The sequence below is a fragment of the Clostridioides sp. ES-S-0054-01 genome (assembly GCA_021561035.1).
Lineage (GTDB): Bacteria > Bacillota > Clostridia > Peptostreptococcales > Peptostreptococcaceae > Clostridioides.
This window is the reverse complement of the sequence record CP067346.1, coordinates 443,357-558,699: the sequence shown is the minus strand read 5'-3', so window position 1 is coordinate 558,699 and position 115,343 is coordinate 443,357. Positions and strand designations below refer to the sequence as shown.

Sequence of the window (115,343 nt, the reverse complement as noted above, 5' to 3'; positions counted from 1 at the left end):
TCCTATAGGAGCATGTCTGTCTTTTTTATCTCCAAATGGCATCATACTATCATTTAGATGAATAGTTTTCAATCTGTCTATACCTATGACCTCATCAAATTCTTCTAAGACCCCATCCAAATCATTCACTATATCATAACCGGCTGAAAAAATATGACATGTATCAAGACATACACCTATTTTTTCTTTATGTTCAATTTTATCTATTATACTTTTTAATTGCTCAAACTTAAAACCTATTTCAGTTCCTTTTCCTGACATAGTTTCAAGAAGTATAGTTATATTTTCATCTCCCTTAATAGCATTGTTCAATCCTTTTACTATCCTATCTATACCAAAATCTACTCCACCACCTACATGACTGCCTGGATGAAAGCACATGTATTCAATTCCTAATGAGTCCATCCTTCTTATATCCTCATCTATCACTCTTGTTGCAAATTCGTATACATCATCCTTTGTACCACCCAAATTCATAGTATATGGAGCATGTGCAAGCAGTGGTGCAAAATTATTTGCTTTTCTAATCTCTTGAAATTTAGCTATATCTTTTTCAGCAAACTCTTTAGCATTTCCTCCTCTTGGATTTCTACTAAAAAATTGAAATGTATTTGCACCAATATATACAGCTGTCTCAGCTGCATTAGCAAATCCTTTTGCTATTGAAAGATGTGTTCCTAATTTAATCATATTAATCTCCTTTTATTTGTACTCAAACTTGTACTCAATTTTAATTTTGAACTACTCCACCTTAAATACCTTAAGTAAACATTTTAAGATGGAGATTCTTCTTTCTTTTAATATACTTCTACAATTAATTTAATTTATATTAATTTTTAATTTTAATGTTTACAATTTAATTATACCCATTTTAATATATTTCAAATATTATGACCTTACATACTTTGTATACATTATCTAAGAACTTTTTAGATAGTGTATACATCTTATATATTATATCTCTCTTACAAATACAACAGGTATAAGGAGGCAAAAAAATAGAGACCAAAAATCATGTGTTTACTCATACCAAAAACTATTTTTTGATTATTAAGTAAATTTTGATGTTCAATCTCTAATCTTATATTTTTAATTAATCCATAATTAATCCATAATTAATGCTCTAACTAGGACATTCTTCCTCAAGTGTAGGAACTACAACCATAGCTATATCATACTTAGAACCTTCACCATTGTGTTGTCTTTTATTTAAAATTTCATCTATCTTTGACTTCATAGCGTCACTAAGTTCAACTAATTCATCATGAGTAAGAGAAATATCATGATAATCAACTATATTTTCATTTTCTAAAACATCTTCTTCTGCTGCCTTATAAAAAACTTCACTCATATTTTCAAATTTTGATATGTACAATTCTTCTTTTTCTTCCCCATTGTCTAAAGAAAAATTAAGTATCCTATTCCCTATAACCACATTTTTTGCACTTGGATAATAGTATTTTTCCACAATCCCCGACTTTATTTTTTCCTCAACTAATTCTAAAATACCAACTTTGTATAACATTTTTATATGGTAGTTTATTTTTGCATGAGGTTCTTCCAATAATTGAGATAATTGTTTTGCTGACAATGGCGATTTGTCAAATGCTTTTAGAATATCTATTCTACGTGGATGCGCAATAGCCTTTATGCACTCCAAATCTCGTAATACCAATACCTCTTTCATTGACCCCTCCTAAAAAATTTATTTAATTCATATTTCTTTACAATTTAATTATATATTAAATTATATGTTGTTGTCAAAAAAATCCTTTCTTAATGTTTTAAAAAATATTTAATTTAATTTTATTTGACAACTCCTCTAAAACTTTAACTCCTGCGACGCTGTTACCTTTTTTGTCAAGCGCAGGTCCATAAACACCAATACCCATGCGTCCCGGCACAGAAGCCATTATACCACCCCCAACTCCAGATTTTGCAGGAATGCCAACTTTAATAGCAAATTCCCCAGAAGCATCATACATTCCACAAGTCATCATAAATGTCTTGACAATCCTAGAAACCATTTCACTCATTAAATGCTCACCATTTTCTATATCTACTCCATAATTTGCAAGATTTATTCCAATTCTCGCTAAATCAATAGAATCTATCTCAATCGAGCATTGTTTAAAATAAAGGTCTAGAACATCTTCTACATTACCTCTAATAAATCCATCACTTTTCAATAAGTAAGCCATAGCTCTGTTTCTATCTCCAGTCATTTTTTCAGACTTATAGACATCATAGTTTATTCCTATATTATCATTTTTTGCTAACTTCCTAAAGAAACTAAGCATTCTTTCTTCTTTTTCTTCCAAACAACTACCATTTATAAGAGAAGTAGTTACTATAGCCCCTGCATTTATCATTGGATTACAGGGTTTTTTTGTGTCATTAATTTCAAGTTTCATTATCGAATTAAATGGGTCTCCACTTGGCTCCATTCCAACATTTGAAAAAACGTCTTCCCAATCATTGTCCATAAGTGCCATAGCAAGAACAATTGGTTTTGAAATACTTTGTATAGTAAACTTTGTGCTACAGTTTCCAGCACTATAAAGATTATTTTCGCTATCTATGATACAAATTCCTAAATCATTTCTTCTAGCGTTTTTTAATTCTGGTATGTAACTAGCGACTTGTCCATAATTAGTATACTTCTTATTAGAACTTATAATTTCTTTTAACAATGTCTCATCTAACGTATTCATATGCACCTCTTATATTATGTTATATATTCTATTTTAGCACAGATTTGTACTATAATAAAACAGTGTTAAAAAAAATTATACTTTAAAACTATTTTCTACAATAATTGATTCATTTTTCAAATATTTTAAATAGATTAATAGTTTAATAATTTAGTAGCATAGTAGTCTAGTAATTTAATAATCTAGTAACCTAAATAATCTAGTGATTTAGTAATTTAGTAACTTAAATTTTTATAACTTCAAAACTTACCAACTTAATATATTTTACTCTTTTACTCTTTTACTCTTTTACTCTTTTACTCTTTTACTCTTTTACTCTTTTAAAAAATTATCACATAAGTTAACAAAAATATTAAATAGAAAAGTAAAATTTAAAATAAAAAGCCTGCTTCATACAAAAGTATAAAACAAGCCTTTTTATATATCAACTCAAACCTTAAAATTTGTATTGATTTAATTCTCCACTTAATACTTAATATTTGCTAATCACACTACTTGCTATATATTTAATCTTCGTAAAATAATCTATAACACATATATTAATCAACTATTTTACTTCCTCCAATAAATTCTCTAAGAATTGAAATACCTGGTATATCAGAAGTATCATCTAGTTCAACAAAATACTGTAAAAACTTTAGTAATCTAGTCGCTTCAATGTGAGCAGGATTATCCTCTTTTATCTCTTCCAATAGAGGCTTCGCAAATCGCTTTAAAACTGCTAGCTCATACACACAAGCAGAATTAAAGATAGCATCTGCCTCTTCTTGATACGGGAATATATTCTTCTTTTCTCCTCTTCTAACTGATGCCCATTGTAAGATAGTATTATCAGCACTATATCCTCTAAAATTATAATCTCTAACAATTCTCCTTATCATTCTCAAATCAGCAGTAGGAATTCTATTATGGTCATCCAAATTTATTTGAGTAAGGGCACTTATGTATATCTTAAATTTATCTTCATCTGGTATAGATGATGTTAAAATAGGATTTAGCCCATGTATACCTTCTAATATAATTGGTTGATTTGAGTCTATCTTTATTTTTTTACCAGTATATTCTCTCATACCTTCTTTGAAATTGAATCTTATATCGTCAATTTCTTCACCAGCTAAAAGTTTCTTTAAGTCCAAGTTAAATCTCTCTAAATCTATAGCATAAATTGATTCAAAATCATAATTTCCATATTCATCTAAAGGGGTATGCTTTCTGTCTATAAAATAGTCATCTAACGAAATCGAAATAGGATTTAAATTATTCACTCTAAGATGTATTGATAATCTGTGAGCAAAACTCGTTTTTCCAGATGAAGATGGAGCTGCTATTAAAATTACTCTCTTATTATTATCTTTTATCATATCTGCTATTTGAGATAATTTCTTTTCATGTAATGCTTCAAATGTTCTTATTATGTCTCCATATTCATTGTTTTCTATTATCTTGTTGAGAGATACTACCTTATCAATTCCCATAAGTCTTGACCATTCTTCTGCTTCATAATATACACTTGATAACTTAGGTTGAGGTACAAATTTCATAGGTTTCGTCTTATCTTCTTCACTATGACCTAGAATTATAACGCCTCCATTGTAAAGTTTAATATCAAATGATTTTATATAGCCAGTTGACGGTAACATATACCCATAAAAATGGTCTATATAGTTCTTACACTTATATACTTTAGCACTATCATACTCTTTGTATTTTAAAAGTTCTGCCTTTTCATACATTTCATTGTTTTCAAATATAGAAATAGCTTCATCTCTCGTAACCTCAATTTTTTCTATAATATAATCGTTGTTCACTATCTCTTTCATCTTGTTTCTTATATTTTCAACATCCACTTCTTTAAGCTTTCTATCTATATGAACTTCACAATATAGCCCATCAGATAGCGAATGTTCTATTGTAACTCTACTATCCCAAAATATTTCTCTACAAGCCATTACAAATACAAATGATATAACTCTAAAGTAAACTCTCTCCCCATCTTCATTAGTAGTATCTAAAAAATTTATCTCACAATCATTCTTCACTCTGCAATTTAGCTCTTTTAATTTATTATCTACAACTGCAAGTGTTATATAACCCTTATGTTCATCACAAAATTCTTTTGCTATATCCCCTAGTCTAATTCCTAAAGAATTTTCTTGTAATGAATATTCCTTATCTTTTCCGTCTATTTTTAAATTTATTTTTTTCACTTCAACATCTCCTTCCTTTTGATGAATATAAATTTTAATTAACGAGGTATATCAACAAGTTAAAGAGAGGTATCTAACCCTCTCCTACAATATTATTCAATTTACTTATAGTATCTTCAATGTCTTCGTAATTTATTTCTAATACTAAATATTCTGCATCTAATTTTAAGACCTCTTTAATCCCCTCTTCAGATAAAATTCCTTTTCCTATACCAACATGTGTATCATTGATACCATCATTATCACTTAAATGTATCAGTCTTATTTTATCCTTTAAGTTCTTTACATAATCATCCTCATCAATTAAACAATGTCCAGTATCGTAACAAAAACAAATCTTAGAATTTTTAATCCTCTTAAATATATATTCAAAATCATAGGATATATTTCCAATATTTGAAAAATCCCCACCTTTTGAATAAGTATTCTCTATACATACATACGAATTTGTATTTAATTTCTCTAAAAAATCCACACTAATTCCTAAATATTTGTCCCTATTCTTTTTAACTCTACTTGTCATGACATATCCCAAATGAAGGTTAAAATACCTTATATCAAACCCTTTTAGTTCAAATTCTATCTTCTCAATAAAATTTATCCAGGAATTTCGTATATACTCTATGTTTTCGCAAGTATTTAACTCCATAGGCAAATGTATCCCTACAGATAATTCTAGCTTAGAAATTCTCTCTTTATATTTACATAAATCGCCACATTCAGATATATTGTCAATTCCAATCTCCAAATGAGTTATTTGCTTTATGTTTTCACAAATGTTTAAAGCCTCCTCAAGATTAAACAATAAGGATGCTATACCAACTGCCATACAAATCACCTACTCAAAAATACCTATATCTGTAAAAGGAAATACCCTTAAAATAACTTTTCCTTTAATATTTTCTTCATCTACTAATCCCACTTCTTTATATCTACTGTCTAAACTAACTTCTCTATTGTCTCCCATCGCAAATACTTTTCCCTTAGGAATCACCATATCTATATCGCCTTCAGTATAATTATCATGTATATATGAAACTTCATTTAATAACTTGCCATTTATATAAACCTTAGAATCCTTAATCTTTAGATGGTCACCAGGTACACCTATAACCCTTTTTACAAGCTCTTTTTTTCTTCCATTCTCTTGTAATAAGTCAGTCTTAAATATCATTATATCTCCACATTTTGGTTCTGATAATTTATATGTCATCCTGTTTGCTACCAAATAGTCATGTGACTTAAGCGTCGGGTACATTGATTCTCCATTTACTAGTGTTGGTTTTATAAAACGGGTTATAATAAATGCAAAAAAAAGTGCAGTAATAATTATTTTTATCCACTCTACAATCTCTTCTTTAATAGTTTCATTCATTCACAAATTCTCCTTTATAGTTATATTATCTTTATTGATAATGCCTCTTAAACATTATCTTTTAGATAAGTCTACTAAATAAGGTGTTGTCTTTTTTATATAGACAACTATTGTGCATGGTCTGGTGATTTCAGTTAATCAGCGATTGCTCCAAATTTTATATGTTTAGTCAATAGTCCCTATATTCGAAAATGGATACAATCTGACTAAAACCTTTCCTAAAACGGCATGCTCGTCGACCAATCCAACCTCATCGTATCTACTATCTAAACTTTTTTCTCTATTATCTCCCATTGCAAATAATTTTCCTTCTGGAACTACAATATCAATATCTCCATCAGTACGATTATCATGTATATAGGAAGTCTCATCTAACAACTTATCATTTACATATACCTTGGAGTCTTGTATTTTTACATGGTCACCAGGAACACCTATAACTCTTTTTACTAAATCTTTTTTCTTTCCATTTTCCTCTGTTAAGTCGGTTTTGAATACTATTATATCTTTGTATTTTGGCTCTCCCACTTTGTACGCAATTCTATTAACTATTAGATAGTCACGTTCAACTAGTGTAGGATACATTGATTCTCCCTTAACTATTGTTGGCACTATAAAACGAGTTATTGCAAATGCCAAAACAAGAGCTATGACAATCACTTTTATCCATTCTACAACTTCTTTTTTAACTGCTTCACCCACTAAAATCGTCTCCTCTGTATTAAATATTAAGTCAATCTACAGCAAAATAATCTACTATAAACTTACAATATAAATATTATACTTCTTTTTTCTACTAGTTTAAAATACTTTTCTAAGACCTTTAGGATAATGATTCTTAATTACACCAGCAGATTCTTTTCCCCAACCTAAAGGTATGCCTTCAACCGAGACCAAAACCCATCCTCTACTCTCACTAGAATTTATAACATCCCCTTTTAAGTATTTAAGAATTGATTCACTCTGTACACTGAAGTTTTCAACATTTTTTACATCTTCAACTTTTAAGTAATGAGATAGTGCATGAGAAGGTTCAAATCTATTCTTCTTTAAAACCCCTAAATGCAAACCGTATCTCAATACTTTTAGTTTTTTCGTATCTGGATATATTTCAGGAAGTAGGTACAAATTTTCTCCTCTTAAATAAAATTTATTTTTTTTATTACTATAAAAATCAACCTTTAAAAATTTCTTTTCAAACTCCCTATAATCCTTTATTTCTTTATCTAAATTTTTTATTTTTAATTCTTTGACATTACACTCTTCTTCTTCTAGTTTTTTTATTTTGGCAACAAAATGACCTTCTCCCTTTATTTTATGAGGCCATAGTCTTTCCATTTCAATAAGTTCTGCATATGGATATTCACCGATAAACTCATTTATAACATGCTCATTTTCTTCTCTTGAGAAGGTACAAGTTGAGTAAATTAAAATACCATCCTTCTTCAACATTTTATATCCATCTCTTATAATTTCTTTTTGAATCGACTGACACTCTAATACCTTTGCATAGCTCCAATCTGATATAGCAACATCATCCTTCCTAAACATACCTTGCCCAGAACAAGGTGCATCTATAATTACCTTATCAAAATACCCATTAAACGTCTTTCTTAAGCTATTAGAATCAGTATTTGTTATAATACAATTTCTAGCTCCAAATCGCTCTAAATTTTCCCCTAGAGCCTTAATTCTACTAGTATTAATTTCATTAGAAACCAACAGACCTGTATTGTTCAGTTTAGACAGTATATATGTAGATTTTCCACCAGGAGCAGCACACATATCGAGAACTTTTTCACCCTCTTTAATATCTGCCTTTGGTATTACACTCATGGCAGAAGGCTCTTGCAAATAGTATGCTCCAGCCTCATGCAGTGGATTTCTACCAGGTCTATCAATTTTATCATCATAATAAAAACCCTCTTCTGCCCATGGTATTTGCTTCAAATCAAATAAATTTAAATCCAAAAGTTTCTTTTTATCAATTTTTAATGTATTTATTCTAAGACCAGTAGTCTTATCTTCATCATAACTTTTTATAAAATCATCATATTCATCTTGTAGTATTTCTTTAATATCTTCTAAAAATTCTTTTGGTAAATTCTCCAAATTTATAATCCCCCTTCAATCTGCTTCGTTCGTTTGTCATTTATTACTTTTAACCATTTATATCTTTTACTCGTTATGTCTTTTGCTTGAACTCTATTTTCTTTTCTTTTTCTTAAGATTACTGAAAAACACTTTTTTAGAGTGATTCATATATTTCTCAAGTTTATCAAGATTTATCTTCCACAAAATTATTACATAAACTATAAGTAATATAATAGCCCATCTATATTCTATCATCAATATGAAATCAAAAACTCCATGTAATAAAATTGGAATTAACACTGCCATAAACAAGTACTCACGTCTTTTATTTTTATTTCCTTCAAATTTATACTTAGAAATATAGTAACCCATAGTAATTGCAAACATTACATGAGCTGGTATAGAAATAACTGCTCTATTAATACCAACTTGCAGTGCTAGATTTCCACTTTCAGAAAAAACATAAACTATATTTTCAACCGTTGCAAATCCTAACGCTAAAAATACAGAGTAAATAATACCATCTAACTTTTCAGTAAAATGCTTTTCTTTAATTAGTGCAGGAATTAGTATCAGAGCTTTTACACCTTCTTCTACAAGCCCTGCAACTATAAATGATACATATATTAATTCCGAATATCCTTCAAATACATTAAATTTCATAAGTAAATTTTCTAAAAGTATGATTATAACACTTAAAAAAGCACCTATTAAAAAAAATTTAATTAAATGAATTAGAGGTTCTCTACAATATCTATCTTTAGACCTTATCCAAAACATACCTATCAATATAGGAACTATTGCCAATAAAAATAAATCCAGCTTCATAGATTATTTTCCTTTCAAAATTTTAATTCACTTCTGATTTATATCATCTACTTATTTTTAGCTTATTCGTGTTTAAATACACACTAAAATATACATTAAATTATCCAAGGTCAAATATACTAAAATGCTCAAAAAATTTAAATTTATATCTATATTATTTAACAAATCCCACGCTATATTCATATCTTGAAATATAAGGGAACTAAATTCATTTAAAGAAAGGGTGATTTGATGCAAGATGGTTTTTTAACAGTAAGTATAATTGATGCTACTACCAATAGACCTATTCAAAATGCAACAGTAAACATATATTCAATGTCTAATGGTATCCAAAGCTCATCAACTTTATATCAAAACCTAATAAGTAACGAATCTGGTCAAGTGACTGGATTAGTATTACCAGCACCGGATGTGCAGTACTCTCTACAGCCATCTGATGTTAGACCTTATAGTCAGTATATAGTAGAAGCCATAGCAGATGGATATGAGACAGTTGTCATAGAGGGAACACAGTTGTTAGCTACAATTGAAGCAAGACAAGGAGTTCCCATGTCACCTAGAACAAGAAGTAAACGTTCTTTTTCAAGACAAAATGAGTTGATTTTTGACATAGGAGAACATACTTTATTTGGTACTTATCCTCCTAAGATTCCAGAAAGTAACTTAAAACCAGTACCACCTCCTACTGGTTTCGTTGTATTAGATAACCCTGTAGTACCTGAATTTATAGTAGTTCATGATGGTTTACCAGAAGATTCATCAGCTCCAAACTATTGGATTCCGTTTAAAGAGTACATCAAAAACATAGCATCATCTGAAATATATTCAACTTGGCCTGAACAGACAATCTATGCAAATGTAATAGCTATAATATCATTTACTTTAAATAGGGTCTTCACTGAGTGGTATAGAAATAAAGGATATAATTTCACAATAACCTCATCAACAGCATACGACCATAAATTTATAAATAATAGAAACTTATTTGAACCAATCAATGTAGTTGTAGATGCTATATTCAATACGTTCATAAAAAGACCTCCTACAGCAAGACAGCCACTATTAGCACAATACTGTGATGGTCAGAAGTCTCAATGCCCTGACCAAATGACTCAATGGGGCAGTAAAGATTTAGGTGACCAGGGATACGATTATGAAAGTATACTAAGATTTTTCTATGGAGATGAGATAGTATTTGAAAGAGCTCCCATAGTAAGTGGTGTTCCTGTATCATTCCCTGGTACTACACTACAAGTTGGTTCTTCTGGACAGTATGTTAGAACCATACAAAATCAGTTAAATGCCATATCCAACTCTTATCCAGCTGTTCCAAAGGTTAGAGAAGATGGTATATTTGGAACAGACACAGAAAATGCTGTTAGGATATTCCAAGGTATCTTTGGTTTACCTCGAAGTGGAGTAGTAGATTTTAAAACATGGTATGAAATATCTAGAATTTATGTAGCTACAACTAGAATAGCTTCTTTAAATCCTTTAATTTAAAGCTCGTTTTAGACTATAACAAACTATTAACTAAAATCATTAATTCAAAATAAAAATGGCTGTTATGAACTAATATATACCATAAGTATTTTTACTTATGAGTGTTGTAAGTCCTAACAGCCATTTTTTGTAGTTATAACTTATTGTTTTAGAACCTTAAAAAGATAGGTTAGCAATTTAGATTTATTTAAAATCTTATCTTTATTTTTAAGTTTAAAAACACTACTTTAATGAAAATGTTACTTTTTATTTAAAATATTACTTACCATTTAAAATATTACTTATTATTTAAAATATTGCTTACCATTTAAAATACTACTTATATTATTTTTAATAAAAAAATAATGTTAACATTTCTTAACATACATTAAAAAATGTTAACATTATAAATTGGGTTTAATACTTTTACTTTGACTCGATTTACTTTTATTCTACTTCTTACTTCCTTCTTTAACTTAGACTTTACTTTTTTATTACTTATTTGAGTCTTATTTATTTAATTCTCACTCTATATGTTAAATTACATTTGTCTAAGTTTTTAATACTCTTCTTACTTAATTTTAACAAGCTTAAGTGTTATTTGAGTAGTACAGTTGATAATTATTTAAATAATCATCAACTGTACGCTTGTATCATCACAGTAGCTTAATGTATTTAATCATACCTACTTAGGATTTTAAGATATCTTAGAGATTATATTTAACACTAGTCAATTGCTACATAATTATAAGCAATTGAAAGTTGAGACCCATCTTCATTTTCTATAACGATAGGCTTCATAATTTTTAATCCTTCAGTTTTTATCTTTTCTAATTCTTGTTCCATTCTCTTAATTGTTTTTTCAATATCTTTTTTACTTACATCTTTAACTGCATTAGGATTTTTAGCATAGTCTTTTAATTCTTGAATATGCTTAGCATACTCTTCATAAGTATAATGCTCCACTCCATATTTTTCTAATTCAGCAGGGTCAGTTACTCCTGATTTTACTAGAGATTGAAGCTTAGGTAAGGTAATATTAGAGGAATCATTTCCATTTGCAAATACTGCTTTAGTTCCTCCTAGCACCATAGCAGATACCATCATTGTACTTATAAGGGATTTTTTTATCTTCATAACCAGTCTTCCTTTCTTAGAGATTTATTTTGGTACTGTAGTCGGCAATGACTATTGCAATAGTTATTAACTACTTCTTTAGACTACCATGATAGTCACTTTTATGTCAAGTATTTTTATAAAATTTTTCAATAAAAAATACTATCTCAAAATAAATTTAATTATTTTGAGATAGTATTTTACTTTTAAATCCTTTGTATTGCTAGGATTTACGGTTCCTTTATAGACGTTCTATATTGTACTTTATTGACTGACAAAAAATCTCCTTTTCTTGATATAACTAAAACATTCTCATCGTAACCACTTTTCTGAACTGAATATTCTTCTGAACTAATATAAGAATAACTTTTAGATGTTTTTGATATACTAGAAGAAATCTCTACATCTCTTGCTGACGTATAAAGAAAAGCATATGAATCTACCTTTTGAGAATATAAATCAAAGGATTCAACTTCATTAATTTCTTTATTCCCTGTTGCAAAAACAAGGCTTGTTCCACAGATTAATACAGTTGAAACTAAAAAAGTAACATAAGTTGACTTTTTAAACTTCATAACATTAACTATTCTCTCTTCTATTTTTGTCTTTCCAAATCCACTGTACATTGACATTGAAAATGGATTATTCTCCTCTGCTAGACTTATCAGTGTAGTTGCATAATCAGCTCTATATTCTTCACCAATTATATTTATAACCTTTTCATCACAACTAAATTCTATATCTTTATTTAGTAAAAAAAACATCACCCAAACTAAGGGATTAAACCAATGAATAGCAAGAGCTACAATCATGAACAACTTCAACATATTATCAAAGCTGTTAATATGAACCATTTCGTGAGTCAAAACGAAGTCTAAAGTTTGATTATTAGCATAGTCCATCTTCTTTGGCAAAATAATTCGTGGTTTTAAAATACCAGATGTAAGCGGTGTCCTAGTAAATTCAGATATGCAAACAATAAGTCTTCTAAAACAGCTATTCTCACATATCCACTTTTCAACAAATTCATGATTTTTTATATGAATCGAGGTTTTAAAAAGATTAATTATTTTAATATATCTAAAGCATAAAAGTATACTAAACATAATAGTAACTATAAAAGACAAAATGCCCAACATTTCCAATATCATAATATTTTCAATACTAGACATTATTTCAAACTTGTCAGAATTGTTCTTACCTATAGAGTCACTAGCTTTTTTAAGAGTATAATTTTCAGTCGATTCAATTATACTATAAATACTAAAACCAGAACTTAAACTTACTGGTACTAGAAGTTTAAATAAGACAATCAACCACAACAATACAAACACCTTTTTAGGTAATTTTTTAAATAAACATGCCCTTATAAAAATAACAATTAAAAGTAATACTCCAGAAGTAAAACTCATTTCTAACAATTTAATGAACATAAATCTTACCTCACTTTAATTCTTCGACAATCTGTTTAAGTTTTGTAATCTCATCACTTGAAAGATTTTCTTTATTAATAAAAGCTGAAAGGAATTTTTCTGAAGACCCTCCAAACATTTTATTAATTAGTGTTTCTGTTTCCTGTTTTTGTACTTCTTCTTTGCTTATTAAAGCTTTACAAACAAAATTCGGTTCAATTCTCTCTACTGCACCTTTTGACACTAATTTTTTTATAACTGTATACGTAGTATTTCTATTCCATCCTGTTTCTTCTTTTAAAATTTTAACTAACTCCCCAGCTTTACTTTCTCCTCTCTCCCATAGAACCTCCATTACTTTGAGTTCTGAATCAAATAACTTTATCTCCATATAAAATCGCTCCTCAAATATAATTATCACAATAGTCATTACTACAATTAAAAACTATCATAGTAGTCTATATTATGTCAATCATTTATTTTTTAATAACATTTTTAATAACAAAAACTGTCTTTTTTAAAAAATTCTTATAAAAGACAGTTTTATTAACGTTATATTTTAATGTTTAATTAAAGCTATATTTTATCTAAGTGTAGAACTATCTTAATACATAGAATAAGATTTTTCTTTATCTAACAATACATCCTCTACATCTGGATTTTCTTTTAACAAATGTCTATAAAAATTACAGTTAGTAACTCCTACATATGGAACTAACCATAATAGACCTATACCCAATGTAAATATTGCCAATATATACCATCCTATGAAGCTAAGATTTAGTACAAATAATTTAAGTACATTTCCTTTCATCATATCTAAACTAGCACCCATTGCTTTAAATACACCCATGTTATCTTTATCTTCACAAATCAAAAAAGCAGCTTGAGAAACATATAATAGCAATATATAAACTGGTATCATAAGAACAAGTATTATAATAACTAGAGTTATTCCAGTAGAAATAATAGTTCCTATTCCAACACTATCACTTGATATATATTCAATTGCTCCACTAGTAAGTAAAACTCCAAATGATAAAAATGCTCCTATAATTGTGATTATAAAAGAATATATATAAACAGCAATTGATTCTAATACATAATACCCAAAACTTCTTAAATAAATTCTTCCATTTACAAAGATATCTCCTATCTTTACTTTTTCGTCTTTAGTAATTTTCAAAAACATACATGTAAATCCTGCTGCAAAGCAAAAAGCTATAACAGCTACTACAATAGTAGTTAAAGGTTCAAAAGGCAATCCTACAATCGATATTAGCACTATCAATGCAATATATACTGCCAAAGTAATTGCACATATACCCCAGTTTCCAGACAATTGAGCTTTAGATACTCTTTTTAATTCTTGCCTTGATACCATAAAAAACACCCCTTTCATTTTATAAAAAAACTTAAAAAAATACATAAATAAAATTTTAACGTATAATATAATATTAATATATCATATTTTCGACTATATAACACACAATTATTCACCATGTTTTATCAAGATATATCATAATTGTATTTACAGTTTTATATAGTCATTATTGACAAGTATATCAAATGAATTTGATTTATTGTACAATAAACAATAAGATAAATTATACTAAATATGCTTTATTTAGTATAATAAACTATCTTCCAAACATTTTATTATATGTTTAAAAAATAGTTTTTGTGTCTTTAAAATAAATTAATTTGTATATATTCCTTCACATAGTTTTTGCATATTTCCAGGCGGTTGCCATTTACCCTCTTTTTTCGTATATGTAATCAAAGTTATAACTTCTTTAGTCGGCTTCTTATTGTAAATATCTATAATTATTTTTGCCATATCATCTTGAACTTCTTTTTCTGATTTGTTGTAATTTTTTTCATCAGTTACATATGATTTTACTAAATAATTCGCTTTAGACATTATTTTTCTAGTATCCAATGCTTTACTTACAACCTTCAAAGTTATCTTATCTTTGCTAGAAGACTCTACTGTTACTGTCTTTTCAACACCTTGAATTAACTTAACAATTACATTATATATCTTTTCGGCATTTTCTTTACCATAAAGAGGTGTTAATTGTTCAACCATTGAAACCTTATCCTTGTCATTGTAATTTTGAATTTGTTTATATTCAGCTTCTGTTAAGGCATCAGAAATACCCTTTTCGTCGTATTTATACATTTCTAACGCAGCCAAATTAGCTTCAAAATTTGATTTTACTTTATCTTTTGCATTAGAACACCCTATACTTAGAACTAAAACTAGAACCATAATTGAAGATAATATCAACTTTTTTACCATTTTCACGTAAATATCCTCCCTTAGTTAATTAATATAATGGAAAAATGAACCCTCATTTCTAGATAATTAAGCTTTGGATACTTTTTTTAACTCTTTACTTCATAATATAAAAAACTTCTCTTTTTTTATATAAAATATCTCTAGAAAATATAAATAAACTTTTAATATATGATATTAATGTGTCATGTTTTTATATTATATAGTTAATATTCTGAAACTCCCACCCCTAAAGGCATTGGGTTCTTAGGTACTACAGGAATTTCTATAATACTCTCAGTTACAATAAATCATAACCTACAACATATTATCACTAATCATATTCCCTAAGACTTTTATTAACAAAGTATCTGTTGACACCATTAACGTTGACACCATTAACATTAATATTAGGCTCGTTTCTCAACCTATATAGTTTTTATATCCCCATATTAGATATTAATTTACAACCATTTAATTTTAATTTCTTTAATCAACTTATTTCTTTATCATGTAAAATACTAAATAATAAAGAAAATAATATTAAATATGATTATATAGCAATAATAAAGTAAACTATTTGTTACTGTATATTTATATATCAACTACTGTATATTCATATATCAACATAAAATAAACTACCTCTCAAACATTTTATATTTTGTTTAAAAGATAGTTTTTATGTCTTTAAAATAAATTAAACTGTATATATTCCTTCACATAATGTTTGTATATTACTAGGTGGTTGCCATTTACCATCTTTTTTAGTATATGTAATCATAGTTGTAATTTCCTTAGTTGGTTTCTTATTGTAAAGGTCTATAATCATTTTTGCCATATCATCTTGAACTTCTTTTTCTTTTTTATCATAGTTCTTTTCATCAGTTACATAAGATTTTACTAAATTGTTCGCTTCAGTCATTACTTTACTAGTATCCAATGCTTTACTTACAACTTTTAAAGTTATCTTATCCTTACTAGAAGATTCCACTGTTACGGTCTTTTCAACACCTTGAATTAATTTAACAATTGTTTCGTATATTTTTTCAGCATTTTCTTTACCATAAAGAGGTGTCAACTGAGCAATCATTGAAACCTTATCCTTGTCGTTATAAGTTTGAATTTTTTTATATTCAGCTTCTGTTAAAGAATCAGAAATACCTTTTTCGTCGTATTTATACATTTCTAACGCAGCTAAATTAGCTTCAAAATTCGACTTTACTTTCTCTTCTGCATTAGAACATCCTATAGTTAGAATTAAAACTATAGCCATAATCGAAGATAATATTAACTTTTTTACCATTTTCATACAAATATCCTCCCTCAATTAAGATAATAAAAAATTTATTTATCAATATTATAACATAAGCTTGTCTAACTATAAAATAATTTTGAATATTTTACCACTTCCAGTCCATTCCGATACCGTTTTCTTTTGCTTTATCGTATATTCTTTTCGCTGTTACGACATCTTGTACACCTATTCCGACAGTTTTAAACACAATTATCTCATCATCATTTTCTCTTCCAGGAATAGTTCCATTTATAACATTTCCTAAATCACCACTAAAATCATCTTTACTTATCTTACCTTCTTTCAATGGAATCAATATATCTCCTGATTCAGATAAAACTGCATCTGTTGATTCAAAAAATATCTTAGATGCTCTAGTTAAACAATTTGGGCACAACTCCTGCATATCTGGCATATATGAACCTACTGCACTTACTAAAGCTCCTTTTTTAACTAAGTTTCCATTAAGTACCGGTTGTTTTGATGGAGTAGCTAAAACTATCACATCTGCATTATCTATAGCTTCATCAGATGATTCAACTGCAACTATTTTAGTATTATATTTACTTAATTTTAAGTTCATTTCCTCTGCAAATTTTTCTCTACTTTCCTTGTTTCTACTAAAAACTCTTACCTCATCCAGATTTCTAGCTTCTATCATAGCTTCAAGTTGTGGCTCACCTTGTCCCCCTAGACCTATCAAAGCCCCTATCTTAGAATCTTTTTTAGCCAACACATCTATAGCCGCTCCAGATGCTGCTCCAGTACGAATCTGAGTTACATAAGTCCCATCCAATACAGCGCTAACTTCTCCAGTTTCTCCATCTAATAATAATACTGTTGCTGGAATCACTGGCTTACCCTTTTGAGCATTTTTAGGAAATACAGATACAATTTTTATTCCCCCACACCCCAATTCTTCTATATATCCCGGCATAAATAACATACTAGCATCTTGACTTGGAACTGGTATATTGGTTCTCAAAGGATTTACACTCTTTCCTTCACAATAAATTCTAAAAGCTTCCTTATCAGCTTCAATTGCGTCTCTCATTGTAAATACTTTTTTTATATCGTCTTTTCTTAAAAGTAGCATTTTTATACCCCCAATTTTAATAATTTTCTATGCTAGATATTATAGCATAACATTTAATTTAAATTTCTATTTTAAATCAAATAAATCTACATACTCTGGTTTTAGCATAGAGCTTATCAGTTTTTTATTTATTGAAAATTCTGGGATTCCTGCTGCATACGGAGTTATATCATATAAATCAAAATATATAACTAGATTCTCATCTTGCAAATAAAAGTTTTGATTTTCTTTTATACCTTTAAAATTATATATTCCAATATTTTCTTCATCCTTTTTTTCAAGTTCAGCTATTTGTCTTTTAATTTCTTCATCTATAACTTCTTTATATTTAGTATTATCTTTAAATAAGTCCATTAATTCTAAAAATTTTCCAGTTCTCATATCCACATTATATGCTATATCTTGATAAAATCCATGTGCTCCACCACTATAAGTATAATATCTTACTTTTATACTAAGAGCAGAATCAGTATTCTTTTTAAGTTCAAAATCCACATTTGCAACAAACTTATTTTCCTCATCAGGATTATCCTTAAGGTACTGTTTTGCTTCTTTATATGATTTATTATAAAATTCAAATATGTCATTTTTTATTTTATCATTTGTAGACCTTTCAACAATCTTATTTGAATTTGTTATTACAGGCATGTTTATAGTACTTTCTAGATACTCATCATTTTTAACTATTGTTTTACTTCCTATTGTACTTACAGATAAAGTTTGTTTACTCTTTGTAGTATCCTTTGGCAATGATTGATTACTCATAACACTCACTGCTTCTTTATCACTATTTAGATTAACTAAAGCATCTTTCCCTAAATTATTATATTTATAGTCATGTTTAATTGCCAAAACAGCTATTATAGTCAAGGTTAAAACAAATACATATCTTAAAACTTTAGCTTTTGTATCGACTTTAAAAAATTTCATATTATTATTTTCCTCCTAAATATAAATCTCTCTTATTATATTTGGAGTTTCTAGGGTTTTTTATCCATATAATTTAATAAAAGATTAATTTTTTATAAATAAAAATTAATCTTTTTACTTTCAAATACTAATATATCTTATCAAACAGTTTGAAATTTCATCAAGTGGTAATTGTAACACAACAGAACCCATATCAAAAGCCACCATTGGCATTCCATATACTATACAAGAATTTTTGTCTTGTCCAATTGTAAATGAACCCCTTTCTTTCATTTTTAAAAGTCCATTTGCTCCATCAGAGCCCATACCTGTAAGTATTATTCCTATTGAATTTTTACCTGCTACTTCTGCAACTGAATCAAACAAAACGTCTACTGATGGACAATGACCATTTATTCTTTCACCTTTTTCACAAGTCACATAATATCCTTGTTTATCCACACATAATTTCATCTGATAACCCCCAGGTGCAATTAGTACAGTGCCTTGTTCGACTCTATCATTATTTTTAGCTTCTCTTACATTCATAACACACTGCTTGTCAAGCCGTTGTGCATACATATAAGTAAATATAGCTGGCATATGTTGAACTACAACAATCCCTGGTGTCGATTTTGGTAAATCTTTTATAATTTCAAGTATTGCTTCTGTACCACCTACAGATGCGCCTATAGCAATCACCATATTATTAAAATGTTCCACATTACCGCCTCCACAAAATCATATATTAAAAATACCCTTTTATCTTTTATAGACAGCAGGTTTTACATAATTGTATTTAGTACTATTTCTGTTAATTATCTCTGCATGTCCTACAAACAAAAAACTACCTGCTTTGGTTACATTATAAAATTTATTTATAAGTTCTTCTCTAGTTTTTAAATCAAAATAAATCATAACATTTCTACAAAAAATCAAATCAAAATGTTGATATGAGAAATCATTCATTAAATTAAATGGCTTGAAAATTACACTTTTTCTAATCTTATCACAAATTTTAAATGTACCATCTTTGTTATCTATAAAATACTTCTTCTTCCATAACTTAGGAACATTATTAACATTTGATTCTGTGTATATACCTCTTTTAGCTTTTTCAAGTGAGTTCATTGAAATATCTGTGGCTATGATTTTAACGTTCCACAACTCTTTATTATATCCAAAATAATCATCTAAAGTCATAGCTATTGAATATGCTTCTTCTCCACTAGAACAGCCTGCACTCCATATATTTAAGTTTCTTAGTTTATTATTTTCTTCCCAAAAAGGAAGTATATTATTCTGTATAAACTCAAAATGTTGAGGTTCTCTCATAAAAAATGTATGATTGGTACTCAGTCTATTTATTAGGTTTATAGCCTCATTTCCTGTCTTGTCTTTAAATAGTAGATTCATGTACTGACTAAAAGAACTATATTTTCGCTCTATCATTGTATTATATAAACGACCTTCAATTAACGCTCTTTTTTTACTTAAATCAATACCGTATTCTTTTTTTACATGGTTTACAAGAATTATAAATTCTTCATCTGTGAGTTTTATCATGCAAAAACTTCCTCCTGCTAATTTGTCAAAGCTAACTACGTGTTATTAATCAAAAACTTTCGAATATCTAAAATTAGTATAGAATTATCTTCAACTTTCGCAATTTCTTTTATATCTTTATTAATATTCGAATTGTTAGAATCAGTTGTCTCTAACAAGTTTAGATTATCTATATGAATAACATCAACAACTTTATCTACAATAATTCCAACTTGATACTCATCAACCTTTGTAATTATTATACATGTCCTCTCATTATAATCAGCTTCAGTAAGATTGTATTTTATATGCATATTAATAACTGGTATTATTCTTCCTCGCAAATTAATAACTCCACTTATATATGTTGGAAGACATGGTACATACGTTATTGATTGAAATCTTATGGTCTCAATCACATTTTCTAATTCTATTCCATAAATAACATCATTGACATAAAATGTCAGTACTTGTTTAATAATTTCATCTTTAGACATACTTTAAATCCCCTAATATATTTCTATCATGCTATCTGCATCTATAATTAAGCTTATACTTCCATCCCCAAGTATTGTACACCCTGATAAACCATTGCTTTTTATATTGAATCGGTTAAAATAAACTGGAAATGGTTTCACAACAACTTGTTGATTGCCTATTATTTCATCAACAAAAATGCATGCTGCTTTATGCTCATTTTCAATAATTATCATATTTCCATGCATCAGATTAGTTATCTGTGTTTGAATATTATATATTTTATGTAACCTTATAATAGGAATACATACTCCATATATCATAATTAACTCTGTTTTATTGCCTTCTGTAATTATTTGATTTAAATCTGTAAGTTTAAATGTTCTCCTTATAGATGATATTGGTAAAGTAAATAGTGAATCTCCAACTTTAAACTCCATACCCTCTACTATAGAAAGAGTCAGTGGTATTTTTATAGTAAACGTTGTTCCTTCATCTTGTTTACTTTTTACTTCGATTGAACCTCCGACCTTTTCAATACTTTTACGAACAATGTCCATGCCTACTCCTCTACCAGAAAATTCAGTTATAGATTCTTTGGTAGAAAAACCTGGAGTCATAATCAAAGAATTGACCTCGTCATCAGTATATTCATTGCTATGATGTTTTAGAAGACCTTGTTCTTTAGCTTTTGCTAAAATCTTATCTTTCATGATACCTCTACCATCATCTGAAATACTTATCACAGCTTCTCCACCTAAATTTTCAGCAGATAAAACTATCTTTCCTACTCCTTCTTTCCCTTTAGCTATACGCTCTTCAATAGGTTCTATTGCATGGTCCATAGCATTTCTTATAAGATGCATAAATGGTTCTGCTAAATTATCAATTACACTCTTATCAACTTCTGTCTCTGCCCCTATAGTTATTAGCTCTACATTTTTATCTAATTTTTTATTCATATCTCGTACAATTCTATGCATTTTTTGAAATACACCAGCAATTTGAATCATACGCATCGACATTACTATATCCTGCAATTCATCTGTAAGCTTATGCAATTGTCTTGTTGCCTTATTGAAATTATCTATATCAACACCTGTAGAATTTACACTATTTACAACCATTGATTCCATGATTACAATTTCACCAACTATATTTTGAAGTAAATCCAATTTTTCTAAATTCACACTCATAATACTCTGCTTACTTATTGGCAAATGTTCATTTTCTCCACTTAGACTATCTTTTTCTATATCAGTTTTTTCATTTAAAATATCTTCTTGTAACTCTTCTTTTATATAGCTATTTTTATACCCTGTACTTATTTCATTATTATCTTTTAATTTATTTTCTACTTCATCATTATCTGATGTACTTTTTATTCCTATTTCTTTTTTAGTAATATTTATATATTCTTTTACATAGAGATTCTCTTGTATAGTTTTATAAACCATTATCTTATCATCTTTAGCAACAAATTGTATATAAAACCCATAATTTTTAATATATTCTGCTGATTCTGCATTTATTTCTACATCTTTAGGATAAAACTCCAGAAATTCACAGTAATCTCTAAGTTCAAATATAAGCATGAAAGCTCTTACATTTTCCATCATACAACCTTGTTCAAAGATTATTTTTACTATATCAGAATCTTCTTTGTATGAAAAAATCGAATCGGTTATTTCTTTGTCATCTGTACTTTCTAAACTTGTATTATCCTTTAATTTCATAGAATTTGATAACTCCAAAGCACTTACATAATCTTCAATCCCTTTGATAAAGTGAGAGTAATCAGAAGATATACAATCTCCTGATTGTAATTCGCCTATATCGCCTTTTATAAAATCCAAAGATTGAAAAACTAAATCAAATAATAAGTCACTGTCCAAAATTTCTATTTTTCCTTCACGTATGGCATAAAACAAGTCTTCTACGCTATGTGCTAAAGCAGCTATATTATCTAACCCCATCATAGATGCTGAACCTTTTATCGTATGCATTATCCTAAAAGTTTCATTGATGTTGTTATGAGTAAATACTTTCTCTTTTTCTATTTGAATCATAATTTCATCTAATTGTTCAAGTAGTAGACTTGTTTCAAATATAAACATATCTAACATTGGTCTCATACTTGGTTCAATATAATTCACATTCATCACCTACGGTCTACAAATAATTTTCTATTTTCCGTTATATATAGCATTTTATAATTTAAATCCACGATAATTCTCTTATTCACTATATATGCATCTCATAATTTAAATCTACGATGATTCTCTTATCTCACTATATATTCATCTCATAATTTAAATCCACGATGATTCTCTTATCTCACTTTCTTTTAGATGAAATTTTGCTACTAGTTCTTTTAAAATTTGTGCTTGAGCAGACATCTCTTCTGAAGCTGCTGCACTTTCCTCTGCCGTTGCTGAATTCATTTGGACTACTATAGAAATTTGCTCTATTCCAGATAAAATCTGTGTAATTGCTACTTCTTGGCTATGTACAGCAGAAGAAATTCCATTAATATAATCAGTAGTTTTTTCTACACCATTCACTACTAAATCCAATGCATTTGCAGTCTCTTTAGCAATTTTCACACCATTTTCTACTGTTTTAATAGCTTCTTCTATGAGAATCGCTGTATTTTGAGCTGCTTTTGCACTTTTACCAGCTAAAGACCTAACTTCATCTGCTACAACTGCAAATCCCCTACCATATTGACCTGCTCTTGCTGCTTCAACAGCTGCATTTAATGCGAGAATATTAGTTTGGAATGCTATCTCATCTATTGTTTTAATTATTTTTGATATTTCACTCGATTTTTCACTTATCTCACCCATTGACGCCATCATATCATCCATACATCTACTTCCAAAACCAACTTGCAATGCAGATTGGTCAGATACTTCACATGCAAGACTAGCACTATCTGCACATTTCTTAATTCCATCTGATATTTCATTAATTGTGGAAGCTAATTCTTCTATTGAACTAGCTTGTTCAGTAGCACCCTGTGAAAGAGCTTGTGCACCTGCTGCAACCTGTTCTGATGCACTTGCAACTTGTTCTGCTGATAAATTTATTTCAGAAAAATCACCATTAAAAGAGTTTATTATACTTTCCAAAGATATTTTAATTGATTTAAAATCACCTATAAATTCTTGGTTTATCTCTACTCTTAAATCACCTTTTGCAATACTAGTTAATGTAGTGTCTATAAGGTCTATATAATTTAAAAGCATACTTTGCATCTTTTTGACAGAACTCACCAACATCCCTATTTCAGATTTACTTTCTTCAACATCTATACTCGTTCTTAAGTCCCCAGATGCAATTCTTGAAAAGTGTTTTTCTACTTTATTAATAGGAATCACTATCTTTAATTTTATTACTGTGTATTCTATTATTGTCAGTATTATTAAGAGAGAAAGTATAAATATTGTCCTTAATATTAAACTTTGCAATTCTTTTTTTACTTTTACAATTTCGGCATCTGAACGATTAACTATCTCCTCTTGAAATTCATTTATCAAAGAATCCATTTTCTCTTGAGAGTTTATATAATCACTACCAAAAATTATATTTTGAGCTGTACTCTTATTATTGCTTTCAACTGCCTTTATAGCACTTTGTTCTGTTGGCACCAAAGAATCTGATATTTCTTTTGCTTCTAAGATTTTATTTGACTCATTCTTTGTAAGACCAATTCTTTCTAATTTATTCAAAGCTGACTCTCTTGTTTTTCCATATAATTCTTTTTCATAAATATCTTTATGCTTTTTTTCACCTGTAAAGACGTATCTTCTTAATATATCGCTAACCTCTCTAGTTGTATCTTTTATATACTGACTTTGAGTCCTCAAATTATTCATTTTATTAATACTTTTTTCCACTTTTTCAAATGCTTTGTAAGATGAAATAGAAGAAAAAATCCCTGCTAGAACAGCCACTACTATAATAATCAGCAATACAATTGCTAATTTAGAAAGCTTTACTTCTCTTTTCATATCTGTACTCCTTTATAAAGTAAGTTTATATCTTTTTTAATCCTTTCATTGTACTTACTACACTACAATCTTTTCCTAAATTTTTGCCCTCATACATTGCTTTATCTGCTAAGGATATGTTTTCTTCTAATGATATATTTGAGTTTACTTCTACTACCCCTAATGTAATGGTACATTTTATTTTATTTTCTTTATAGTTGAAATCAAACTCTTTTATCTCTTTACGAATTCTTTCTGAAAGTATCTTAGCAACTTCTAACGTAGTATTTGTTAGCATTATCAAAAACTCTTCTCCACCCCATCTTGATACAGTATCAATTTGTCTACAATTCCTTTTTATTATACTCGATATTACTGTCAACACGAAATCCCCTGCTTCATGTCCATAAGTATCATTAATAACCTTAAAGTCATCAATATCCCCAAGAATAAGAGATATTGATGTTTCACTATACTTATTAAGCCTTCTTTGCTCCATAAGCTTATTAATTATATGGCGTCTATTGTAAAGCCCTGTAAGATAATCTCTTACAACGAGTCTATTCAATTTTTCAAGAGAAGACTCCAGTTCATTATTTATCTTTTTTAATTTATCTTGAGATTTCTTTACTTCAAGATGAGCCATAATACGAGCTTTTAATTCTGTCATACTAAAAGGTTTCACCATATAATCTATTGCTCCTACACCAAATCCCCTTACTATGTCTGTATCTGCATTTTTTGAAGTTATAAAGATTATAGGTATATCTGCTGTGCGAGCATTAGATTTCACTTCCTTACAAAAATCAAAGCCAGAGTTATCTGGTAAAATTATATCAAGCAAAATAACGTCTGGTATAAATTCTTCAATAAACTCTTTTGCCTCTATTGCATTAAATGCTTTTTTTACCTTAAAATTATCTTTTGTAAGTGTTTTATCTATTAAGTCACACATCAGAACACTATCATCAACGACTAAAATTGTTCCTTGTTGCTTATTTTCCATATACAAACCTCTCTTAAACATAATATATTCAAATTTTAAAGATTTAAAATTTTTATACCTATTGATTATACTACTATATTTTCAGATGCTCTCATCACAATCTTTTTATAGTAACCTTATAATTATATCCCCATGTTACATGATAGTGCAATTATATTCATTAATTAATTTATCTATTAAAATTTCATCTTTATCTGTCAAAAGTTTCTCTAAATCTAGTAAAGTGATTATTCTACTGTCTACTTCACCAACACCACTTACAAAATAGTCTGAGTACTCTAGAGTAACTCTTGGTGGAGGTGATATTTGACTTTTTTCTAAACTTATTATCTCATCAACCTTATCAACCATAAATCCAACTACTAAATCTTTTATTTCAATTACTACTATATACATACAATTGGTAATGCTTAAATCATCTTTTTTAAGTCTCAAACGCATATCTATTATTGGGATGATTTTTCCTCTTAGATTTATTATGCCTTTAGAATATGTAGGGAGTTCTGGAATAAATATAATTTCTTGATTTCCAACAATCTCTATTACTTTTTCAAGTTCAATTCCAAAATCTTGCTCATCTACTTTAAATTTTAGATACTTAATTCCTTCATCAACTATCCCATAATCTAAATATGGGTCATCTGGAAATCTCATTTAATACCTCCCTCCTAAAATATGCTCTCTATAAAATCTATATTATATTTCCTTTTTACCTTTATTTATTGAATCTACAATTAATGCTCCTGTCTCAGTATAAAAACGTATTGTTCTCCCATAATTCATACCCGTATCCTCGGCTAATATTGGAATATTTAGTCCTAAAAGTGTTTTTTTTACTGCCTGAACATTTCTATGTCCTATACCCGTAACTGATAAATTGCTATTTCCTAAAAACATCTGCGCTCCTCCAGCAATTTTTGCTTTTATATATATTCTATTTGCACCTATATTCTCCATAGATTTAACGAGCTCATTTATCCCTGTATCAGCAAATTTATACTTATTTTCAATATTAATAACATCTTTACTATACGGCAACATAACATGTAACATTCCGCCAATCCCAGCTACTTTATCTATCAAACATACTCCTACACAAGAACCAAGTGCATAAGTAACTAAAACATTTGGTCTATAGGCTATCTTCATATCTGCAATGTTTACTACTATTTCCCTATTCATATTTCCAATCCCAATCTCACTAATATTTCTCCAAGTGAGTCCATTTCTGGAATCATCAAAATGTGACTAGTAAAATAATCATCGCTCATTTTAAACTTATTTTCTATAAATAAAACTTTATCACCAACATCTGAAAATCTTATCATAGGCACATTTAGAACAGCTCCAACCATATCGATACATATATCTGGAATTGAAATACTTATAGTCATGTTTAACATAGATGCAATAGCATTTACATATGAGCTTGCCATAATATTTCCTATTTCTTTAATTGCTGAAATTTCAATTACTTCAATCTTATCTAAGGGAGCTTCTTTTTTATTAAAAAGAGAACTTAACATAAGTTGAGTTATTGATTCATCCAACAAAAACATAAACATTCCATTAATATCGCCTTTCATATCAAGTAAAATACATACTACTTTGTTTTCTGGACCACCAAGCAAATTTGTCGCTTCATTGTACTCAAGTATCTTGACCATAGGTATTAATACTTCTATATTACTATTTATCATGGATGCAAGTGCAGTAATTGCATTCCCAGAGCCTATATTACCAATTTCTCTAAGAGCATCTATATGAGCATCATCAAGTTCTAAATAATTTATAATATAAACCCCTCCCTTTATTATTGCATTTATGTACTCTTCACTGTATCTTTACACTTTTATTTTAAGGCATTATTTACAACTTTGACTAATGTATCTGTTTTAAAGGGCTTCACTATAAAATCTAACGCTCCAAGTTTTATAGCTTCTACAATCATATTTTCTTGTCCTATTGCAGAACACATCACAACCTTAGCATTTGAATCCAACTTTTTTATTTCTCTTAGCACCTCTAAACCATCTTTTTTTGGCATTGTAATGTCAAGCAAAATCAAATCAGGTTTTTCATCTTTAAATATATTACAAGCTTCTTCTCCATCATTTGCTTCTACTAAATCATTATAGCCACTTTTACTCAGAGCTTCTTTAATCATCATTCTCATAAAAATAGCATCATCTACTATCAAAATTTTATTTTCCATAAAACTAACTCCTCCATATGTACAACAATAAACACTTTTATTTTCAGTTATTGTCTATACTATCTGACTATTTTTGCTACACAATAAATATATTTCATTGATAAATAAAAGTAATTATTTATGTCATATTATACTCAATTATCTTAACATAATTTGTCAATAAAAAAGCTTATATATCTATTGTAATATATGTTTAGCATTTTGACGAGTTATTAAAAATATAATTGTATAAAACATAAAAAGTTGTCAAAATTAATCAAATTAGAATAAAAATAGCTTTATATCTTTTTATATCTATATAAAAAATAGTTTTAAGATTCCTTAAAATTACTTCTGTAGATTTACATAGTCTCTGATTTGCCTAACACCTATCTGAATTGTTTAACATTTATCTGACTTGCTTAACATCTAATAGATAGTTGTTTACTTATTTAATTAGATTTCTATATATGTATTATCGATTAAATTAGATTTAGCTTTATATATTATTTTTTTTAATCTATTCTATTTTAATGAGTAAATTTTAGATAATTCCTTTAACCTAGTTATCATATTATCTCTAACATCTTTAGGTTCAAGTACTTCAACGTTGTCGCCAAATGATAAAATATATCCATAAATCCACTCACCAATAGGAAATTCTGTAATTACATCATATGTATTATCTTCATTTTTCGTTATTAAATCTTCATTAAAATCATCAAATACTCTAAAAAGCATCTTTTCTTTAAACCTCAATTTCAAAGTTATAATATTCTCCTTAATTACCTTAGAATCATTCAAACATACTTCTTCTATTATCTTTCTTGAAAATACTTCTTCTTTTACAGATAAATTCTTTATTCTACTAATTCTAAATAGCCTAAAATCGTCCTTTAGTTTACAAAATCCATACAAATACCAAGTCTTACTCTTATACATAAGCTTCATGGGTTCGACAGTCCTGTTTGTCTTACTTGACAAACTATTTACATAATTAAAATTTATGGTATTACGCCTTAAAATAGCTTCTTTTATTTTTGTAAATTTATCATCTTCATTAAAATTACTTCCCCATTCAGTAAAGTCTATTTCAATCCAGTTTGAAAAATTCTGCTCTCCAAATATTGAACCAATTTTATTTACTACTGAATTTATTTCTGGATACTTCGTCGCCTGTAATGTTTTTAGTGCAACAATTAAACTCTCTTTATCTTCTTTTGACAATATAGCCTTATCTATAGAATATTCTTCTATTAAAGATATTCCGCCACCCTTGCCTTTCGTCATATATACTGGTACTCCTGACATAGACAGAGTTTCTATATCTCTATATATGGTTCTTGTACAAACCTCAAATCTCTCTGCCAACTCTTTAGCTGTTACCAGTTTTTTATTTAATAAAATTACTATTATTTCTGTTAATCTATTTATTTTCATCCATTACCACCTACTAAAATCATTAAATTTATTTAATTTAAGCTAATCATACCAATTTTAAGTATTTAAAATCTTAGAATCTTATCTAAATTATTCTTACACGATTTTATTTACTTACTATTATCTTTCTCACTTTAGATATTATCATCTTAATTCATTTACTTATTATCATCTTAATTCATTTATTTATTGTCATCTTAATTCATTTATTTATTATTATTTACTTCTACTTATTATCATTTACTTTATTCAATTTCTACATTAAAAATTAGTATTTATACTTAATACTTACAATTAATTCAAAGTATTTCATTATTTATTTTCTATTGTACTATTCATTTCTATATTTTCTAAGGTACTTTCATTCATCTATTTTTCAATTTTAATTTACTATTTCTCAATTTTATATTATTAATTTTTAACTTTATATTATTAATTTTAAAGCTTTTTAGCTATTATTCCTACAATTTTTAAACAATTTTTTGATAAATAAAATCCTATTACAATATATTCAAAATATGTAATATTTTAGACATTTTTCGTTGACAATGTTAAATTTTTGTTTTATTCTTAATTAAGGACATGTTAATGACATTTCTAAAACTTATTTGAAACAGTTTTTCTATTTTATTTAGGAAAACGTATTACACTCAAGAAGACGCAATTTTTATTTCAGATAAGTACAATATTTATTCTTTTGGGGAGGAAATCATGGAAATTAATAAAAAACATTTTATTCAAGTATTTTTAACTTGCTTAATATTGGTAGTAATATGTGAATTTATAGGGCAAAGAACTATAGCTATTGGAAAAGCCTCTATAGTACTGTTCCCTATGCTTTATGCAGTTATAATTGGACTTATAATAACACCAGATTTATTAGGAAAAAAAATTAAATCACTTAAAAAAGTCATTGGCGAAAAAGAAATAAACATTGCTGGTGAAGTTGTTGGAATTGCACTAGTAATGCTTGGTATAAAGTACGGTACTACAGTTGGTCCAAACATTGACAAGATAATTCAAGCTGGACCAGCATTCATTGCTCAAGAGTTTGGTCATATACTTGCACCAATCGTTGCATTACCTCTTGCATTAATATTTGGGATGAAAAGAGAAGCCGTTGGAGCTACTGCAAGTATAAGCCGTGAGCCTTCTTTAGGAGTTATATCAGAGAAATATGGAATAAACTCTCCAGAAGGTAGTGGTGTACTTGGTACATATTTAATGGGAACAGTTCTTGGTACTATATACTTTAGTGTACTAGGTTCAATATCTATTTATAGCGGTCTTCATCCATATGCTTTGGGAATGGCCTGTGGTGTTGGTAGTGGAAGTATGATGACAGCTGCTGCCGGTTCATTATCTACCATGGTATCACCTGAAATGGCAGATACAATACTTGCCTATGCTGCAACAAGCAATATGATGTCTAGTATAACAGGAATTATATTCTTAGTTTTTGTATCCTTACCATTTACTAATTTTATGTATAAGATTTTAGAACCTAAATTTTCGAGAAATAAAAAGACTAAAGAAATTAAATCTACAGAAGGAGAGTGCTAATAAATGTTTGCTAATTTAAATTTAAAGAAAAGTTCATATCAATTATTGGTTATGTCTGTTATTGGAGTTATAATTCTTATAGGACAAAGAATTAGCGTTGGTACATCTATAGTTACAGCTCTTCCTGGTATGGTGATGCTAATATTAGCTGCTATGGCTGCTATGATTATAAAAGATTTATTTCCTAAATCAATCTTTCCAGCATTTGGATTTGCAACTATAATAGGTCTTTTACTTAGTATGCCATATAGCCCAACATCTGAAGTATTCTTAACTAACACTAATAATATTAACTTTATGGCTATAACTACTCCACTACTAGCTTTTGCAGGAATTTCTGTCGGAAACAAAATAGAAGCTTTAAAAGAAATGTCATGGAAGATAGTTATAATCTCACTTATTGTCTTTACAACTATATTCTTCGCATGTGCAAGTATAGCTCATATAGTTTTAAGTATTCAAGGTAAAATATAGGAGGAATTTATTATGAATAAAGAACAATTAAAATCTCTAGTAATAAAAACTATAGATGAAAATAGAGAAAAAATATTAAAAATAGGTCAAGGAATATACAAAAACCCAGAATATGGATATAAGGAATTTAAAACTACAGAAGCTGTTTCAAACTTTTTTGAGCAAGAATTAAATTTGTCTGTAGAAAAAAATATAGCAGTTACAGGATGTAAAGCAAATGCAAATTCTAGCAAAGAAGGTCCTCATATATCTATACTTGGAGAATTGGATGGTATATCATGTAAAGAGCATAAAGATGCTAATGAAATAGGTGCTTCTCATACTTGTGGACATAATATTCAAATAGCTGGAATGTTAGGTGCTGCTGTTGGTTTAGTAAAAAGTGGCGTTTTAGAACATTTAGATGGTAAAGTATCTTTTATGGCTACTCCTGCTGAAGAATTTATTGAGTTGGAATACAGAGAGCAATTAAAAAAAGAAGGAAAAATAACTTATTTTGGTGGAAAACAAGAGTTAATAAAAAAAGGTTATTTTGATGATATAGACATATCTATGATGTTTCACGCTTCTGATTTAGGAGAAGATAAGGCTCTAGTGGGTCCTGAAAGTAATGGATTTGTTGGAAAAAAAGTTAAATTTATAGGTAAAGAATCTCATGCTGGTTCTGCTCCACATGATGGAATAAATGCTTTAAATGCAGCAATGCTTGCTATAAACAATGTAAATGCACTTAGAGAAACTTTTAAAGAATCTGAAAGAGTTAGATTCCACCCTATCATCACAAAAGGTGGAGATATAGTAAATGTTGTTCCTGCTGATGTTCATATGGAATCATATGTTAGAGCTAGAACTATAAATGGTATGATTGATGCTAATGAAAAAATAAATAAGGCTTTGATGGCTGGTGGAATGGCAGTTGGAGCTGATGTTGAGATAACTGAGATTCCTGGCTATCTTCCAATATTACGATACAAAAATCTTGATAATTTATTTAGAAACAATCTTGAAGATTTAGGTCTAAAAGGAAAAGTTATTGATGGTGGAGACTTTACAGGCTCTTTTGATTTTGGAGATGTATCTCATATAATGCCTACTCTTCACCCTATGATTGGTGGTGTAAAAGGAGCTCTTCATACAAGAGATTTTGAAATAGTTGATGAAGATTTAGCGTACATAATTCCTGCCAAAGCAATGGCACTTACAGTTGTAGACCTTCTTTTTGACAATGCTAAAGATGCTAAGGATATATTAGATGCCTTTACTCCAGTTATGACTAAAGAGGAATATCTAACATTCCTAGAAAAACATGATAAAACTTTATAGGTCTATTTTTATAATATAAGAGATGGTATATGCTAAGTTATACCATCTTTTTTATATTTTATTTTTGTAATACCTCACTCCTATCCTTTTAACTTTCCTATAAAATCAGTGTCATAATGCAGAAACTAAAATAAAAAATATTATTCTTAATAAAACCAATAACTTAATCTTCCACTAGATTTTTATAAAATTTTGTTTTAAAATTAATTTTAAAGGCTATATACCATACAGATATATTAAATACAATTCGGCATTAATCTACTTAAAACATATTTAATTATCACTATTTCTCCAGAAAATTCAGAAAACTACATTGACATAAAAAAAAGTTTATTTTATACTTTTTTTAGGACGTATTGTGGACACGTCTTAAATCGATAACCAGAATTTACATTATAAATCAGACCACAATACTTATTTTTTAATTATATTTTTAAACATTAGGGAGGATATTATGAATGATAACGTAGTTAAGAAGAAAAACTTTTTTGACAGAACATTAAACAGAATAGAAACTGTTGGTAATAAACTACCAGACCCAGTTACAATATTTTTAGGATTATGTGTACTTTTACTTATACTATCTAGTGTAGTTGGCTCTATGGGTATCTCAGTAGTTCATCCTGGTACAGGCGAAACTATAACGGCTGTAAATTTATTGACTGTAGAACAACTTCAAATTCTTTTAGGAAATATAGTTAGTAATTTCCAAGGGTTTGCTCCTTTGGGTCTAGTTTTAGTAACTATGATAGGTGCTGGTGTATGTGACAAAACAGGACTTATGACAGCAACAATCAAAGCATCAGTAAGCAAGATTCCTAAAACAAGAGTAACTCTTGTTGTAATGACTATAGGTATGCTTGCCAATATAGCTTCAGATGCAGGTACAATACTATTTCCACCATTAGCTGCACTTGTATATCTTGGTGTTGGCAGACATCCACTTATAGGTTTATTTTCTGGATATGCAGCAGTCTGTCTAGGATTTGCAGCAAACATTATGATAAGTGTAAATGATATACTTGCTGCAAGTTTTACAGTTCCAGCAGCTCAAATGATTGATTCTGGATTTCAAGCCAATGCAACAATGAACTTATTTTTTATGATAGCATCAACTTTTGTTCTAATACTTTTGGCAACATGGGTAACAGAAAAAATTGTAGCTCCTAGATTTGGTAAATATGAAGGAGATGCAGAATTAGATGTTGATGGAAGTCTTAGTAATGTAGAAAAGAAAGGGCTTAAAAAAGCTGGTATAAGTATATTAATATACGTAGCTATCATAATAGCTCTTAGTGTAATCGGCAAAAAACCATTCTTAGCTGACCCAGAAACAGGAGATTTACTATCAAACAATGCTCCTCTTATGAAAGGTATGGTACCTATAATAGCACTAGCATTTTTTATACCTGGTGTTGTATACGGAAAAACTATAGGTAAGATAAAGAAGGATAAGGATGTTGTCTCTATAATGGCTAGTGCAATGAGTGATATGGGTGGATATATAATACTAGCATTTGCTGCTTCACAATTTTTACAATTATTCACAAATAGTAATTTAGGTCTGATACTAGCTGTAAAAGGTGGAGAGTTTTTAAAATCAGCAGGAATAAATGGACCTTTATTATTGATAGGATTTATTATATTATCATGCTTTATAAATTTATTTATAGGCAGTGCATCTGCAAAATGGGCTATTCTTGCACCTATATTTGTACCAATGTTTATGATGGTTGGATATAATCCAGCACTTACTCAAATGGCTTATCGTATAGGTGATTGTATCACAAATCCGCTTAGCCCATTATTTCCGTACTTCCCTATTATACTAGCATTCACAAGAAAATACGATAAAGATGCTGGTATGGGTACTGTAATTGCTAATATGATACCATACTCTATATCATTCTTAATAGTGTGGACTATACTATTAATATTATTTATGGTATTTAATATTCCACTAGGTCCTGGAATACTTCCTTCATATAGCATGTAATTTATTTAAATCTTTCTAAAAGGAGAAGTAGCTTATGTTAGATAAAAATAGACTTATAAATAATTTTATGGATATGGTTAGAATTGATAGCCCATCTAATCAAGAATTAGAAATGTCTAAGTGGCTAGTAAACTATTTAAAAGAAAGAAACATAGACGCCGTTATAGATAATGCTGGTGAAAAATACGGCGGTAATACAGGTAATGTAATAGCCTATATAAAAGGTGAAGAAGGAAGTAGACCGCTTTGTTTGTGTGCACATATGGACCAAGTTCAACCTTGTTTAGGTGTAAAACCAGTACTAGATGGTAATGTAGTTAGAAGTGATGGAACTACTACACTTGGTGCAGATGATAAAGCTGGAATAGCTGCTATACTTGAAGCTTTAGAACATGTCATTACAGAAAAAATACCACATAGAGACATTTATCTTTGTTTTACAATCTGTGAGGAAGCTGGTATGCATGGTGTTAAAAACTTTAATCCTGACAACTTGCCTTGTAAAGATATTGTGATTTTAGATTCTGGTGGAGCTATTGGTTCGATAGCATATAAAGCACCTGCTCAACAATCCATAAAAATCTCTTTTCATGGAAAGAAAGCACATGCTGGTATAGAGCCTGAAAAAGGTATAAATGCTATATTGGTAGCCTCTCATGCAATAAGCAATATGCATATAGGTAGGATAGATTCATTGACCACTTCAAATATAGGTAAAATAGAAGGCGGTGGGGCTACAAACATAGTAACTGATAAGGTTACATTGACTGCTGAAATTAGGTCTCATATACCTGAAACTTTAGAGTATGAGCTTAATCATATGGAAAAATGTTGTAGCGATGCTGCATTTAAATTTAATACTACTTATACTTTTGAACATAATATGTCTTATCCTAGTTTTGAACTTAGTAGAGATAGTCATGTTTTCAAGTTAAGTGAAAAAGCAATAAGACAAGTTGGCATTGTTCCAAATCCAATGGTAATTGGTGGTGGAAGTGATGCAAATATATTAGCTAATCTTGGATATAATTGTGCTATATTAAGTCTAGGTATGTATGATGTGCACACAGTTAATGAATATGTAAATATAGATGAATTATATGATACTGCTAAAATAGTTTATCATATGATTAAATTATAAAAATGAAAACCTATGTATCTTCAACTTTATAAGTTATATCTTAAAAAGTTGTTTTACATAGGTTTTAGTACTTTTATATAATAATTTTTAGTGCTTTATATAATAATTTATGCAGTTTTATAAAATCTCTTAAAACAGGATTTCCGTAATATTTTTTGGTCTCCCTCCACCAATACTAGTTTCTTTTGCACAGATTCGACCTAAACCTGCACTCACTATTTTATTTAATATACGTCTTGCACTTCTTTCACTTACATTTAGATACTCTGCTAATTCTTTTGAATCATAAATCTTGCTTTTTCTATTTTCGCTTATAGCAATAAGTTTTGCAACTGATTCACAACTCATTCCAGTCCTTTTAGCTATTTCTATTAACTTCTCATCAGATAACATTAAAGAATAATTTAATTCATTTTCTGAAGCTAAAGGTCCTCTTATGTTTTCATCTTCATCTACTAAATATATACCAATTTCTTTTGAATCTATGGAGTGTCTTAATGCTTTATGTGCATTATTTTCAGCTTGATACGCAGTTACTCCAGTACCAATTCCTATACTAAGAGAAAAACCCATATCTTTTATCTCTCTCTTTAGTTTGAATAACTTATCATAATTATACTCATTATCAGCTACCCCCTTATGAACAAATACAACATAATCATTTCTTCCAAGTAAAAATAAGGAACCTTGAATACTCCTCACATAGTTTACTACAAGCTTATCCATATCTGATTTTTTTATCATGTCAGAATAATAGTTATCTATCTTCTCTTTATAATCTATTAGACTCAATATTTCTACAGCAATTTGAGAAAATCTTGCCTTACTTAGAGCATATTCACTCTTTACTTTCTCATAACTTTCTTTGATTAATTGTATAGTAGCTTGTAAACGAAATACAGGATAACCTCTTTCTTTTAATTCATTATATACTGCACCAAAACCAGTTAACATTATATCTGTCTTATTTTCTTCAAATAATTTTATATGCCATTTTACAAGTTCAGACTCTCCTACTTCCAAAGAAAATGGATTACAAAATACACTCGTTGCCTTAATATCAAACTCTTTAAGTGCATCTTCCACAACATATCTATCAACTACGTCTATACTGAATTTATCTAATTTTATATTTTCACTTTTTATTGCCCAAAATGCCTTCATTATACTCGTCCCACTTCTCGGTACAAATGAATGTGGCTTACTTATCTCATACTTAGATTTTATAAATTCATAAACTGCACATCCTGTAAATATAATAGCATCACATTCATCTTCACATTTAGAAATAACTTCTATTGTATCTACCACTTTTTCTCTTACATATATTTTAGTTTTTAAATCGCTGTCTATCTGTTTTAAATCATCCTTTATCTTAAACCCAGAGTCTGAAGGACCTATAATACCCACTATCATAAACTTCGCTCCTAATCCATCAATATTATACTTTCTAAAAATTATATCCTCACTATCTTCTACTTTTATTTACCTGCATAAAGTAAGTTCTCAAAATCATCACTTGGAATAGGCTTACAATAGTAATAACCTTGAATTACTACACAATCCAAACTCACTAAAAATTCAGCTTGCTCTTTTGTCTCTACACCTTCTGCCACTACATCCATATCTAAATCTTTTGCCATGGCTATAGTGTGCTTTAAAACTATTTTTTCTCTCTCTGTAATTCCTTCTTCATTAAAAAAACCACAATCTATCTTTAATGTATCAATATTAATATTTTTTAACATATTTAATGAAGAATATGCTGAACCAAAGTCATCCATATTTAAAACAATACCATCCATTCTAAGGTCAGCTATTACCTTAGTAAATAACTTTATATCTTTAATAAATAAACTTTCCGTAAGCTCTAATTCTAAAAAGGATTTTGGTATATTATACTTATTTATTAAATTTAAAACAATATCTCTAAAGTGTGGATTATGCAAATGTAATCTTGATACATTTACAGAGATAGGAACTGGTTCCTCACCCAAATCTATCCATTTTCTAATCAAAGAACATACTTGTTCCCATACATACATATCTAATCTGATAATAAACCCATTCTTCTCAAATAGTGAAATAAATTTAATTGGAGGCATTATACCTTTTTCTGGGTGAACCCATCTAACTAGTGCCTCCGCACCAACAATTTTATTTGTATTGAGATTATACTTAGGTTGTAAATATACATGAAATTGCCCATCTTCAAGTGCATATTCCATTTCTCTTTCCATCTGCTTTTCTTCAAGAGCATCATTTCTTATAGTATCATCATAAAACATATAATGGTTGATGCTCTGTTTCTTTACTTTTTTGTGAGCATACCCTGCCATTTCACACGCATTTGTAACTGGAATATGGTTATCTAAAATTTTATAAATCCCAAAACATGGTACTAACATACATTCAAACTTTTTCATATTCAAGGTATTTGTAATCTTATAAATTACTTTATGAACATCTCTATCAGAATAACTTTCATAAAAAATGCAAAATACGTCTGCATACATACGACAACATATACCATTAGAACCAATGTTTTTTTGAATCAATTCTGCAATATATATTAAAGCTCTATCTCCTCCTCTAATGCCATAAATATCATTAATCACCTTGAACTTATCTATATCCATCATTATAATAGTATAGCGTTTGTCAGGATTCCTTTTAAGCAATAAACTTGTTTGTTCGCAAAAACTTTCATAATTGTATAATCCTGTTAATGTATCCTTTTGGTTTTTATGTATTTGCATAAGATAATCTATATTTTTAATAGCAACTAAAATATGTGTCTGTTTATCACCAAACTTATTTTTACTGCTAATTTTTAGTATATAAATTAATGCCCAATAATACTTTTTATCTATTCCCAAACGTCTATACTCAAAAGTTAGTTCTAAATCGTCTTGTTCATTATTAAGACTATCAATAGATTTCAAAAATCTGTTACCATCAAATAATACTATATCATCAGGATGAATTAAATATTTTTTAATATATGAGAAAGTTTTCTCAAGATTCTCCTTTATAGGAAAACTAAAAATATTACTCTCTGATTGATAAATTGGGGTAATTAAATTTGTATCCATACAAATAGACAAAATTACATCATATGTATTATAAGCTAGTTTTTTATAATCATTAGAATATCCTTCTATCATTAAATCGTCAAAATACACCTTATTATCTAAATCTCCATGTTTAAACAAAATATTACTCTTCAAATCAGTTAAATCACTAATTACATCTATTTCATTATTTCTAAGTTTGGTCTTATTATAGTATCTTTTCTTATCTTGGTACATTCTCTCATCTGCAACTTTAATCAATTTCTCTATATCAATATCATCTTCACTCCAAACGCTTCCTACTGCTGCACCATATAACATGTTATCTTTAAATTCTTCACTTAACCAAACTACTAATTCTTCAAATAGTTGTTTTGGGATATCTTCACATAATACAACAAACTCATCTCCTCCAATACGGTAAACATTATGAGAATGAAAGTATTTTTTTATTCTTACACAGGCTGACATAATAGTAGAATCCCCATTAGCATGTCCAAAGTTATCATTAATGTCTTTTAATCCATTTATATCTATAAATACAACTCCTATAGATTTAACTTTGCATTTTTGAAAATTATCTATATACTTAATATATCTATTTCTATTATATGCACCAGTCAATAAGTCATAGTAACTCATATAATTTAATTTATTTTCTACTTTCCTCTTTTCCATCTCAGTTAATAAAAAATAAGATAGGGATGTCAAAAGAGAGGTGTCTCTAACAGCCTTATGTGGATTATCAACTCCAATAAATCCTATTATTTTATCATCTTGTTTTAATGAAGATGCCATTAAACTTTTAATTTTTTGAGGTTTTAAAATTTCATATTCTATTGGGTATATTTCCTTTATATTTTCTATATTGTCAATTATCACAGAACCTTTTTGCTCAAACAATAAAAACCAATTTTTTAATTCTTTAATATCAAGATTTATTAGTGACTGTTTTTGTTCATCAATACCTTCATCACACCATTCATATGTATTAGTTATTTTTTTTCTATCTTCTGATACTTCAAAAACATATGCTCTATCAGCTTTATGAAATTTACCAATATTGCTTAATACAATATTTACAGCATCATAAAAATTAGATTCTGTTATAAGATGTTTAATACATCCAACTAATAACTCCTTTATCTCTAATTTCTCTGCTATTGATTTACTTACATTTTCTTTTTCTGTAATATCAAGAGCTATTTCTAATCGTGCATATTTTCCTTCCCACTTAATTAACTTGTCTTTTAATATAAAATGTCTATTTGTCCGAATATTTGTATTTTCCCATATGTAATATTCATCTTCTTTTAAAATAGAATTCGTACAAAATTCACAAGGAGTATCTTTCCCTTGTAATGCTTCATAGCATTTTCTATGAGAGATATCATCAAGACCCATTATCTTTTTCCCAATTTTATTAATATATAAAAGCTCATACGTATCCAAAGAAGAAACATATACAATTTCATCCAACTCATCTATTAAATTTATTATATCCATTTATATCTCTCCTTTTATCTAGATTGAAATTTTGAAGCTTTTAAAATTTTGATATGTATTTGGCAATGATATTATGTTTTTTTATATCTGAAAATATCATTTTAATAGCTTTATATTTTTTAACAATATTTTTCATCATTATATCAATCATAGGATAGAGTTTTGCAATACTTAATTTAGTATATCTATAATTATGATATTAGATATTTGCAATTCCTAATCATATAAACGACAAATATTCCTATCAATTAAGTATTTCAATTATATAGAAAGATAAGACCTTATTAATTTAAAAATATAAAACTATTATATATTAAAATTTCTTCAATAATAATAAACTATTTAGATTATTTTTTGATATATTAATAATAGCACAAAGACTAACGTAAAAAGATATAAAGGCAATTTTTTATGTCAAAAAAAGTCTAAACCTTGATTATCTGCTATAATAAAATCTCTATTGTTAGTTTTATAAATGTAGATAACTCATTTTCATACTTATTTACTACAAATAAATACAAATCTTCTTTATGGTGTAAAACAACATAAATGATGTAAAACAACATAATATTACCAATAAAACTATTTTCAATACTTTTATCATTTTTAAAATGTAAAATATATATTATCCTATGAAAAATTTATTTTAAAAATAAAAATAGCTATGTAAATTTAAGATGATATTGTCTCAAAATAAACCTTTTAGTTCATGAAGCACTCTTTTTTGTATAAAATCAAATATATTTTCATCATTTCAACAATGAAAAAGAGGCTTATCTCTCTATTTTGAGACAACCTCTTTTATTGTAGAACATACATAGTTATTTCTATTAGGTTTAAAGTACTTATATCTTCTCATATAATAAATAATTTCTATCCGATTACTACTCATCTACCATACGATAACCTACTCCAACCTCAGTCAAAATATATTCTGGCTGAGCAGGATTCTTTTCAATTTTTCTTCTTATACTTGCCATAAAAACTCTAAGCGACTGGTTTTCACTTTCATAGTAATTTCCCCAAACTTTATCTATTATGAATTTATGAGTTAAGACTCTTCCAGAGTATTTAGACATTAACTCAATAATCTTATATTCAATTGGAGTTAAATGTATTTCTTCATCATTAATTGACACAATATGATTTTCATAATCTATCTTTAGATTTTTTACCTCAAAGGACTTTGGAGCATCATTGTTTATATTGTCTTGTTGAACTTTATTTCTAAGTGCTACACGTATCCTAGCTAAAAGCTCTGTTACACTAAAAGGTTTAGTCAAATAATCGTCTGCTCCTCCATCTAAAGCCTCAACCTTATCCCTCTCATGCTCCCTTGCTGAAACAACAATTATTTTATTAGTTTTGGCACACGCTCTAACTCGTCCTATTACCTCAATTCCATCAATATCTGGTAGCCCTAAATCCAAAATTATTAAATCTGGGTCAAGAGAATGTATAAGCGATATAGCCGTTCCTCCATTATCCGTCTCTACACACCTATAATTCTGAGTTTCAAGAGATACTTTTATAAATTTACAAATTGGTTTGTCATCTTCTACAATTAGAACTAATGGCTTTATTTCCACCTGTCTTTCGCCTCCTTCTCATATATAGGTATACTAAATCTAAACGTAGCTCCTCCAGAAGGATTATTAAAGGCGACAATTTCTCCACCATGAGCTTCTACTATAGATTTACATATCTCTAATCCAAGACCAATACCTCTTCTTTCAAGATTTCTATACTTATTCTTAGTATAAAATCTATTAAAAATATTCCCGATATCTCCATTTGGTATTCCTTTTCCATTATCTGCAACTTCAAATAGTACTTGCTTTGATTCTTTTTTTACAGTTAGTTCTATTTTAGAATTCTTAGGTGTATGCCTTATAGCATTATCAATTAAGTTTACTAAAACTTGCTCTATTAATAATACATCCACATGAACTATTATTATCTCATCTGGAATATTGGTTTGTATATCTCTACTATTGGCAAACTTTTTGACTCTTAATATGGATTCAGCTATTATTTCATCAACAACCTCTGGTCGTTTTTCAATATCCAATTTTCCTTCATCTATTCTGGTCATACTAAGTATATTCTCAACAGAATGAGTTAACCAACTCGTATCTTCATATATATTTTTCAATAATTCTACTCTAGTTTCTTTATCTATCACATCATCATTTTCAAGTATGGTTGAAGATGAACCCAATATACTTGTAAGTGGAGTTCTTAAATCATGAGAAATTGACCTAAGTAAGTTTCCTCTTAATCGTTCCCTCTCTGCCTCGAGATTTGCTTTTTTATTCTTTTCAAATAAATTTTCTCTATCAATTGCCAACGCAACCTGTGTTGAAACTGCTTCTAACAGTATCTTTTCATTTTCTGTAATAATATCTATTTTAAAACATGCAATACCTATAACACCAAGAACATTTGATTCTTGACCTTTTATAGGAAAATAATATGCACTGCTATTTTTACAATATTTTGTCCCAATTCCAACTGGATTACCTGTCCTAAAAGCTTCTTTTATAGCTTCCTTTTCTAATACTGAATGGAATATATTCTCGCTTCCATCATTGTTACAAATATAAATACTTGGCTTACCTAGATTATTGTTATCATCTGCAATAGTCACTATAACAGTTCTATTTAATATATTCACTAAATTAGACCCACAGAATTCAATAATTTGATTTTTATTTTTTGCTTTAAGCAACGTTTTGTTATTCTCATAAAGTAATCTTATCATTTTTTCTCTTTTATGAGAAAGTCTTACTTCTCTTTTTATCCTAGAAGTTAAAGTACTTGTTATAATTGCTGCCATCAGCATAATACAAAAAGTTATAGGATAATCTTTTCTATAAGCTAAAAAAGTATATAATGGATGTGTAAAGAAAAAATTAAATGATAGAACTCCTATTACTGAAGAAAGTATTCCAAAAAAATATCCATATGTTATACTTGTAGCAAATAGTACACCTAATATGTATACTAGTATAATATTAGATTCATTAAAACCTACTTTTTCAAAAACTACTGATATTCCAGTAGCAATCATCATAACTAATATAGTTTTTATAAAGTCCTTAATAATTATATTTTTACTGAGATAGCCATCTTCATCATAATCGTACTCTTTTAAGTCTTCATGTTGTAGTCGTTCCTTTTTCATCTACTACAATTCCTCCTTATTATTACTGTTTAAATTGGCTCTATTGTATATAATACAATTTTATCATAATAAATTCAATCAATACATTTAATTAATGTACTTAAATTACTAAAAGGTGCTGTCTCAAAATAAATCTCTATTTCAAAACAGCACCTCTATATATTTAAATTACTAATTTAATTTTTATATACTTAAATCATTAGTTTTATTCAACTTTATAAATTATAATATTTGATTTATGGAATATTCTTATCCAACAAGCATAAATATAAAGTGGGCACATATACCTGCACATAAACCACCTATTGTATGCGAAAGTATCGCTTTACCAGCTAATGGTCTTGCGTCTAAAGCATCCATCATACCTATGTGTGTACTTAAATATCCACTCCAACACATACCCATTGCTGTAAATACTGCTATATCATTAGGAGTTATAGCACCTGATTTTATAAATTCTGGTACTAAAGATATTGCTGCTCCAACAGCTCCTAATGCAGTTACAGGGAATGCTATTGCTTCTGGTGATGTAAATCCAAATAATGGCTCTATTATAAAGCTAATCTTATCACCAATAGCAGGTAATAATTTTATACCTTCATATGCAGCTCCTGTGTAAACAGCTTGACCTGTAGCAGGGTCTGTAGATGGTCCAAAAGTCAATAACATAACTAATGTACAAACTACTAAAACTCCTGGTATTATAGCCATACCCATTTCAACACCTAGCTTACCACCTTCAAGTATAGCATCCAATGTTCTTTGGAACACATTACCATCTCTTATTTCTCTAAATTCTTCAATCTTTGCACTTTTTTCATTTACTTGCTTTTCAGTATCGCTTTTAGGGTCATAATTATAATACTTTTTAGTAAAAGTCAACATAATTCTAACACTAATAATACTACCTATTATTGCCCCAACGTTACCTATTATAGCTGGTAGTACATATTCTTTACCTTGAGCTATCATAAAAGTTGTTACAATAAGTCCCATACCAAAGGCTGTTCCTAAATTACATAAAGCAGGTACTTGATGCTTCTTAAAATATTGTGTAAATGTTTTGTCTTTAGCAAATGGTATAATAGCTGGATTATCAGATAAATATGTTGCAACTACACCTGCTATACTAGCACCAGGTAAGCCCCATATAGGTCTCATAAGACCCTTAAATATCTTATTAACTAAAGATATTACTCCAAACTCTGAAAGCAATGCACTAAGTGCACCTGCAAGAACTGCCATTGCCATTATTAAAAATACTGTGTCTAATAAAAGCGCATGGGCTGTACTCATTATTACTTTAAACATCATTCCTGCACCCATGATGCTTCCTACATATCCAAATCCTATTGCCAATAGTACAATAAATACGAAGGTTTCCATACTTACTGCCTTGACTCTTCTCTTATCCGACAGCTTTTCCATCTTGAAATCTTCCCCCTTTTAATTTTAAATTAAGGTTCTTAATATTGGTACAAATTTTTTAATACAAACTGTGTTCTAAAACTTACACCCGTAATGCAAGTTGTCAGTTTTTTGAAATAAAAAAAAATCACGTTTATAGAATAAGAATATCTTATTTGGATACTCTTATTCTATTTTATGTTATTATATTATCACCCTTTTGTTTAAAAGTCAATTTTTTCTATTTTTGTTGTTTAATTTTATTTATACTATTTTTATATTTTTCATTTTCTTTTATTTTTGTAATCACTCCGTACAAGTTGACTTTTCTAAATACAGTAGTTATAAATACTAATCCCAATGCAATTGAGCTTGCACATGATAATGTACTCACACCATATTCTACAGCTTTAATATAATTATTAGTTAAGACAGAATACATAGTATTATATATTCCATAACCAGGTACTAACATTATTAAACAACAAACACTCAATGTAGTCGCTGGAGTCATATAAATTCTAGCACATAACTCACAATATATTGCAAAACAAACTGTAGCTATAAAAAAACATAGGTTTTCTGTTACCCCCATATTTAAACAAAATTTATAAGAAAACCAAGCTATACTTCCACCTATTCCTGCCAGTATTAAATTCTTTCCTTTCATATTAAATAAAACTCCAAAGCTTAAGGCTGTAAAAAAAGCTGCTATTACTTCTATAAACAAATGCACTTATATCCCCCCTAACTTGAAGTACAATCCAAGTACCAAGAACATTCCTACTGCTATAGATACACCTATAAAAAATACTTCTGCTAATTTTGCAAGACCAGAAATCAACTGTCCATCTAGCAAATCTCTTAATGCGTTAGTCAAAGCGAGCCCAGGGACTAAGAGCATTATTGCTCCTGCTATTAGGTGGTCTAGCGTCTTTATGAATCCGAGCTTCAAAATTACAATCGAACAAGAAGCTATAAGAACTGCTCCGATTGCATTTACAAAGAAGTCATTGAGTGAGGATTTACTTAAGTACATAATAACAAACTTAGTCAGAATCCCCACAGTAAATGCAGCTATAAATTCTTCCACATTTCCTCCAAATAATATCGAAAAAGTTGCTGCTGCAATACCTGCAAAAAATATTGTCATTAAATCCGAGTAATAGTTATCTTCACTTATTTCATCTAAGATTTTCTCACATAATTCAATATCTAAATTATTTATACTTATTGCTCTTGATAGTGAGTTAACTTCATGAACCAAGTTTAAGTCTACTCTTCTTGAGCTTATTCTTTTAATTGCTGAATATAATTTCCCATCTACAAACACAGATGCCATTACAGCCGTCGGAGTCGCAAATACGTCTACATGTTCTATTCCAAAAGATTGACATATTCTAGTTATCGTTTCTTCAACTCTATAAGTTTCTCCTCCACTTTGCAACATAGCTTTACCTGCATTTGAGGAAAAGTTTAAAATTCTATCTATATCCACAAAACATATCTCCCATTCTTTTATATTGTTATTCCTATTTTATTACAAGTCTTTTATAATGTTATTCATATTTTATTACAAGATGTTGTTTATTTAAACTATTTTAAATAATTCACTATCCAATATTTACATTTTATGAAAAAACTTATTTTTTATGCTTGTCAAAATTGGATTTTAAGCTTGTTTACACCATAAAATGGCTGAATTAATATTTGACAAACACTTTCAACCATTTATATAACCTTTTAAATTGTATAACTTTTTATTCAAATAAAGTTATATCTTTTTTAATTTTTTATCTTGGCTCTTTAAGTTTTACAATAACTTAATATTATATATCTACAGTATAAAACGTAATTTTTATGATGCAAAACATAATTCGTAAGTGTATATATGTATTAAATGTATATATGTAAATTATTCTTAAACTGTATCAGTTTTTTCATATCTCTTCATATATATCGACCATACATCAATTATATCGACCATACATCAATAAATGGTATTACATATAATAAATGATACTACATATATTGAAATATATTGAAAAACTTATATTTCCTTATGTAACAACATAATATTCTACTTAAATCTATAAAAATCTATATCTAATATAATGCAACTCTTATTTTAGCACCATCTATTACACAAAACAACATATTAAAAAGTAAAATGCAAAATATCCACTATAAACCTTATTTTAATACTAAATATATATTATAATATATTTAATATAACTTAAATATAGTTTAAATATAAAGAAAGGAGACAGTATATGCTAAGAAAAGATAAAGTTCTATTATCACTACATAAATTATGTGAAAATATAACTTTAAAAGACCTTCAGTCAGAGAAAACTGGATTTACTACAATAGAAATTGCTAACCATTCATCTCTTGATAGAAGTAATACCAGTAAAGAATTAAATAGCCTATATAATGAAAAAAAAGTTATAAAAATACATGGCAAACCAATTTTATTTCTACATGCTGGTATTATAGAAAATTTAATTGGTCGTATTTTAAACAGTGATGAATTTTCTATAAGTAATTGTAATGAACTACTTAAATCAAGCAAAAATGACTCAGAAGATATTTTTTCAACATTACTTGGACATGATTCTAGCCTTAAGCTACCTATAGAAAAAGCTAAATCTGCTATACTCTATCCTCCAAAAGGTCTTAATACATTACTCATAGGACCTACTGGTGTTGGAAAAAGCACATTTGCCGAAACAATGTATAAATATGCTGTAGAAAGTAGAGTCTTTTCTTCTGAAAGCAAATTCGTAGTATTTAACTGTGCTGAATATGCAGAGAATGCTAACTTACTATTAAGCAATTTATTTGGATACGTTAAAGGTTCTTTTACTGGTGCTAATAAGGATAAATTCGGGATAGTTGCACAGGCTGATGGAGGTATATTATTCTTAGATGAAATACACAGATTACCACCAGAAGGTCAAGAGATGCTTTTTCTTTTGATGGACAAGGGCATATACAGACGATTAGGAGAATCCGACATAGTACACAAAGCTACTGTTTTTATTGTGTGTGCCACAACAGAAGATATACATTCTTCCCTACTTGGGACTTTTTTAAGAAGAATCCCTGTTACAATTAACCTACCTGCTTTACAGGATAGGTCCTTAAAAGAAAGATTATCTCTTATTAAATACTTCTTTATTATAGAGTCAAAATACACCAATGCAACTATAAGAGTTCACAAAGATGTAATTAAATCACTACTCCTTTATGATTGTTTTGGTAATATAGGTCAGCTTAAATCTGACATACAACTTATGAGTGCAAGAGCCTTTTTAAATTACAAAACTGGGCTTAAGGATAATATAGAAATAGATTTGTCTCTTGTCCCTGATTACATCTATACTGGTCTTTTAAAATTAAATGAAAATCGTAGTAATCTAAATAAATTATCAGAACTTGATTATATGCTTTTTTATGAATTTAATGGTAACAACTTAGAGGTTGAGTATACAAAAGAACTATCTAAATACAATATAGATACACAAGACAATGGATTCAAGTACTCTACAGAGATTCCTTATCTGGAAAATGATATAAGGAGTATGTTTATAAATTACATGGAAAAGTACTCTACAAAATTACTTTCGATATCTTCAGTAACCCATTCTGATTATACAAGTAATGAAATTTTTAAAGTAATCAACCCAAAGATATACTATGCTGTTGAACATTCTTTAAAAGAGGCTGAAAAAATATCGAGAAACAAATATACAAAACAAACTTATATTGCTCTTTCAATGCATATAAGTGCACTTATAGAAAATATAAATCAAGACACATACAATCCTAAGTACAATTTATATAATGATAAAATTTTCTTAGATAAAGATTTAAATATAGCTAAAATAGTTTTAAGTATAATTGAAAATGACTTACAAACATCTTTACCTAAGGATGAGGTAAAATTTATATCTATGTTCCTAAATAGCACGTATCTTGAACCAGATAATCAATCTGAAAGTATAGGGGTCATAATACTTGCTCATGGAAATTCAACAGCAAGCAGTATGTGTGATGTAGCAAATTCATTACTTGGTACGAACCACTGTAATGCAATTGACATGCCTCTTGATGTAAAGGTAAGTACTATACTTGATAAAGCTATAGAATTGGTAAAAGAATGTGACGAAGGTAAGGGTGTACTTCTTTTAACAGATATGGGCTCTCTTATAGCTTTTGGAGAACTTATTTCAGAAAAAACAAAAATTAAAACTCGTTCGATTGAAATGGTGTCTACTCCAATAGTTTTAGAGGCAGTAAGAAAAAGCACACTACCAGAAATGACTTTGGATGAATTAGCTAACTCCTTAAGCTCTTTAAATCCATACATTGGACGAGCAGCAATTGATTCAACAGAAATAAACTATCCTGAGAAGTCAAGAGAGTATGTCATAATAACGACTTGTATAACAGGTTATGGTTCAGCTATGAAGATAGCAGACTTTATAAATTCTTCACTTAAAAGTATTAATAAATACAATATTAATTTAGTTCCTCATAATATAGAGAGTTATAAAATGTATAGAAATAAATTTAGTAATACTAAAATACTGGCAGTTGTTGGCAGTGTTGATTTTAATGTAGCTAATACCCCATTTATACACATAGAAGAACTGCTAAATGGATATGGTCTAGATATGCTAAACAAAATAATAGAAGGTACATTCAATGCCAATAGTATTGCCAATATAAAAGAGAGAAATCTATCATACAACAGCTTAATAATAAACTTTATGACTCAAAACTTAGAACTTTTGGACTCCGTTAAATTATTCAACTATGTCAATTCATCCTTATTTTCAATAATAGAATTAATAGATGAAGACTTGAAAAGCAAATTTAAGCTAGGATATATACTACATTGCTCTTTTATGATAGAACGATGTTTTAAAAATACAACTTTTCCATATAATAACATTACTGAGTTAATTAGTAAAAATTATGAACTGTATAGTTTAATACGGGAAGCCTTTAAGCCAACAGAAGCTTATTTTAATATTTTGATACCAGATGAAGAAATTGCTTATATAATAGATATGATTAATGAGTATCTAAATAAATAAAATTTACAGCACCTATTTTGTGCATGTCGATTAATATATGAAATGGAGGATGAGATTTTGAAAGGAAAAATAAAACAGTTAATAATACTTGCATTGATTTTTATATTTATAACTCCTGGATTTGCATTTGCAGATACTCCACCAGTCCCAAACGCTTCAAGAGCAGCACTGCTTATAGACCAGGAAACTAAAAGAATATTATTTGAAAAAAACAGTGATGAAAAAATGCCTTTAGCAAGTTTAAGTAAAATGATGACCTTCTTACTTGCAATAGAAGCAGTTGATAAGAATCAAGTAAAAGAGACTGATATGGTGAAAATAGACAAGTCTACAGCTTCAGTAGGAGGTTCTACTTGTAAACTTAAAGATGGTGATGAAATATCTCTAGGAGAACTTATGCAAGGTCTTATGCTAGTATCTGGAAATGATGCTGCTATAGCTATAGCTAAACATATTGGTAAAACTGAAAAGAATTTTGTAAATATGATGAATAATAAAGCTGAAGAAATAGGAATGATTGATACGTATTATTTTAATCCAAATGGGCTTCCTATATATACTGACCCAGAGCATAAAGAGCCTCCTATTGAGAATATATCAACAGCGCATGATATAGTCGCACTTGGAAAGTATATGTATGACCATTATGAAAATCAAGTTACTAGAATAACTACTATGCAAGTATACAATGACACAAAAAAAGATTTTACACATTATAACACAAATCCCCTACTTGTTTCAGTACCTGGTGTTGACGGAATAAAGACAGGCTATACAGATAATGCTGGATATTGTCTTGCATTTTCTATGATTGTACCTAAAGATGCTAAAAACGAAAGAAATCATAGATTGATAGGTGTTGTACTTGGTGATGGCAATAAGAAAAATAGAATTTCTTCTTCTTCTAGTTTATTGAAGTATGGTAAAGATAATTTCCATTCTAAAAAGATAGCCCATAAAGGGGACATTATAGAAACTCCTTGTGTTGATGGTATTGATGATTTTAAAATAACGGTTAAGGTTGATAAAGATTTGTATGGTGTTGTTTCAGATAACGAGAATATTAATCCTAAGGTAGTGTTTAAAAATATGAATTATCCTATTCATAAGGGAGATATTGTTGGTGTTGCAAAGTATTATAATGATTCTGGTAAGTTTGTTGGAAGTGTTGATGTGAGAAGTGAGAGTAATATAGGATGTATTCCTTTGAAAGATAAGATTAAGATTAAGGTTGCTAAGATAAATAGAAAGCTTGAAGTTAAAAATTCTGTTTGTTTTAAGGCTTAATATCGAAAAATTAGATGAGATTAATGGAAACCCTGCTTTATAGTGGGGTTTTTTGTTTTATACAAAAAATTAAAATAGTGGCAACAATTGAGGATGTGAGGGAGAGTTGCCACTATTTTGTATAGGGTATTATTATATTATGTTTTTAAGCTAGTTTTACTATCTTTTATGTTTATATAATAACTCTTGGATGTGAATTTAATTGATAATTCATATGAAAATTATGTGAAGTTTTGGTTAATTTGAAAATATATATAGATTTATGTTTATTTATAATAACTCTTGTACAGCTTTTAACATATTTTTAATTCTAAATAAATTGTTATTAATAATTTTTTTCATCTATTTTACCATCTTTTATAGTTATAATTCTATCAGCTGTCTTTGCAATATTATCATTATGAGTTATCATAACTAGCGTTTGTCTGTACTCTTTAACACACCATTCAAGCATATTCATAACTTCATTTGTAGTCTTACTATCTAAGTTACCAGTAGGTTCATCTGCAAATATTACTGATGGTCTATTGGCTAAAGCTCTAGCTATTGCAACTCTTTGTTGTTGACCTCCTGATAGTTCATTAGGATATTTCTTTATTTGTTTTTCAATCCCCAACTTATTAATTAATTCCATAACATATTCTTTGTCTTCTTTCTTCCCATCAAGCAACACAGGAAGTACTATATTATCATATACATCTATAACTGGTATTAAATTGTAGCTTTGAAATATGAATCCAAATTCCTGTCTTCTTATTTCAGACAGCTTATTATCATTTAATGTATATAAATCTACATCATCTAAGTATACATTCCCTAAAGTTGGCTTGTCTAATCCTGCAACACAGTGAAGTAGTGTACTTTTACCAGAACCACTTGCACCTACAATAGCTGTAAATTTATGTGGCTCTATATCTAAATCAATACCATCAAGAGCTCTAACTTCATTCTCATATTTTCCATATATTTTTTTTAAATCTTTTACCTTAAGTATTTTCATAATGTATCTCCATTTCCATTCAAAAATATATATTTTTAAATTAAAATTTTTGTAGATAAATTCTACTACCATATCTAAATCCTCTAATTGATATAACTATACTTATTTGTAGTTAATACCAATATTAAACACTTTATTTAAAATAATAAAAAAATTATATGCATTATTATTTCAAATACATTCAAAATCGTTAAATAAAGAAGATTCCCTTCCAGTATATTTAAATTAGCAATTCTATTCATTTTCTTTTATACCACTTACTATACTAAGTTTATTTATCATTTTATTAGAAAAGTAAACTGCAATTACACAAACGAAAACAGATATTAATCCAAATATTAAAATCTCAAATATTGGAATTTCAAATTTAATAGAACTGTTTATACCGTATATCTGTTGATTAAGTTTATTAGTTTCGGAAACCATTTTATAATAATTGAAACTAGATATGATTCCCGCCACAAGCATACTTAATACTCCATATACTATATTTTCTTTTATTAACATTCTTTTTACATTTTTCTTGGACATCCCTACTGCTCTGAACGTACATATCTCACTTAGCCTTACAATTATATTCGATCTAACTATAAAAATAATATTTATGGACGATATTAATAAAACTCCAAACACACAAATCATTGCTAGTTTGTATGAAGAATCATTATAATGGTCTCCAAAATGATTACGTACATATCTTCCCTCTATATCTGAAAACCCATTTTTTTCTATTATATTATTTATTTCTTTTATTACTTTTTCATCTGTTCCTTTTTTTATCTTCACAAAAGCTTTATTATAATAATTCATCCCTGTTAATTCTTTTAAATCCTTTTCATTGAATATCAATTGAATTCCACCTGATTGAGATTCTCCATCTTGCTCTGATATATAGCTATTTTTCATTATTCCAGCTATTCTTACTTTTGTATTTATGTATGTATACTCTCCATTTTTATATACAGGAATTTTTATATCTATTAAGTCTCCTACTTTAGGTGATTTTATAATCTGAGTATTATTTGACAATTCAATTCTAGAATAAAAATTATTTACCAATAAAACATTTTTACAATCACCTTTTGTATAATTATAGATATTTTCTCCTTTATCTATATACTTATCTACATTATTTAACAACTCTTTATTGTAACCCCTAATTAAAACTGTAGTTTCATTTTTATTGTTTATTCCAGTTCTATTTAATTCATCCAAGTAACTTTTTTCTAAGTCAGTATTTCTTAACCATCCATCTAAATAAATATTAGGTTCAATATCTGTTACATCGTCAATAGCTTTTATTTCATTCAATAAGTAGTTATTGTACTTAGAAAATGTATAATTTGCATTTATTGGTGAATACCCCAAATAAATATCAAAATTGCCATATGATTTACTTGTTATATTAGCAGAGTCTGACTCTTTTCCATATATGAATTTTGTAGAAGTTAATCTACCTATAAATAAAACTCCACATAGTGATATCGTAATTATTATTATTATTGATGTAACCTTATTCCTAAATATATTTTTAAAAGCTATCTCATTTATAATTCCAACAACTTTTTTATGTAATTTTAACAACAAAAGCTTAGGAACATAATTTAACTTATCTGTCTTTTTTATAGCATCAATTATAGATAAATTTCCAGCTCTATATATAGGTACTACAGAAGCTAATATAACTGCTACAATTGACATGATGATAGATTCAACTATAGAATTTGTATTTATAGTTAATTCTGCACTTTTATCATATACAATCATAAGCCCTAAGTAAGAAAAAACTATACCTCCAAGTAAACCAATTACTATACCCACGAGTAAAACTACAATACTCTGAATAAAAAATATACGTCTAATATTTTTCTTGCTTGCTCCAACTGCTCTAAGTAAACCAATTTGCTTGGTCATATCTAGTATTATTATGTTAAACATATTGTATATTACTAATGTTGCACATAATAATGGTAATAATCTTTGCTTTATTGAGTAAGTTGTTGTTTTTGAAATATTTTTCATAGACATAGCCATACTTACTTCTGTATTTGAATAAAATTGATTACTTGTTAACTTATATTTTACCCCTAAATTCACTACTTTCTGAGTGTCTAAATCTTTTGTATTAAGTTTTAATGTCCCCATATGATTTATTAATTCAGATGGAACAATACCTTTACCATTATTTGAATATGTAAAAGCTCTTACCTTATATTCATTTAAACTTTCATAGTATTCATCAGATTTACTTAAAATACCAACTATTTTAAATTGCTTATCTTTACTATAAATAGAATTTTCATTATTTTTATTTATATACTCATTAACAATCTGAAAATCAATAGTTTGATTTAATTTGACATCTAATTCCATTTTACCTAAAACTTTTTGTTCTATTACTAATTCATTAGAATTTCTAGGCTCTCTACCTCTAATTAACTTATATCTAGTAGAATCTAAAAAATCTTTATTGTAAGAGCATAAATTTAGAGATGCTCCATTATCTTTACTTACAATTTCTCCAAATTTAAGTACATCATTGAATTCTTTTATACCTTCTTCACTATTAAGTTTTTTTACTATATCGCTATTTACATCTTCATAAAAAGCATGATAATCTCCTGAGTTTTTGTATGCATGATTTATATCTGATTGACCTTGAGACTCATTAATAACACTTAATGAAAAAACTAGCATAACAGCAATCCCTATACTGAGTATTAATGATAAAGTTTTTCCTTTTTGTTTTTTTAAATACGACACTGCAAGTTTAATATTAATCACAATTAGAATCCTCCTTATTCATATTTACAGGAAAAACTCTATAACATATTTCATTCTAAAAAACACATCTAGTACTTTCACCATTCATATAAATTGACTAGTCTTTTTTAATATGTTACTGTCCCTTTTGGAGTTTTTCCTACAGAATGCTCCATACGGTCTATTCGCAACATTATTCTATAAATTATAAATTTTCTGTTTTTTTAGCATTGATTAGTAGCATCAATTCCACTAAATATAAATTGTTAATTTGCTATTTCTATATCACTCATTATAAATTTTCCCAGACTTACATTTTAAATTTTTTCATCTTTTACCTCGACTTTGTTACTATATTTTTCCAACTATTAACATTATAAAAATAAATATAAGTAATATTTTTTTCTTCTATTGTTTTATTAAGTACTATCACCCTTAAATCTTCTATGCTTAAAAGATAGCATACTCTATATCACTTTTCAATGCCATTGCTCCAACTGGGCATTTTAAAGTTCCAACTAGAATTAGTTTCTAGTTAATGGTATATAAATAGTAACTATAAACTTATTTTTATCTGAATGTATTTCCACATTTCCATTATATTTTTCTACTGAATCTTTTATACTATTTATTCCTATTCCATGTAAAAATGAATCTTTCTTACTTGTAATAATTTTATTATTTTTTAATAAAACTTCGTTTATCTTGGTATTTTCACATTTTATTACAAATAATCTATTTATAACAGTTCCTCTTAGTTTAATCTTTTTTTGTATATTTGTATCCTGAATCTTATTACAAGCCTCTATTGCATTATCTATCATATTTGAAAATATACTACATACATCTGGCATCTCTATAAAATTACACTCTAAAAAATTTATATCTACTAAAAAAATTATATTATTCGTATCACAAATAGATTTTTTCTCACTCAAAATAACATCTAGAATCATACTATGTGTATTAAATATAGTATTACATTCTTTTATTTGCTCATTTATATCTTTAATATACTTATCTGCAAACTCATTTTTCCCATAAACATTCTGAATACAAATGATATGATTATTCATATCATGATATAGTTTTCTTATTTTCGACTGATATTCCTGTAAATTTAAATAATATTTATATTGCATATTCATTCTTTTTTTTGTAATTTCATGTTCTATCCTTAAATTATTATCTTTTATTATTCTTCTTATAATACTTACTAAGGAAATATTTGATAGTAAAAATACAGTTGATATTGTAAGTATTATTAAACTTTCTTTAGAGTCAATACTCTTGTCTTTAAAAATAAATTCAAATATGACTATTACACTAATAATATTTGATATTACTGGAATAGATAAATATATACAGTCCTTCTTGTTTATTTTTATTTTTAATCGGATAACTTTAAGTAATGGTATTAATGTTATTAGTAATGACTTAGATATCATTATTAATTCTAATCTTAATAAATTATTATCTAATAAATTACTCATATTTTGTACAGAGTTAAGAATCCCTACTATACTTAGTCCAACACTATCAAATCCGATTAATAACATCCAATATAACAAGCTTACAAGTATACTTTTCCACTTATTCACTACATAATTTATTTTATACAATACATATGTAATAAATATACATATAAATAACTTAATATTTATATTGAACTCCATTATAGTCAACATAGTAATTATCATAATTGCAATTAGTATGCTACTATTTAGGACTAATTTATTCTTCCTTAATTCACTAAGTTCATCCAATAAAAATTTTAATACAACACATTCTATCGCTGTGGAAATTATTGTTAGAATAATCCAAAATACATCTGTCTCTAGCATAATACATCACCCAATAAATAGGTTAATTTTGTCTTTAAATCAGATATTCTATATTTACTAACTGGTATATCTTTATTATTAATAACTACAGTATTTTTACATATAAATTGAATATATTCCAAGCTAATTAAATAGCTCTTATGACATCTAAAAAAATTATATTTTTCTAGTTCTAATTCTATTTTATTCATGCTATTATTAGTATAATAAATACCATCTTTAGTATGTATGGTCAAAACCTTTTTTCTAACTTCTATATACATAATGCTATTAATTAAAATTTTATTGATTATACCTTTATTTTCTATCAGCATAAAGTTTTCTCTTTTTTTTATAATATCTGATATACAACTCAAAATACTTTCATTTAAATCTCCAAAATCTATAGGCTTTAATAAATACCTATAAGCCCTTACCTTATAGCCTTCCTGTATATAATCGACTATTGAAGTTATAAATATTATTTCAGAAGTATCATTAGTTTCTCTAATTATTTTAGCCACATCCATACCTGTTAGTTTAAGCATTTTAATATCTAAAAAGAATATATCAATTTCTTCCAAATTAGACTCCAATAACTCTTCTCCTGAATTAAACTCAAACAGTTCAATTTGATTAGAAATACCCTCTAAGGACTTTAATATACACTCTCTTAAAAAAGTTATTTGTGTGATATCGTCCTCACAGATAACTATTCTATACATAAACAACCCTCCTTAGACATTAGATTTAAAAACAAATAAAATATCAATTTATAAATAATTATTTAGTTATACAACTAACAAATGGATTACCATATATAAACTCCAATATTTATTTACTATCTCTATCTCTAAACTTAATGATTTAGCTACTCACTTTAACTTAGTTCATAATCTTTAGTATTTGTATATAAGCATCTGTACTTTCATTATACAAATGGTCACAAAATACTGTTATTCACATAAAAAATCTACATCTATTTTTAGTATGTTAACAACAAAAACAACAATATTCCTCAGATTTTTAAAAATAATTAATACTTAATATAGTTTTGTATACTATTTATAGGTAATTTTTATATCATTTTAAACATTAAAATTATTGATGTTTAAGAACTATTATATTGATATTAATATATAGTTAACAATATCAAAAATTTTTTAACTAGAGTTCTCTCTTATTTAAGATTTTTCTATAGAAAAATCTAGGAATAAATCGAAAATGAACGGATAGCCTTTTATCTTTTATTTTCGATTTATTTATTTGAATTTTAACATAAATCTATCTTTTAGTATACATTAATCATGCTAAATTTATGATGACATGTATACAAAGTATTGTTTAGTATTTTCTAATAAAAAATATTACTGGAATTAAAAAATTTCCAGTAATATTTAATAGGCAAAAAACATGTTTATACAAATATATAATTTAGTTTAATGATGTATTAAATTATTTAACTAAATTAGTAAACTTAGCCATTAGTCTCCCAATTGTTGATATAGCACTTGAATCTTCTTCTACCTTATATGTCTTTCCATTTACTAAACCTGTTATTGATGTTCCTGTTAATCCTGCTTTCTCTCCTTCTTCACCTAGCGTTCCATCAGCCTTAGTATACTTTTCAACTCCATCCATTGTTACTTTATATATCTTTCCTGATGTCAATCCTGTTATTTCTTTATCTCCTGCTATTGCTCCTGATACTGAACCTTCTCCTATTATTACTTTGTTCGCCACTGGTGCTACATCTTCTTCTACTTTATATGTCTTTCCATTTACTAAACCCGTTATTGATGTTCCTGTTAATCCTGCTTTCTCTCCTTCTTCTCCTAGCGTTCCATCGGCTTTAGTATACTTTTCAACTCCATCCACTGTTACTTTATATATCTTTCCTGATGTCAATCCTGTTATTTCTTTATCCCCTGCTATTGCTCCTGATACTGAACCTTCTCCTATTATTACTTTTGTTGATTTAGCTGGCACTACTACATCTATTTCTCCTGTATCCGCTGTTTTACCACTTGATTCTTGTGTTACTGTAAATACTAATTTTACTGTTTTCTCTGCATCTGGTGGCACTATTGTTCCATCTTTCTTTATAACACCTTCATCACTTGTTGTTTTTATTGCTATAGTATATCCATTTGATACTGTTGGCATAGTTAGTTTAGTAGCATCTTTTTCTGGTGCAGGAACACTTGTTATTTTTGCCACTTCATTATCTAGTTCTGTTTGTAATTCTTCATCTGTTGATTTAGCTGGTACTGTTACAGATATTTCTTTTGTATCTGCTGTTTTACCACTTGATGTATGTGTTACTGTAAATACTAATTTTACTGTTTTTTCTGTAGATGGTGGTATTATTGTTCCATCTTTCTTTATAACACTCTCATCACTTGTTGTTTTTATTGCTATAGTATATCCACTTGATACTGATGGCATAGTTAATTTAGTTGCATCTTTTGCCGGTGCAGTCACGCTTGTTATTTTTGCTGCTTCATTATTTACTGATGTTTGATTAGAAGAACTTCCTCCTGAAGACGAACCTCCTCCATGTGAAGAACCTCCACTTGACGAACTTCCTCCTGATGAGTTAGAACTTGGACTGTTTCCACTTATCGTTGGGGAATTATCTCCCTTAACACTACTTATTGTACCCTTATTATCTATAGTAGTTCCTTTAGAATTATTTGTAACTGTAGTTATCTTACCACCATTAGTAACCTTTACTTGGCTTGCTCCAGATGCTACTGTTAAACTACCAATCTCACCTTTAGAATTATTCTCTATCTTAGCTCCATTTTTATCATTAACCTTTAAGTTAGTTATTTTTCCATAGTTAACAAAAGTTCCATCTTTTACATCATCTATAACTACATCATCCACTTTTGAATAGTTGTTTACATCCCCATTAGGCATATTGATAGTTACAGTCTTTGTATATGTACCATTTAAGTTTACTGTTACTGCTTTATCTGTTTGTATTGTAAATGCTTCTTTAACCTCACTAGTTGGCTTAAAGTTTATAACATCATTAGCAGTAGCTTTATCTAAAGCTGATTTTAGCTCAGAAATTGTTTTAACTTCAACTGTACTTACTTCTTGTAGTGATTTCATTTCATTAAATGCCATCTCATTACCATTTCCACCCACTTTAGTTATCTTATCAAAGCTCTTAGAGTTAACTAAAGATTTTTGTGAAGCTGATAGATTCTTTCCAACTAAAACTACTGGTGATTGATTCTTAGCACCTAATGCACCTACTGCTAATGCATCTATAAGTTGGTCTTGTTTATTCATACCATCTTTAGTCACATAAGCATTTTTTAAATCTGTATTCTTATAAAATTCTTTTACTACTTTTGCATTCGTATCATTTCTATCTGTTCCACCCAATCTTGTACTATTTGGTAGCTTATTTTTAACAGCTTCAGAAATTGAACTCTCTCCACCTACTACATAAGATTTAGTTATTCCAGCATTTTTTATAAATTCGTCTGCAACTGCTGTTCCATTTTTAGAATCAGCAAGTATTACCGGTATATTATTTTGTGCAGCTGGTGCTCCTACGCTTACTGCATCTGCAAGCCCTTTTTCACCATTAACTACAGCTATTTTCTTAACATCACTTATAGCATCTAATTTCTTTGCTAATTCTAAAGATGTTTGATATCTTTCAGTTCCAGAGATTCTTTCAAAAGACACTTTTAAATCTTTTATTTCTTTTTCTATATTTGTACTTAATACAGAAGTTCCACCTATTAAGTATACTTTTTTAGCTTTTAATCTTTGTATTTCTGCCTTTGTCTTATCATTTAATTTATCTTTACCTGTTAAAAGTATTGGAGCATTTTTTGCCTTCGCAAATGGTGTTGCGGATAGAGCATCTGCTATAGATGAGTCGTTCACTATTACTACTTCATCAGCATTTTTCCATCCATCTTGACTTATTTTAACAGCAGTTTCATATCTTTCTTGTCCTGTTAAATTTGTTGCTACAGTTTGTGCACTAGCTATGCCTGCTGTTGAACTTCCAGCTATCACTGTCACTGTAAGCATTGCAGCAATCTTCTTTGGTATTTTCATTGTATTTTCTTCCCCCTTGTCCATTTGATATTACTTAGTTTTTTGACTTTGTTCCCGTTCTAATTCTAATGGATACTTAATATCTAATTTTAAAGAGGTTTTATAACTATAATGATTTCATAATTAATTTATAATTATTTTATATTGTAGTTATTATAAAGGAATAAAGAAATTTTCTTATTAATTGAAAAATTTGTAAATTTAGATTTTAAAGTAAGTCTGATTTTTATGTTAATGAATTGTAGTAAAAAAGGAGGTTTTATATAAAAAAAGTATCCATTAGAATTAAAAGAGCTACTCTTTTTACAAATAAATTTCATTATTTATACTTTTAATTATATATTAAATAACCAATTTTATCCATATGAAAAATAAATAATCATGATATTTTTTTAATTATTCTTTATATTTGAACTTTAATTTAAGTTGATTTTATAAAGATAATATAAAATTCTATTATTCCATCGCAAATTTCAACCCTGTATCTAAAATTATTTTCTTCAAGTATAGTTCTAACTATAGTAAGACCAAGCCCAGTTCCAGAAAGTTCTTTACTTCTTGACTTATCTAAAACATAAAAAGGCTTCCATATATTCTCTATATCATCTTCTATGTCATAATCTATGCCGTTTTTTATAGATAATATAATTCTATCATTCTCTTTAAAAAGACTAATCTCTATTTCATTATTACTAGTATACTTTATCGCATTACTAATCAAATTATTAAATACCATATCTATACTATCTTCATCCGAACTCATTATAAGTTCTTTATCATCTATACTACACTTAACACTTATACCACCTCTATCTATCAACAACTCATAGTTTTTTAAACTTTTATACAGCCTTTCCTTTAAATCTACCCGACACAGATTTACCTCTCTCTTCTCATATTTCGTCCAATATAAAAGAACATTTATTATATTGGTCATATTTTCTGCTTGCTCAATGATTGTATCTATATAAGTCCCATCATCCAGACCATCTTTCATACCTATCGCGTATGCTTTTATAAGTGCTATTGGAGTTTTCATTTCATGAGATGCATCTGATATAAAAGACTTTAGATTCTCATTTCTCTTATTCAATTCATTATGTGCTTTTTCAAGCTTTACGCTCATTATATTTATGCTGTAAGCTAACTCCTCTATTTCATCATTCGTTTTTATATCTTCAGTCCTAAAATTTAATTCAGATATATCTTTAGATAAAAGCTTTAACTTTTCTATAGGTTTTATGACTCTGTTTGATAATATAAATGTAAGTATAGTTATTATAATTACCGAAAAGATTCCCATTATTATATTAAATTTATTTACAATGCCAATAGTTTCTTCAGAATGCTCTATAGGTATAGATATAGCAAACAAGTAATTATCTTTCTTCATAAACTTTACAAGTAGACTATATTTCGTTTTACCCTGATTGTATATTTTATTTATACTTTTATTATCAATATCTTTTAAGCTATTTCCTTCAATCCAAAATTTATTTAAACTCAGACCTTTCTTCCAAAATTCACTTAACAAATCTTGATTTATTTTATCTATATTCCCTTTATCTTTATAATTTTTATTTAATTCTATATATACAATAGCTGTATTATTTTTTTCTTCAATTGAATCAATATCTGATTTTAATTTATTTATATCTTTATGTTTGATTTCATCTGCAGTATTATCCAATACATTTCTTTTTTCGTGTAAATAATATCTATGAATAAACATACTGTTTATAGTTATAGACATTATATAAACAACTACAACTACTATAGATATACTTATGGACAATTTTTTGTTTAGTTTAGTCATTAAAATCCTCCATACTATACCCTAATCCTCTGTAAGTTTTTATGATGCCCTCCCCTATTTTCGCTCTTAACCTTCTTATATGAGTGTCTACTGTTCTAAAATCCCCATCATAATCCAAGCCCCATACTAAATCTAAAAGTTTTTCTCTAGACAAAACAATCCCCTTATTATTAATTAAACAACGCATTAATTCTAATTCTTTTTTAGTCAATAGCAATTCATTGTCACCTTTAAAAACCTTATTTGACTCAAAATCTATTTTTAAATCTTTAATATTAATTGTATTTTTATAATTTACTAGTTTTTTAGCCCTTATTATCAAAATCCTCGGGTCAAATGGTTTTTTAACATATTCATCTGCTCCTATATTAAGTGCTTCTATTTCATCTTCACTCTGACTTTTAGCTGTCAACATAAGCACTTTTGTATTGCTATTTTCCTTTATCTCTTTACAGACTTCTATTCCATCAATTACTGGCATCATCCAGTCTAGTATTGCTAAGTCTATCTTATTCTCATAAAAAATATCTAAAGCCTCTTCCCCGTTTTTTGCAGTAAGCACATTAAAGTTTTCTTTTTTAAAATATGCATAAAGTATCTTAAGCATACTAACCTCATCATCAGCAATTAATATGTTCATCTATTCACATCCCTAAAATTTATTATTATATTTCATATTATATCCATTGCTTCAATTATATAAAATATATGTTACAGGAAGTTTACAACTATTCATAATATATTAGTTGCATATTATACTATTTTGATTATATATTATAATATATTGATTACATAAATTTCTCTTTTTTGAAACTACTTAAGATTTTATATACAAATAAAAAAGTACCTCATTCTGATTAAAAACATTTCTGAGATACTTTTTAAAAGATTATATACTCTATATAGCTTATATAGCCTTAAAATTTAATCTATTATAAATTTACCCTAATTACTATAATTTTTAATATAATTTTTCATAAACTTTACAAATATAATTAATAGATTTAGAATCCTAATTTCCACACCAACATATATATTTATTTAAAATAATCCTAGAATACCTGTAATAGCTCCCATTACTATCAATATAAACATTATTTTTATTGGAGAAAGACCTTTTTTTAAAGCAAAGAGTACTACTAAAGTAAGTACCAAAGGAATTAATCCTGGAAATATCTTATCAAGCAAATCAGTTTGAAGACTAAATTTAAAATCCCCACTAGTATAACTTATTGGTGTAGATAAATTAATAAATCTACCTACAAGTCCGCCCATGACTAAAGTACCTAGTATAGAAGCACCCTCTATAACTTTATTTACTATTCCACCTTGAAGTATACTTTCAACAGCTTTTTTTCCATACTTATATCCATTTGTCCACATTCCAAAAGAAATTGAAGTCATTATTATATATTGAGCTATTACAAATAATATAGGACCTGCAATCGATGCCCCACCCTCAGTTAAACCAATACAAACAGCTAATACTATAGGTGTTATAACCCCTTGAGTTAAAGTATCACCAATTCCTGCCAAGGGACCCATCAAGCCTGTTTTGATAGCATTCATACCATCCCCACTTATCTCATCTGCTCCATTAGCTTTTTCTTCTTCCATAGCTATTGTTATTCCATGTATAACACATCCACATATAGGCTCTGTGTTAAAAAATGCTAGATGAGTCTCCACTTCTTGTTTTAACTCTTCTTTATCTGGATATAATTTCTTAAGTACTGGTAACATTGAATGTGAAAAAGCTGTTGATTGTAATCTTTCATAATTGTAGTTAGATTGTGCGAAGAAAAACCATCTTAACCATGATTTTATTACATCTTTCTTGCTTAACGTTTTCTTAGCCACTTCATTTTTTATATCTGACATAATATTTTCCCCCTCACATGAATTTAAGATGTAGCACTATCTTTTCCGTACTTGATTGAAGTAATTGTAAGAGCAAGTATTACTCCAATAACAGATATTACTATTATATCTACTTTAAAATAAACAGCCATTAATATTCCTAATATGAAAAAAGGCATAGTAAATTTGTTTCCAATCAATTTTAAGTTCATAGCAATTCCAAGTGCTGGCAACATAGCCCCAATTACATTAAACACATGTAGTACACTCTCATTCATTACTTCCAACATACCATCTATCGCATTTGGACCAAAATAAACAACTAATAATGCTGGTATAAAACTCATTGCAAATAACAGTATCTGTGGTGGGACTATATTTATAAATGCTACTTTATTAACATTCCCTTTTTGAACTTCTCTATCAGCCCAATGTGCAAAAAAAGAATTTACTGTCATCTTTCCAATCCAAAGTACAGTTGCAACAGTTCCTAATGGGACAGCTATTGCCATTGCAGTACTTACATCTAGCTTAGAAGCTATAGCTAAAGCAGTACCTACATATCCTGCAAAAGCTGGGTCTCCCATCTGAACTCCTCCTGCTGATATAAAGCCTAAATATATCATATTTATACCTGCTCCTATAATTGCTCCTTGAACAGGGTCTCCTAATATAATTCCCGTTACAAATCCAGCTAATAAAGGTCTATTCCATGTAAAAAATCCAACATAAGTCAACCACGGACTCCAAGAAAGATAATAAAAAATTGCTATTAATACTGCTTGAATTAGTGAAATTTGCATATTCTTCCTCCTTATTTACTTCTAAAGATTTACAAGATAGTCTTTATAATAATGTTCCTACATCAATTTTCTTTGCATCTGGTACTATTTGTATAAAGCATCTAACATTTTTTGATATTAGTTCTCTAAATATTTCTTTTTCTTCATCTGACACAGATATATTTTTGTAAAAACTTTTTCTACCAAGTCCAGCTCCCATACCTCCAACATTCAATTCCTTTAAATCTACCCCATTATTTATTAGACCTAAAACAGTTTTAGGGTATTTGACCAATACTATTAAATTTTCATCACCATTATGTGATTTTAAAACTTCAGCACCTGATTCTACATCATGTACTTCAACCTTGACAGTTGATGGAGCTGCCATTTGTAAAACTTGAACTATAAATGGGTCCTTTACAACTAAATCATCTACGATTACTATCTTTTTTGCAGATGTAATCTTACACCAAGCAGTGATAACTTGCCCATGTATCAATCTATCATCAATTCTTGTTAATGCTATATTACTCATAATAATTCCTCCAGATTTTTAATTTATTTTATATATTTAAAACTGTTTTCACATCTTTAATTCCTGTTCTCCCAACTTCCTCACATAAATTCTTTAAATCTTTTAACTTCATAGTATCTCTGTTTAAAAATAATTCTAAAAGCATAGGCAAATTTACACCTGTTAAACATTCTAACTCACATACCTTAGCAAATTTGTTTATTACAATAGCAGATGTATTAAATGGAGTCCCGCCATAAAAATCAAGCAATATTAAAACCCCTTCATCCTTATATTTCTCAATTCCATCTTCTAACCTTCTACTAAACTCATCTATACTGTCACCATGGTTTAATCCTAAAGTTTCTACATTTTCCTGTTTGCCTACTATTAATTCAGCACTTTCTAACATTGCTTTAGCCATGCTTCCATGTGTAGCTATAATTATTCCTGCCATATGAATCATACCTTTCTTAACTAAACTTTTTTATATAAATTATTACTTTAGTATTCTAATCTAATTAGCTATATTAATCATTATCTTACCAAAGAAAATATCCCTTTTGTATATTTTTTCAAAATAAGTTGGTACTTCATCCAAATTTATTCTATGTGTTACTAATTTTTCAACATTCATATTACCCTTCTGCATATGATATAATCCAGCACTCCATTCTTTTCCTGGAAATGGAAATGAATTTCCAAACCAAGTTCCCTTTACAGTTAACTCACTTCTTACTATCTTTTCAAATTGTTCTCTAGTCAAAGCCACATCTCCATATGGTACACCTGCATACAATACTGTTCCTCCTTTTTTAGCTAATAATAATACTTGACCACATGTCATTGGAGTACCAGCTGATTCGATAACAATATCTGCACCAGCTCCGTTAGTTAAACTTTTTATTTCTTCTACAAGATTCTTTTTCTTTGCATTTATACAAATATCTGCCCCTAACTCTTTTGCCAATTCTAGTTTCTCATCAAATACATCCACAGCTATTACTTTTGTAGAACCAAATATTTTTGACCATTGTATTGAAAATAGACCTATTGAACCTGTACCAAGTACTATAATAGTATCTCCAACTTTAGCCTCTGACCTAAAAAGACCATGCCCTGCTATACATACTGGTTCCAATGCAGCAGCTGTCTCATAGCTTATTTCATCTGGTATTTTTATTAAATTTCTCTCTTTTACCTTTGTATATTCTGCAAAACAACCTCCAAGGTCTTTATTTCCTATTATCGCTACGTTATTACACCTTGAATACAATCCTTTTTTACATTCATCACATTCAAAACATGGCATAGCTGGACAAACAGCAACTCTATCTCCTGTTTTAAAACTCTTTACTTCTGTACCAACCTGTGCTACTTCTCCAGAGAATTCATGACCTAGAATTTCTCCAACCATATGTGGACCCGTCTTTGAATATTTTGATATATCAGAACCACATATTCCAGCTACTTTTACTTTAATTATTACATCATCTTTTTCTAATATTTTTGGTACATCTACATCCTCTACTCTTGTGTTTCTTATACCATAGAACCTAACTGACTTCATTATTAACCACCCCTACATTTTATTTGAATATAGTTATTTTTTATATGTTAATTATATAAAGCAACTTTCATGCCAATATTTGTAAATACTGTTTTCACGCAGTTTGTTAGATTACCATTAAATGTGTGTCAAAGTGTATCAAAAGTTTTTATATAAAATCTCATGTGTGTCAATATAAATGACACTCACATTTTATACTAGCTCTTCTATTATAAATTTTATAAAATGTACTTTTTTTATTATTTTTTAAAAAATGTTCGGAAATTCTCCTTCTATTTATGATATAATACTAAATATAAGGTATCAATATAAATTTTTATATGAATATCAGAACTTTTTTGACACTAATGCCTTATTAAATATAATAATTTAACTTTTTGGAGGTTGTTTATGAAAAAAGTGTATCAAGGAAAGACTAAAGATGTTTTTGAATTAGATAATGGAAATTACTTACTTAAATTTAAAGACGATGTAACTGGTAAAGACGGCGTATTTGACCCAGGCGAAAATAGTGTAGGTCTAAGTATAGATGGAATTGGTAGAGCTAATTTAGAAACATCTGTTAAGTTCTTTGAAATTCTAAACAATGCTGGAATTAAAACTCATTATGTAAGTGCTAATTTAGAAGAAGCAACTATGGAAGTTCTACCAGCAAAAGTTTTTGGTAATGGTTTGGAAGTTATTTGTCGTTATAGAGCTGTTGGTAGTTTCTTACGTCGTTATGGTTCATGTGTTGAAGAAGGTGCTAAACTAGATTGTTATGTAGAAGCAACTTTAAAAGATGATGACCGTTGTGACCCACTTATAACATCTGAAGGCTTAGAAGCTTTAAATATTATGACTCAAGCTCAATTTGATTCAATGAAGAGCATGACTCAAAAAATTTCTAATATAGTTCGTGATACTATAGCTGAAAAAGGACTTGAGCTTTATGATATCAAATTTGAATTTGGATTCTACAATGATGAAGTAATATTAATAGATGAAATAGCATCTGGAAATATGCGTGTTTATAAAGATGGTGTAATAGTTGACCCTATGGATTTAACTGCTCTTTTATTAGCAAAATAATATATACATATAATTTTAAAATACAATAAACTTATAAATAAGATAAGCTATGAAGTAAAGACTTTTTAAATGCTGATTATTTAAAACATTTTCTCACCTTTAATTTCATAGCTTATTTAAATTAATATACTCTAATTAGTAGATAGTAACTTTAACCCTACAATCCCCACTACAATAAAACCTATACATGCAATTCTTGATATACTAATAGGCTCATTTAAGATAGCCATGCCTACAATAGCTGTACCAACTGTACCAATTCCAGTCCATATTGCATATGAAGTTCCAAGTGGAAGATGTTTTAGTGCTAATGACAAAAAATAAAAACTTACAATCATTCCAACAACAGTAAGTATACTTGGAGTCAATTTAGAAAACCCATGTGAATTTTTTAGTTGAAAAGCCCAAAATACTTCAAACAAACCTGCAATAAACAAAAATAACCATTTCATAAAATCATCTCTCTTTTCAAATATATCTCTTATTTCGCCAATAAAATAACCTGAAAAATATATAAAATATCTCCCAGGTTTTTATTCTTCCGTATTCACAACAAAAACTATGTTGTGGGTTTTATCTTGAACCAGACCAATCATTAATAATTGCAAAACCCTATAAAACTCTATTAATTATTCTATTTTATCTATAATAATACTATCAATATATAGATAAAGTCAATATATAGATAAAGTCAATATATAGATAAAGTCAATATATAGATACAATACATAATCATAAGAATTTTTATATACTTGTTCAATATACTTATTAGACTCTGTTCATACCTATTTATGCCAATCTAACAATATCTAATTTTTATTTAATATGTTATAATAACATAAAAATATTGAAAGGAGTAATTTCTATGAATTCCTATAAAATTGCAGTATGTCAAATGATGACTACAGAAAATAAAACTGAAAATATTAATCATGCTGTAGAAATGGTAACAGAATCTGCCACCAATGGAGCTGAAATTGTGGTTTTACCAGAAATGTTTAACTGTCCATATGAAAATAAATATTTTCCTAAATTTGCTGAAGAATATCCAGGTGAAACAACAACGATATTGAGTAAGTTAGCTAAAAAACATGGAATTTATCTAGTTTCTGGTAGTATTCCTGAATTAGAAGATAGAAAAATCTATAATACTTGCTATGTATTTGACAAAAACGGAACTCTAATTGGAAAACATCGTAAAATGCACTTATTTGATATTGAAGTTACAGGAAAGGTTAGTTTTAAAGAATCAGATACTCTTACAGCTGGAAATGATGTCACTGTAATAGATACTGAATATGGAAAAGTTGGTATAGCTATTTGTTATGATATTCGTTTCCCTGAATTATCACGTTTAATGTCTCTTAAAGGTGCTGAAATCGTTATCTTGCCTGCCGCATTTAATATGACTACTGGCCCTGCTCATTGGGAGTTATCTATAAGAATGCGTGCTTTAGATAATCAAATATTCTATGTTGGTGCTGCACCTGCTAGAAATAAAGATGCTTCCTACATAGCTTTTGGTAATTCAAGAATTTCAGACCCTTGGGGAAAAATTATTGCTCAAGCTGATGAAAATGAATGTATTATTTATGCTGATATTGATAGAGATTTAATTCCTGACATAAGACAGCAATTACCATTGCTTAAACATAGAAGAACAGACTTATATGAACTTAAAACTTTGAAATAATAAACATATAATATATTTCCATTTAAAATTACCAACAATCATATGCTTGTAATATAAAGTAAAAGAAGAACAGAACAAAATTGCATTCCATACAGCTACAATAAAAGTATTGTCAGAATATATTGCTTTCAGAAATAAGTTGGGATTTATTGTTCCAATTCATATATGGATGGCTGATGAACAATATAATCAAGATATACGACATAAATAAGCTAAATATTAAATAGATGAAGAATCACCTGAATTGCTACTTATGTGATTCTTCATTTTTTCATTATAAAAACCCTCTAATATCTAAATTTTTGTGATATTATTCTACTTAATTTTGATTGTTTGTCCTCTATCATATTTCATTTATTTGTTTGTCAGATAGGTTATAAAATATATAAATTAAATTCATAAATCTTTTAAGTAATTAAGTACTATGCCAAAATATCACACATGCTCCACCTGATTTTGAATTTTCTATTTTGACAGAACCCCCAAGCTGTTCCACTAATTGTTTGACAATATAAAGTCCAAGACCAGAATGACCACCTTTGGTCTGCCTAGATTCATCACCTCTATAAAACCTATCAAGAGCCTTTTTCAAATCTTTAGAGCTAAACCCACTACCAGAATCACAAATCTTATAATAAATACAATTTTTTTCAACTTCTACGATAATGTTAATACTACCACCTACTGGAGTATATTCCAGACTGTTGGATATAATATTATCAAGAATTCTCGTCAACCTATCCACGTCAATTTGAATTGGAGACTCCACACTACCCTTCATTTCCAACACAAACTTAATTTCCTTTTGGTGAGCTTGTAATTCATAATCCTGTACCTTTTGTGTCAAAAACTCAGGCAAATTTACAGAGACAAGGTTTAATTGTATGTTTGATTTTTCCAAATCAGATGTATATTGCATTTTTTGAACAAGAGCCGCACTTTTTTCTGCATTTTTTCTTATAACTGTAAGATACCTATGTAATTTTTCATTACCATCCGGATTATTATCAATAAGTGCATCTGTATATCCCAAAATAATGGAAAGAGGAGATTTCAAATCATGTGCTAGAGCCTCTACCATTTCAACACGCTCCTGTTCCATTTTCCACTGTACAGATAAAGATTTTTTTAGTTCATCTTTCATTTCAGAAAAGGCACTACAAAGTTTTCCGAGTTCATTATCTGAATAATAGTCGATTTCAAAATCAAGGTCTTTTTCTTTTATCTTTTTGGACGCATCAATCAATAGACGTAATGGTTTATTGATATTTTTTACAAAACGTTTAGAAAGAAATCTAGTAAAACCCATAATATAGAAAAATGGAGAGAACATAGCTATGATGAGAATTACAAATACTAATCTACCTTTAATATTTGCAAATGTCATTTTTACTTCGTAAGAAAGAGTAACAGCCCCCTTAACCTTCCCATTATCATCTTTAATAGGAACAGTGTATATATAACCACCCTTACGAACAATGGTTTTGAGAAAGTTGTCAAATAATTCTTCTTTTGTTTTAAATGGTTTTCGTGAATTAGTACCATACAAAACGTTGCCATCTTCATTCACAACTTGATATAGTATCCCATCACCACGAATCATCTTTTTTAATCCATCTTCGTTCGATTGAGATAATAGGGCTATATTTTTTTCATTGATGTATGCTTCAATTCCAGAAATTTGTCTCTCATAATAGTTTGGTTGATAAATATCCTTATTTATAGAAGTTGTAACCAAATAAAAAGCAAACATACAGGTAATTACTGTGGAAACTGTACTGGCTATTATAATCAAAACAAAGGTACGTCTAAATTGGGTCGCAAGTGATTGATTTTTCATTTGATATTATTCCTTTCTTACATTCTATTCCACTTATATCCAATTCCCCAGACCGTAGAAATATATTCTTTTTCTGGTATTACGGAAGCAAACTTAGCACGTATTTTTTTGATTCGTTCAACAACAGTTGCGGAATCACCTTCAGAATCACATCCCCATACTTTTTCATAGATTTGTTCTCTAGAAAAAACTTGTCCTGCATGAAGTGCTAACAACTCAACAATATCATACTCCCTTTTTGTTAAATCAATATCCTTTCCATCAATTTTAACTGTACGCTCCCTCATATAGAGGCATAATCTTCCAAAGTACAAAGTAGACCGTTTATTCTCTTCATTGATATACTGTGAACGCTTTTCTCTACGGAGATTAGCTTCAATTCTTGCTATAAGTTCACGCAGTCCAAATGGTTTTGTTACATAATCATCCCCTCCAAAAGTTAATCCTTTGATTTTGTCGGTCTCCGACTGCTTTGCACTCAAAAATATAATCGGACACAGAACATCATCTCGAATTGCCTGACATACCTCAAAACCATCCATTTTAGGCATCATAATATCCAGTATAATAAGGTCAGGTTCCATTTTTGATAACTCTACACCTGTCAGCCCATCAGAGGCTATCAACACTTCATGACCTTTTGCTTTCAATTCATCTTCAAGTAGCATTACTAAGTCTATTTCATCATCAATAATCAATATTTTGCTCAATATAACACCTCCTTTATATTATGAGAAGGTGAGTACTAAAGCAATATCCATCTACTCGTAACTTTTCCTTCCCTCCCATATTTTAAACCAAATAACTCCTCCTATCAAGAATATAATTAGACCTATTGCCACTGCTACAAAATGTATAGTAGCTGATTGTATCATTCCAGAATAAATCTCTTCAGTTGGAATAGTTCCATCTCCTTTAATAAAGTAAGTGCCTGGAAGCATACCCAATTTTACTGGCCATGTCCATGGAACAAATGGGCCAACTGTTGAACCAATACTTGTTAACCCAAGTATTGCAGCCATTAAAACCCCACCAACACTAATACCAATAGATGCACCCATTCCCCATGCAAAACTCACCCAAAGGTGAATAGCTAAAAGTGGAAGTGACCCGATTACCACAAGTGCGGCGGCTGCCATAAATTGCCCTACTGGTGCACCAGATGGCACTGCAATATTCATACCTATGCAGAGTATCAACGTAGCAATAAATGTACATACAGTTAAACAAAAAAGGAGAAAAAGAAATTTTCCAAGATATAATCTAACACGAGAAATACCTATGCATAAAAAACCATTAAAATTTCCAGCAAGTTCTTCCTCATACACTATAAATCCTGACAGAACACCTACCCCCATAGGAATGATGAATACAGTCCATACTGTAAAAAATCCTTCAAAAGCAAATGCTTGTGTACTCCCAGGTTTGATTGCAAGATAGGCAACCACACATAATGAAAAAATAACAGGCATAAAAAGAGTAAGCCATCGGACGGCTGTTCTCTTTGTTCGAAGCCATTCTGATGATAATAGTTTTATCATTTGTCATCCCTCCTACTAAACCAAACTGCAGTAAGTGCTGTTAATACTAGAAGCACAACCAAAGAAACAACAATCCCAATAGGAATTACTGAAGTATTCAAAAGTGGGTCTCCAGCTTGTAATATAGTACCATTAGGATGTACTTTAATGATTGGACACACCATCCTAATTGCCCAACTCCATGGTACTGCAATCCAAAATGGTTGTGTCGCAGCAAGAACACCCAATATCATTCCTAAAAATCCAACTCCCATGCTTAAGAACATACCTTTCCACGTAGCAAGTAATAACTGAATCGGAAGTATAGCAAGAGAGACAACCCAACATACAATACTTGCCCCTATAATCTGCCCAAAAGGAATTGGTCCAGCTTTCAATATTAAACCAGTTATAATTGTTACAACTGCTAAAATTAATGTTGAAATCAAACTGTAGATTGCCATAGCCATAATTTTATTAATCCAAAGTACCATAGGAGATACATTGTGTGTACGTAAAGCACGATAATTTCCAGCTTTTTTTTCCTGTGCAGCTACCAAAGTAGCAAACAATGCAAAGCCAACAGACAAGAACATAAATGTCCACCAGTTAAAAATTAATGCTAAAAGATTTTGCCACTCCCAAGAATTCGATTGAGATAATGGATTTTGCATAAGTGTTCCTTGCATTATAAGTGCATACGCTGCAAAGGATACTGGGAAAAAAGCAATAAGTTTTCCCACAAATGTTCTTTTATATTTTAGAAGCTCTGATTGTAAACTATTCATCTTTTTTGTCCTCCTTTAAGAATAGTATCTGAAAAGAATTCCTCTAGATTTTCATTAGGGTCAGGTGCTCCTTGAAATAGTAGTTGTCCTCCACTTATAATTCCAATGTTATCTACAACTTGAGCAACCTCTGACAGAATATGACTAGAAAGAATTACTGTTATACCTTTTTTTGGAAAAGATGCAATCAACTCACGGAGTTCTTGAATTCCAAAAGGATCAAGTCCATTAGTTGGCTCATCCAGTATCAACAATTCTGGGTCACTTAAAAGTGCAATAGCAATTCCCAACCTTTGTTTCATACCCATAGAAAATTGGGAAGCTCTCTTTTTACCTGTATTTTTCAAGTTGACTATCTCCAGTACCTCATAAATTTTATCTTTAGGTATTCCCAAAAGTTTTGTGTGTACTAGCAAATTTTCCTCTGCTGTAAGGTTCCCATACAAAGCAGGAGATTCTATTAAGGCACCAATATTTGCAAGAGACTCTCGTTTCCAAGGTTTCCCATCAAAAATAATACGTCCATGTGTTGGACGAAGAAGCCCAACAAGCATTTTAAGCGTTGTCGATTTTCCTGCACCATTAGGTCCCAAAAGTCCATATATGCTATTTCGTTCAATTTGAAGAGAAACATTGTTAACCGCCATTTGCTCTCCATATTTTTTTGATAATTTTTTTGTTTCAAGAATTAAATCTTTCATGTATATTTCTCCTTTCTTGTAATACGTTGAATTCTATTACTAAGAAAATACTAACATGAAAAAATAACAATTCTATAACACCTATCAAATTTAATAAAAAATATTTTTTATCTAGACTCCACAACTCATTCATTTTATCACTAGTACAAATACTCTTAAAAACTTTAAAAACTAATTTATTTTTGTTACCTTTTATTTATAACAATATACAGTTTATTTCTCCTATGCTTTCAATAGATTACTAAAAAACATACAAAAAAGAATGCTATTCCTTCTATATCAACATATAAACTTCGTAACAATGAACTTTATTATGACAACTTAAGAATATTTCCATCATATATTATGACTGGTGGAAATATATTGATTGAAAAATCAAAGTTTGAAATGGCATCAGAAGATATAAAAAAAATGGTTGAAATTATAAAAAACTACCACAGATTTCAGAAGCAGAATATCAAGTTATGAAGATTATTTGGCAATATGCTCCTATTAGCACTACTGAAGTAATTGAGAAACTGGTAAAAACAAGTACATGGAGCCTTAAAACGACTCAGACAATGTTACTGAGATTAGTTAAAAAAGGGGCTTTAACATACGAAAAAAGTAGTAGAGTATTCGTTTATACTTCACTTATTAAGGAGAAAGAATACGTAGCTACAGAAAGTCGTTCTTTTTTAAATCGTTTTTATAATGGTACTCTTAATTCTATGGTACTAAACTTTTTAGAAAATGATAAACTATCTGAAGATGACACTGAGGAATTGAGAGAAATCTTAAATAAAAGGACGATTAAGAAGGATAGGTAAATAGGATTGCTAGTATCAAAAAAGGATGGGGTATCACTTTACTCTATATTCTAAAAAATTCACATAATTTTCATATTAATTATCGATTAAATTCATATACAAGGTTTATTATATAAACATAGAAGATAGTAAAACTAGCTTAAAAACATAATATAATACCCTATACAAATAGTGGCAACTCTCCCTCACATCCTCAATTGTTGCCACTATTTTAATTTTTTGTATAAAATAACAACAATGTTATTACATAAATACAAAATGATGATGTTCAAAAAATCTTGTGTATCACTATTTTTGTATCACATGAAATCTATCAATGTATTCTTAGATTATTTTTTATGTATCATTCTTCTTTACCAATTATTTATTCAATTTACTAACTTTCGTTTTGGTTAACATATTCTACTTACTTTTATTATAATTAATCTGCTATTTTGTCTTAAGCTTCTCCATACATTTCATCAATAACATGAGAATATATATTTATAACAAAAAAAGTCATCTAAATCAGTTGATGACTTTTTATTAGATACTTATTTTCGAATTCATCAATTGAAATGGGTTTACTAAATAAATATCCCTGTGCTATTTCAACTCTACATTGTAATAGTGTAAAAAATTGTTCCTCAGTTTCAATCCCTTCAGCAACCATATAAATGTTCAACTTATGACATATTCCTGTAATATATTCCATAATCACCTTTGTTCTAGAATTCGATACAATATTATTAATTAGACTCTTATCTAATTTCAATATATCAAACTCAACTTCAGAAAGTAACGCTAGATTTGCATTCTCAGTTCCAAAGTCATCAATTGCAACAGCAAAACCAACAGCTCTTAAATCTGATATAATTTTTTTCACATCAAAGTGCTTCTCATCATGTACTCTTTCTGTTATTTCAATTTTTATGTATTTGGTAGAAACGTGATAATATTGACAAGTTGATACTAAACAATTCACAAATTCTGGTATTTTAAGTGATTCTTCTGAGAAATTTATAGATATTGGAACGATTGGAATATCTTTAGTAATCCAATTTCTAAGTTTTTTACAAATAGACTCAAATACATAGAAATCTATTTTGCTAAGTAATTCAGATGCTTCTAATATAGGAAGAAAATTGTTCGGAGATATAAGTGAATTAGAATTATCTAAATAACGGATAAGTGCTTCTGCACCTACAATTGAACGGTCTGAAAAAGAAATTTGAGGTTGTAAGTAAACAAGAAAACGATTATTCCTTATTTCTCTTTCAAGAACCTCAGGCTTTCTTAAATGTAGCATTTCATCACTATGATGGCGATACCTCTGAGAAACAGAATTTTTACGATAAAAATCTTTTTTATCTTCATACATTTCTGCATCTGCATTTTTTATGATTTCTCCTATATCATCAATTGTGCTCGCCCAGTATGACCCTATAGCAACTTGACAAGTAGGTTTTTTTCGGAATTCTCCTTTTAATTCTATTATCTTCTTTCTAAATACATCCTCTTTAATTTCACGACAAATAATTACAAACTCATCTCCACCTAAACGGTAAAAATCAGAATAATGAAATACCAATTTCATTCGTCTTGCACATTCTATTAGTAACTTATCTCCCATTTCATGTCCATATTTATCGTTTACATCCTTTAAACCATTTACATCTAGATAAACAATGCCTATAGAAATATCAATTTTGGTAAGCACTTGGGAATCTTCTATGAAGCGATTTCTGTTATAGAATGAAGTAAGTTTATCAATGTAGCTTAGCTTTGCTAATTGCTCCTGAGTTTTAGAATGTTGCCAAGCAAGGGAAATAAAATAACAAAGGGTTTGAAGTAATGATGCAATATTCATAATTTTATCTGGAGGTGGATTATCAACTCCTAAATAGCCAATAAGTTCTCCATTTTGTTCTAATGGTGCTACAACAAGACTAGTAATAGATTGATTATGTAATATTTGATATTCTTCTGGTGATGTAGATTTAATCTCTTCTAAATCTTTTACAACTATACATTCCTTATTAGTAAAATATGGAATCCATCGTTCAATAATAGAAAGTGGAAGTTCTTGTAAACAGTTTTTTTGAGATAAAATATGTTCTTCACACCATTCATAATCATTATACATCAAACCATCTCTAATATAAACAATATATGAACGGTCAGCAGATAAAAAACTTCCTAACTTTTCAAGTACAGACATAGTTGCTTTTTCAATGTCACTATCTCGATATAAAATATCTACACAATCCGTGATTATTTTTTCAGCATCAAGTGTAAATCGTAATTTTATTTTTTCTTCTTCTGATTTTGTAGTATCAAAAGCTATCTCCATTCTTGCTAGTTTACCTTCCCACTCAATTAAACGGTCTTTTAATAGATAATGACGACCAGTTACTGGATTTTTAAACTCCCAAGTATAGTTTTCACCTTCTTTTAAATAGGGATTTGTACAAAACTCACAAGGTTCATCTCTTCCCTGTAGTATCTTATAGCATTTTTGTCCTTTGATTTTCTCAACTTTAAAGCTTTCAATACCTGCTTTATTTAAAAATAATAAATCATAAGTCTCTAAATCACTGATATACAAAAGCTCTGAAATATCATTCATTGGAGCCTTTAAGTCTTCAGCTAATTTAATAAGACGTTCACTTTTTCTTTGATTATCCTCTTGTGCTAGTTCAAGTTTTCTTTGCAAAATATCTTGTTTAGCATCATACATATAAATAAAAATAATCAATAAAACAAATGAAAGATTTAAAATAATCAAAGCATTCTCAGTAGATGAAACCTTGCTCTCACTAAATTTTTCAGCAGATAAAACTGCTTTGTCTGCTAAATTAAAAAAATCTTCACTATATTGATAGAGTGTAGTGCTTTTTCCACCATCACGAACAATATATATTTCTTGCTTTAAACGTTCCCAATCTCGTTCCATTTGAATCATGTTAGTTTGAAAGTCATGGTCAGCTAAGTAAGCGATATCATGTGCACCACTTCTACCTTGAAGCTCACTAATAATATCGTCTAATATTTTTATCAATTTATCATTTGGCTGATGGTTCAGTTCTTGTTTAATCAAACGTTGCGTCGCTCCACGTACAAGCCCAGTATAATTAATGACTCTAGCATTCCCCTGCAAATTATAGACCAAGTAAATAGATAGCAAACTTGAAAGAATAATCCCAACACTTAAGATGATTAGAAATCTTTTTCTTCTCATATAGTCCCCCTTCAATTTTAGATATGAATAAAAAATTATTTCTAATTTCTTCTGGTAATTCTAAATTATTTGTTATAAATAACCCCTTATATAAGTACCTCCAAAATTAGTTATTCATATTCATTATATTACCCTAATTTACTTTCTTCAACAATAAATCTTTCTTTTCTCTTAACCTTTTTAAATAATATAATGTTATGAATTTATAATTATATGATTCTTATAATTTATTATTTAAATATTATCTTTGCTCGTGCTTCTAAATCCATTATTGACCCCTTCATAATTAGATAATATAAAATTAAAGTGCATATCATAAAATTCAACACCTATACTCTTTCTTGGACATTATCATCAGCGTTGGATATAGTCAACAGACAATATAGGATATATTACTATTTTTTATTTAATACAAGGAGTTCCGTGAGACATACATAACCATTCATATTTCAAACTATCCAACTCTTTTACAGATTTCATCATCTTTTTATAATCCCAATTCCATGGATTAGGATAAGGAACTATATTTCCATTCTTATTTTTGACTAAATCACCTGCAAATAATACATCTTCAAAAATCATGCAGACATGCCCTGGAGTATGACCAGGAGTATGGATAATTTTTATATTCCCAATCTGCATATTCTCTCCATAAGGTTCAACATCCTTAATGAGCCTTCTGGAAATTGCCTTTCCAATAAACTTCTTAAACCCAGGTCTATCCTTCTCTCCTATAATAAAAGGTATATCCTCTACATGAGCCCATACTTTTGCTCCTGTTTTTTCTTTCAATAATTTAATATTAGATATATGGTCAACATCATGATGAGTTAATAAAATATGCTTAATATCTGTAAGTTTAATGCCAAGTGTTTTTAATTCTTTAATTATATTTTTCCCCATAAAAGGAAGACCTGTGTCTATGAGAGCAACCTCTTTATCAAACACAATAAAACAATTTGAGCCACGAGTACTATCTAACATTAATACATTTTCTTTTATTTTCATAAATAAATTCCCCCTATTTGGTATTTTGCCTATATAATTAATTAGTGAAGTTATAAATAGTTATAATACTTGATATTAATTTTATTTTTATCAGTGTATACTAATAGTATACAAATATATTGTAATTATCTAAGTATACCACCAGTATACTTTATTATCAATAGAAGGGAATAATTTACATGTCAGAATTGTCAAAAAGAGATAAAGAAAAAATACAAAGAAAAAATGAGATTATTGATAAGGCAGAAAGATTATTTTGCCTTAATGGATTTGATGATACAACAATGAATGAATTAGCAAAAGAAGTTGAACACACTAAACGCACCGTTTATAAGTATTTCTCGTGTAAAGAGGATTTATTCTTTGCTGTTGTTCTAAGAGGATATAAAAGGCTTTGGGATATTGTTAAAATAGAAAGTGCGAAAGGAAAAACAGGGTTTGAAAAGGTAAAACTTTTATACTTTGCATTTCATAAATTTTATTGTCTAGAACCTTCTCTACTATCTCTTATGGGGATGATTGGAATTGTAAAAACTAGAAACTCAGACACCGAAATACCATTTAAAGAAAAGTTTTTTTCTTTTAATAAATTTATGTTTGATGAAATACAAGAAATGTTTGAAACTGGAAAAAATGATGGAAGTATTAGGCATGATGTTGAAATACCTACTCTTATGTATTCATCAATATTTACACTTACAGGATTTTTTAATTTACTATCTGTAGCAGGAAAATCATACCTAAACAATTTTAATATAGATGAGGAAAAATTTATTGAAACAACACTTGCTCTTTTTATAGATTCACTTAAGGCATAGACTTAAGCTTATAAATTAAAGTTTATATACCTAAATGATAATTTTTTCTATCTCTAATATAAAAAATATTAAACATAAAACTATAATTTAAATTAATGAAAGAACTAAATTAACGAAAGGACTAAAAGTAAATGGCTAAAATACTTCTTCTGGAAGACGATGATACAATTACATTTGGGATAAAGACCTCCCTTGAAAAGAAAAATCATACAGTATATTGTTATAATACGATTGCTGAAGCTAAAAAAAATTTTGATAAAACTATTGATTTGATTCTACTTGACTTAAACCTACCTGATGGTATTGGATATGACTTTTGCCAATACGTTAAAAGTATAGAAGATACTCCAGTGATATTTTTGACAGTCCGTGATGATGAAAAAGACATTATACGTGGATTAGATATGGGTGCAGATGACTATGTGGTTAAACCATTTTTGCTTTCAGTACTTCAATCTAGAATTAATGCAGTTCTTAGACGAACTCATTCTAATACTAACAATACTATTACATGTGGACATATAAGCTTGAATAAAGCTGAGGTCAAAGCATACTTAGATAATGTTGAAGTACCTTTGACAGCAGGAGAATATAAGCTTCTTCTAAGTCTGATGGAAAATAAAAATAGAGCTATGACTCGTACAAAGTTACTAGAAATGCTCTGGGATGTAGATGGTAATTTCGTAAATGACAACACTCTTACTGTTACAATAAAGCGTCTTAGAGAAAAATTAAAAAATCCACCTTGTATAAAGACATTAAGAGGCATAGGATATAGAATGGAGGATAGCTAGTGAAAACTCCAAGAAATATCAACAATACAGTTGTTTTTATAATATTCTGCTTAACTACAACTGTTTTATTAAGTGTAATTCTAACAACTATAACTTCTTTTGATGAATACAAGATAATGTCTAAAGCTCTTGGTTCATCATACGAGTACAATCCTGAGTCTACAGAGCGTATACTAAAATCCTTGAAAAATTCTAGTAATGATGATTTTAGAACAGGAAATGAAATTTTATCAAAGCATGGATATTCTAAAAGTACATTTTGGAGTAAAAACTTTTTTTACTTTCTAGTAGTATCGTTTAGTATAATTTCAACAATGGCTCTAGTTGTGTATATAATCAAACATAGAACAAATAGACAAAAACTGAATAGAATAAATAAGCTTACTCGATACTTAGAAGAAGTAAATTTAGGAAAGGAGTCTGTGCTTTTACGATGTGAAGATGAATTTTCTCATCTTGAAGATGAGATATATAAGACAGTGGGGGAACTTCGTTGTTCAAAAGAATTTGCTTTAAAAGAAAGACAAACTCTTTCAGATAACCTTGCAGATATTGCTCATCAACTTAAGACTCCAATTACTTCTATGTCACTTATGGCACAATTACTTTCAGAAAATTGTCCAGATGAAGAAATAGATTATCTTAACAGGCTTACAAATCAAATATCAAGACTTGAGAGACTAGTTTCATCTTTACTTACCATATCAAAATTGGATGCAAGTACTTTAATATTTGAAAGCAAACTTATAGATGTACATTCTCTTCTTACTTATGCAATTGAACCTATAGAAGGTTCTTTAAGAGAAAAACATCAGACATTTACTATCAAAGGTTCTCCTTCAGTAGAATTTGAGATTGATATTAATTGGACTTTAGAAGCTCTTTTAAATATTTTCAAAAATTGCAGTGAACATATAGAAGATGGTGGGCATATCGTTGCTTATTACAGTCAAAACCCTCTATATGTTGAGATTATCATAGAGGATAATGGTAAGGGGTTTGCTCAGGAAGAACTTCCATATATTTTTAATAGATTTTATCGTGGTAAAAACGCTAGTAAGGATAGTATTGGTATAGGGCTTTCTCTAGCAAAGTCTATTATAGAACGTCAAAATGGTACTATACATGCAGAAAATTGCCGTAATGGCGGTGCAAGATTCATAATTAAGTTTTACACATAAAATACTGAGGCTGTCTCAAAATAGAGATAGCCCTCTTTTCATTGTTGAAATGATAAAAATATATTTAATTTCATACAAAAAAGAGTGCCTCATGAACTAAAAAGTTCATTTTGAGACACCCTCAGCCATATCTATACCTATGTTATCTATTATTTTAATAATGTACTTTTATTTGTATTTAGATTCTATTAAATGGACAATTGAACTATCGCTATACTTATATCTAGTCTTTAGGTAAGACTGTTGAATGAGTTCAAATATCTTTTATTTACATTGTTTCATTTTTTATAGATTCTACTATATTTTCATTCTTCAACTGCTTATATCCTATCATATATGATGCTATTACAATAAAAAGTATCATCATAGTAAAACCTATTATTATAGATATAGGTGCAAATGGTAAATATTCGCTAAAATATATTTCATTTATACGCAGAAAAGTATACACTATCCCTATTTGCACAGGAATACTAAGTAATAATGGTGTAATTCCTAAGAACAAACCTTCCAAAACAAGCATCTTTTTTATACCATCTGGAGATAATCCAACAGAACGTAGCATAGCAAACTCTTGTCGTCTACTTCTAATATTTCCTGACACTGTAGCAAATACATTTGATAATCCAATCATAGCCAATAACCCTGTAATAAAGCTTACTATCAAATTCATAGTCTTTCTTCCATTAGCATTTTGTTTTTCGCTTTCTGTAACATCCTCAATACTATAATCTCCTGACCCATAATCTTTATTACAAATGGACTCTAGTTTTTCTCTTACTTTAGGAATATTATCACGATTATCCACTTTAAATAGTCCCATCAGCCTATTTGAACGTAACTTACCTACTTCATCATAATTTTTAGATATTTCCTGCACTACAGACATTGGCACTATTTGCATTAATGTATATCTTGAACTAGTGTCTATTATTTTAGGAAGTGTATTTGTAATTGCTCCCACTTTCATATTGTAAGTATAATCCCCTTTATCTTCATCATATACTTTTTCATTTAATTTAATATTATCTCCTATTGAAAGATTTAAATAATCTATATATACTTTATTTCTACGTGTGCTACGATTAACATCTTCCTCCTTATTATATACAATTGAAGTTGGATTTTTTGTATCATAAAATAACTTTGGGTCTACAGAAATTTGTCTGCAATATTCTGTGAAACTCTCATCATCAAGCCCAATTATATTTGAAATTATACGAAACTTGCCATCACGTTCTATAGGAGAGTATTTTTTAGATGAAACTATATTTTTAAAGCCTCCATTTTCCGCAAGTTCTTTTGAAGCATCTTTTTCAGTCAGCCAAGTAGTAGCAGACATTTTTAGATAATATAGTGAGCTTTTTACGCCTTCTGTATTATTTAATTTTTCAATAAAAGCAGGTTCTACAGGTTCACTATTTTCTAAATAAACTGCTATATCTCTTTGGTCTTTATAATTGTCACTTCCATAAACAGCTTCTGCCCCTTCTTGATTTGCAATTATATGCAAAAAACTTGTCAGTAATAGAAAAGATAATGTTAAAGATATTGTTGCAGTACGATAAGATTTTTTACGAGCACGCAGTGCATTTGATGCAAGTTCTCCTTCTATTCCAAATATCTTTCCTAATGAATATTTATGTGACTTTTTAATTTTAACACTATCTCCTTGTCGTATTGCCTCTATAGGAGATATTTTTGATACTTTTCGTGCTGGTATAAGTGCAGAAATCCATACCGTTACTATTGTAAGTAAGACTGCTGGCAGAAAAGCAGGAATACCATAAGTAAATACTATCTTTGGAGCATCAGTTTGATAATTAACTGAATTAATATAGATTATAAGCCTATTACACAATAACCATCCTAAAAATAAACCTATTGGCAATGGTATAATAGTCAATAAAAAACCTTCAAACACTACAGACCTTTTAATCTGTTTTGGTGATGCCCCAACACTAGATAATATCCCTAATTGAGTAAGTCTAGCATTTGCAGATAATGAAAATGCATTGTAAATTACCATTACAAACACGGCTACTGTAAAAATTACTATTGTGAGATACATAATAGGAGTTGAAAATTTTGATATACTGCTCATAGATGCTTTCTGTTCTGGAGAAAAGACTAACATCTTTAAAAGATAACTACTATTGTATTTAAGATTGTATTTTCCATATTCATTAGTCTTCCATCCCAATGATTTAGCAAGCTTTGGAAGTTCCTTATATGTGTCTCTTATATTTTTAAATCGCAAGTAAACAGTTATACTATCATTAGGTTTTATACTTGTTTTGTCAAGATAGCCAAGAGCTGTATATGCAGGTACAACTGACGAAGTAGTAACATCTACTTTTCCTACTATTGTCAACGTAGTCTCTGAAATTTTTTTAAAACTTTCACCTTTCGATTTTGGAGCTATTGGTTCAAGAGAATTTCCATTTAGGATTCTATCTCCTATTGGGAGAGTAATTTTATCACCAATTTTTACATCTGGATTATTCTCAAAATATTGTTTTGATAGTACAATTTCATTAGCATTATTTGGTATACGACCCTCTATTATAGTGTCCTTTTCTGGCATAGAATTCCAATACTCTGATGTAGCATTCCTATAAATTATATAATCTCTTTTGTCATTATTAATTTTGCCTACATACCATTGTCCTTTTACCATTACATCATCAACTGAAGAAAAATTTTCAATTAATGATAAGTCGCTTCCATAGGTATCGTCAAACAATTCACCATGCCAGTTACCTTCTTTCTCAATTGAAAGTCTTATAAAATCACTCCACATAGTATACAACAGTCCACATAAAGAAGACATCATTATTGTAGTAAGTAATATAGCTAACATTATAGCTATACTACTACGCTTATTGCGTCGTACAAAGTCTAAGGTGTATTCTTGAAGAATATTCATTTCTTCACCACCTTTTCAGAGACAATCACTCCATCTTCCATAGTTACAATGCGATTTGCCTCTAGTGCTATTTTCTCATCATGAGTAATAAGAAGTATCGTCTGATTAAATCGTTTATTTGATAAGTTTAGCAAATCTACAATTTCTTCTGAATTTTTTCTATCGAGATTACCAGTTGGTTCATCTGCTAATAAAATAGCTGGTCTATAGATTAAACTTCTAGCTATAGATACCCTTTGTTGTTGCCCACCTGAAAGTTGACTTGGAAGATGATTTAATCTATCAGATAATCCCAATATAGATACAATCTCAGAGAATCTATCCTCATCCACCTTTCTTTTATCAAGTAACATGGGTAATAATATATTTTTTCTAACATCAAGAGTAGGTATAAGATTATAAAATTGATAAATAAGACCTACTTTTCTACGTCTAAAAACTGCAAGAGCTTCTTCTTTTAAACTTGATATTTCTGTATCTTCAATATAAATCTTTCCAGATGTAGGTCTATCTACTCCCCCAAGCATATGCAGTAATGTAGATTTACCAGAACCAGATGCTCCTACAATGGATACAAAATCACCTTTTTGAACTGATAAATTTACATTATTAAGAGCTGTCACTCTGGTTTGATTTGAACCATATATTTTTGTGAGATTTTCACATTTTAGTATTTCCATATACAATCATCTCCTTTATGGTTAAATTTTAGCAACCTAAAATGACATTATAGTGACATAAATATAAATATCGATTACTATTAAAAATATTGTTTAGTTTTTACATATTATTTAAAATTATAATATAAAACAAAAACTATGCAATATATTTTATTTATACTTTTAATATATCGCATAGTCTTTAAAAGATATTATCTTTAAATATCTATAAGTATTTAATTTAGTAATTAATGTATTTTATATACTAAAGAAATTTTGCTATACATACATTCGACTCAGTAAAATCATCTGATAACGAAGTAACTAATATTTATAGATAAAATTAAATCAATATTATAAAAGCTATAAATTATAAAATTTCTAATATAATTTATAGCTTTTATTTTTTACAAATGTTGTTTTTCTATTGATTTATTAATGAATTTTATTGAAAAGTTGTATTTATAATAAGTAAACATATACATAATGAATAAATATATAATCTACATATCTATAAGCTGAGTCAATTCACCAGTATATGTCAACTTAAGTTTGTGCATAGCTCGTGTACAAGCAATATACAACAAACTACGGTCATAATCACTATAATATGTTTTATTATTTACTGAAGGTACAATAACCTCATCAAACTCTAGACCTTTTGACATTTTAACAGAAGTTATGGACACTCCTTTTGTAAAGCTAGAACTTTCAGAAGATATTAAGTTAACACTATATTCTTGTTTTAAAGAATTATATACAGCTTCAGCCTCACTATCTGTCTTTAATATAATTCCAAGAGTAGCATTATCACTCTTTTTAAATTCTTCAAGTTCTATTTTTATCCTATTTATTTCATCCTGTTCATTATTACACTTAAATAAAGCTGGTTCATCACCATGTCGTTCAATAGGCTCTAATGAAGATATATCTTGAATTTTTTTTGCAAAGTTAATAATCTCAAAAGTAGAACGATAACTTTTATTCAACGTAACTAATTCTCCGTCATTATATAGCTGCCTCATATCATCTAGCGTATGAGTATGATTAGGATTAACTAATTGTCCAAAGTCTCCAAGAATAGTCTTTTTACACTTAAAAAGTAAGTTTATTACAGCATATTGAATAGGAGTATAATCCTGCATCTCATCAATAACAATATGTCTTATAACCTTATCTTCTTGTAGCCCCTCATATGCAGCATGAATGTATATAAATGGATATACATCTGCCCATTCAAGGGTTTTCTTTGCTGCCATCACAAACATGTTTGATATATCCATTTGTTTAAAGAAATCCTTATACAATGTAAGAGTATTTTTTATTGTCAACATTCCATTTAAACTTTTAAGTATACTTTTTACCCTTGGTAAATCCTCTTCCATAATATTATCTGATTCAAATTTATAATGAATATCTTCAGCTACCTTCTCTAATCTTCTCTTAACTGGATATTTATTATATGCCTCAAATCTACTCTGTATCCAATCACTTTTGGCTGTGAAACTTCCAAAAGTGTAGTCTTCTGGAATAAAAATTTTATTTGGCATTTGCTTTATATAACTATCCATAAGTTTTACAAAATCAAGTGTAGATTTAAAACGCACTCTTTCAGCCCATTTAGCATCATTCATTTCTAACGGGTCTCTATCACTTTCAAAATTAATAATTCTCTCTAATTGTACTTCTGCTATATTTTCAAAACTTAATTCACATAATGGCTCTTCTCCAAGTTCAGGTAGAACATTTGAAATATAATCTCCAAATACTTTGTTGGGCGATAGGATAATTACATTGTTTGCTGATATTTTATCTTTAAATCTATAAAGAAGAAAAGCAATTCTGTGTAATGCTATAGATGTTTTCCCAGAACCAGCAACTCCTTGAATAATTAGTGTGTCAGCTTTATCATTTCTTATAATTTGATTTTGTTCCTTTTGTATTGTTGAAATAATTGACTTCATCTTTTCGTCTGAAGTGTGACTAAGCTCCTTTTGAAGAATATCATCTTGTATGTTAATAGAACTTTCTAATGCGTATTCCAATTTTCCATTTTTAATTTTAAATTGTCGTTTTCTTGTTATTTCTCCATCTACCCATCCTATTGGTGCATCATATCCTGCTTTTCCTATTTCATAATCATAAAACATACTGGCAATTGGAGAACGCCAATCAAGTATTATAAGTTCATCTTCATAATCAAATGCAAATCTACCAATATAATACTTAGATTCATCATCCATATCTTTCATTCTAAAATCTACTCTAGCAAAGTACGGAGAATCTTTAATTTTATTAATCTTATCTCGAACTTTTACCATAAAAGCTCCATAGTTATCTATTTGTTTTAATGCTTGCTCATTTTGAAACATTTCATGTGGGTCTATTTCGCCACGATTTTTTACCATATACATTTTAGCATCCATATAATCCTTATCAAGCTTGCCAACAAGATTTTCAGCTTTCTTAAAAGCATCATCTAACTTGTTATTTATATCTGTTAGATGTACAATCTCATCTGGAAAAAAAGTTGTTAACTCTGTATCATGTTCATATATGTTATGTTTAGAATTGGATGCAATAGTATCACAATTTACTACTTGTTTATTTTCAGACATTTGAACCCTCCTTGTTAATTAAGTACTTATACTGAATCATTATACTTAATTGTATTTTGGAGTTTTTAATCATTCTTGCTATTTAATTTAAATGTTAGGTTTAAAACTCCTTTTTTCCAATACTAAATCTTCCTATAACGACCATAAGTACACTTACAAGCAAAATATACTGAAAATAAGAATACTCTTATATATAAACTAATTCAAATTATATATAAATTAATCCCAATTATATATAAACTAATTCAAAGAAAGAATATACGATAAACTTTTCATTTAATTTACATTAATCTTTTCCATTATCCGTTTCTTCTACATAAGGAAGGATAAACTTTTGAGTAGGATATCCAAATTCTACAAGCAATTCTGCTTCTGCAAATCCCAACTTCTTTATCATATCTCTATGTCCTGTATCAGCTTTATCACCCTCTCGAAAAGTAGTAATTGAGATGTCTGTATCTATCAAAAAATCTTCAATAACTTTCTTTAAGAACACTTGTGCAATATCTGAATTACGATACTGTGGATGTATTCCAAAAAAATCAATACTTCTAGTTTCTCTATTAAACACCATATTTGCAATAGCAATATTATTAAATTTTAATATCAAAGCTCTTTCTTCTAAAATATACTGTTCCAACTTATATATATATTCTTCTTCCTGCAAATTTGGAAATCCATCTATTACTAATCTCACTAAATTCATCCATAATGGTATATCAGACATATTTGCAAGTTTAATTTCTTTTTCCAACTCTAGTACATTTTTTGAAAATAAGTTATCTTTTTTCAAAACAAATCTTAGCTGCAAAGGATAAAATTCTTGTTCTTTTCGATATTTATTTGGAGATTTTTTATACATAGCCTTAAATATAGAAGTGAATGCCTGTTGACTTTCATATCCAGCTATCAATGCAATTTCAATGATTGGTTTCTTCGAAAATACCAATAGTTTTGCTGCTTCTGTTAATTTTCTTCGTTTTATGTAATCGTGCATTGTCAAGCCAACAGAAGATGTGAAAGTTCTATGTAGGTGATATTTTGAATAATGAACAGCATTAGCAACTATATCTAAATCCAACTTCTCTGATAAATGCTCCTCTATATAGTCAATAGCAGTTATGACATTAATTACTTTATAAGACATTGCAGCTTTCCTCCTTTTATCCATGCAACATTATATCAATTACCACTTAATAATATTTAATGAATCTTGCTCTTTTACAAACGAATTTATTGTTTCTATGTACTTTATTCAATACTATAAACTTAATAATATTCTTATATGTTTTCCAATCCTAATAATAACTATTTTCTAAATAACATGACGCCTTAATCCCTTATATAAATTCTAAGTTCAAAAGTTTAATATATCACTTTCTACTTTTTGATTAAATACTCTAATCCTTTAATCTTCAACAACCTTTCATTTAGTAAATCTAAAAAGTTATTTATTATTTCCTTCTTGAAGGTGAAATCTATATAAAGTTCACCTTTTATGTAAATAAGTTTATACTCTATTTTAATATACCTTAATTTGGCTTATAATCTATTGAAACTAACAAATTAGACTTCTAAGTATAGACTATAATTGCTTACCTATTAGCAAAATCTATTTTTAACTAATCTTGTTTTGTATGTTGAACGTATTCTACAATTGTGCCATCTGGATGTTTTACTGTCATATTATATCCTGTAGGAACTTTTTTCTTATCTCTTACCACAACTGCTCCATTCTTTAATAGATAACTTCTCCATTCATTAACAGAATCAACCATAAAAGTAGACTTAGTTTCTATAAATGGTTTGAGAGAATCATCAGAACCAGATAATAGTAAGACATTTCCTATTTGTGCTAATTCTAATCCAACTTCTTTATAAGAGAAACGCAAAGAACATTTTTCTTTTAAAAGATTCTCATAAAATGGTATTGCTTTTTCTATATCTTGAATATAAAAACGTGTTAATATATCATATATCTTCATACTTTCCCCCTATATCTATCTATATTATTTCTTATAAATTATAACACTCTACAAATTATATAACAATAAATTAAGCATCACCTTTTGAGCATCTTAAGTACACTTTCACAATATGTTTGAGTTATATAGAATAACAAATCAAACCTCTTTGCTATCATTAGAATAAAATTAATGCAGTAAACGTCCTCTCTATTATCAAATAACAGACAATAATTTTCAATTTTCTATATAATAGGTAACATTATTTTCGTAAGATATTCACTAGCTGGACGATTGATATCATTTAAGTACTAATAATATATATCGCCATGAAGTTTATATCCACTGTTCTTTGACCATGAAAATAATTCCTCTCTCATCCAGATATTTAGAAATTTTTTAAACTTTGCTTCGAAAACTCTGAAAACTATGCCGTAAAGTCAATTGTTTTTCGTATTGCTAAAATACAATATTTAGACTGTTCAACTATTGTTATATTAAATATTCTAGTCATTTTATTCATTCATTACTTTATTTTCACTTCTAATATTTTTATAACAAAATTTATTGTATAACTAATTATTTCATATGAATATAAAACAGACTCTCCTTTTATTTCTTATATCAAAAGTATAACAAAAACAATCTTATCATGCTTGTCACACAGTATTCTTATAAACAGTACATACTTAAAAGACTTGCCTCATTTTAAGGCAAGTCTTAAAAAATCTTCTTTTCATGAAAAATTTATACAAACAATTCAAATATTAAAATAATATAAAACTACAAATTTAAACTTATTAATATCAAATTTCAGAATTTAAACAAGTTTCAGGTTCATCTTCTATTCTTGCTATTTTAAACTTACATGCAATTAATACTAGAGATACTATTGGATTTATAATATTTAATAAAGCATATGGACCATATGTTAATGCAGATACACCTAATGTTGCTGTTATATACGCTCCACAGGTATTCCATGGTACTAGTGGAGAAGTTAAAGTTCCACTATCTTCTAAAGCTCTTGACAACATCTTAGGATGTATACCTCTCTTTTTATACTCCTTATTATACATTCTTCCTGGTATAACTATAGATAAGTATTGTTCACCTGCTATTATGTTAGTAATTGTACAAGTTACCATTGTACATAATACTGTTCCAAATACACCCTTTGCTAATCTTAGTAAAGAAGACGCTACGACTTCAAGCATACCTGTTTTTTCCAAAATACCTCCGAGAGATAGAGCACATATTGTTAAAGATACAGTGGACATCATATTCGCAATCCCGCCTTTAGATAATAAAGCATCTACCTCTTCTATTTGTGTTGATGAAACATATCCATTTTGTGCTGCGTCTAATATCATATTCATAGATTCTCCTTGAAAAACTACTGCAAACAATACTCCTAATACAACACCCACTATAAGCCCTGGTATAGCAGGAACTTTAAATACAACCAATCCAATTACTATTGCCGGAGCTAATAATAATACTGGCGATAAAGTATTAAATGTAGAATTTAATGTAGACCTAATTAGTTCTATCTGTTTTATATCTAGTGCTTGACCTGAATACTTCATTCCGATTATACCATAAATTACTAAACAAATTAATAATGATGGTATAGTTGAATATAGCATATATTTTATATGTGTAAACAAATCTGTTCCTGCCATTGCTGGAGCTAAGTTAGTCGTTTCAGATAAAGGTGATAGTTTATCTCCAAAGTAAGCTCCAGATATGATAGAACCTACTATTAATCCAACTGGCATACCTAAACTTTGACCAATTCCTAAAAGAGCTACTCCTACTGTACCCATTGTGCTCCAAGATGAACCTGTCGCAAGAGATACTATTGCACAGACTAGTGTTGATGCCACTAAAAAAACATTTGGTGATAAAATTTTTAGTCCCCAGTAAATCATACATGGAACTACTCCACTTACTATCCAAGTCCCTATAAGTACACCTATTATAATTATGATTAAGATTGCTTGCATCGCCATCTTTATACTATTAAACATACTTAATTCTAACTCTTTCCATTTAAACCCAAGTCTATATACAGCTACAAGCCCTGCTACTGCTGCAGCTCCTATTAGTGGTACATGAGGTGATGAACCATACACTAATACTCCTAGACTTAAAAATAATATCAGAAAAGTAATTGGTATCATTGCATCAAATAGATTTGCTTTCCTACATTCTCGCTCTTTCATAAAATAATTTCCTCCTAATTATTTGAACACTACACTATAATTTTTTTTAAAACATATTCGCTCGTACTAGATGACATGATACCTCCATAAGTTAAGAAAAATTCTACATTGTCACCTAATTTATAATCATGTTTTGTGTTACTTACATCTAATATCATGTGGTCTGAACTTGCTCCTAATATTCTTATATCAGTGTCTATTGGAATTAAAGAGTCAATATTTATATCTTGTTTACCTATAGCTATGATTGCCCTTTTTAAGATTCCCTTATCTTCATAAACAGGTTTATTTCTAAAAGCATCAACTCCTATTTCTCCAATAGGAACTGATGGCTTTTCTTTACATTCAACTACTTGGCATATCAATTTAAATGCATCTTGATATGTTCCACCTATATTTTTACCGTATGATGTTTCTCTACCAAGTAGAATAGATTCCCCTATTCTCAAATTAGTAATACCTTCTGGCATATTATTACTTGTCATTAGATGTATAGAACTTGAATTACCCCCAGATACGATTTCAAGATTTATTCCAAATTTCTCTTCCATTTTTTGTGCTATACCTACTAATCTACCTATATTTTCTCTAGATGGTATAATAGCTCCATAACAAGTTAAGTTTGTAGCTATACCAATTATTTTAATATTTTTTAATCTTACTATCTCTCTTACATCATTAAAAAGGTCTTCTTCATAAAAATATCCTTCTCGTAAATCTCCTAAGTCAAACATAATAACTATCTTATGAATAATATTTTTACTTTCACACAATTCATTTAACTTCTTTATTGTTCCTAGTTCTGAGTTAAAACTAATATCACAATAATTGATAACGTCTTCTAATTCACTTAGCATGGGAATTCTAATCAACATTTTAGGTAAATTTATATCTTGTAATTTTTTTAAATTTTGTATTCTTGAATCTGCTATATAATCTACTCCATCCCTACATACTGCTTCTACTATTTCTTTTTGTGCACAAAATGATTTAGTAACAAAAGATATCTTAATATTTCTTTCATGACACATCTGCGAAATTACTTTTGCATTATGTTTTAACTTTTCCATATCTATTTCTAACCTAGGGTACATAATCTTTCCTCCTCGAAGTTCAAACTTTTTAGCAGGAGCTTAAGAGATGCTTCTTCATATTTTTTAGATAAAGCACCCATGGATGCCATAATATAGTCATTATCTATCAATATTTTTGTTTTTTCCTTTGGAAATAGCAATTCATTATTTTTATTGTATTTAAGCATATTATCTAATATTTCAATTCTACTAGGGAGCCTAGTAAGTGCTCCCCCTGTACCAACTATATATCTTACTTCTGTTAAATCTTTTCCTTCTGCAATTTTGATTTTTCCAGTTGTTCCATAGATATTTCTTATTTTTCCCGAGTGTCTCAACATAGCTTTAATAACAGCTTCTTTTGTCAATCTCTCGACAAATAATATTTCTTCTATTGATTTTGGTATTGGTGGATAATTATCTATTATGGAATCAATATCTATAGATAATTCACTTTGTAAATTTTCTTTACCTATAACTTCTACTATATTTTTCATATTTACATATACACCTAAATCCCCCTCAACACTTCTCTTTGCTGTAGGTTCAGGATTAACTAAAATTTTATTAATATAGTCACTTCCATCCGTAACAGAATGTACATCCGTAGTTGCTCCACCTACATCTAGAGTTAATAAATCTCCAATATTTTTATATAAGAGTTTAGAAGCTTCCATTACAGCTCCCGGAGTTGGAGTAATATTTTCATTAACCATTTCTTTAATATACTTCATTCCTGGTGCTGTAGTTATGTGTTCTTCAAATACACCTTGAATAATTTTTCTTGTAGGTTCTATATTCAATAAATCTATTTTAGGGTATACATTTTCAGTTATATAAAGTTTATAGTTTGTATCTTCAAATATTAATCTTATTTCCTCTTTATTTTCAATATTTCCAGCATATATAACTGGTATACCTAGATTCATAGAAGCTATCATTTCTGCATTATAAATAGCTGTATCTCTTTCTCCGTAATCGACTCCTCCAGCTATTAAAATTATGTTTGGGTTTATTTCTTTTATTTTATTTAAATCAGTTCTTTTAATTCTACCTGATGTTACTTGACGAATAACAGCTCCAGCCCCTAGAGCAGCTTCTTTAGCTGCTTTTACTGTCATATCATATACTAATCCATGAACAGTCATTTTTAATCCACCAGCTGCACTAGAAGTTGCAAACATATCATTATACTCTATATCATCTACAGATAATTTATTAGCTAAATCCTTAATAGCACCTGACAAGCCATTTCTTACATCGCCACCTTCAAACACTGTTGTTGGAGCTTGACCTTGACCCAAAAATACAGGATTATTAGTATCAATATCGTGGAAAGCGTTTACCACAGTAGTAGTACTTCCTATTTCAGCTACCAACACATCTATTTTTAAAGAAACTTTTTTATTTTCCATTATTTATTATTCATTTCTCTTCTTTTTTCAACTAAGAAAGTAGCTACATGTATACCTTTGCTGTTTCTTCCAAACCCAGCATCTATTCCTTGTTCAACGGCTATTTCAGGTGTTACTTGTGTTCCTCCACATGCAATCATTACTTTATCTCTTATACCTTTTTCTACACAATAATCGTGCAATTTCTTCATGTTTTTATAGTGAATATCATCATGACTTATTATTGTAGATGCGAGTATTGCATCTGCATTTAGTTCAATCGCTGCATCTACCAATTTTTCTACAGGTACAGAAGTCCCTAGATAATGGCATTCTATACCATATTTTTCAATACCACCATGTTTTATATCTATGATTTCCCTTAAACCAACTGAATGTTCGTCTTCTCCAACTGTAGCTGAAACTATTTTCATAGGTTTTTCTTCTATATCTGCTCTTATTTCTTCATCAGTTAGTACTTTAGGTTCTTCTGGTATTACTAAATTGTTTAAATCTATATCAAATGGAACTCTTCCTTTTACTTCTATCCTAGTCCCTTCAGACTCATGCATAACTTCTCTACTTATAACCTCAATTTCTTGTAAGTTCATTTTTTTTGCAAATTCCAGAGCTGCAAACTCAGCTGTTCTTTTATCAGTAGGAAGCATCATTGTTATCATTACAATTCCATCTGCACACCATTCCATTTCAGGCTTAATTTTAGTTCCATTTCTATATTCATCTGATTCTTTTAGTCTATTTTCCACATTATCAAAATCGTCAAGCTCATCGATATATATTATTTTGTCTGGATTTTCAAATGTGCATCCATCTATTAACATTGATGGATTATCTATAGCATTTTCATCGTATTGAGCTACATTATTGTATCCAAAGTGAGCAGTTACAGGTGCTAAATAATCTTCTTCTCTTTCATAAACAGTGCCTTCACCAACTCCTCCCTTTATTTTTCTAGATATTCCATCACCATTTCTTTCTGGATAATTTCCAGAATCAACAAAAAATCCTTGTTCTACAGATTCAAAATATCCACCAACTTCAAATATTTCTTCCATATATAATACAGCTCTTTCTTTAAGTTCTCTTGCTTTGTCTCTTAATTCACCGACATCTTTAAGTTCTATCATATCCATAAGACCATCCATACCAACTAAAGCTTGCTTTGCTGTATCACATGCTTCTATGTTGTATATATGCCAAGGTACATTTCTACCTTCATCAGGTGTTATAGTTGATTGTATGTCAGCTCTAGTTAATACTGATGTCAATAAATTTAATACATGAGTAACTGTTGCTTCTCTAGTTGATGATTCCATATATTTAGTATTCATTTGAGCTCTCATCTTATAATCGCTAAATAATTCTCTAAGTGCAACAGCATAAGGTAAGTCTATTCTTAAACATGGTGCTGGAGGTGCTGTTGGCGGAACTGTTGATAGGCATATATTGCTTTTATCTATTCCTATTTTTTCTGAGAATATAGAGTTTAAAGCGTGTTGAACCATAAGTTCAGGCATTACCTTCCATGCTTCTCTAGCAGTAGCATTAGCATTATGTGCTCCGTCTATTTGAGCTATATTGGCAAAAGCCATTATTTTCTTAGCTTCACAAGCATCTACAAAAGACCTTACCATGTTTATATTTCTATATAGAACATTGTATTGTGGGTCTTGGTGTGCTCCATTAACCCCTTCTTCAGCAAACATTACTGCTACTTCAGGACCAGCAACACCACTTACATATGAATGGTAATTAATAGGTCTACCAACTTCTTCTTCTATAAAATCAAGAGCTTTTCTCTGAGCTCTTACTTGCTTTCTTGTTATTGGAACTCCACCTATACCTTGAGGAGTGCCTTCTATAAGTCCGTCAAAATGTGATTGTCCAGCAGTTCTAATAACCATTAAATGGTCAGCACCATGATGAGCTGCCATCCTCATTCTTCTTATATCATCTTCAAATCTACCAGAAGCTATTTCAGTAGTAATAACTGGGCTCGGTTGAGGGTCTATATTATTGAAGTACTTAGATGATGGTAGCCCCACACTGTCTTTTAAAGGTTTTGTACAGTCTTTATATTCAAAAGGTCCCATTTCAAGATTTTCCAAATGCTCTCTCCAAACCCAACCTCTTCTTTTTGGTTTATATTTATCCAAATCTTTTAATATATAGTCTATATCCAATTTTTTATTTTCCTTTAACATGATTCTACCCCTTCTCTAAATAAACATGTAACTTCATCCCAATATTCACCATTAACTAATAGTAAACCTGCTTCTCTAACTGTTATATTTTTAGATTTAGCCAGCTTATAAACTACATGCCCTGCCCCTTTACCTATAAGACCTCTTTCCATAACACCTTCTAAAATAGGTTTTACTTCAAGAGAAGAAAATCCCATTCTTAACAATACAGACCTTTCTATTGATGGTGTTGTATTCTTTTTACCTAGGTCTATCATTGGTTCTACTATCTGAGTAGCTAAATTCCAAAACCTTTCTTTTAACTCCTCATCACTCAGTTCTTGAAGATGTTTTCTTCTAACTTCAAAATCATCCGCTCTTTTTTTCATGAACATTCCCCCATTCATATCAATTTAAGTGAATTTTCCAAATATTTATTCTATGTTAAATTAAAAAACAGTAATTATTATAAATTATTTAAAACATCAGCAACAAAATCTCTTGAACTTTTTACTTCTTCCATTAAAAATTCTATATCTTGATTACTTAAACTATCAACATTATCAATGTGATTGTTAGATATACAATTTTTTATAAATGATTTTCTTATTTTATTCATGTCAACATCAACACATTTCAATAATTCTGGTCTTTCTGGTAATATTAAGTTTACTCCTGCAATTTCTTCTCTTGGATTTCCAAATTTTATATCTATTCCATTTTCTCTTGCAAAAGTAAGTTGTGGACATATGTGTTTACCTGCACCTGTATATTCTGTTTCTTGTACTACTATAATTTTATCTTCATCTAATTCTTGAGCTAAAGAGAATGCTGCTGCTAAAGATGTATTTCCTGCAGGACCTCTTTCTATACCTTCTAACTGTGCCAATAATTCAGTTGTATAAAAAACCTCTCCTTGTTTTACTAACACGTATCTGTCCATATATCTAAGTGGTCTAGCTGCAGACCTAGGTACATCTGATCTATCAGGCCACGTACAAAATGGTATACCAAAACCTGTATGCCCTGTTGTAAATGATTTTTTATTAAATTGATTATCACTAGCCATATGCAATCCTTTTAAATCGACACTTGCTCCTACTACTTTAGTGTTAAGAGAACCAGCTTTTATCAATCCCCTTGCAGTTCCAGTGAGATTACCTCCACCTGCATTTGTGCAAACAACTACATCAGGGTCTTTTTTATATTTTTCTCTAAATTGAATAGCTAACTCATACCCTAAAGTTTCTACACCTGCAATCCCAAATGGTGAATATAATGACGCATTAAAATATCCTGTTTCTTCTAATAAGACTAAGAATGTATAAAATAATTCTGGTCCAACAGTTAATTGAACAACTTCTGCTCCATATGCCTCACATTTTCTTGCTTTTTCTATAATTTCAGGTTGACCTACACCATTAGAATCATAACATTCCTGCACTATTATGCATTTTAAACCTTGCATTGCCGCTTGAGATGCTACAGCTGCACCATAATTTCCACTAGTAGCTGCTATCACACCTTTATATCCCATTTTTTTGGCATGGTATACTGCAGTGGCTGCCCTTCTTGCTTTAAAACTACCAGATGCATTCATTGCTTCATCTTTTACAAATATTCTAGCACCCTTACCATCTGGAGCACATTTTCTAGCTAACTTAGTCAAATTTTTAAGTTCTATTATAGGTGTATTTCCAACAGCATACTGGGATTGAATTACTTCAATATCTTGTAATGTATATCCTGTTTCACTCATCATTTTTTCATAATCAAATCCTATTCCTTCTTGTTCAAAGGAAGAGTAATCAATCCCAATTGCATTTTTCATTATTTCATTATTTCTTCCCATAACAGCTTGATAACTCATATCTCTCATTGATGCTGTATTATTCATTATATACACCTCCAAATAATATTTCTTTAGCTTGTATTCCTATTTGGAGTAACTCTGGTATACATTTACCATAATCATGAGTATAATATGGATTTACTTTAAGTAAATTGCCTTTTACAAGTCTGCCTGTAATTGTTTTAACTTCTACTAAATCACCTATAGAGGCATCATTTTGTATAAATCCTTTAACCCACATTTCTAAGGATACTTTTTTAGTATCCTCTGGAACTTGTGGAGCTCTTTCTTCTGGAGTCAACACTATATTGTGTATAATAACCCAATCATTAATTTTAGCATCCATTTTTTCATCCCCTTATTAATTAACTATTATTTTACTAATCAGTTTACTGTTATTTTGTTAATTAACTATTATTTTACTAATTAGCTAACTGTTATTTTACTAATTAGACTTTGATTCTTCCTCTAATTCAACTTCTATCTGATTTCTTACATCTCCCATTATTGCTCTAGGTACTGGTATATCCAACATAGTTTTAAGACCTGGTCTAGCATTTATTATTAATGGAATAGAGTTTACTATCATTGCATAAGTACCTATTCCTCCAGGTATTTCAGGATTTATTTGTAAATCAATGTTTGGTATACCTTTTATTGATACATAGTCTCCTGTTTTAATGCCTTCTGCTTCAGGTATTATCTGTTGTGGATGCTCCATTTCAATTAAAACTTCTCCGTTTACGTATCCATATCCACATTGTCTACAACCAGCAACATTTCCAGCCAATGCCTCTCCGTACTTAGATTTTCTATCTACTGTAGTCATTATTGGCTCTTTTGTTTGTTCTATCTTGTCTAGTTTCCATCCTAATCCATCAGCTATCATATTTATTGATTCCACAAACCCTACATGACCTGCTATAGTATTATTTTCTACACCTTTTATAAACGCCTCTTTTGTTACTCCAACGCCTTGTTCTACCATAACAGATTTTCCAAATGGTGATAAATCATTTACTCTCTTGGCTTTTATACTAGTAACTTCCTCACAAGTTCCTGAAAGTGCTAATACTAATAAATCTAATACAAAACCTGGATTTATTCCTGTTCCAAGTATGCTTACTCCATTCTCCTTTGCAACTTCATCCATTTTTTTAGCTAAATCTGCATCATCAGCTTGTGGATATGCCATTTGTTCTGCTGTTGATATAACATTTATTTTTCTATTTAATAAGAACATTATTTTATCAAAAGCCTTTTTAGTAAATGAATCCGTTGCTAACAAAACAACATCCACGCTTTTTTCTCTAAAAACTTCTTCATAATTTCCATTGATAATAACTTCTGGTCTTTCTCCTCTTTCAATACCTAAAACGTCATACATACTTTTACCTGAAGTACTTCTACTACAAACAGATACTATTTCTATACCTTCTTTTTTTAGAATCATATTAGCCATACCTATTCCCATAGCTCCAAATCCCCATATTCCAACTCTTACTTTTCTCATATATACACCCTCCTAAAAATTTATATATTCTTAACAATTATTTAAAGCATAAATCATGCCAACTTTAAAATTAAACTAAATATTTATTGGAACGTTGAAATTATAATTATTTTGTTATGTATTTTCATAAATAAAAAATAATATTTCTTCTAACAAATAAAAAAAGAGCAAAATATTTTGCTCTTTTATAATAATTTTGCTCCTTTATTTTGCTTTTTATTTTACTTCTATTTTACTTTTTTGTTTTATTTATAATATTTGATATTATATTTTTTTATTTTATACTGTAAATTTTGCCTATTCATACCTAAAATTGATGCAGCTTTAGTTATATTGTACGATGTTTTTTCTAATGATTCATATATATACTTTTCTTCTATCTCACTAAGAATATTATTAAGTGTCTTCTTCCCTAAATCATTTAAAGAATAATTGTTACTCTCTTTATTCTCTTTAATATTGTAATAGTCATTTAGATTAATCATACTTGTTTCTATTTGTATCTCGTCTTCCATCATACTCATAGTACAATAAATTATGTTTTCCAGCTCTCTTACGTTACCTTGCCAGTCATAATTTTCTAAAATTCTGATAGCTTCATCTGAAATACCTATCACCTTTTTATTTAACTTTTTATTATACTTTGAAATAAATTTTTTGCACAATAGAGATATATCCTCTTTTCTATCTCTAAGAGGAGGAATTTTTATATGAATTATGTTAAGCCTATAATACAAATCTTTTCTTATTTTATGCTCATTTAAAATGACCTTTGGACTTTCATTTGTTGTTGCAATAATTCTTACATCTATAGGTATATCCTTAGTTCCTCCAACCCTTCTTACATAACCTTCTTGTAAAACCCTCAGTAATTTAGCCTGTAACATAATAGGCATGGAATTTATTTCATCCAGTAATAAAGTCCCTTTGTTAGCTTGTTCAAATAAGCCTGGCCTATCTATTGCCCCTGTAAATCCCCCCTTGCTAGTTCCAAATAGTATGCCTTCGAATAATGATTCTGGTAAAGCTGCACAATTTTGTGCTATAAACGGATAATTTTTTCTATTACTTCCATAGTGGATGGACTGGCTAAATAACTCTTTACCCGTTCCAGTTTCTCCATATATAAATACTGAAGCATCAGACTTACAAGCTTTCTTAGATTTTGCTATTGCCTCTTTAATGAGATTACTTTCTCCTAAAATATCATCAAATTCATAGCCCTTCTTTTGTCTGCTATTAACTTTATTGATTAAATTTTTTTTATAATTTCTATTTAGTAAATTTTCTATGGTTGTCATATTCTTTGATATTTCAAGTGCTCCTACAAATTCTCCTTTAACATGAATTGGTATTGTAGTATTAATTGCTGTTATCTCTTTTCCATTTTTATCTAGATATTTTTGAATGTTGTCTTTGATAATTTCCCTTTTTTCCAAAACTTCTACTAGTGTACTTCTATTTATTTTCATTTTCTTTACTATATCAAAAAATGAATTAGTTAAAATATCATGCCTGTTCATTTTTTCCATTTTTTGTACAGAATCATTGTAGATTATAGTTTTCCCTTCTTTATTAACAAAATGTACTCCTTCATCAATATTTTCCAGTATTTCATTCATCACTTTAAAAAATATCTCTTGGTTCAACTATATCACCCCAGTACCTAAATATATAAAAACCCAAAAAATTAATAAAATGTTGCCATTGTATTTATCTTATCATATATTTATGATATTTTTTATGTACATTATATTAATATATTTTTAAGATTATTTATATATTTCTGTTCTTTCACGTTTATACGTGATATAATCTACTAAATCAAAATTTTGTTAGGAAGTTTTAATTGTAGATTATTCATATAATCTAACATTTTAATAAGGAGGTATGATAGCTTTGAAATTAAAAATTATTGGTAGTGGTGGTATGTCAATTATTCCAAGTTCATTTTGTAAATGCAAAATATGTGAGGAAGCCAGGCAAAAAGGTGGAAGATATGAAAGATTAGGTCCAAGCCTATATATTGATGATATAAAAATGTTGATAGACACACCTGAAGATATTGCAGTGGCTTGCAACAGGCAAAAAATATCACAAGTAAAACACCTTTCGATTTCTCACCATGACCCAGACCATGTTAAAGGCATTAGAATTGTCGAAAAAATTGGCTATGACTTTATTGCAGATAAAAATACTCCTATTGAATTTTATGCGTTGCCTGAAGTGATTGAAGATATAAATCGAATGAACCTTGATTGTCTTAAATATTATGGGGATGTTCTACACTGCATTTCTGTTAATGAAACTTCTCATATAAAGATAGATAATTTTGATATTGATTTGTTTAACAACAACCGAGATAGGAATATAACCTTCTATGTTATCAGAGAGAATGATAAAAAGGTTATATACGCTTGTTGCAATCCAAAACCATTTACTCATAATGATATGTACTTTGATGCAGATGTTTTAATAATCAGTTTAGTTTCTGATGATGGCATATTAAACGATGGAACGAAGCTTAAAGACGCACCATTCAAAGATGAAATATTTACTTTAGATGAAGTTATAGAAATTAAAAATTATTACAGAATTAAAAAGGTTATAGTTACACATATTGATGAAATGTGGGGAAAATCATACGGTTATTACAGTGAATTAGAAAAGAAACTTGATAATATTTATTTTGCCTATGATGGTATGGAAATTATAGTTTAAAGTATCAGATAATAAGCATAATGCAAAGTCGGTAAATTTTACTTTAGTATTGTAGTCAAAAAATAATAGTATATCTAAAATATTTAATTTTACCTTAGATATTATATTATTGATACAGAAAATGCTAAGGTCGAAAATATATCAATAAATGGTAATAAAGCTAAATATGTAGAAAAAGAAACTTCTATTCAATTATTTTGGAATGATAAGAAATGCATTTAAAAAGAATAAAAAAACAAAACCCTTTAAGAAAACTCGGTAATGTAAAATAATTTGTGCTTCAAGGTTAATAAAAATCTTCTTTATGGCAATGATTTAAATATAATCAAATGTCGTAAAGGAGATTTTTTATGAATACTTTAAGAAAACAATTAGTCAAAGAAATTATATCAGATGGAGAATTTATAAAATCTGGAGATATAAGTAGCTATCTAAGAGATATGTTCAAAGATATACTACAAGAGATGTTAGAACAAGAAATGGCATTAGAGCTAGGTTATGAAAAGGGCGACAGCCATAACAAGAATACAACTAATAGAAGAAATGGATATAGCAAAAAAACTGTAAAATCACAATTTGGAGATTTACAACTAGACGTTCCAAGAGACAGAGATAATGACTTTAATCCAGTAGTCGTTCCTAAAAATATTAGAGATATTTCAGGAATCGAAGAAAAAATAATATCACTTTATGCAAGAGGTATGTCAACAAGAGATATACATGACCAGATATTAGATTTATACGGTATAGAAATTTCAGCTGATCAAGTAAGTAATATAACAAATGTTATAATTCAAAGAGCTAAAGAGTGGCAAAATAGACCTCTTGAACAAGTTTATCCTTTTGTATTTATGGATGCAATTCATTACAAAGTAAGAGATGATGGAAAAATAAAAAATAAAGCTGCATATGTAGTTCTAGGAGTAAATAAGGATGGTTTCAAAGATATTTTAGGAATATGGATAGGTGAAAACGAAACTTCAAAGTTTTGGTATAGTGTTTTAACGATTTAAAAAATAGAGGTGTTAAAGATGTACTAATTTTTAGTGTTGATGGATTAAATGGCTTCAAAGAGGCGATAGCCGCAAGTTATCCTAATTCTATAATACAAAAATGTATAATCCATCAGATAAGAAATACTTTTAAATATGTTTCATACAAAGATTCAAAAGCATTAATAAGTGATTTTAAATCTGTATATAAAGCAGTTAATGAACAAGAAGCCTCATCGGCTTTAGATAAAATAGATGAAAAATGGGGTAAACAGTATCCTTCGGCAATTAAAATTTGGAGAAATAACTGGGATGTTATAGCACCATTTTTTAGTTTTCCTGAAGAGATAAGGACTATAATGTACACTACAAATATAATTGAAGGACTTAATAGACAGTTTAGAAAAGTCACAAAAACAAAGTCCACTTTTCCATCAGACGATTCACTATTAAAAATATTGTTCTTAGCAAGTGAAAATGTGATGAAAAAATGGACTATGAGATATAGAAACTGGGATAGTATATATAATCAGTTATCTATATTCTTTGATAATAGAATATAATTTTAAAAAATCATATTCTAAAAATTTGCCATAATATATATGGTTTCCAAAAATATTTAGAAATATCCCAGTATATATTTTTTACAATTTGTTAGAATAAAATTCATATATTGGGAAATATTAATAGTAAATAAATAATTGTTGCTATAAAGTAGAAATTATCTTTAAAAGCACAAATTAATTTACAGTCTCGAAAACTCAATTAAGAGCAATCCATAGAGGACTTATTATTATATATCTGTACACACTTTTTATTTTTATATCCTTCAATTTAACTTATTTCAAGCATCTTCAAGTACTTCTCATTAATTCTATATACATCCTTTTCTCTAGATAAAATCTCTATCTCTTCAAGATTATTAAATACTTCCATCAGCTGGTCAACTAATTCAATTTCCTTTATTCCAGCCTTTAAGTATCTACTTTTATTCTTTTTAATATAGTTTTCTAATGTCATAGAATAGTTATCTTTACTACAGATATATTTTAATATATGTTCTTCTGTTGCTGATAGAGTAATATCATTTTCAAATAACTCTTCTTTCAATACACTCTCTAAAGACTTTCTATCATGCATGTCTCTCATTTCATTTATAGACTGTATTATGGACTTTAACATGAACTCTATAAATACAGTTAAATTATATCCCTTATTCTCTACATCTAGTATAGCCTTATAATACTTAGTTCTGTTTTTAGATATCATATATGATATTGAAAACTCCTTGAAAGTATCATATCCTTTATCAATTAAATATAGATAAGATAAGGCTCTTGATGTTCTTCCATTACCATCACTAAAAGGATGAACATATACAAAATAGAAATGAATTATTGCACTCTTTACTAAATCATTTACCTTACTATTTTCCATAAAAGTTATTAATTCATCCATAAAATTATATATTTTCAAAGGATCAAGTCCTGTATGTATAATCTCACCTTTTGAATCACATACATATACTTTTTCAGTTCTGTATTCATATTCTTCTGAATCTAAGCAGTTTTCACCCAATATGTGATGTAAATTATATATAAATTTGTGACTATATAATTTATCTAAATTATCTAATCCATATTCTAAGGCTCTATGATTATTGTAAATCATATACTCACTTTTATTACTTGGTTTCATCTTTCCTCTAATTATAGATTTTGCAATCTTTCTAGTTGAAAAAGCACCTTCAATTACACTAGAATAATAAGACTCTAAGGCTAAATCATTTTTATCTTCTATTATTTTAAATATCTTACTTGATGTTAATCTATCTATTTCATCTATTGAATTTAATATGTTATAAGTTTCATGATAGTATAGTTCTTTATCATCAAAACTATTTAAGGAAAGTATAATCTTATCTCCAGTAGAGTATTTATTTTTGTATTCTTCTATTGTCAGTTTAATCACCACCTTAGTTTATCTTTATCTATTAATATTAACAAAAAGTATTAGTTTTTACACTATTTTTGATTGTTTATTTTATATATTATAATTCTACTCTTGATAATTAAATCTTATTAAAAATAAATTCTTGAAAATTAATAAAAAAATTTATACATAAGTGTCTAAAAAACGATTCTTTATTCGTTATATATGTAAATAATACTAGAAAGGGAGGATTATATTATGATATTTAGTAAACGCTCTTTTAGAAAAAAACGGTGATAAACTTGTTTTAAATTTTGTCTTTGACTAATTGTTTTCTTAAAGTATTCATAAAAAATCTTCTTTACAACATTTGATTATATTTAAATCATTGCCATAAAGAAGATTCTTATTAACCTTGAAGCACAAATTATTTTACATTACCGACTAGAGATAATCACTGGCCTATTCCTGTATTATTTAATAACACCTTTTACAAGCTACATAACCTTTTGACTCTGCTTCTTCTCTACTCATAGGAATTGCACCTTCCATATTATGCGCAGTAGGCGAAGAATGATATTTATTGGACTTAGAGCTTCCTCCGTTTGCATATACAGTTTCAGAGGTTTGTTGATTTTCTGAATATTTACTTGATTCCTCTATTTTAGGTTTTGGAGCTTCAACTTTTTCTTTTGCTTTCTCAACATATATTCCAAGTGCCTTATCAATTTTTTCTATATCAGAACTTGTATCTATTTTCCTAAGTCTATCTTTAGTTAAATTATACATTTGATATATAGCTTCCTGTTTTTGTTTATATTCTGGATAACTCTTTAATTTACTATCTAAATATCTAGTTATATATAAATAATCCTCTAATTTTTCTTTATTATCTAATTTAGAATTTTTATATTCTTTTATCATATATTCTAAAGTTTCTTTCATAATTTTTTGGCTCGTATTATGATGCAAGTCATCAACAGCAACTATTTGCATAGATAAATCAATTTTATCACTTACATTTTCAAGTTTGCCAAGAAGTTTTTTTGAATTGCTTGCATGATTTAAAACATTTTGCAATGTGATTTCTTTCCAATTTAAATCATCTCTTACTTTCTCTCTCTTAGTTATTTTTTCTTGATTTTTTTTATATAAATTTTTCACTTCATCAACTGTGTTAAATCTTATGCCATTTTTAGAATTCTCTTTTTCCACCCTTTCCTTTTCAGCTTTTTCTTTCTTAGCCAATTCTAAATCTTCTTGTTTTTTCTTTTCTTCTAACTCTTTTTTCTTTTGATTTTCTAATTCATTTTTTAATTCTTGTTTTTCTTTTGTTTCTTTATCTTTTAACTCCTCTTCTTTTCTTTCTCTTTCTTGTTGCTCATTTAATTCAGTACTATAATTAGGGTCTGTTACCATCTTAAACATTTCTCCCCACCATACCCAATTGAATATTGAAAGTATAAATATCAAAACCAAACTTATAGCAATTTTTAATATTTTTAACAATTTATTGCTCTTTTTACTTATGCTTTTTACTAAAAATAGAATAGAAAATAATAATAATGTTAATGGCAATAATAAAATTCCTATAATAATAATTAGTATTTTTTGCCATCTTTTTAATACATTGAACTTCTCAAACATAAATCCCCTCCAAAACCTTAAATTTACTATTTTTTATTAATATCATACAATACTATTAATCAAATAAAACTTATGTATGATAAATACTTATATTGATTTTTAATAATTCTTTAACTTTCACGGTATATCCCCCTCTTTATACATTTTAATTAAATTATATAGCAAACAAATAAGAAATGTTGTCGAAAGCAAAAATTATATATTTTTATCTGAACATAAACACATAAAATAATTATTACTGGTTTTCTACCTAAAATGCTATTTACTTATACTTTAACTGTTATAAAATATAATTAAGACATATTTTTGAGAGGAGAAATTTTTATGAAAGGTGGAATAAGAAAACGTGGAGAAAAATGGTATTACTACTTTGACTTAGGGACTATTAATGGTAAAAGAAAAAAGATAGAAAGAGTTGGTGGCAAAACTAAAAAAGAAGCTGAAAAAGCTTTAAGAGATGCTATGAGTGAGTTTGAAAATGAAGGTCAATTATTTTCAGATAATGAAATGAGCTTCTCTGACTTCTTAGATTTTTGGTACAAAGAATACGTTTTATTAAATTGTAAATATGGTACACAAAAAAACTATGAAAAAATCATAAGAAATCATTTAAAGCCAGATTTAGGCAAATACAAACTAAAAAATCTTAATCCTGCTATATTACAGAAATTTTTAAATGATAAGTCAAGATTTGGTCTTAGCAAAAATTCTATCAATAATTTTTATGGTGTTTTAAGTGGTGCTTTAAAATCAGCTGTATACCCATTTAAATTTATAAAAGAAAATCCTATGCAATATGTACATATGCCTAAAATGCAAGAAAATAAAAAAAATGATTTGAAAATTATAAGCTTAAAAGATTTTAATAAAATCTTAGAAAGATTCCCACAAGGGTCTAGTTTTTATACTCCTTTGCAAATAGCATTCAATACTGGAATGCGTGGTGGAGAAGTAACTGCTTTACAATGGGATGATATAGACTTAGAAAACAAAATTATACATGTTAGGCATACTTTGATAAGTAAAGGAAAAGAAGGTTTTGAATTAGGCTCACCTAAAACAGAAAGTTCTTACAGAAAAATAAATATTGGTGATACATTAACAAAAGTTTTGAGGGAACATAAGAAGTTACAAAAAGAAATGAAATTAAAATTTGGTGAATGGTATATAAACTCTAACTTTGTATGTACAAAAGAAATGGGTGAGCATGTAACAACGAATAGTTTAAAATATTTAAGTAGAGTTGTTAATTATGAGCTTGGTATAGATTTTAATTTTCATAGTTTAAGACATACACATGCTACTATGTTATTAGAAAATGGTGCTAATATAAAAGATATACAACATAGATTAGGACATGCTAAAATATCAACAACTATGGATACATATTCACATGTAACTAACAACATGAGAAACCAAACAGTAAATATTTTTGAAAGCATTGTAGAGTAAATTTGCCACCGAAAAATAATTACGGTGGCAAATCGGTGGCAAATCCACCTTTATAACATCATACAAACAGCTAGAACCCTGTTATTCTCTAATAAGTTTAACTACAGTCTCGCAATGTGGTGTATTAGGGAACATATCCATACACCTAACCATCTTAATCTCATAACCATAACCCTTAAAATCAACCAAATCAACAACCAAAGACTTAGGATTACAAGAAATATAAACAATCTCCTTAGCACCAAATCCACAAATATCCCTAATAGCATCCTTGTGAATGCCTGGTCTAGGAGGGTCAACAATAATCAAATCAGGCTTGTCCTTCAAATCCTTAACAACCTTAGCCACATCTCCAGCAATAAACTCACAATTAGTAAGTCCATTTAACTTAGCATTCTCATTAGCAGCAACAACAGCTTCCTCAACTATCTCAATACCATACACCTTCTTAGCAGCACCAGCCATAACCTGCCCAATAGACCCAGTTCCACTATACAAGTCAAACACAACCTTATCATTGTAATCTCCAATAAAATCCCTAGCAATACTATAAAGAACCTCAGCTCCCTTAGTATTAGTCTGGAAAAATGAGAATGGAGAAATCTTAAACTTAAGCCCTAAAATTTCTTCTTGTATATAATCTCTTCCATATAAAACTCTTAGCTCGTCACATTGAACTGCATCTGCTAAGCCATCATTAATAGTATGAAGTACCCCTACTAACTCAGCTTTTAAATCAATCCCTAAAAGCATATCTTTAAATTCATTCATATCAAAATCTTCTTGAGAAGAAGTTACTATATTAACCATAATCTCGTTAGTATGAATTCCTTTTCTAACTACAAGATGTCTCAAATATCCTTTATGATTCATTGTTCTATAATAAGGAAGCTTTTTTTCATTAAAAAATTCCACACTAGAAACTAATATTTTTGAGAAGTCTTCATCAACTAACATACATTCCTCAACAGTTTGTATATCTATGTGCTTTCCTTTTTTATGAAGCCCTAATGTTAAAGGTCCATTTTTTACTTCATCTCCAAATGTATATTCCATCTTATTTCTATAATATTTGTTTTCTGGACTTCCTTCTATCCCTAAAAACTGAAATCCAAATAGGTCCTGCTTTAAAAATAAGTCCATAACTTGTTTTTCTTTTATTTCTAATTGTTTTTCATATGGTACTGACAATAGTGTACATCCTCCACACTCTCTAAAGTGCTTACAAGGCATTTCAGTTTCAAGCGGTGAGTACTCTAATAATTCTATCATCTTAACTTCTGCTTTCTTACTTCTGACCTTTTTAACTCCTGCTCTCACCTTTTGACCACTTATTCCACCCTTCATATGGATAACTCTATCTCCAACTTGGCTTAAAGATGTACCACCAAATTCCATTTTATCTACTTCAAATTCTATAATATCTTTTTTCTTCACAGACATTCCTCCAATTTACTATAGTATCTTTATTATCTTTCTTCAATCAATTTTACTTCTTCATCTGTTAACTCTCTATACTCGCCTAACTCTAAACTTTCATCCAATTTTAAATTACCCATAGACAATCTTTTTAAGTATACTACTTTTTTGCCTACGCTTTCAAACATTCTTTTTACTTGGTGAAATTTACCTTCATGTATTGTAAGCTCTATCTCTGATTCATCATCACTCTTTAATATGTTTAGTTGAGATGGCATAGTTTTATATCCATCATCAAGCACTACACCTTCTGCAAAAGCTTCTACATCTTCTTCAGTAACTACTCCGTCAATTTTTGCATAATAAGTCTTAGGCACATGCTTCTTAGGAGATAAAACCCTATGAGAAAGTTTCCCATCATTAGTTAAAACTAACAATCCCTCTGTGTCCTTATCTAACCTTCCAACAGGAAATGGCTCAAAAGCTAAGTATGATGAATTAATTAAATCTAATACAGTTGGGTCGTATTTATCTGTAGTTGCTGATATATATCCATCTGGTTTATTCATCATCAAATATATATATTCTCTATATATAACTTCTTCTCCATTAAATAATATCTCATCATTTTCAGTGTCTACTTGAGTTCCTGGATTTAAAACTTCACTTCCATTTACTACTATAGACCCTTGCTTACAATATTTCTTTATTTCACTCCTACTTCCATAACCTAAATTTGAAAGAATTTTATCTATACGTTGCTTTTTAGCCATTAAAAATGCTCTCCATTCTCATAATATTTTTCTTTTTCAAATACTGTAAATGCTAAATCCATACTTTCTACATCTAAATTATTTCTTATACTATCAGTTATTATTCTCGCTACTGTATCTTGTACTTCTTGTCCTCTGTCAAACCAAGCTATCTCAACAAAAGGATATACATCTGCTATTTTACCATCTCTTATTGCAACTGACTTTATACATTCTATTTCAAAGTAGTCTCTTGGACATTTTACAGCTTCAACTAAATCATCTATCATTTTTTCACTTATTTTACATATATCATCCTCATTAATTCCTCTTATTTTTATCTGTGGCATAGTCTATCTGCTACTCAAAATATGGTCAAATATATTCATATCGAGATTTTTCCTTTTTCATTGAACCTCGCCTTGCCTAAGCTACTACGATTTGGTATAGTTCTCCAAAGGCTTAAATTCCGAAGTTAGCCCTCCGTACATATATAAGTAGCTATCTTATATTTTTTAACATTTTTAAGATTAATACTTGCATTTAAATCTCTATCAATAGATAATCCACATTCACATTTGTACACTCTATCTTTAAGTTTTAAACCTTTATTAATCTCTCCACATTGGCTACAAGTCTTTGATGATGGATACCATCTGTCAACTACTCTAAGTTCTATATTATTTTGCTTACACTTAGCAGTTAGTTTAGTTCTAAATTCAAAAAACTTCTGACTTGATATTGCCTTTGATAAGTGCTTATTTTTCATCATTCCATTAACATTTAAATCTTCAATGGTTATATAGCTTGGCTTTTGCTCTATTACCTGAAATACTGTCTTATTAATATAATCAGTTCTTATATTAGCTAATCTTTGATGAATTTTTTGTACTTTGACTACCTGTTTTTGGATATTTTGACGAGTAGCTACTCCTTCTTTTATATTTTTATTTCTTACTTTTAAACTCTCATATTTTCTTGAAAGTTTTCTTTGTTCTCTTTTTAATTTCTTTTCAACTTTTTTGACAGTTGAAGTCTTATTTATATTTTTAAATTTACTTCCATTTGAGCATATTGCAAAATCTTTAATTCCTAAGTCAATACCTATTCCTTCATTAGTACATTTAGATACTCGAATATCATCTTCCTCAACTAATATAGATACATAGTATCTATCAGATTTTTGACTTACTGTACCACTTTTAACTATTGAATTTATTGGTATATATCCAAATTCTTTTAGTCTTACCCAACCAAGAGTAGGTATTTTTACCCTATGCCTTTCAATAGTCCAATCAGTTTTGTTATTCTTTGGAAAATATGCTTTAACATCTTGATTTTTCTTTTTCTTGAACTTAGGAAAACCTTTAGTTTTTTTAAAGAAATCTTTAAAAGCTTCATATCCATTCATAATAGCTTGTTTTGTAGCCTTAGAAGATACATCTTTAATCCATTTCATATCTTGATTATTAGGAATATATTCATTATTTAACCATTTAGAAAAATCCATACCGCTTATAAATTTACCTTTACTCTCATAAACTTCTTTATTGTGAGCAATATAAAAGTTATATATAAATCTAAAATACACCAATCGTTTGATGTATTTTAGATTTTTGTTCAGTAGTAGGATTAATTTCTATTCTGTATGCTCTTTTCAACTTCTTCATCCTCTCTAATCTTTTTCTTGTATTTTCTTAATCCATATATGCGACAACTAAAAGTATGAAGTATTGATATTATATCTTGAATTAATTCTTCTTTTGGTGAAAGACTTTCATTATTTACAACTATAATATCTACATTGAATTTACCTAAAAATCTCTCAAACCACTCATATCCAAATCGAATGAATCTATCTTTATGAGTTACAATAATCGTATTTATCTCATTAGTCATACAACTATCAATTAGTTTATTCCACTTTTTACGATTATAATTTAGTCCACTTCCATAATCCTAGGTAACTTCATCTACTATTATTTCTTTAGCATTTGCATATTGTCTAAGAAACTCCACTTGATTTTTCAAATTATCTTTTTGATTAGAAGTTGAAACTCTTGTATAAATAACATTTTTTCTATTTACTTGTTCTTTATGTATTCCTTTATATTCTAAATATTGTTCATAAGTGTAATATCTTCTATCTGTTGGAGTTCTAAAAGCCTTTAATTTCCCTTCAACATCCTAACGTTGCAGAGTTCTGACTGAAATATTAATTAACTCTGCAAACTCTTTTGGTTTATAGTTATTGTTTTTCATATAATCACCTCTTGACTATAAATAACTATATTTGTCTATGTTTTTATTAACTAAAGATAACCCCCTTTATTTTAAATTTTCAGTGAATTATCATCCACTTAATTACCTTCGATAACGTTTGAAGTGGTAGCTTCTTGGTCAAGATAACTATTGTTATCAGTATCTCCAAACTAATAAGGTACTTCCTCCCCTTATAGTTAGCATTTATAGCTAAGTTTCCTAAATTGTTTATATTCTTTATTATTTTACTTAATCCTATTGTCTTCTATTTAACATTATACTTGTAATTTATAGTTATTACAATTTACTATATACTTTTTTTAATTTAACGTTATAATATAAGTGATGGGTAAATTTTAAAAGTTAATAGGAGGAGTTTAAAATGGCATTAATTACTACAAAAGAAATGTTTAAAAAAGCTTACGAAGGTGGATTTGCTATAGGTGCATTCAACATAAGTGACTTAGAACAATTACAAGGTGTTTTAAAAGCTGCTAAAGCTAAAAATTCTTATGTTATGATACAAGCTTCTATG

The 115,343-nt window shown here is 28.7% G+C and carries 90 protein-coding genes and 6 pseudogenes (2 of these 96 running past the window's edge); 20 read left to right on the top strand and 76 right to left on the bottom strand.

What is annotated here, in order from left to right; translation table 11 throughout:
- The 9 genes from JJC02_02910 to JJC02_02870 all read right to left on the bottom strand — a co-directional run.
- A protein-coding gene (locus JJC02_02910; protein ID UDN55158.1) for a deoxyribonuclease IV crosses the window boundary here: on the bottom strand, positions 1-690 show its 5' portion. 147 nt of this gene lie to the left of the window's left edge; only the first 690 of its 837 coding nucleotides appear in the window; its start codon is at positions 688-690; its stop codon lies beyond the left edge, outside the window.
- A gap of 433 nt (positions 691-1,123) precedes the next feature.
- A complete protein-coding gene (locus JJC02_02905; protein ID UDN55157.1) occupies positions 1,124-1,687 on the bottom strand; it encodes a helix-turn-helix transcriptional regulator in 564 nt (187 codons plus the stop codon).
- 97 nt (positions 1,688-1,784) lie between these two features.
- The gene (glsA, locus tag JJC02_02900; protein UDN55156.1) at positions 1,785-2,714 is read right to left on the bottom strand and encodes a glutaminase A; all 930 of its coding nucleotides are present in this window, start codon (positions 2,712-2,714) and stop codon (positions 1,785-1,787) included.
- Positions 2,715-3,253: 539 nt separating this feature from the next.
- On the bottom strand, positions 3,254-4,921 hold the full coding sequence (locus tag JJC02_02895; GenBank protein UDN55155.1) for a nucleoside kinase: 1,668 nt from the start codon (positions 4,919-4,921) through the stop codon (positions 3,254-3,256).
- A 73-nt stretch (positions 4,922-4,994) separates the two neighbouring features.
- The gene (locus JJC02_02890; protein UDN55154.1) at positions 4,995-5,750 is read right to left on the bottom strand and encodes a TIM barrel protein; all 756 of its coding nucleotides are present in this window, start codon (positions 5,748-5,750) and stop codon (positions 4,995-4,997) included.
- A 9-nt stretch (positions 5,751-5,759) separates the two neighbouring features.
- Positions 5,760-6,296: a signal peptidase I gene (lepB, locus tag JJC02_02885; protein ID UDN55153.1), complete on the bottom strand. Its 537-nt coding sequence runs from the start codon at positions 6,294-6,296 to the stop codon at positions 5,760-5,762.
- Between the two features lie 165 nt (positions 6,297-6,461).
- On the bottom strand, positions 6,462-6,998 hold the full coding sequence (gene lepB, locus JJC02_02880) for a signal peptidase I (protein ID UDN55152.1): 537 nt from the start codon (positions 6,996-6,998) through the stop codon (positions 6,462-6,464).
- A 99-nt stretch (positions 6,999-7,097) separates the two neighbouring features.
- Positions 7,098-8,408, bottom strand: coding sequence for an RsmB/NOP family class I SAM-dependent RNA methyltransferase (locus JJC02_02875; GenBank protein ID UDN55151.1), 1,311 nt, complete (start codon positions 8,406-8,408; stop codon positions 7,098-7,100).
- Between the two features lie 93 nt (positions 8,409-8,501).
- Positions 8,502-9,218: a PrsW family intramembrane metalloprotease gene (locus tag JJC02_02870; GenBank protein UDN55150.1), complete on the bottom strand. Its 717-nt coding sequence runs from the start codon at positions 9,216-9,218 to the stop codon at positions 8,502-8,504.
- A gap of 231 nt (positions 9,219-9,449) precedes the next feature.
- Here JJC02_02870 and sleC point away from each other — a divergent pair, with 231 nt between their 5' ends.
- Positions 9,450-10,721, top strand: coding sequence for a spore cortex-lytic protein SleC (sleC, locus tag JJC02_02865; protein UDN55149.1), 1,272 nt, complete (start codon positions 9,450-9,452; stop codon positions 10,719-10,721).
- Positions 10,722-11,426: 705 nt separating this feature from the next.
- Here the strand turns inward: sleC and JJC02_02860 are convergent.
- The 19 genes from JJC02_02860 to JJC02_02770 all read right to left on the bottom strand — a co-directional run bounded on the left by JJC02_02860 (position 11,427) and on the right by JJC02_02770 (position 29,465).
- Positions 11,427-11,837, bottom strand: a complete 411-nt coding sequence (locus JJC02_02860; GenBank protein UDN55148.1) for a hypothetical protein — start codon at positions 11,835-11,837, stop codon at positions 11,427-11,429.
- Between the two features lie 209 nt (positions 11,838-12,046).
- Positions 12,047-13,249 (bottom strand): M56 family metallopeptidase, encoded by a 1,203-nt coding sequence (locus JJC02_02855; protein UDN55147.1) that lies wholly within the window; start codon positions 13,247-13,249, stop codon positions 12,047-12,049.
- Between the two features lie 10 nt (positions 13,250-13,259).
- The gene (locus JJC02_02850; protein UDN55146.1) at positions 13,260-13,619 is read right to left on the bottom strand and encodes a BlaI/MecI/CopY family transcriptional regulator; all 360 of its coding nucleotides are present in this window, start codon (positions 13,617-13,619) and stop codon (positions 13,260-13,262) included.
- 213 nt (positions 13,620-13,832) lie between these two features.
- The gene (locus JJC02_02845) at positions 13,833-14,612 is read right to left on the bottom strand and encodes a DUF975 family protein (GenBank protein UDN55145.1); all 780 of its coding nucleotides are present in this window, start codon (positions 14,610-14,612) and stop codon (positions 13,833-13,835) included.
- Between the two features lie 315 nt (positions 14,613-14,927).
- A complete protein-coding gene (locus JJC02_02840) occupies positions 14,928-15,539 on the bottom strand; it encodes a hypothetical protein (protein ID UDN55144.1) in 612 nt (203 codons plus the stop codon).
- A 667-nt stretch (positions 15,540-16,206) separates the two neighbouring features.
- Positions 16,207-16,818, bottom strand: coding sequence for a hypothetical protein (locus JJC02_02835; protein UDN55143.1), 612 nt, complete (start codon positions 16,816-16,818; stop codon positions 16,207-16,209).
- Positions 16,819-16,909: 91 nt separating this feature from the next.
- Positions 16,910-17,899, bottom strand: a complete 990-nt coding sequence (locus JJC02_02830; GenBank protein UDN55142.1) for an ornithine cyclodeaminase family protein — start codon at positions 17,897-17,899, stop codon at positions 16,910-16,912.
- 66 nt (positions 17,900-17,965) lie between these two features.
- Positions 17,966-18,829, bottom strand: coding sequence for a DUF3298 and DUF4163 domain-containing protein (locus tag JJC02_02825; protein UDN55141.1), 864 nt, complete (start codon positions 18,827-18,829; stop codon positions 17,966-17,968).
- A gap of 120 nt (positions 18,830-18,949) precedes the next feature.
- On the bottom strand, positions 18,950-19,531 hold the full coding sequence (locus JJC02_02820; GenBank protein ID UDN55140.1) for a chemotaxis protein CheB: 582 nt from the start codon (positions 19,529-19,531) through the stop codon (positions 18,950-18,952).
- Positions 19,532-19,570: 39 nt separating this feature from the next.
- Complete coding sequence (locus JJC02_02815) at positions 19,571-20,374, bottom strand: protein-glutamate O-methyltransferase CheR (GenBank protein UDN55139.1); 804 nt, start codon at positions 20,372-20,374, stop codon at positions 19,571-19,573.
- Positions 20,375-20,409: 35 nt separating this feature from the next.
- Positions 20,410-20,850 (bottom strand): chemotaxis protein CheW, encoded by a 441-nt coding sequence (locus JJC02_02810; protein UDN55138.1) that lies wholly within the window; start codon positions 20,848-20,850, stop codon positions 20,410-20,412.
- 12 nt (positions 20,851-20,862) lie between these two features.
- Positions 20,863-22,965 (bottom strand): chemotaxis protein CheA, encoded by a 2,103-nt coding sequence (locus JJC02_02805; protein UDN56365.1) that lies wholly within the window; start codon positions 22,963-22,965, stop codon positions 20,863-20,865.
- Positions 22,966-23,142: 177 nt separating this feature from the next.
- Positions 23,143-24,846, bottom strand: coding sequence for a HAMP domain-containing protein (locus tag JJC02_02800; GenBank protein UDN55137.1), 1,704 nt, complete (start codon positions 24,844-24,846; stop codon positions 23,143-23,145).
- Between the two features lie 25 nt (positions 24,847-24,871).
- On the bottom strand, positions 24,872-25,831 hold the full coding sequence (locus JJC02_02795; protein ID UDN55136.1) for a diguanylate cyclase: 960 nt from the start codon (positions 25,829-25,831) through the stop codon (positions 24,872-24,874).
- Positions 25,832-25,966: 135 nt separating this feature from the next.
- The gene (locus JJC02_02790; protein UDN55135.1) at positions 25,967-26,485 is read right to left on the bottom strand and encodes a purine-binding chemotaxis protein CheW; all 519 of its coding nucleotides are present in this window, start codon (positions 26,483-26,485) and stop codon (positions 25,967-25,969) included.
- A gap of 42 nt (positions 26,486-26,527) precedes the next feature.
- Positions 26,528-27,013 carry a chemotaxis protein CheD gene (locus JJC02_02785; protein UDN55134.1) on the bottom strand — a complete coding sequence of 162 codons (486 nt, stop codon included), beginning with the start codon at positions 27,011-27,013 and terminating at the stop codon, positions 26,528-26,530.
- Positions 27,010-27,627, bottom strand: coding sequence for a chemotaxis protein CheC (locus JJC02_02780; protein ID UDN56364.1), 618 nt, complete (start codon positions 27,625-27,627; stop codon positions 27,010-27,012). Before JJC02_02780 ends, JJC02_02785 begins: the two co-directional genes overlap by 4 nt.
- Positions 27,628-27,683: 56 nt before the next feature.
- Entirely contained in the window at positions 27,684-28,046 is a 363-nt protein-coding gene (locus JJC02_02775; GenBank protein UDN55133.1) for a response regulator, read from the bottom strand.
- A gap of 504 nt (positions 28,047-28,550) precedes the next feature.
- Positions 28,551-29,465: a YafY family transcriptional regulator gene (locus JJC02_02770; protein UDN55132.1), complete on the bottom strand. Its 915-nt coding sequence runs from the start codon at positions 29,463-29,465 to the stop codon at positions 28,551-28,553.
- Positions 29,466-30,176: 711 nt separating this feature from the next.
- On the opposite strand from JJC02_02770, the gene JJC02_02765 reads away from it, so the two are divergent.
- The 5 genes from JJC02_02765 to JJC02_02745 all read left to right on the top strand — a co-directional run bounded on the left by JJC02_02765 (position 30,177) and on the right by JJC02_02745 (position 35,962).
- On the top strand, positions 30,177-31,028 hold the full coding sequence (locus tag JJC02_02765) for a DUF3100 domain-containing protein (GenBank protein UDN55131.1): 852 nt from the start codon (positions 30,177-30,179) through the stop codon (positions 31,026-31,028).
- 3 nt (positions 31,029-31,031) lie between these two features.
- A complete protein-coding gene (locus JJC02_02760; protein ID UDN55130.1) occupies positions 31,032-31,502 on the top strand; it encodes a hypothetical protein in 471 nt (156 codons plus the stop codon).
- A 12-nt stretch (positions 31,503-31,514) separates the two neighbouring features.
- The gene (locus JJC02_02755; protein ID UDN55129.1) at positions 31,515-32,825 is read left to right on the top strand and encodes an amidohydrolase; all 1,311 of its coding nucleotides are present in this window, start codon (positions 31,515-31,517) and stop codon (positions 32,823-32,825) included.
- A gap of 454 nt (positions 32,826-33,279) precedes the next feature.
- On the top strand, positions 33,280-34,821 hold the full coding sequence (locus JJC02_02750) for an AbgT family transporter (GenBank protein ID UDN55128.1): 1,542 nt from the start codon (positions 33,280-33,282) through the stop codon (positions 34,819-34,821).
- A gap of 34 nt (positions 34,822-34,855) precedes the next feature.
- The gene (locus JJC02_02745) at positions 34,856-35,962 is read left to right on the top strand and encodes a M20/M25/M40 family metallo-hydrolase (GenBank protein ID UDN55127.1); all 1,107 of its coding nucleotides are present in this window, start codon (positions 34,856-34,858) and stop codon (positions 35,960-35,962) included.
- A gap of 129 nt (positions 35,963-36,091) precedes the next feature.
- Here the strand turns inward: JJC02_02745 and JJC02_02740 are convergent, their stop codons facing one another.
- From JJC02_02740 to JJC02_02710, 7 genes are all read right to left on the bottom strand, one after another.
- Positions 36,092-37,378 carry a transcriptional regulator gene (locus JJC02_02740; GenBank protein UDN55126.1) on the bottom strand — a complete coding sequence of 429 codons (1,287 nt, stop codon included), beginning with the start codon at positions 37,376-37,378 and terminating at the stop codon, positions 36,092-36,094.
- Between the two features lie 65 nt (positions 37,379-37,443).
- Complete coding sequence (locus JJC02_02735) at positions 37,444-40,542, bottom strand: bifunctional diguanylate cyclase/phosphodiesterase (GenBank protein UDN55125.1); 3,099 nt, start codon at positions 40,540-40,542, stop codon at positions 37,444-37,446.
- 884 nt (positions 40,543-41,426) lie between these two features.
- Positions 41,427-42,131: a response regulator transcription factor gene (locus JJC02_02730; GenBank protein ID UDN55124.1), complete on the bottom strand. Its 705-nt coding sequence runs from the start codon at positions 42,129-42,131 to the stop codon at positions 41,427-41,429.
- Positions 42,122-43,729 (bottom strand): DUF4118 domain-containing protein, encoded by a 1,608-nt coding sequence (locus JJC02_02725; protein UDN55123.1) that lies wholly within the window; start codon positions 43,727-43,729, stop codon positions 42,122-42,124. The genes JJC02_02730 and JJC02_02725 overlap by 10 nt, the downstream gene beginning before the upstream one ends.
- A gap of 249 nt (positions 43,730-43,978) precedes the next feature.
- A complete protein-coding gene (locus tag JJC02_02720; protein UDN55122.1) occupies positions 43,979-45,157 on the bottom strand; it encodes a hypothetical protein in 1,179 nt (392 codons plus the stop codon).
- A 220-nt stretch (positions 45,158-45,377) separates the two neighbouring features.
- The gene (locus tag JJC02_02715; GenBank protein ID UDN55121.1) at positions 45,378-45,872 is read right to left on the bottom strand and encodes a threonine/serine exporter family protein; all 495 of its coding nucleotides are present in this window, start codon (positions 45,870-45,872) and stop codon (positions 45,378-45,380) included.
- Complete coding sequence (locus tag JJC02_02710) at positions 45,873-46,634, bottom strand: threonine/serine exporter family protein (protein UDN55120.1); 762 nt, start codon at positions 46,632-46,634, stop codon at positions 45,873-45,875. It abuts the gene before it with no gap.
- A 775-nt stretch (positions 46,635-47,409) separates the two neighbouring features.
- Between JJC02_02710 and JJC02_02705 the strand changes: the two genes are divergently transcribed.
- Positions 47,410-50,244, top strand: coding sequence for a sigma 54-interacting transcriptional regulator (locus JJC02_02705; protein ID UDN55119.1), 2,835 nt, complete (start codon positions 47,410-47,412; stop codon positions 50,242-50,244).
- A 42-nt stretch (positions 50,245-50,286) separates the two neighbouring features.
- Complete coding sequence (locus tag JJC02_02700; protein UDN55118.1) at positions 50,287-51,531, top strand: D-alanyl-D-alanine carboxypeptidase; 1,245 nt, start codon at positions 50,287-50,289, stop codon at positions 51,529-51,531.
- Positions 51,532-51,856: 325 nt separating this feature from the next.
- Here the strand turns inward: JJC02_02700 and JJC02_02695 are convergent, their stop codons facing one another.
- The 12 genes and pseudogenes from JJC02_02695 to JJC02_02640 all read right to left on the bottom strand — a co-directional run bounded on the left by JJC02_02695 (position 51,857) and on the right by JJC02_02640 (position 67,754).
- Positions 51,857-52,531, bottom strand: a complete 675-nt coding sequence (locus JJC02_02695; protein UDN55117.1) for an ABC transporter ATP-binding protein — start codon at positions 52,529-52,531, stop codon at positions 51,857-51,859.
- 234 nt (positions 52,532-52,765) lie between these two features.
- Complete coding sequence (locus JJC02_02690; GenBank protein UDN55116.1) at positions 52,766-55,315, bottom strand: ABC transporter permease; 2,550 nt, start codon at positions 55,313-55,315, stop codon at positions 52,766-52,768.
- Positions 55,316-55,818: 503 nt separating this feature from the next.
- The gene (locus tag JJC02_02685; protein UDN55115.1) at positions 55,819-57,138 is read right to left on the bottom strand and encodes a sensor histidine kinase; all 1,320 of its coding nucleotides are present in this window, start codon (positions 57,136-57,138) and stop codon (positions 55,819-55,821) included.
- Positions 57,132-57,842 carry a response regulator transcription factor gene (locus JJC02_02680; protein ID UDN55114.1) on the bottom strand — a complete coding sequence of 237 codons (711 nt, stop codon included), beginning with the start codon at positions 57,840-57,842 and terminating at the stop codon, positions 57,132-57,134. The genes JJC02_02685 and JJC02_02680 overlap by 7 nt, the downstream gene beginning before the upstream one ends.
- A gap of 781 nt (positions 57,843-58,623) precedes the next feature.
- A pseudogene (locus JJC02_02675) lies at positions 58,624-61,209 on the bottom strand (cell wall-binding repeat-containing protein).
- Between the two features lie 421 nt (positions 61,210-61,630).
- Positions 61,631-63,025 carry a HAMP domain-containing histidine kinase gene (locus JJC02_02670; GenBank protein UDN55113.1) on the bottom strand — a complete coding sequence of 465 codons (1,395 nt, stop codon included), beginning with the start codon at positions 63,023-63,025 and terminating at the stop codon, positions 61,631-61,633.
- Positions 63,018-63,665: a response regulator transcription factor gene (locus tag JJC02_02665; GenBank protein ID UDN55112.1), complete on the bottom strand. Its 648-nt coding sequence runs from the start codon at positions 63,663-63,665 to the stop codon at positions 63,018-63,020. Before JJC02_02665 ends, JJC02_02670 begins: the two co-directional genes overlap by 8 nt.
- 401 nt (positions 63,666-64,066) lie before the next feature.
- Complete coding sequence (locus tag JJC02_02660; GenBank protein ID UDN55111.1) at positions 64,067-64,906, bottom strand: PTS system mannose/fructose/sorbose family transporter subunit IID; 840 nt, start codon at positions 64,904-64,906, stop codon at positions 64,067-64,069.
- A gap of 23 nt (positions 64,907-64,929) precedes the next feature.
- Positions 64,930-65,688: a PTS sugar transporter subunit IIC gene (locus JJC02_02655; protein UDN55110.1), complete on the bottom strand. Its 759-nt coding sequence runs from the start codon at positions 65,686-65,688 to the stop codon at positions 64,930-64,932.
- Between the two features lie 43 nt (positions 65,689-65,731).
- The gene (locus JJC02_02650) at positions 65,732-66,205 is read right to left on the bottom strand and encodes a PTS sugar transporter subunit IIB (protein UDN55109.1); all 474 of its coding nucleotides are present in this window, start codon (positions 66,203-66,205) and stop codon (positions 65,732-65,734) included.
- 28 nt (positions 66,206-66,233) lie between these two features.
- A complete protein-coding gene (locus tag JJC02_02645; GenBank protein ID UDN55108.1) occupies positions 66,234-66,650 on the bottom strand; it encodes a PTS sugar transporter subunit IIA in 417 nt (138 codons plus the stop codon).
- Between the two features lie 51 nt (positions 66,651-66,701).
- Positions 66,702-67,754 (bottom strand): galactitol-1-phosphate 5-dehydrogenase, encoded by a 1,053-nt coding sequence (locus JJC02_02640; protein ID UDN55107.1) that lies wholly within the window; start codon positions 67,752-67,754, stop codon positions 66,702-66,704.
- A 390-nt stretch (positions 67,755-68,144) separates the two neighbouring features.
- On the opposite strand from JJC02_02640, the gene JJC02_02635 reads away from it, so the two are divergent.
- The gene (locus JJC02_02635) at positions 68,145-68,825 is read left to right on the top strand and encodes a phosphoribosylaminoimidazolesuccinocarboxamide synthase (GenBank protein ID UDN55106.1); all 681 of its coding nucleotides are present in this window, start codon (positions 68,145-68,147) and stop codon (positions 68,823-68,825) included.
- A 131-nt stretch (positions 68,826-68,956) separates the two neighbouring features.
- Here the strand turns inward: JJC02_02635 and sugE are convergent, their stop codons facing one another.
- A complete protein-coding gene (sugE, locus tag JJC02_02630; protein UDN55105.1) occupies positions 68,957-69,277 on the bottom strand; it encodes a quaternary ammonium compound efflux SMR transporter SugE in 321 nt (106 codons plus the stop codon).
- A 413-nt stretch (positions 69,278-69,690) separates the two neighbouring features.
- Between sugE and JJC02_02625 the strand changes: the two genes are divergently transcribed.
- A complete protein-coding gene (locus tag JJC02_02625; GenBank protein UDN55104.1) occupies positions 69,691-70,518 on the top strand; it encodes a carbon-nitrogen hydrolase family protein in 828 nt (275 codons plus the stop codon).
- Between the two features lie 415 nt (positions 70,519-70,933).
- Here the strand turns inward: JJC02_02625 and JJC02_02620 are convergent, their stop codons facing one another.
- From JJC02_02620 to JJC02_02600, 5 genes are read right to left on the bottom strand one after another with little or no spacing between them, the layout of a single operon-like run.
- Complete coding sequence (locus tag JJC02_02620; protein ID UDN55103.1) at positions 70,934-72,358, bottom strand: HAMP domain-containing histidine kinase; 1,425 nt, start codon at positions 72,356-72,358, stop codon at positions 70,934-70,936.
- Between the two features lie 17 nt (positions 72,359-72,375).
- On the bottom strand, positions 72,376-73,068 hold the full coding sequence (locus tag JJC02_02615; protein UDN55102.1) for a response regulator transcription factor: 693 nt from the start codon (positions 73,066-73,068) through the stop codon (positions 72,376-72,378).
- A gap of 51 nt (positions 73,069-73,119) precedes the next feature.
- A complete protein-coding gene (locus JJC02_02610; GenBank protein UDN55101.1) occupies positions 73,120-73,899 on the bottom strand; it encodes a lantibiotic immunity ABC transporter MutG family permease subunit in 780 nt (259 codons plus the stop codon).
- Entirely contained in the window at positions 73,896-74,666 is a 771-nt protein-coding gene (locus tag JJC02_02605; protein UDN55100.1) for a lantibiotic immunity ABC transporter MutE/EpiE family permease subunit, read from the bottom strand. The genes JJC02_02610 and JJC02_02605 overlap by 4 nt, the downstream gene beginning before the upstream one ends.
- Complete coding sequence (locus JJC02_02600) at positions 74,663-75,367, bottom strand: lantibiotic protection ABC transporter ATP-binding protein (GenBank protein UDN55099.1); 705 nt, start codon at positions 75,365-75,367, stop codon at positions 74,663-74,665. The genes JJC02_02605 and JJC02_02600 overlap by 4 nt, the downstream gene beginning before the upstream one ends.
- A 237-nt stretch (positions 75,368-75,604) precedes the next feature.
- Here JJC02_02600 and JJC02_02595 point away from each other — a divergent pair.
- Both JJC02_02595 and JJC02_02590 read left to right on the top strand, forming a co-directional pair.
- Positions 75,605-75,835: pseudogene (locus tag JJC02_02595) on the top strand (hypothetical protein).
- Entirely contained in the window at positions 75,832-76,176 is a 345-nt protein-coding gene (locus tag JJC02_02590) for a BlaI/MecI/CopY family transcriptional regulator (GenBank protein ID UDN55098.1), read from the top strand. The pseudogene JJC02_02595 and the gene JJC02_02590 overlap by 4 nt, the downstream one beginning before the upstream one ends.
- A 502-nt stretch (positions 76,177-76,678) precedes the next feature.
- On the opposite strand, the gene JJC02_02585 is transcribed toward JJC02_02590, so the two are convergent.
- Together JJC02_02585 and JJC02_02580 are read right to left on the bottom strand one after the other, a co-directional pair.
- A complete protein-coding gene (locus JJC02_02585) occupies positions 76,679-79,396 on the bottom strand; it encodes an EAL domain-containing protein (protein UDN55097.1) in 2,718 nt (905 codons plus the stop codon).
- A 402-nt stretch (positions 79,397-79,798) separates the two neighbouring features.
- Entirely contained in the window at positions 79,799-80,404 is a 606-nt protein-coding gene (locus tag JJC02_02580) for an MBL fold metallo-hydrolase (protein ID UDN55096.1), read from the bottom strand.
- A 179-nt stretch (positions 80,405-80,583) separates the two neighbouring features.
- Here JJC02_02580 and JJC02_02575 point away from each other — a divergent pair, with 179 nt between their 5' ends.
- The 3 genes from JJC02_02575 to JJC02_02565 all read left to right on the top strand — a co-directional run bounded on the left by JJC02_02575 (position 80,584) and on the right by JJC02_02565 (position 83,197).
- Positions 80,584-81,222, top strand: coding sequence for a TetR/AcrR family transcriptional regulator (locus JJC02_02575; GenBank protein ID UDN55095.1), 639 nt, complete (start codon positions 80,584-80,586; stop codon positions 81,220-81,222).
- A gap of 131 nt (positions 81,223-81,353) precedes the next feature.
- Complete coding sequence (locus JJC02_02570; GenBank protein ID UDN55094.1) at positions 81,354-82,016, top strand: response regulator transcription factor; 663 nt, start codon at positions 81,354-81,356, stop codon at positions 82,014-82,016.
- A complete protein-coding gene (locus JJC02_02565; protein ID UDN55093.1) occupies positions 82,016-83,197 on the top strand; it encodes a HAMP domain-containing histidine kinase in 1,182 nt (393 codons plus the stop codon). The genes JJC02_02570 and JJC02_02565 overlap by 1 nt, the downstream gene beginning before the upstream one ends.
- A gap of 268 nt (positions 83,198-83,465) precedes the next feature.
- Here JJC02_02565 and JJC02_02560 read toward each other — a convergent pair whose 3' ends face one another.
- The 14 genes from JJC02_02560 to JJC02_02495 all read right to left on the bottom strand — a co-directional run bounded on the left by JJC02_02560 (position 83,466) and on the right by JJC02_02495 (position 103,253).
- Positions 83,466-86,126, bottom strand: coding sequence for an FtsX-like permease family protein (locus JJC02_02560; protein UDN55092.1), 2,661 nt, complete (start codon positions 86,124-86,126; stop codon positions 83,466-83,468).
- A complete protein-coding gene (locus JJC02_02555; GenBank protein UDN55091.1) occupies positions 86,123-86,806 on the bottom strand; it encodes an ABC transporter ATP-binding protein in 684 nt (227 codons plus the stop codon). Before JJC02_02555 ends, JJC02_02560 begins: the two co-directional genes overlap by 4 nt.
- A 482-nt stretch (positions 86,807-87,288) precedes the next feature.
- Positions 87,289-89,403, bottom strand: a complete 2,115-nt coding sequence (locus JJC02_02550; protein UDN55090.1) for an ATP-binding domain-containing protein — start codon at positions 89,401-89,403, stop codon at positions 87,289-87,291.
- Between the two features lie 286 nt (positions 89,404-89,689).
- Positions 89,690-90,550: a helix-turn-helix transcriptional regulator gene (locus JJC02_02545; GenBank protein ID UDN55089.1), complete on the bottom strand. Its 861-nt coding sequence runs from the start codon at positions 90,548-90,550 to the stop codon at positions 89,690-89,692.
- Positions 90,551-91,025: 475 nt separating this feature from the next.
- On the bottom strand, positions 91,026-91,388 hold the full coding sequence (locus JJC02_02540; GenBank protein UDN55088.1) for a VOC family protein: 363 nt from the start codon (positions 91,386-91,388) through the stop codon (positions 91,026-91,028).
- A gap of 785 nt (positions 91,389-92,173) precedes the next feature.
- Positions 92,174-93,595: a Na+/H+ antiporter NhaC gene (gene nhaC / locus JJC02_02535; GenBank protein ID UDN55087.1), complete on the bottom strand. Its 1,422-nt coding sequence runs from the start codon at positions 93,593-93,595 to the stop codon at positions 92,174-92,176.
- 29 nt (positions 93,596-93,624) lie between these two features.
- Positions 93,625-94,689: an alanine/ornithine racemase family PLP-dependent enzyme gene (locus JJC02_02530; protein ID UDN55086.1), complete on the bottom strand. Its 1,065-nt coding sequence runs from the start codon at positions 94,687-94,689 to the stop codon at positions 93,625-93,627.
- Positions 94,674-96,083 carry a glutamate mutase L gene (locus JJC02_02525; protein UDN55085.1) on the bottom strand — a complete coding sequence of 470 codons (1,410 nt, stop codon included), beginning with the start codon at positions 96,081-96,083 and terminating at the stop codon, positions 94,674-94,676. The genes JJC02_02530 and JJC02_02525 overlap by 16 nt, the downstream gene beginning before the upstream one ends.
- Positions 96,083-98,287, bottom strand: coding sequence for a cobalamin-dependent protein (locus JJC02_02520; GenBank protein ID UDN55084.1), 2,205 nt, complete (start codon positions 98,285-98,287; stop codon positions 96,083-96,085). Before JJC02_02520 ends, JJC02_02525 begins: the two co-directional genes overlap by 1 nt.
- Entirely contained in the window at positions 98,281-98,655 is a 375-nt protein-coding gene (locus JJC02_02515) for an ornithine aminomutase subunit alpha (protein ID UDN55083.1), read from the bottom strand. Before JJC02_02515 ends, JJC02_02520 begins: the two co-directional genes overlap by 7 nt.
- Before the next feature lie 77 nt (positions 98,656-98,732).
- Positions 98,733-100,163 carry a PLP-dependent lyase/thiolase gene (locus JJC02_02510; protein ID UDN55082.1) on the bottom strand — a complete coding sequence of 477 codons (1,431 nt, stop codon included), beginning with the start codon at positions 100,161-100,163 and terminating at the stop codon, positions 98,733-98,735.
- Entirely contained in the window at positions 100,156-100,464 is a 309-nt protein-coding gene (locus JJC02_02505; GenBank protein UDN55081.1) for a 2-amino-4-ketopentanoate thiolase, read from the bottom strand. Before JJC02_02505 ends, JJC02_02510 begins: the two co-directional genes overlap by 8 nt.
- Before the next feature lie 99 nt (positions 100,465-100,563).
- Positions 100,564-101,631: an NADP-binding protein gene (locus JJC02_02500; protein ID UDN55080.1), complete on the bottom strand. Its 1,068-nt coding sequence runs from the start codon at positions 101,629-101,631 to the stop codon at positions 100,564-100,566.
- Positions 101,632-101,876: 245 nt separating this feature from the next.
- Positions 101,877-103,253, bottom strand: coding sequence for a sigma 54-interacting transcriptional regulator (locus JJC02_02495; protein UDN55079.1), 1,377 nt, complete (start codon positions 103,251-103,253; stop codon positions 101,877-101,879).
- A gap of 277 nt (positions 103,254-103,530) precedes the next feature.
- On the opposite strand from JJC02_02495, the gene JJC02_02490 reads away from it, so the two are divergent.
- From JJC02_02490 to JJC02_02480, 3 genes and pseudogenes are all read left to right on the top strand, one after another.
- Positions 103,531-104,352, top strand: a complete 822-nt coding sequence (locus tag JJC02_02490) for a metallohydrolase (protein ID UDN55078.1) — start codon at positions 103,531-103,533, stop codon at positions 104,350-104,352.
- 105 nt (positions 104,353-104,457) lie between these two features.
- A pseudogene (locus JJC02_02485) lies at positions 104,458-104,574 on the top strand (DUF4367 domain-containing protein).
- Between the two features lie 128 nt (positions 104,575-104,702).
- Positions 104,703-105,907: pseudogene (locus tag JJC02_02480) on the top strand (IS256 family transposase).
- Positions 105,908-106,178: 271 nt separating this feature from the next.
- Here the strand turns inward: JJC02_02480 and JJC02_02475 are convergent.
- Both JJC02_02475 and JJC02_02470 read right to left on the bottom strand, forming a co-directional pair.
- The gene (locus JJC02_02475; GenBank protein UDN55077.1) at positions 106,179-107,318 is read right to left on the bottom strand and encodes a Fic family protein; all 1,140 of its coding nucleotides are present in this window, start codon (positions 107,316-107,318) and stop codon (positions 106,179-106,181) included.
- Positions 107,319-107,753: 435 nt separating this feature from the next.
- Positions 107,754-108,923: a hypothetical protein gene (locus JJC02_02470; GenBank protein ID UDN55076.1), complete on the bottom strand. Its 1,170-nt coding sequence runs from the start codon at positions 108,921-108,923 to the stop codon at positions 107,754-107,756.
- Between the two features lie 324 nt (positions 108,924-109,247).
- On the opposite strand from JJC02_02470, the gene JJC02_02465 reads away from it, so the two are divergent.
- The gene (locus JJC02_02465; protein UDN55075.1) at positions 109,248-110,375 is read left to right on the top strand and encodes a site-specific integrase; all 1,128 of its coding nucleotides are present in this window, start codon (positions 109,248-109,250) and stop codon (positions 110,373-110,375) included.
- Between the two features lie 81 nt (positions 110,376-110,456).
- Here JJC02_02465 and rlmD read toward each other — a convergent pair whose 3' ends face one another.
- From rlmD to JJC02_02440, 5 genes and pseudogenes are all read right to left on the bottom strand, one after another.
- The gene (rlmD, locus tag JJC02_02460; protein UDN55074.1) at positions 110,457-111,818 is read right to left on the bottom strand and encodes a 23S rRNA (uracil(1939)-C(5))-methyltransferase RlmD; all 1,362 of its coding nucleotides are present in this window, start codon (positions 111,816-111,818) and stop codon (positions 110,457-110,459) included.
- 26 nt (positions 111,819-111,844) lie between these two features.
- A complete protein-coding gene (locus JJC02_02455; protein UDN55073.1) occupies positions 111,845-112,567 on the bottom strand; it encodes an rRNA pseudouridine synthase in 723 nt (240 codons plus the stop codon).
- Positions 112,567-112,896 (bottom strand): DUF1904 domain-containing protein, encoded by a 330-nt coding sequence (locus tag JJC02_02450; GenBank protein ID UDN55072.1) that lies wholly within the window; start codon positions 112,894-112,896, stop codon positions 112,567-112,569. The genes JJC02_02455 and JJC02_02450 overlap by 1 nt, the downstream gene beginning before the upstream one ends.
- A 125-nt stretch (positions 112,897-113,021) precedes the next feature.
- Positions 113,022-114,207: pseudogene (locus JJC02_02445) on the bottom strand (transposase).
- Positions 114,179-114,808, bottom strand: a pseudogene (locus JJC02_02440) (IS607 family transposase). Before JJC02_02440 ends, JJC02_02445 begins: the two co-directional pseudogenes overlap by 29 nt.
- A 382-nt stretch (positions 114,809-115,190) precedes the next feature.
- Here JJC02_02440 and fba point away from each other — a divergent pair.
- Positions 115,191-115,343, top strand: the 5' portion of a protein-coding gene (fba, locus tag JJC02_02435) for a class II fructose-1,6-bisphosphate aldolase (GenBank protein ID UDN55071.1). 774 nt of this gene lie beyond the right edge of the window; 153 of the gene's 927 nt are visible here — the first part of the coding sequence; its start codon is at positions 115,191-115,193; its stop codon lies beyond the right edge, outside the window.

Bases quoted from the DNA above. Each gene is read 5' to 3' on its own strand.
- JJC02_02695 (UDN55117.1), bottom strand. From the start codon at position 52,531: ATGAAAATACTTAAGGTAAAAGATTTAAAAAAAATATATGGAAAATAT.
- JJC02_02600 (UDN55099.1), bottom strand. From the start codon at position 75,367: ATGAAAGATTTAATTCTTGAAACAAAAAAATTATCAAAAAAATATGGA.
- JJC02_02870 (UDN55150.1), bottom strand. From the start codon at position 9,218: ATGAAGCTGGATTTATTTTTATTGGCAATAGTTCCTATATTGATAGGT.
- lepB (UDN55153.1), bottom strand. From the start codon at position 6,296: ATGAATGAAACTATTAAAGAAGAGATTGTAGAGTGGATAAAAATAATT.
- rlmD (UDN55074.1), bottom strand. From the start codon at position 111,818: ATGTCTGTGAAGAAAAAAGATATTATAGAATTTGAAGTAGATAAAATG.
- JJC02_02830 (UDN55142.1), bottom strand. From the start codon at position 17,899: ATGCTACTTTTAAGAAAAGACGATATAAAAAAAGTATTTACAATGAGA.
- JJC02_02775 (UDN55133.1), bottom strand. From the start codon at position 28,046: ATGGAAAATAAAATTTTGATAGTAGATGATGCTATTTTTATGAGAATG.
- JJC02_02725 (UDN55123.1), bottom strand. From the start codon at position 43,729: ATGAAAAAGGAACGACTACAACATGAAGACTTAAAAGAGTACGATTAT.
- JJC02_02860 (UDN55148.1), bottom strand. From the start codon at position 11,837: ATGAAGATAAAAAAATCCCTTATAAGTACAATGATGGTATCTGCTATG.
- JJC02_02720 (UDN55122.1), bottom strand. From the start codon at position 45,157: ATGGAAAAGCTGTCGGATAAGAGAAGAGTCAAGGCAGTAAGTATGGAA.
- JJC02_02665 (UDN55112.1), bottom strand. From the start codon at position 63,665: ATGAACATATTAATTGCTGATGATGAGGTTAGTATGCTTAAGATACTT.
- JJC02_02760 (UDN55130.1), top strand. From the start codon at position 31,032: ATGTTTGCTAATTTAAATTTAAAGAAAAGTTCATATCAATTATTGGTT.
- JJC02_02700 (UDN55118.1), top strand. From the start codon at position 50,287: ATGGAGGATGAGATTTTGAAAGGAAAAATAAAACAGTTAATAATACTT.
- JJC02_02590 (UDN55098.1), top strand. From the start codon at position 75,832: ATGAAGATTATTTGGCAATATGCTCCTATTAGCACTACTGAAGTAATT.
- nhaC (UDN55087.1), bottom strand. From the start codon at position 93,595: ATGAAAGAGCGAGAATGTAGGAAAGCAAATCTATTTGATGCAATGATA.
- JJC02_02650 (UDN55109.1), bottom strand. From the start codon at position 66,205: ATGAGTAATATAGCATTAACAAGAATTGATGATAGATTGATACATGGG.
- JJC02_02740 (UDN55126.1), bottom strand. From the start codon at position 37,378: ATGATAGTGGGTATTATAGGTCCTTCAGACTCTGGGTTTAAGATAAAG.
- JJC02_02530 (UDN55086.1), bottom strand. From the start codon at position 94,689: ATGTACCCTAGGTTAGAAATAGATATGGAAAAGTTAAAACATAATGCA.
- JJC02_02640 (UDN55107.1), bottom strand. From the start codon at position 67,754: ATGAAGTCAGTTAGGTTCTATGGTATAAGAAACACAAGAGTAGAGGAT.
- JJC02_02520 (UDN55084.1), bottom strand. From the start codon at position 98,287: ATGTTAAAGGAAAATAAAAAATTGGATATAGACTATATATTAAAAGAT.
- JJC02_02905 (UDN55157.1), bottom strand. From the start codon at position 1,687: ATGAAAGAGGTATTGGTATTACGAGATTTGGAGTGCATAAAGGCTATT.
- JJC02_02645 (UDN55108.1), bottom strand. From the start codon at position 66,650: ATGATTCATATGGCAGGAATAATTATAGCTACACATGGAAGCATGGCT.
- JJC02_02705 (UDN55119.1), top strand. From the start codon at position 47,410: ATGCTAAGAAAAGATAAAGTTCTATTATCACTACATAAATTATGTGAA.
- sugE (UDN55105.1), bottom strand. From the start codon at position 69,277: ATGAAATGGTTATTTTTGTTTATTGCAGGTTTGTTTGAAGTATTTTGG.
- JJC02_02470 (UDN55076.1), bottom strand. From the start codon at position 108,923: ATGTTTGAGAAGTTCAATGTATTAAAAAGATGGCAAAAAATACTAATT.
- JJC02_02755 (UDN55129.1), top strand. From the start codon at position 31,515: ATGAATAAAGAACAATTAAAATCTCTAGTAATAAAAACTATAGATGAA.
- JJC02_02560 (UDN55092.1), bottom strand. From the start codon at position 86,126: ATGAATATTCTTCAAGAATACACCTTAGACTTTGTACGACGCAATAAG.
- JJC02_02450 (UDN55072.1), bottom strand. From the start codon at position 112,896: ATGCCACAGATAAAAATAAGAGGAATTAATGAGGATGATATATGTAAA.
- JJC02_02795 (UDN55136.1), bottom strand. From the start codon at position 25,831: ATGGAAAATAAGCAACAAGGAACAATTTTAGTCGTTGATGATAGTGTT.
- JJC02_02500 (UDN55080.1), bottom strand. From the start codon at position 101,631: ATGAGAAAAGTAAGAGTTGGAATATGGGGATTTGGAGCTATGGGAATA.
- JJC02_02890 (UDN55154.1), bottom strand. From the start codon at position 5,750: ATGGCAGTTGGTATAGCATCCTTATTGTTTAATCTTGAGGAGGCTTTA.
- JJC02_02635 (UDN55106.1), top strand. From the start codon at position 68,145: ATGAAAAAAGTGTATCAAGGAAAGACTAAAGATGTTTTTGAATTAGAT.
- JJC02_02685 (UDN55115.1), bottom strand. From the start codon at position 57,138: ATGCTAGAGACAGATGTATTTTGGATTATTCTAACAATAATTTCCACA.
- JJC02_02670 (UDN55113.1), bottom strand. From the start codon at position 63,025: ATGACTAAACTAAACAAAAAATTGTCCATAAGTATATCTATAGTAGTT.
- JJC02_02625 (UDN55104.1), top strand. From the start codon at position 69,691: ATGAATTCCTATAAAATTGCAGTATGTCAAATGATGACTACAGAAAAT.
- JJC02_02825 (UDN55141.1), bottom strand. From the start codon at position 18,829: ATGAAATTTTTTAAAGTCGATACAAAAGCTAAAGTTTTAAGATATGTA.
- JJC02_02495 (UDN55079.1), bottom strand. From the start codon at position 103,253: ATGAATGAAATACTGGAAAATATTGATGAAGGAGTACATTTTGTTAAT.
- JJC02_02580 (UDN55096.1), bottom strand. From the start codon at position 80,404: ATGAAAATAAAAGAAAATGTATTAATGTTAGATAGTACTCGTGGCTCA.
- JJC02_02455 (UDN55073.1), bottom strand. From the start codon at position 112,567: ATGGCTAAAAAGCAACGTATAGATAAAATTCTTTCAAATTTAGGTTAT.
- JJC02_02765 (UDN55131.1), top strand. From the start codon at position 30,177: ATGGAAATTAATAAAAAACATTTTATTCAAGTATTTTTAACTTGCTTA.
- JJC02_02570 (UDN55094.1), top strand. From the start codon at position 81,354: ATGGCTAAAATACTTCTTCTGGAAGACGATGATACAATTACATTTGGG.
- JJC02_02505 (UDN55081.1), bottom strand. From the start codon at position 100,464: ATGGATGCTAAAATTAATGATTGGGTTATTATACACAATATAGTGTTG.
- JJC02_02815 (UDN55139.1), bottom strand. From the start codon at position 20,374: ATGATAAAACTCACAGATGAAGAATTTATAATTCTTGTAAACCATGTA.
- JJC02_02655 (UDN55110.1), bottom strand. From the start codon at position 65,688: ATGCAAATTTCACTAATTCAAGCAGTATTAATAGCAATTTTTTATTAT.
- JJC02_02620 (UDN55103.1), bottom strand. From the start codon at position 72,358: ATGAAAAATCAATCACTTGCGACCCAATTTAGACGTACCTTTGTTTTG.
- JJC02_02855 (UDN55147.1), bottom strand. From the start codon at position 13,249: ATGTTCATTAAATTGTTAGAAATGAGTTTTACTTCTGGAGTATTACTT.
- JJC02_02750 (UDN55128.1), top strand. From the start codon at position 33,280: ATGAATGATAACGTAGTTAAGAAGAAAAACTTTTTTGACAGAACATTA.
- JJC02_02540 (UDN55088.1), bottom strand. From the start codon at position 91,388: ATGAAGATATATGATATATTAACACGTTTTTATATTCAAGATATAGAA.
- JJC02_02770 (UDN55132.1), bottom strand. From the start codon at position 29,465: ATGAAAATAAATAGATTAACAGAAATAATAGTAATTTTATTAAATAAA.
- JJC02_02735 (UDN55125.1), bottom strand. From the start codon at position 40,542: ATGGATATAATAAATTTAATAGATGAGTTGGATGAAATTGTATATGTT.
- JJC02_02810 (UDN55138.1), bottom strand. From the start codon at position 20,850: ATGTCTAAAGATGAAATTATTAAACAAGTACTGACATTTTATGTCAAT.
- JJC02_02525 (UDN55085.1), bottom strand. From the start codon at position 96,083: ATGGAAAATAAAAAAGTTTCTTTAAAAATAGATGTGTTGGTAGCTGAA.
- JJC02_02610 (UDN55101.1), bottom strand. From the start codon at position 73,899: ATGATAAAACTATTATCATCAGAATGGCTTCGAACAAAGAGAACAGCC.
- JJC02_02850 (UDN55146.1), bottom strand. From the start codon at position 13,619: ATGGAGATAAAGTTATTTGATTCAGAACTCAAAGTAATGGAGGTTCTA.
- JJC02_02545 (UDN55089.1), bottom strand. From the start codon at position 90,550: ATGTCTTATAAAGTAATTAATGTCATAACTGCTATTGACTATATAGAG.
- JJC02_02550 (UDN55090.1), bottom strand. From the start codon at position 89,403: ATGTCTGAAAATAAACAAGTAGTAAATTGTGATACTATTGCATCCAAT.
- JJC02_02835 (UDN55143.1), bottom strand. From the start codon at position 16,818: ATGAAAATGGTAAAAAAGTTAATATTATCTTCGATTATGGCTATAGTT.
- JJC02_02660 (UDN55111.1), bottom strand. From the start codon at position 64,906: ATGTCAGATATAAAAAATGAAGTGGCTAAGAAAACGTTAAGCAAGAAA.
- JJC02_02805 (UDN56365.1), bottom strand. From the start codon at position 22,965: ATGAGACCAATGTTAGATATGTTTATATTTGAAACAAGTCTACTACTT.
- JJC02_02680 (UDN55114.1), bottom strand. From the start codon at position 57,842: ATGTATAGAATAGTTATCTGTGAGGACGATATCACACAAATAACTTTT.
- JJC02_02585 (UDN55097.1), bottom strand. From the start codon at position 79,396: ATGAGAAGAAAAAGATTTCTAATCATCTTAAGTGTTGGGATTATTCTT.
- glsA (UDN55156.1), bottom strand. From the start codon at position 2,714: ATGAATACGTTAGATGAGACATTGTTAAAAGAAATTATAAGTTCTAAT.
- JJC02_02465 (UDN55075.1), top strand. From the start codon at position 109,248: ATGAAAGGTGGAATAAGAAAACGTGGAGAAAAATGGTATTACTACTTT.
- JJC02_02800 (UDN55137.1), bottom strand. From the start codon at position 24,846: ATGAAAAGAGAAGTAAAGCTTTCTAAATTAGCAATTGTATTGCTGATT.
- JJC02_02515 (UDN55083.1), bottom strand. From the start codon at position 98,655: ATGAAAAAAAGAGCGGATGATTTTGAAGTTAGAAGAAAACATCTTCAA.
- JJC02_02510 (UDN55082.1), bottom strand. From the start codon at position 100,163: ATGAATAATACAGCATCAATGAGAGATATGAGTTATCAAGCTGTTATG.
- JJC02_02785 (UDN55134.1), bottom strand. From the start codon at position 27,013: ATGAATAGGGAAATAGTAGTAAACATTGCAGATATGAAGATAGCCTAT.
- JJC02_02575 (UDN55095.1), top strand. From the start codon at position 80,584: ATGTCAGAATTGTCAAAAAGAGATAAAGAAAAAATACAAAGAAAAAAT.
- JJC02_02605 (UDN55100.1), bottom strand. From the start codon at position 74,666: ATGAATAGTTTACAATCAGAGCTTCTAAAATATAAAAGAACATTTGTG.
- JJC02_02790 (UDN55135.1), bottom strand. From the start codon at position 26,485: ATGAGATTTCCAGATGACCCATATTTAGATTATGGGATAGTTGATGAA.
- JJC02_02555 (UDN55091.1), bottom strand. From the start codon at position 86,806: ATGGAAATACTAAAATGTGAAAATCTCACAAAAATATATGGTTCAAAT.
- JJC02_02745 (UDN55127.1), top strand. From the start codon at position 34,856: ATGTTAGATAAAAATAGACTTATAAATAATTTTATGGATATGGTTAGA.
- sleC (UDN55149.1), top strand. From the start codon at position 9,450: ATGCAAGATGGTTTTTTAACAGTAAGTATAATTGATGCTACTACCAAT.
- JJC02_02845 (UDN55145.1), bottom strand. From the start codon at position 14,612: ATGGTATCAAGGCAAGAATTAAAAAGAGTATCTAAAGCTCAATTGTCT.